This window comes from Cryobacterium sp. MP_3.1, assembly GCF_035984795.1.
Lineage (GTDB): Bacteria > Actinomycetota > Actinomycetes > Actinomycetales > Microbacteriaceae > Cryobacterium > Cryobacterium zongtaii.
On sequence record NZ_JAXCHV010000001.1, the window covers coordinates 114,207 to 229,549 of the forward strand.

Consider the following 115,343-nt stretch of genomic DNA (forward strand, 5'->3'; position numbering starts at 1 on the left):
GTTGCGTCCTCGGTGTGGGTAACGGTGCGGGTGGATGGGGAAGGTCGTCGGGTCAGGTAGAGCTCCGTCAGGGTGGCCAGCGAGCTGCCGGTCAGGCTCTGCACCAGCGTGTAGTGCTCACTCTCCTCGAGGGGAACCATGTGCGGAACCGCGACGACGACGGCGCCGGAGGCGACGGCCGCGGCGACGCCGGGGAGGGAGTCCTCGATCGCGACGGAGTGCCTGGGGTCGACGCCGAGGATGCCCGCAGCGGTGAGGTAGGCCTCGGGGTGCGGCTTGCTCTGCTGCACCATGTCGCCGGAGACGATGGTGGCGAAGGCGTCGAAGCCGACGAGGTCGGCGATCTGGCGGGCCATCCTGTGTTCGGACATCGTCACCAGGGCCATCGGCATCCCGGCGCCGTGCAGCTCGGTGAGCAACTCGTGGGCCCCGGGGCGCCAGGGGATGCCGGCCGAACCGAGCTGCTCCTGGACTCGGGTGGTGAGCACCTCGACGATGGCCTCAGCGGCGAGGTTCACCCCGCGGTTCTGCAGGATGGCGGCGGAGCCGAGCAGGCCGGAGCCCACCAGGAGCATGGCGTCTGCGTGCGTCCAGACGCCGCCGAGGGACTCCACGAGCTCGTGTTCGGCTCGCATCCAGTACGGTTCGGTGTCGACCAGGGTGCCGTCCATGTCCCAGAGGACGGCGGCGGGTGGGGACGAGAATGCGGGGATCAGTGTCACGGGGTTCAAGTTTAGGGGGCACGGCCTATCCTTGAAGGAGGCCACCCAGTCGTGGTGGCCGGAATACACGAGGTTTCATTCAAGTGACAGACGGCAATGGGTTCCTCAGCGGACGTCTCCTGGTGGTCGCCTTCGAAGGATGGAACGATGCGGGTGAAGCCGCAACGGGCGCCGTCAGCACGCTGAAAGAGCTTCTCGATGTCGAAGAGGTCAAGCGGATCGACCCCGAACTCTACTTCGATTACCAGTTCAACCGCCCCAGCATCTCCACCGATGAGGACGGCCACCGGGTCATCGAGTGGCCGAGCGCGGTCATGTACGGTCCGATCGTTCCCGGGGCCAGCGGGGTCCCGTTGGCCGAAGACGCTCAGCTCAAGGTCAGCGGCACCAACGCCGGGAACATCTACCTGCTGGTCGGAACGGAGCCCTCCCGCAGTTGGAAGAGTTTCACGGCCGAGATCCTGGATTCCGTGCTCGCCGCCGATGTGAGCGGGATCGTCTTCCTCGGCGCGATGCTGGCGGACGTGCCGCACACCCGGCCGATCTCGATCTTCGTCTCGAGTGACAATCCCGAGGTGCGTGCCGAGTTGCAGATCGAGCGCAGCAGCTACGAGGGGCCCGTGGGTATCCTCAGCGTGCTGGCCGCGGCGGCGGAGACCGTGGGTATCCCGAGCCTGTCGATCTGGGCATCAGTGCCGCACTACGTGCACAACGCTCCGTCGCCCAAGGCCATGCTCGCCCTGATCGACAAGCTCGAGGAGATCATCGACGTGGTGATCCCCCGCGGCGACCTGGTCACCGACGCCTCCGAGTGGGAAACGGGCATCGACGCCCTCGCCGCCGAGGACGAGGAGATGGCAGCGTACATCGGTCAGCTCGAGCAGGCCAGGGACACCGTCGACTCACCGGAGGCGAGCGGAGAGGCGATCGCCCAGGAGTTCGAGAAGTACCTGCGGAAACGCGGCGACGGCGGCCGGGACGGCTGGGCCGACGGCCGTCAGGGCCCGGAGCCCCGCCAGCCCTGAGGCGGACCAGCCAGGGTGGGCTAGAGCTTGACGCCCAGGAGCGCGTCGATCGCCGCGGCCACGAGGGCGCGGTCGTCCACGCCGGCCGCCACAGCCGCGTCCACAGCGTCAAGGGCACCCCGGGTGTCGAGATCGTCGACCAGCGCGGCGCGCATCCGCTCGACAACCGCCGCAGCGCTCTCGAACGCCGAGACTGCAGCGCCGGCCGCGGAGCCAACGGTGTCGACGGGGCCGAAGGCCGACGTCCACGCCACCAGGCGAGCCTCGGCATCAACCAGCTGCTGCGCGGTCCACTCCCAGTCGGTGCGGTAGTGCTGAGCGAGCAGGGCCAGGCGGATGGCGCGTGGGTCGGTGCCGCCGGCCCGAAGCCGGGAGACGAGAACCAGGTTGCCCAGCGACTTGCTCATCTTCTCGCCCTGGTAGGCGACCATGCCGGTGTGGCTGTACACCTGGGCCAGCGGATGCCCGGACAGCGCGGCGGCGTGGCCGGCGCTCATGTCGTGGTGCGGGAAGATCAGGTCGCTCCCGCCGCCCTGCACGGTGAAGTCGGTGCCGAGCTCGGCGAGGGCGATGACCGAACACTCGATGTGCCAGCCGGGCCGGCCGGCCCCAACGGGTGACTCCCAGGAGGGCTCTCCCGCGCGGGCGGCGCGCCAGAGCAGCGGGTCGAGCCTGTCGCGCTTTCCGGCTCGGTCGGGGTCTCCGCCGCGCTCGGCGAACAGCGTGAGCATGGTGCTCTGATCGAGGTTGCTCTCCTCGCCCAGGGCCCACGGCGCCTGGCGCTCGGCCGCCCGGATGTCGAAGTACAGGTCGGCGCCGGGTCCATCGGGCGTGGGCAGCGCATCCGGCGTCGGCACCTTGTAGGCCAGCGCGGACTGGCGCAGCGCCAGCACCGCGGCGCTGATGTCGTCGATGACGTCGGTCACGGCCACAAAATCGTCGGGCGGGATGATGCCCAGGGACTCCATATCGGCCCGGAACAGGTCGGTCTGCTCCACGGCGAGGTCACGCCAGTCGACGCCTGTCGCGGTGGCACGTTCGAGCAGGGGGTCGTCGACGTCGGTCACGTTCTGGGCGTAGTGCACCCGGTAACCGCCGTCACGCCACACCCGCTGCAGCGTGTCGAAGGCGAGGTAGGTGGCCGCGTGGCCGAGGTGGGTGGCGTCGTACGGCGTGATGCCGCAGACGTACAACCTGGCCACGTCGGTCGGTTTGGCTTCGACGATCGAGTCCGTCGCGGTGTCGTGCAGGCGCGGGGCCAGCGAGAGTCCCGGAATCGACGGGATGACGGGGTGTGACCAGGCGCGCATGCTTCCAGCCTAACTACGCCGTGATGGTGTTCGTGCCCAGCAGGATCATCACGACGATGCCCAGCGCAATGCGGTAGACCACGAACGGCATGAAACTGCGCTTGGAGATGTAGTTCATGAAGAAGCCGATCACGAACAGCGCCACGACGAACGCCACGACGGTGGCGACGAGGGTTTCCAGCGGGCCGAACAGTTCGGGTGTGCAGTTCGCGGCGGCCACGACGCAGGGTTCCTTGATGGACTTGTAGACCTGGTAGAAGCCACTGCCGAGAACGGCGGGGATCGCGAGCAGGAACGCGTATCGGGCGGCTGCGGCCCGCTCGTAGCCGAGGAACAGGCCGGCCGTGATGGTGCCGCCGGACCGCGAGACGCCGGGGATCAGTGCCAGCGCCTGGGCGAAACCGAAGATGACGCCGTGCCCCACGGTGAGGTCGTCCAGTTTGCGGCGCTTGGCACCGACATAGTCGGCGACACCCAGCAGCACGCCGAAGGCGATGAGCATGATCGCGGTGACCCACAGGTTGCGCAGGCTGGTTTCGATCTGGTCCTGGAAGAGCAGGCCCAGGACGACGATGGGCAGGGTGCCGAGGATGATCAGCCAGCCCATCCGGGCATCCGCGTCGCTGCGGGGTACCTTGCCGACCAGGGATTTCGCCCATTGGCCGATGATGCGCACGATGTCGCGCCAGAAGAAGATCACTACGGCCGCCTCGGTGCCGATCTGGGTGATCGCCGTGAACCGGGCGCCGGGGTCCTCACCGGTGCCGAGGAACTGACCCACGATGCTGATGTGGGCGCTGGAGGAGACCGGCAGGAATTCGGTCAAGCCCTGGACCAGGCCCAGGATGACCGCGTTGAGGAAGTCCACGTGATACTCGTTTCGCTTGTGCGGTGTGCTGGCCGGTAGCGCTTCAGTGGGCTAGTACGTCGTCAGCAGATCGGTCAAAACCGTCCTGCCAAACACTAATGCGTCCAGTGGCACACGCTCATCAACGCCGTGGAACAGCGCCGGAAAATCCAAATCGGCTGGGAGTTTCAGCGGGGCGAAGCCGTATCCTTTGATGCCCAGTTTGCTCAACGCCTTGTTGTCGGTGCCGGCAGGCATGAGGTACGGGAGTACCGGGGCGCCCGGGTCGTGGGTGCCGAGGGCCTGGACGATCCGGTCGATCAGCGGGCCGGCGAACTCGGTCTCCAGTCCCACGTCCTGGTGCATCACCACGATTTCGATGTCCGGGCCGACCAGCTCGGCCAGTTCGGCCAGCACGGCGTCTTCCTCGCCGGGCAGGGAGCGCACGTCGATGAGGGCCTCGGCGCGATCGGGGATGACATTGTGCTTGTAGCCGGCCTGCAACACCGTCGGGTTCATGGTGGTGCGCAGGCTCGCCTGGATGAATCCGGATGCTGTGCCCGTCGCCAGGGCCAGCTCGTCCGGACCCATGGACTGCGGTTCCACACCGAGGATCCGGGCGATCTCCGAAAGCAACTGCCGGGTGGTGTTCGTCAGGCGGATGGGCCACTGCCGGCGCCCCACCTTGGCGACGGCCTCGGCGAGTCGGGTGATGGCGTTGTCCGTGACCAGCCGGGAACCGTGGCCGGCCGGGCCGTGCGCCACGAGCTTGAGCCAGATGAGAGCCTTCTCACCGGTTTGGAGCAGGTAGGCCCGCTGGCCGCCGATGCTGATCGAGTAGCCGCCGACCTCGCTGATGGCCTCGGTCGCTCCCGCGAACAGGTCCGGGCGGGTGTCGACGAGGTGGTGCGAGCCGAACACTCCCCCGGCCTCCTCGTCGGCGAAGAACGCGATGACGAGGTCCCGCTCCGGCTGGCCGCCCTGGTCGAGCACATCCGTGAGGGATGCCAGGATCATCGCGTCCATGTTCTTCATGTCGACGGCGCCGCGCCCCCACAGCATGCCGTCCTTGATCTCGCCGCCGAACGGATCCACCGACCAGTTGGCCGGGTCGGCGGGCACCACATCGAGGTGGCCGTGCACGACCAGGGCGCCCTTGCTGCGGTCGCGGCCGGGTACCCGGGCGACCACGCTGGTGCGACCCGGCTCCGAATCGAACAGCTCCGGCGCCAGGCCCAGGGCGCGCAGCTTGTCGGCGACGTACTCCGCGGCATCCGTCTCACCGTTGGAGCGCCCCTCGCCATAGTTCGTCGTGTCGAACCTGATGAGGTCGCGGGCGATCTCGGTGGTGAGGTCGAGAGCATTGGCCGAAGCGGGGCTGGTGGCGGGGGCTGTCATGCAGTTCACGCTACCGGGCATGGAACCCACTGGTGTCCGGAAGTGGTTTGGATCCGTGCTAAGTTATTCCCCGGCAGCAAAACATAACTGCGGCCAAAACATCCAGTCCGGGTGGCGGAAATGGCAGACGCGCTAGCTTGAGGTGCTAGTGCCCGTATAGGGCGTGGGGGTTCAAGTCCCCCCTCGGACACGGAGATTGTTGGTAAGACAACGATCAACGAGAACTGGTTGAGACAGTTCACGGGCCGGATCTCAGGATCCGGCCCTGTCTCGTTAACGCGCACCAGTGGTTCTCCAAGAAGGGTGTGCGCTGGCACCTCACGCCTACACAGGCTGATGCGGTCCGCTACGAATTCCGCACCCGCCAATCCAGCATTGACTGGATCAGTAAGACGTCGCTCCGGATACGTACCCGAAGCTCGCCAACGTGTAGATGACTCCGTCGAGCTCGACCCGGGAATAGCCCTCCGGCTTGGAATCACCATTGTAAATATCTCCGAAAAGCAGAAGAGCTTCGGTGGCCAGAAGTTTGTACGTGCGCCGCTCGACTGGAGACGTGATCACGTTCGACGCGATGCCCCTCACGCTGGCGGCCGGAGAGAGCCCGAAAGCGAAGAACCGAGTCAGAACGTGCGCGGCACCGTCCGCGTCTTCGATGTAGTCGCGTTCGGTTTCAAACGGAATGACCGTCTCCCCGACGACCAGCTTGAACGCGCCGCCAGAGGATTTCCCCCGGGACCCCAGGAACTGTATCCACACGCCCCGCTCGTCATCAATGATCTTGTGATCACTCGCGCCAGCGGCTCTCTCGATACGGAACATGTTCTCGATTTCAGTGAATGGTGCCGGTGTTGAACTGCGAGGCGCACCCCTCGACGTGCTGAACTCTATCCATCCCCAACCCCAAAACGACGCGACTCCCCCAGCGTGTGGTGGCTCCACGGTCCTGATGCTAGAGTCATCCCAGGCGCTCGTGAGAGCGCTCTCACAGAGACCAGGCCCGGCTGCGCCGGCGGATTCAGAGCGATGAATCCCCCGTGGCACCCGGTCCCTTGAACCGAAAAGGTGCACGCATGAAGTTCGGCCACTTCGACGATGAAGCCAGGGAATATGTCATCGAGACCCCGTTGACTCCCTACCCGTGGATCAACTATCTCGGCAGCGAGGATTTCTTCTCGCTGGTCTCCCACACGGCGGGCGGGTACACCTTCTACAAGGACGCCAAGATGCGTCGCCTGACCCGCTACCGCTACAACGACGTGCCCACCGACTCCGGTGGACGCTACTTCTTCATCAAGGACGGCGACGACGTCTGGACGTCCAGCTGGCTGCCGATGAAGAAGGACCTCGACTTCTTCGAAACCCGCCACGGCATGGGCTACACCCGCATCACCGGTGAACGCGGCGGCCTGCGGGTCTCCACGCTGTACTTCGTTCCGCTCGGCGAGACGGCGGAGGTGCAGAAGGTCACGATCACCAACACGTCGGATGCGGTCAAGACCTTCTCCCTGTTCTCCTACCTGGAGTTCTGCCTGTGGAACGCCCAGGACGACCAGACCAACTACCAGCGCAACCTCTCCATCGGCGAGGTCGAGGTCGACGGCAGCGCGATCTACCACAAGACCGAATACCGGGAGCGTCGCGACCACTACGCCGTGTACGGCGTGAACGCCGAGATCGCCGGCTTCGACACCGACCGCGAGACCTTCGTCGGCCTCTACGAAACCCTCGCGGAGGCCAAGGTCCCGCACGCCGGCGCCGCGGCGAACTCGATGGCCTCCGGCTGGTACCCGATCGGCTCCCACCAGGTCGACTCGACCCTGCAGCCCGGGGAAAGCCGTGACCTGGTCTTCGTTCTCGGCTACGTCGAGAACAACGCCGAGACCGGCGAAGAGAAGTGGGCCGACGACGCCAAGCAGGTCATCAACAAGACCCGGGCCCAGGCCCTCCTCGCGCGTCTGTCCACCACCGAGGCCGCGGATGCCGCCTTCGACGCCCTCGGGGTCTACTGGACGGACCTGCTTTCCGCGTACACGGTGACCTCGCCCGACGACAAGCTCAACCGGATGGTCAACATCTGGAACCAGTACCAGTGCATGGTGACCTTCAACATGAGCCGCTCGGCGTCGTACTTCGAGACCGGCATCGGTCGCGGCATGGGCTTCCGGGACTCGACCCAGGACCTGCTCGGTTTTGTGCACCTGATCCCGGACCGCGCTCGCGAACGCATCCTGGACATCGCCGCGACCCAGCTGCCGGACGGGTCGGCGTACCACCAGTACCAGCCCCTCACCAAGCGGGGCAACAACGAACTCGGGTCCGGCTTCAACGACGACCCGGCCTGGCTGATCATCGGGGTGGACGGCTACCTCAAGGAGACCGGCGACTACACGATCCTCGACGAGGTGGTGCCGTTCGACAACAACGACGCTCTCGCCGAGACCCTGTACACCCACCTGACCCGGTCGTTTGAGTTCACCCTGAACAACCTCGGTCCGCACGGGTTGCCGCTGATCGGGCGTGCCGACTGGAACGACTGCCTGAATCTGAACTGCTTCTCGACAACGCCGGGCGAGTCGTTCCAGACCACCGAGAACCAGGCCGGCGGGGTCGCCGAGTCCACCTTCATCGCCGCGCAGTTCGTGCTCGCCGCGGGCCAATACGCCACCATCGCCGAACGCGGTGGAGACACCGTGCAGGCGAACAAGGCCCGCCAGGCCGCCGCCGACATGAGCCAGGCGCTGTTGACGCACGGCTGGGACGGCGACTGGTTCCTGCGTGCCTACGACTTCTACGGCAACAAGGTCGGCACGGCCGAGGACACCGAGGGTCAGATCTGGATCGAGCCGCAGGGCTTCGCGGTCCTCGCCGGCGTCGGCGTCGAGCACAACAGCGACGGTACCCCGGTCAAGACCAGTCCCGCGTTCCGTGCCCTCGATTCCGTGGACCGGCTGCTCGGCTCCGAGCACGGCCTGGTGCTGCAGTACCCGGCGTACAAGAGCTACCGCATCGAATTGGGCGAGGTCTCGACGTATCCCCCGGGCTACAAGGAGAACGGTGGCATCTTCTGCCACAACAACCCGTGGGTGATCATCGGCGAGACCGTGATCGGCCGCGGCGCGAAGGCGTTCGACCACTATCGGAAGATCACCCCCGCGTACCGGGAAGACATCTCCGAGGTGCACCGCACCGAGCCCTACGTGTACGCCCAGATGATCGCCGGCAAGGAGGCCGCCAGGCACGGCGAGGCCAAGAACTCCTGGCTGACCGGCACGGCGGCGTGGAACTTCGTGACCGTTTCCCAGTACCTCCTGGGCGTTCGCACCGACTACGACGGTCTCGTGGTCGACCCGCAGATCGGACCGGACGTCGCGGAGTTCACCGTGACCCGGCAGGCCCGCGGTGCGACGTACGTCATCACCGTCGCCAACTCGGGCCGTGAAGGCTCCCGCGCCAGCCTCGAGGTCGACGGTGTTGCCATCGAGGGGCGCACGGTTCCGTACGCGCCCGCCGGCGCAACAGTGCAGGTGAGCGCGACCCTGTAGGGGAACCAGGTGCGGCCGGCCGGATACTAGTGGGTATGGACGTCTCCCGGACAGCCCGCTCACGGGCCTGGCAGCTGTGCGTCGCCGTTGCGTGCGTCGGTGTGCTGATCACCGGATGCGGCCATGGCGACGCCACGGCTCCGTCCGCCGCCGGCCCGACCATGGGGTCGGCGCCGGCCGGGCCCAGCGCCGACGAGGTCTTCACCGCGTGCGGCTCACCCGGGATCGTGGACTACGACCCGATCGAGTCACTGGCGGTGCTGGCCGGGGACAGCACCGTGGTGATCATGGGCGAGATCGCTCGGATCCAGGCGGGCCGCGACAGCACCTACACCGCATCGAAGGAGACGTCGACGACGCGAAGCGCGGTGATCGTCGTGCCGAACGTCACGGTTGTCCACGGGAAACTGGACCCGGCCGTCAACGGCACCGTGTACATCGAATTCGCGTCGGGCGGCCCGGACGAGTGCTCGCGGATTGTGCCGGCCGGAACGGCCATCGTTGCTTATCTGGAGCCGGCCTGGGACGGCGCCCGCAGCTACGTCGACGAGGACCCGACCTCCGAGTACACGGAAATCCTGGAGCCCGACGCCGGGAGGCCCGCCGGCCAGCCGCTGTACCAGGCATCCGCGCTCGAGGGTCTGGTCTGGCAACTGCCGGGCAGCGCCGAGGTGATCTGGCCGCTCTACCTGGGCACCGGCCCCGGGTCGATCCGTGAGGCCCTCCCGGACGGTACTCTCGCCGGCCCCTAGCGATCCTGAGGGGTGCATGCGATGCGCGGGTCAGGCGGTCAGGCTACGGCGACCTCGACCTCGCCGGCTTCGGCGCCCTCGCTACCGAAGATCAGCCGACGGTTGGCGATCTTGTCGGTGAAGAACCTGTCGTGGCTGACCACGACCACGGCGCCGGGGAAGTGCAACAGGGCCCGCTCCATCACCTGGGTGCTGGACATGTCCAGGTGGTTGGTGGGCTCGTCCAGGAGCAGCACCGACGCGCCGGAGAGCAGGCACTGGGCCATGGCCACCCGGGCCTTCTGGCCGCCGGAGAGGTTGCCGATCTTCTGCTTGAGGTCCGCCTCGGAGAACTGGAACATGGTCAGGAACCGGTTCACCGACTTGCGGGTCGCGGTGAAGGCCAGGCTGCCCTCGAGAGCGTTGACGGCGTGGCTCACGGTGTCGGTGTCGTCGAGCTCCGCGAGGACCTGGTTGTACGAGACCATGCCGGCGCCCTTGGCCCAGTCGACCTCGCCGTGATCCGCGGATTCTTCCCCCGTGAGCACCCGGAGCAGGGTGGTCTTGCCGCTGCCATTGGCACCGAGCACCACGATGCGGTTGCCGCGGCGGATCTCGAAGCTCAGGTCGTTGAAGAGCACCTTCTCGCCGTAGGCCTTGCTGAGCATCTCCACCCGGCAGAGCACGTCCTTCACGTGCAGACCGCCGTAGATTTCGGTGATGATCTTGTCGACCGGCCGCGGCGTGCGGGACTTCTTGATGGTGGCCAGCTGGCTGCCGAGCTTGCGGCTGGCATTCTTCTGGGCCTCGCGCCGGTCGGCGATGCCTTCGGATTCGAAAGCGAGCAGTTCGGACTCGTGCACAAACTGCTGCTCGAGGGTCTTCAGCCGGAACTGCTTCTGAACCACGTACTCGCCGAAGTTGCCCGGGTACTCGTGCAGGTGGAAGTTCTCCAACTCGATGATGCGGGTGACGACGGCGTCGAGGAAGGTGCGGTCGTGCGACACGATCACGGCGGCGCCCGTGAAGTCGCGGAACCAGCCCTCCAGCCACTCCACGCCGGCCACGTCGAGGTAGTTCGTGGGCTCGTCGAGCAGGAGCACGTCCGGTGCTTCGAGCAGGATCTTCGCCAGGGCCGCGCGGTTGCGCCAGCCGCCGGAGAGTTCGTCGATCGCACAGTTACGGTGCGCCTCGTCGAAGCCGAGGACGGTCAGGGCAGCATCGATTCGGCGCGGGTAGTCCCAGCCGTCCAGCCGGTCCATGTCCTCGAACAGTTCGGACTGGCGGTGGATCAGCCTGTCGAGCTCGGCGCTGGCCGAGGAGTCGGCGGCGATGGCAAGGTCGATGGAGGCGAGTTCGGCCTCGACGGCCTTGATCTCGACGAACAGGGCATCGAGGACCTCGGTGATGGTGGACTCGCCGTTCAGCTCGGAGAACTGGGAGAAGTAGCCGATCTTCACGCCGTCGTCGACCGTGACGGTACCGGTGTCCGGCGTCACCTGGCCGAGGATCAGCTTGATGAGGGTGGTCTTGCCCGACCCGTTCCGGCCGATCATGCCGACCCTGTCGCCCGGTTCGAGCCTGAAGAAGGTCTCGCGGAGCACCTGAGTGTTTTCGAAACGCACGGTGACGTCGTTCAGCCGGATCAGGCTCATGAGTCCTGCTCCCCCTGCTCGGATGCGTCGACGATACCGATGAAGCGGCTGCCGATGCCGTCGACCTCGCGGCGGCTGAGGCCGGCCGCGGCGGCCGGGAGCTCGTCGTAACCGTGGTGATCGCAGCTGAGGTAGGTGAACGTCGGCCACCATTTCTTCGGCCGTGCCGCCTCGGTGAACCCGCACACGCTGCAGGTGAGCTCGATCCAGACGGGCTTCTTGCCGGTGCGGTTCGCCCGGGACTGCACGAGCCAGGCGGGCGGGTTCTTCTCGATCTCGGCGAGCTGGGCGTCGGTCATGCGGCTGGGAAGGTCGTGGCGCTGTGCCATCTCGAGGGGAATGTCGAGGCGGAGCGCTGCTTCTCGTCTGGTAATCATCAGGTTCAACGATAGGTGCTGGGACGGGCGCCAACGCTCCGGGGCGGGAACTGGTTCAATGAAGCATGCCTGAAACTGTTTCCCCGCTCGGCCTGCTGCTCGATGTCGATGGTCCGATCGCCAGCCCGGACACCCGCACCATCGCCACACCGAGCATCATCACCGACCTCATCACCCTGGCCGGTGCGAACGTGCCCATCGGTTTCATCACCGGTCGGTCGGCGCAGTTCATCAGTGAGCAGGTGGTGGCCCCGCTGGTCGCCGCGGGCCTGCCGCGCGAGATGCGCATGTACGGGGTCTGCGAGAAGGGCGCCGTGTGGTTCCCCATCACCGACTCCGGCATGGGCGAGGTCGTCATCGACGCCAGCGTTGCCCTGCCTGACCCCGTCGTGAGCCGCATCCGCGAGCTGGTCGCCACCGACTATGCCGACACCATGTTCTTCGATGAGACCAAGCTCGCCATGGTCTCCGTCGAACAGCGCACGGATGTCGACCGGGCCGCCTACCACGCCGCTCAAGCGTTGTTCGAGGACGCCGCGTACACGATCATGATCGACCACGGACTGGGCGTGCGCTTCGGCGACAGGGTCTCCCCCGACGCCGAGGGAGCGGTCCCGTTCCGCATCGACACCACCATTATTTCCACCGACATCGAGTCGGTCGACCTGGACAAGGACCACGCCGCCAAGCGAGCCCTGGCCTTCTTCGCCGAGGGCGGGCCGCTCCCGCAGCTGTGGCGTTCGGTGGGCGATTCCCGCAGCGACTACCTCATGGCCGACCACCTGCACGCGGCCGGCTACGAGGTGGCACACGTGGACGTGCGACCGGCCGACGGCATCCTGGAGCGGCCGTACCCGGTGATCGTGGAGGGCGATCTCATCCACGATGAGGCCGGCGCCGCATTCCTGGGCTACTGGGTGCAGAAGCTCGGGCTCGGCGAGGCCGTGCCCGCCTAGTCTTCGACGAAGCGGATGCCGTTCTGCAGGGTGCTGCGCAGCTCGAAGACCTTCTCGAAGCTGCCCCGTTCCATCCCGGCGATGCCGTCACGCAGCACCCCGACCAGGCGGGACCGCGGGATCACGACCACCATCGGCCGCCTGCCCCGACTCGGCAGCGACACGGGTTCTGCCACGAGCTGATCAGGCACCACCACGACCAGCGCGGTGAAGCGCACCCGCAGGGACTTGGCGAGGATGCGTGCCGCGGACGCGAACTCGTCCAGCGGCTCCTCGCCTGGCGCCAGGCCATCGCCGACGAGTTCGCCGCGCTTGAGTTGAACGGGCGTCCCCCAGTCCTCCGAGAGGATGGCGAATAGTCCGGCCGGGCCGAGAACGACGTGGTCGATCTTCTCGACGTCCTCGCGGGTGGCGATGTCGTGCCAGGCGGTGTAGCCGATGCCCAGGCCCGAGATCAGCTGGGCTGTGCTTTCCTCGGCGAGGGCCTTGGCCAGCCGGTGTCGGATCTCCCGTGGCGCCGATCGCACCAGATCGGGGGCGTACGGGTCATCGATGACGGTGCCGCGACCGGCCCATTCCCGCAGCATCGCGAGATAACGCTGGCGGGAGTGGCCGCCGGGGTGCCCGTGCATCCTGGCCTTCATCCCGGTCGAGGTGGGCCTGCTTGACGGGCGTGACGCGGTGCTCGCGCCGGAGTATGCGGTCTCCGGATAGCGGGCCCCGTCGTAGGCGGCCCGGGACTCCGGGCTTCCGATGCGTTCCCAGGCGATCTGCACGGCGTGGAAGGACGCCGCACTGCCGCCGACATCAGGGTGGGATTGCCGCAGCTTGAGGCGGTACGCGCGTCGCAGCTCTTCGTCGGTCACCGACGGGCTCACGCCGAGCACCTCGTAGGGGCTGGCTGCGGCCGGACTCTCTGACATTCGGGCGGTCTCTTTCGGCCTGGAACGGGTTGGGTCGTACGTCTCCCAGCCTAGCCAGCGTTGCTGGTATCCCGCCGACACCGTGTGGCGCCCGCGCAGCGATCGATTTGTGCAACGATCAGCGAGTGAAGACCTCAACTCCGGTTCCCCGGGTGCACCGATCGAGCACCCGGTTCATCGTCATGGTGACCGTCGGCATCCTCGCGGGTCTGGCGTCTGGCCTGCTGGGCAACTGGTTGCTGGCGCCGGCGATCGGCTGGGCCGTCGCGGCTGTGCTCTACATCGGCTGGGTGTGGGTCAGCGTCGCTCCGCTGGACGCCGCCACCACGGCAGCCCACGCCACCAGGGAAGACCCGTCGCGGGGCATCACCGACCTGTTGTTGATCCTGGCGAGTCTGGCCAGCCTCGGCAGCATCCTCATTGTGCTGGTGCAGGCACGCGCCGCTGAGGGGGCGGGCCAGGGCCTGCTCGCCGCGCTGGCGCTGGTCGTCGTCGCGCTGTCCTGGGTGCTCGTGCACACCCTGTTCGCCCTGCGGTACGCCTCGCTCTACTACGCGGATGATGACGGCGGCGTCGATTTCAACCAGCTGGAGCCGCCCAGGTACGCGGACTTCGCGTACCTGTCCTTCACAGTGGGGATGACCTTCCAGGTATCGGACACGTCACTGACGTCGTCGACCATTCGTGCGGTGGCCTTGCGGCACGCGCTGATGTCGTTCCTGTTCGGCTCGATCATCCTGGCAACACTGATCAACCTCGTGGCCGGCCTCTGAGCCGTGGCCGCGGCGCCGTGCCGGGCCGCTAACCGGCGAAGGGCGCTTCCGCCAGTCCCGCGACCCCGGGGGTCACCGTGAAGACCGAGCCGGCCAGCGGGTCCTCTTCGGGGGCGAGACCTTCGCGGGACGTGGTGATGTACAGCCGGCGAAGGTCGTCGCCGCCGAAGGTGCACGCCGTGACCCGCTGCGCGGCCACCTCGATGACCTCGTCCAGGGTGCCCTCCGGCGAGTAACGGCGCACCGCCCCACCGGCGTACAGCGCGACCCAGACGCCGCCCTCGCTGTCCACGGTGAGGCCGTCGGGGTAGCCGTCGGCGGAGGGGATGTCGGCGAAGGTGCGCAGCCCGGTCAGTCCGGTCTCCGGGGTCCAATCGAAGACCCCGATCCGGCCGGTCGGGGTGTCGTTGTAGTAGGCCAACGAGCCGTCCGGGCTCCAGGCGAGACCGTTGGAGATCGTCACACCGGCCAGGGCCAGCTCCACGGAGCCGTCCGGTGCGAGCCGGTAGAGCGATCCGGCGCCGGTGCGCTGGTCATACGCCATCGAACCGCAGTAGAACGAGCCGTCCGGAGCGGCGCCCCCGTCGTTCATCCGCACGCTCGCATCCGCCCAGACCTCCGGCAGTCGGGTCAGGGTGCCGTCGGCGTCCTCGAGGGCGAAACCGCGTTCGAGGGCGATGACCGCACCGCCGCCCACGCGCGGTCGCAGGGCCGCGGCGATGCTGTCAACGTGCCGCCGGGTGACCGTGCCGTCGGCGGCCAGGGACAGAACGTCACCGGCGAACAGGTCGACGAGGCGCAGTCCGCCCCAGGACTGTGCGAAGACCGGACCCTCACCGTGAAAGGTGATCGGGTCGGTGAGCTGTTCGGCGCGCATGGGTTCCTCGTGGCTGGGCTGGGCTGGTCGGGCCGGGTGCCGGCCCGGCATCATCGGGCGGGCTAGTTGCGCAGTGCCCGCATCGGGATGGCGACGGCCGCACTGACGGCCAGGATGCCGGCGAAGAAGATCGCGCCCTGCCAGGCGGTCACGGTGAAGGCCAAGCCGAACAGCCACAGGCCCAGGACGAAAACGGCCATCGCGACGACGAAGGTAAGAATGGGCATGGAATGTTCCTCTCAACGGTGCCGCGAAAGCTTATCCGGGCTCATTTCGAGAGTACTAGTTCGCCGGGCACGGCGTGGAGCTGCGGGCCGGTCAGGCGCTGTACCCGACCTCACGCTCCGGGCCGAGCGGGTCGATGAGGTCCGGCGCATCACCGGAGACCGGCGCCACCTGATAAAACGCCAACCCGGCCGCCGCATCCGAGGAGGCCTCTACCGCCGCGTCGACGAGGGCCTGATCGCCATCGGCGTGCGGGTCCAACCAGCGGTCCCAGCACTCTTCAGGCAGCACAACGGGCATCCTGTCGTGGATCTCTGCGAGGGCGCCCTGGGCGGCTGTCGTGAGGATGGTGGCGGTCAGCACCCATCGGGCCGGGTCGTCGGGACCGAGCGCGGGATTGCGCCACCACGAGTACAATCCGGCCAGCGCCAGTGGCAGGCCGTCTTCGGAGTGTACGAAGTACGGCGTTTTCGTGGTTCCCACGGTGTGCCATTCGTAGTAGCCGGTGACCGGCACGATGGCCCGGGTTTTGGCCAGGGCGGTGCGGAATGTCGGCTTCTCGGCGACGGTCTCGGCCCGTGCGTTGAAGGTGGCGAACGCGGCGGTCAGCTCCGGAGAGAATGTCGGCACCAGCGACCAACGCGCCGGTTCCAGCCGGCGAACGACCGGATCGGATTTCATCGATTCGAGCACAATGGCGATCTGCTCGGTCGGTTTCACGTTCCAGGACGGCTCCGGCAGCTCTCCGGCCTCGTGCTCGATGTCGAACATGGCGGCGAGGTCAGGCGCCGAATCGGTAATGATGAATCGCCCACACATAGGCTCAGGTTACCGTGCCCCGCAGGAGGACCCGTTTATCCACACGGGTTGACGAAATCGAATCTATGTTCGAAAATTAGAGGGTGTCCATTCCGCTGACCTCCGTAGCGCACGCAGCCGGTGCTCCCGCTGCCTCCGCGGCCGAGCGGGTCAGCGAGCTCCAGGCGCGCATCCACGGAATGCAGCGCGACCGCTGGGATGCCGGTGGGCGGCCCGTCTCCGGGGTCCTCGCCGGGCTGCTTCCGGACGGGATCCTGCGCACGGGTGTGGTCTACACGGTCGACAACTCGACGTCGCTGATCATGGCCGTGCTGGCCGCGGCGACAGTGGACGGCGGCTGGGGCGCCGTGGTGGGTCTGCCCGATTTCGGCGCGGAGGCGGCGATCGGGTTCGGAATCGACCTCGAGCGAATCGTGCTGGTTCCCTCCCCCGCCGATCAGTGGTTGGCCGTGACGGCGGCGCTGGTGGATGTGCTGCCCGTTGTTGTCGTGCATCCCCAGCGCGCGGTCGGCGACGCGGAGGCTGCCAGGCTCGCCGCGCGGCTGCGGCAGAGCGGCTGCACCCTGATCGTCGCCGGGACCTGGCCCCAGGGTGAGGCCGCACTTCGGGTCACCGACACCCGCTGGGACGGCCTGGGCGCCGGACACGGCTACCTGGCAGGTCGAGATGTGACGGTACACGTCTCCGGGCGGAACGGCTCCGGGCGACGGCGCTCCACGCTCGTGCACCTTCCGGAGGTCGCCACCCCGGGCGAAGCCGAACCTGGCCCGCGCCTGGACAGCGGCCGAGGCGGCCGGGCCCGGGCCGGCATCCGGCAGCGGGCTCAGTCATGAACCGCGAACGCACCATCGTCGTGTGGTGCCCGGACTGGCCGGTGCTCGCCGCTCGGTCGGCCACCGGCCTGCCCGAGGACGCCCCGCTGGCTCTCATCGAGCACGGGATGGTGTTCGCGTGTTCGCCCGAGGCGCGCCGTCTGGGCGTCCGGCGCGGACTGACCGTTCGGGAGGCCCAGTTCCGGTGCACAGACCTCGTCGTGCTGCCCTATGACCATGCGCTGGACCGGCGGGCCTTCGACCCGATTCTGGATGGCCTGGAGGACATCACGCCCGGTGTGGCCGTGCTCCGGCCCGGCACCTGCGCCATCCGCGCCCGCGGACCGGTGCGGTACTACGGCAGCGAGGCCGCCGCGGCGCGGGCCATGCTCGGCTACCTGCACGCCGCCGGACTTCCCGAGGCCAGGGTCGGAATCGCCGACGGCCCCTTTGCGGCCGAGCAGGCGGCGCGGGCGGTCGGTCCTGGTGGTGTCGGGCCTGAACCTCGGGTTCACATCGTCCCGCCCGGCGCCTCCGCCGCGTTCCTGGCACCGCTACCCGTGTCGGCAGTGGCTGAGGCCGGGCTCGGCACCCTGCTGGCCCGGCTCGGGGTGCACACCCTCGGCCAGCTCGCCGCCCTGCCCGCCCTGGACGTGCATCGTCGTTTCGGTGCTGCTGCGGCGCAGGCGCACGCCAGGGCGTCCGGGCACGAGCACGAGGAGGTCGTGCCCCGTACCCCCACCCCGGTGTTCGACCGCGGCCAGGAGTTCGAGCCGGCGCTGGATCGCATCGACCAACTCGCCTTCGCGCTGCGCAGCACCGCCGACGCCTTCGTGCAGGGTCTGCGGGAGCAGACCCTGGTCTGCACGGCCGTCTCGATCCTGGTCAGCACCGAGGACGGTCTGTTGACCGAACGGACCTGGCGGCATCCCCGGTGGTTCTCTGCCTCCGAGCTGATCGACAGGGTGCGGTGGCAGTTGCAGGGCGAGGGGCGGGCCGACTCCGGCCTGGCCGCCGGCGTCGTCCGGGTGGTCTTCTCCCCCGATCGGGTCGACGCAGTGGCGAACCACGAGGACGGCCTGTGGGGAACGGGGCCCGACGAGCGGATCCACCATGCCCTCACCCGGGTGCAGGGCCTGGTCGGCCACGCGGGCGTCGTCAGGGCGGCCATCGGCGGTGGGCGGATGCTCGCCGACCGTCAACTTTCCGTGCCCTGGGGCGATGACGGTGCCGCTTCGTCGGGCCGTGGTCTGAGCAGCAGTCCAGGCGGCAGTCCGGCCGGTGCCGCCAGGCCCTGGTCGGGAAGTCTCGACGGGCTGCTCCCCGCCACGGTGTACCGGGAACGCCATCCGGTCGCCCTCGTCGCCGACGACGGCCGGTCCCTGCGCGTCGATGACCGCGGCGCGTTCGATGGTGAGCCGGCGCGGTTCTCGGCACCTCGGTTCCTCGAGGGCGCCAGCGGGGCCCAGCCGAGTCGGGTGCTGGCCTGGGCCGGCCCGTGGCCGGTGCGAGAACGCTGGTGGGACTCGGCGGCCGCGCGCACTGTGCACCGGGCGCAGATCGTCGACGAGCGCGACGGCGCGTGGCTGCTGGCACTGGACGAGGACGGCTGGCGCGCCGAGGCCCGATATGACTAGGCCCGGCATGACTAGGCCCGGCATGACTCGGCCGGGCCAGACCACGCCCGGGCCGACCCACAGAACAGAGAGGACGGGCCACCCCGATGGGATTCAATAACCCGCCCATTCCCTGGTCGGAACTGGAGCGCCGGCTCTCTGACCGGCGCCCCGGCGGCCCGCCCCCCGAGGCCGACGGCGGCGACAGCCCGGCCTGGTCCAGGCACCGCCAGCCCTACGCGGCCCAGACCCCGCAGCGTCCGCCGGCCGAGACTGTCGTCGGCTACGCGGAGCTGCACGCCCACTCCAACTTCAGCTTCCTCGACGGCGGAAGTTCTCCGGAAGACCTCCTCGAGGAAGCCGGTGCGTTGGGCCTGCACGGCCTGGCCCTCACCGACCACGACGGGTTGTACGGGGCCGTCCGGCTGGCCGAAACCGCGGAGAGCTACCCGGACGTCCGCACCGTCTTCGGCGCAGAACTGTCCCTCGGGTTGACCCGTCGGCAAAACGGGGTGCCAGACCCGGAGGGAAGCCACCTCGTGGTCCTGGCCAGGGGCCAGGACGGCTATCACCGGCTGGCGGCCGCGCTCACCCACGGTCAGCTTTCCGGCGGCGAGAAGGGGCGACCCGTCTACGACCTCGAGGAGCTCGCCGAGGCATCCGGCGGGCACTGGAGCATCCTGACCGGGTCTCGGTCCGGCGCGGTTCGCCAAGCCCTGCAGCAGGATGGTGACCAGGCGGCGGCCCGGGAGCTCGACCGCCTGATCGCGCTGTTCGGCCGTGACAGTGTGAACGTCGAACTGGTCGACCACGGCCGACCGCAGGACTCTGTGGCCAACGACAGGCTCGCCGCACTGGCCGAACGGGCCTGCCTGCCCGTGCTCGCCACCAACAACGTGCACTACGCCCGGCCGGCCGACTTCAGGCTCTTCTCCGCGCTGGCCGCCGTGCGCGCCCAACGCAGCCTGGACGACATGGACGGCTGGCTGCCCGCGGCGCCCACCCAGCACCTGCGGAGCGGCGCCGAGATGGCCGCCCGATTCAGCCGGTATCCGGGGGCTGTCGCCCGTACGGTGCCCCTCGCAGACGAGCTCGCCTTCTCGTTGCGCCGGGCCAGGCCCCGGCTCCCCCGTCAGCACGTTCCGGACGGGCACACGCCCATGAGCTGGCTGCGTCAGCTGGTCTGGGACGGTGCGGAACGCGCGTACCCCGGCTACAACGCGAATGTGCGTGAGCGCCTGGAGAAAGAGCTCGCCGTGATCGAGGCCAAGGACTTCCCGGGCTATTTCCTGATCGTGCACGACATCGTGCAGTTCGCCCGGCGGTCGGGCATCCTCTGCCAGGGCCGGGGGTCCGCAGCGAATTCGGCGGTCTGCTTCGTCATCGGCATCACCGCTGTTGACTCGATCTTCTATCGCCTGCCCTTCGAGAGATTCCTCTCCAGCCTGCGGGAAGAGGAACCCGACATCGATGTGGACTTCGACTCGGACCGGCGGGAGGAGGTGATCCAGTACGTCTACGAACGGTACGGTCGCCTCAACGCCGCCCAGGTGGCCAACGTGATCACCTATCGGCCGAAGTTCGCGGTTCGCGACATGGCCAAGGCCCTCGGCTACAGCACCGGACAGCAGGATGCCTGGTCCAAACAGGTGGAACGCTGGGGTTCGGCGGTGTCGAGCCCCGATCACGACATCCCCGACCAGGTCGCCGACCTCGCGTCTCAGGTACTCGGGTTCCCTCGCCACCTCGGCATCCACTCCGGCGGCATGGTGCTCACCGACCGACCCGTCGGCGAGGTCTGCCCCATCGAACACGCCCGCAAGGAGAACCGGACGGTTCTGCAGTGGGACAAAGACGACTGCGCCTGGATGGGCCTGGTCAAGTTCGACCTGCTCGGCCTCGGCATGCTCGCCGCCTTGCAGTACACCTTCGACCTGGTCAGGGACGCTCTCGGCGAGGACTGGAGCCTGGGCAGCATCCCCCGGGAGGAGGCCGGGGTGTACGACATGCTCTGCCGCGCCGATTCCATCGGCGTTTTCCAGGTGGAGAGCCGCGCCCAGATGGGGACCCTGCCGCGCTTGCAACCGCGCCGCTTCTACGACCTTGTGGTCGAGATCGCGCTCATTCGTCCCGGCCCGATCCAGGGCGGTGCCGTGCACCCGTACATCCGACGCAAGCTCGGCCAGGAACCGGTCAGCTACCTGCACCCCAAGCTCGAGCCGGTGCTCGAACGCACCCTGGGCATCCCCCTGTTCCAGGAGCAACTCATGCAGATGGCCATGGCCGTGGGCGGCTGCAGCGGCGAGGACGCCGATCTGCTCCGCCGGGCGATGGGCTCCAAGCGCGGGGTCGAGAAGATCTCCTCCCTGCGCGCCACCCTGTACGAGGGCATGGCCGGCAACGGCATCACCGGCGACCTGGCCGACGAGATCTACGAGAAGATCGAGGCCTTCGCCAACTTCGGCTTCGCCGAGAGCCACTCGATCAGCTTCGCCCTGCTCGTTTACGCCAGCGCCTGGCTGAAGCTGCACTACCCCGGCGCCTTCCTCGCCGCGTTGTTGCGCGCCCAGCCCATGGGCTTCTACTCGCCGCAATCCCTGGTCGCGGACGCCCGCAGGCACGGTGTGCAGGTGTTGCGCCCCGATGTGCAGCTCTCCGGCACCGCCGCGTTGCTCGAGGCGCTGGCCGACGGGCCGGGCGAGCCTGCTGGCCGCCCGGGCTGTCTGGATCACGAGCAACCCGCGGTGCCGGACTACGACAGGACCCTGCCCGTAGACGATCGGGGCCACCGCAGGGACGGCACCCTCGCCGTGCGGCTCGGTCTCGCCGATGTGCGCTCCATCGGCCAGGCGGTGGCCGAGCGGATCGTCGCCGACCGGGACAGGTTCGGGCCGTTCCGGTCCATGAACGATCTGGCCCGGCGGGCTCGGCTGAACACCGAACAGCTCGAATCCCTGGCCACCGCCGGAGCCTTCGACGGGCTGGGCCTCGAACGCCGACAGGCCCTGTGGTCGGCCGGGGAAGCGGCCCAGGAGACCGACGCCCACCTGCGCGGCTCCTTCGAGACCGTGCAACCACCCCTCCTGGCCCTGATGACGCCTGTCGAGCAGGTGGCCTACGACCTCTGGGCCACCGGGGTTTCCACCGACGACCATCCGATCCGACACGCCAGGCCGGTCCTCGCCGCCCGGGGCGCGCTGGCCGCGAACCAGCTCGCCACCAGTGAGAACGGTCGCCGGATCGAGGTCGGTGGTGTGGTCACCCACCGCCAGCGACCGGCCACGGCGAACGGTGTCACCTTCATCAACCTGGAGGACGAGACCGGCAACGTCAACGTCGTGGTGAGCGTCGGGGTCTGGACCCACTTCCGCCGGATCGCCCGGGAATCGCCCGCCCTGATGATCCGCGGCATCCTCGAACGTTCGCCGGAAGGCGTCGTCAACCTCATCGCCGACCGATTCGAACCCCTCACCGTGGCGGCCCACACGTCGTCGAGGGACTTCCGCTAGCGTCGATCCAGTGAATGAAGACCGATACTCCAATGATGTGCTCGCCGCCGGATGGCGGGAGGCCGGCCGCCGTGTCGTCCCCCAGCAGGAAGCCGTGCGGGACCTCGTTGTCGAGGAGGTCGCCACCGGGTTCTGCGGTGCGGTGATCAGGGTCGAGAAGAAGGTCGTCACCCTGGAGGACCGGCACGGGAAGCTCCGGCTGTTCCCGCTCGGCGGTGGATTCCTGGTCGACGGCGAGCCCGTCGTCCTGGTGCCGCCCCGGGCAGCAGCCCCGGCCGGCCGGGGACGCACGGCGTCCGGGTCTCTGGCGGTGGCGGATGCGCCGGCCCGGGTGGCCAGGGCCAGCCGCATCTTCGTGGAAGGCCGCCACGACGCCGAGCTCGTCGAAAAGGTCTGGGGCGCCGATCTCCGCATCGAGGGCGTCGTCGTGGAGTACATCGAGGGTGTGGACAACCTCGCCGAACTGCTGGCGGAGTTCAAGCCGGGTCCGACACGCCGGGTCGGTGTTCTCGTCGACCACCTGGTCCCCGGATCCAAGGAGAGCCGCATCGCCGAGGCCGTCGCCCGCGGGCCGCACGGCCGGCACGTCCTGGTGGTCGGGCATCCCTACGTGGATGTCTGGCAGTCGGTGAAACCGGCCCGACTGAATCTGCCGGTCTGGCCCCAGATTCCGCGCAACATCGAGTGGAAGCACGGCATCTGCGCGGCCCTCGGCTGGCCGCACGACGACCAGGCCGACATCGCCAGGGCCTGGCAGCGGATCCTGGGCCAGGTGCGCACTTACGCCGATCTTGAGCCGGCATTGCTGGGCCGGGTCGAACAGCTGATTGATTTCGTCACCGTCGATTAGCGCCGTCACCGGCACACTTTGAGCATTTCTGTCAGAATTCGTAACACTTTGATCGTTTTTTCGCACAGATCTTCACGCAGACCGAGCGATGTGGGCTAGTGTTGTCGAAGTAGTTGTAGTGCTTGCACGTCTAAAAAACGTATCGACCTCGGTCGGTGCGGGCTTATTCCTTTCGGAAGCGGACGACGAATACCGCGACGAACGGCCTCGAAAGTCGGGGCCTTTCTAACACTCCTGGAGGAGTTTCATAATGGCAACAGGTACCGTGAAATGGTTCAACGCTGAAAAGGGCTTCGGATTCATCGCTCCCGACGACGGAAGCGCCGATGTCTTCGCGCACTACTCCGCGATCGCTTCGAACGGCTACAAGTCGCTCGACGAGAACCAGAAGGTCGAGTTCGAGGTAACCCAGGGCCCCAAGGGTCCCCAGGCCGAGAACATCCGCGCCCTCTAAATAGAGCTGCGGCAGCTCTCTAAAGCTGCTAACAACGCCCCCGCTTCGGCGGGGGCGTTGTTTTTTTAATGCCGCACCCCCGGCACACCTGTTCCCCATCCGGACAACTGCGCCCGGCGTACCGGGTGCAGTTGTCCGCACGGGGAACAGTTGGTGCGGTTGGGCGGCGAAGCGGGCCGTCGTGCTACTTGACCAGGTCCTGCCAGCCGTCACCGTCGACGTACTCGAAGATCAGGTTGGTCTCGGTGTGCGCCACTGCTGGATGCTCCGCCAGGTGCTCGAGGACGAAGTCGCGCAGGTCGGAGGCATCCGCCGCGGCCACGTGCAACAGGTAGTCGTCGGCGCCGGCGGTGTGGAACAACCCGATCACGCCGGGCCAGTGTGGCGCTGCGCTGCGGAAATCATCGATCTGCTCCCGAGCGTGCTTCGCCAGCCGCACCGAGATCAGGGCCTGCAGCGACGCCCCCAGGGCGGCCAGGTCGATGTTGGCCCGGTAGCCGCGGATGTGGCCGAGCTGCTGGAGCCGGCGCAGCCGGAGGGACACCGTGGACTCGGCAACGCCGATCTCGGCGGCCAACGCGGCGCCGGACGCGCGTGCGTTGACCGAGAGCGCGCGGAGCAGCGCCCGGTCGACGCGGTCCAGGTCGGCTTTCTTGGAATCCATACACGCTCTCTTTCGTTTGAGCGCAAGTTTATCGAGCGTTCTTCGACAGCGACACTCGCCCCTGCATCAACTGCGTCACAGTGGGGTTTCCGGCGGATGACGCCGGTGAAGCTGCGACCCGGCCGTGAGCATCCGCACAGCGGTGGTCGAGCGCGTTGTCAGCTGCGGCCGAGGCGGCGGCGGAGCAGGTCGATGCGCTTCTGGATCTGGGTGACGCTGGCCTGAGCGACCGCGGGCCCCCCGCACAGGCGGCGCAGCTCGGCGTGCACCATGGCGTGCGGCTCCCCCGCCAGCTTCGACCACATGCCCACGAGGCTGCCCAGCAGCGCCCGCTGCTCCTTGAGCGTGCGATACAGGGGAATCGGCTCCTCCGGTGCACCCTCGACCGCGGCGGCGGCTGTGCGCCGCTCAGAGCCGCGCTTGGCCTGGCGTTGCTGCCGCTGGCGCAGCAGTTCGGAGACCTGCTCGGGCTCGAGCAGCCCGGGGATGCCGATGAAGTCGAACTCCTCGTCCGTTCCGGGTTCGGCCAGTTCACCGAACTCGTCACCGTTGAACATCACCATGTCGAAGGTGGCCTGGGAGTCCAGCGCCTGCCAGGTGAATTCCTCTTGGCCGAGGTCGTCCGAGGCCTTGTCGGACTTATTGGCGGCCGCCACCATGGCGTCCTCGGGGTTGTACATACCGTCGTCGCCGTCGTCACGGTTGCTGCGATCCAGCGCGTGGTCGCGTTCGAGTTCCATCGCATTGGCGAGGCTCAGCAGTCCGGGAACGTTGGGCAGGAAGATCGAGGCGGTCTCGCCGCGACGTCGGGCGCGCACGAACCGGCCGATGGCCTGCGCGAAGAACAGCGGCGTTGAGGCGCTGGTCGCATAGACGCCGACGGCCAGGCGGGGAACGTCGACGCCCTCAGACACCATCCGCACCGCAACCATCCAGCGCCGGGTGTTGTGCGAGAACTCGTCGATCCGGTCGCTGGACTCCTTCTCGTCGGAAAGCACCACCGTGGGCGCCTCTCCGGAGATCTCCTCGAGGATCGCCGCGTAGGCGCGTGCCGTGGTCTGGTCCGTCGCGATCACCAGGCCGCCGGCATCCGGGATGCCGTGCCGCACCTCGGTGAGGCGAGCGTCGGCGGCCCGCAGGACCGCGGGAATCCACTGACCGCTGGGTTCCAGCGCGGTCCGCCAGGCCTGTGAGGTGATGTCCTTGGTATTGCCCTCGCCGAGCTTGGCTTCCATCTCGTCGCCGGTGCGGGTGCGCCACTTCATGTGCCCGGCGTAGACCATGAACATCACCGGGCGCACGACGCCGTCTTCCAACGCCCGGCCGTAGCCGTAGTTGTAGTCGCTCTGGGACAGCCGGATGCCCTGCTTGTCGGGCAGGTAGGTCACGAACGGGATGGGCGAGGTGTCCGAGCGGAACGGGGTGCCGGTGAGCGAGAGCCGCCGGGTGGCCGGATCGAAGGCCTCGCGGATGGCGTCGCCCCAACTCAGCGCGTCACCGCCGTGGTGCACCTCGTCGAGGATCACCAGGGTGCGGCTGGCCTGGGTGAGTTCGCGGTGCAGCGCCGCGCGGGTGGCCACCTGTGCGTAGGTGACGGCGATGCCGTGGAAATGGCTCCCGTAGCGGCCGTGGGCGTTCTTGAAACCGGGGTCCAGGCGGATGCCGGCGCGGGCGGCCGCGTCCGCCCACTGGCGTTTGAGGTGCTCGGTCGGCGCGACCACGGTGATGCGGTCGATAACGCGGCGGGCCCGCAGCTCGGCGGCCAGGCGCAGCGCGAAGGTGGTCTTGCCGGCGCCCGGGGTGGCCGCGGCGAGGAAGTCGCGGGGCTGGTGCTGGAAGTACGCCTCGAGGGCCTCGGCCTGCCAGGCGCGGAGCTTGCTTGCGGTGCCCCAGGCGGCCCGTTCGGGAAAAGCCGGGGAGAGGTGCTCCGCGGCGCTGGTGCCGGCAGGCCCTCGGGCCGGCCCGAACACGGGCGGGGTATCGACGGTGTCCGCGAGAACGCTGTCACGGTCAGGCAGGGCGAACAGTCCGGGTTCAGTGGTCTCCCGGTGCGAGGGTTCCCGGAAAGCGGATCCGAAGTCAGGTGGAGTAGTCACTTCATAAGAGATTACCAACTCGCGCCGACATCTGCCCGACGGTGCAGACTGACAGCATGTCGAAACAGCAGCATCCGTGGTCTCGCTACGTCGCTCTCGGCGACTCCTTCACCGAGGGTGTCGGTGACCCGGAACCGGCCAGCCCGGGCGGAAACCGCGGCTGGGCGGATCGTGTCGCCGAGATGCTCAGCCTGGGTTCGGACGAATTCGCGTACGGCAATCTTGCGGTCCGCGGCAAGCTGATGAACCAGGTCCTGGCCGAACAGGTGGGTCCCGCGTTGTCCCTGCACCCTGATCTGGTCACGATCTCTGCCGGCGGCAACGACGTGCTCCGGCCGGGCAGCGACCCGGATGCCATCGCGGCGCGGCTCGACGACGCGGTCAGCCTGCTCGGGTCCGAGGGCGCCACCATGGTGGTCTTCACCGGAACCGATGTGCGCTTCTCCCCCGTGCTGCGGGGTCTGCGGGGCAAGGTGGCCATCTACAACGAGAACATCCGTGCCATCGCCACCGCCCGAGACGCCATCGTGGCGGACATGTGGTCCCTGACCGAGATCCAGGACACCCGGATGTGGGCCCCCGACCGTCTGCACCTCAACCCGCTCGGCCATCACACGGTGGCCAGGATGGTGTTGGACGCGCTCAACGTGGTCAATCCGCTCGAGCCGCAGCTGCCGGAGCCGATGCCCGGTGTCACCTGGCGCCAGGCGCGCACCGAAGACCTCGCCTGGGCGAGGGAGTATCTGGTGCCCTGGGTGCTGCGCCGGGTGCGTCACCAGTCCTCGGGAGACAACATCCTGCCCAAACGTCCGGACGCGGACCCGGTGACCAGACTCGACCGGCCGGCCGAACCCGAACCCGAACGCGGAATCGGTTAGATCTCGCCGGGGTTCGTCCAACGCCAGAACGGCCCCGGATCGGTGATGGTCTGATCGAGGACGAGCGGAACCGAGACGGTGTTCGTCCCGACGGTCACGTCGACGCTGCCGACGGAATCGCCCTTCTCACCCAGGGTCACCGGTGCGACATCGACGGTGCTCTCGATCGGGGTGTCCGACCACACCACGGCGGACTCGGACGTCTCGGCCACAGCCTGCGCCGACTGGCCCCAGGGGGTCGTGTAGGTACCGAAGGGGGTGCCGGCCTCGACCAGTGTCACCGTGCGGAATCCGGGGCTCACGCTCTCGATGAGGCTCAGGATGCTCTCGTTGAGTTCGCTGTGAGTGTCCCCGCCGAGCACGACGCCCACGAGGGTGATCGAGGTGTCGCCGACCGGCACGTCCACCGCGAAGAGCAGGCAGGCGCCGGCCTCGTCCGTGGTGCCGGTCTTGATGCCGTCGACGCCGTCGACGCCGAGCAGCTTGTTCGTATTGGTCACGGTGCCCACGGTCGGGATCACGGCGCTGGGCATGGCCACGATGCTCGCCAGAGCGGGATCGGCCATCACGAGCTTGCCGATGGCCACCAGATCGGCCGGACTGCTCACACTCTGGGCGGAGATTCCGCTGGTGTCTGCGACGACGGTGCCGGTCAGGCCGTTCGCGGCCAGATAGTCCGCCGCGGCGACCAGGTACGCGTCAACGGAACCGAACGCCCACACGGCCAGGGACACGCTGTAGTTGTTCGCGGACGGGATCAGCATCGTTTCGAAGGCTTCGCGCTGGCTGAGCACCTGCCCGGCTGAGACGGGCGCCACCGAGCCGTTCTCCGCGATGGCGTCGTAGTAGAAGTCGACGTCATCGTCGGTGAAGGTGATGTCGGGACCCGGCTCGTCGCCGGTCAGTGGCTTGGCCTCGAGGATCACCAGTGCGGTGACCATCTTGGTGATGCTGGCGATGGGCATCGAGGCCTGGTCACCGGTGGAGCCCAGAACCCCGTCGAAGCCGACGGCGCCGATGGCGCCGGCCCCCTGGCCGGGCCAGGTGGGCTCCACGGCTGCCTGGCTGAGCGCGGGCGGCTCGGTGAGGGTCGCCGCCGTACTGGAGACGGGGGCGAGGCCCGTGCTGGTGAGGTAGGCGCCGGATGCGAGGATGACGGCGAGCACGCCGAAGAAGGCGAAGCGCCGACGGCGGTAGACCTGGCGACGGGAGTTAGACATTCGATGATTCTAACCACGGCTGCCGTGCCGGGTTGGCAGGGTCGCCGCGCGCCAGTGAAACGTCTAGGCGCGCAGCGCGTACAGGGCCACGGCGCTGGCCGAGGCCACGTTCAGCGAATCCACGCCGTGCAGCATCGGGATCGTGACCACGGTGTCTGCCGCGGCCAGCGCGGTGTGGCTCAGCCCGTCGCCCTCGGTACCCAGAATCAGCGCCACCCGGTCCGGCGGGTCGTTCGCGAAGACGTCCAGGGAGACGGCATCGTCGGCCAGGGCCAGCGCGGCCAGGTGGAAGCCGTGCTCGTGCAGGACCGTCGCGGCCTCGTCCCATTCGGGCAGGCGGGTCCAGGGCACCTGCAGCACGGTCCCCATGCTCACCCTGACGCTGCGCCGATACAGCGGGTCGGCACAACGTGGGGTGATCAGCACGGCGTCAGCGCCGAGCCCCGCGACCGACCTGAAGATCGCGCCGACATTGGTGTGGTCGACGATGTCCTCGAGTATCACGATGCGCCGGGCACCGCGGATGATGTCGGCCACCGACGCCAGGTCGGGGCGGTGCATGGCCGCCAGGGCGCCGCGGTGCAGGTTGTAGCCGGTGAGCTGCTCCAGGAGTGCCGCCGAGCCCACATAGATCGGAACATCCGGCCAGTCCGCCAACAGACGCTGGGCATCCGGCAGCCACTGCTCCTGTACGAGAACCGAACGCGGCCGATGCCCGGCGGCGAGGGCCCGGCCGATGACCTTGGCCGATTCGGCGATGTACAGGCCGTTCGCCGGTTCGGACACGCGGCGCAGGGCCACGTCGGTCAGGCGCGAGTAGTCGGCGAGGCCGGGCGCATCGAGGTCGGTAATCGGGACGATCTGCACGAAAGCCGCCGCCTTTCTGGGTGGTGTCTGATGCCGGCTGCCGGCGTCGGAAGCTCGAACCGTAACACAGCCGAAAACTGACCAGTTTAGACTCAGAGGACATCGGCGCCACGCCAGCTCCCCCGGGGCCCGGCCGGCGGCGACGGACGAGGATGGAGCATCATGACGGCCGAGACTGTCCTGACGACGTCGGCGGCGGCCGGAGAAGACCTCGACGCCGTGGCCGCGATCCTGCGCGGCCGGCGCACGGCGGTCCTCACCGGCGCCGGGGTGAGCACCGATTCCGGAATCCCCGACTACCGCGGGGCGGGCGCCCCGGTGCGAGTGCCGATGACGTTCCAGACCTTCCTCGCCGACGAACGGGCGCGCAAACGGTACTGGGCCGGCAGCCACCTGGGCTGGCACCGGTTCCGGGCGGCCGAACCCAATCTGGGGCACCGGTCCCTCGTCGCCCTCGAAACGGCCGGCCTGGTCAGCGGCATCATCACCCAGAACGTCGACGGCCTGCACACCCGAGCCGGCTCCCGGCACGTCGTCGACCTGCACGGATCCATGGACCTGGTCGTCTGCCTCTCCTGCGGGCAGGCCTTCGGCCGGGACAGCATCGCCGCCCGCCTGGAGACCCACAACCCGGTGCTGGCGGACCCCGACCAGGTCGAGATCGCACCGGACGGTGACGCCATCGTGGTCGACATCGACAATTTCATCGTGCCGGACTGCTCGGTGTGCGGCGGACTGCTCAAACCCAATGTGGTGTTCTTCGGTGAGCTGGTCCCGACCGGGAAGTTCACCGCGGCGGCCGCGTTGGTGCGGGCGGCGGACGCCCTGATCGTGGCGGGCTCCTCGCTCGCGGTGAATTCGGGGATCCGGCTGCTCGAGCAGGCCAGGCGCCGCAAGCTGCCCATCGTGGTGATCAATCGCGGGCCGACCAAGGGCGACGGGCGTGCCCTGGTTAAACTGGAGGCAGGCACGTCGGAGACGTTCGCCGGGTTGGTGAGCAGACTCACCGACCTCTAGCCGGCCAGCCGCCGAGCAGCACCCGTCCAGCAGAAGGCAGCGTTGTGATCACCAAGTTCGCGATTGTCAGGCACGGCCAGACCGACTGGAATCTCGAAAGACGGATCCAGGGCAGCACCGACATCCCGTTGAATTCCACGGGCCGGGCCCAGGCGGCGGAAACCGGTCTGCGGCTGAGCCGTAGCCACTGGGACGCTGTCGTGACCAGTCCCCTGCTGCGCGCGCACGAAAGCGCCAGGATCATCGCCGGTGAGCTGGACCTCCCGGCGCCGCTCGTTGTTCCCGAGCTGACCGAGCGTCACCACGGCCTGATCGAGGGGCTGACCTTTGCCCAACGCCAGGCGCGGTTCCCGGACGGTTCCTCGGTGCCGGGACTCGAAACCCGCCAGGCCGTGCTCGACCGGGTGCTGCCGGCGTTGGAAGACGTCGCCCGGACCTACGCTGGGCGGGAGGTGGTCGTGGTCTGCCACGGCGGTGTGATCGGCACGCTTCTCCGCTATGCCACGGACGGCACCAGGCCGGCCGCGGGTGAGCTCATCCCGAACGGTTCGATTCACGAGTTCCGCTGGGAGAGCGGCCGGCTCCAGCTGGAGGACGTCGTTTCGGCGCGCTGATAAACCGCGGTCAGCGTCGGTGGGAGGCCGCCTGGGCGCTCTGCAGCACCCGGAGCAGCCGTTCGGCGGACTCGGCCCAGGTGAAACGCCCGGCCTGAATCACGGAGAGCCGTGAACGGCTCAGCCACTCCCCCGGCGCCTCGAGTCCGCGCACCGCGGCCGCCAGCGCATCCGGGTCCAGCGGCGGGACATAGCCGGCCGCATCGCCGCCGATCTCCCGGAAGATGGGGATATCGCTCACCAGCACCGGGATGCCGAGGCTCATCGCCTCGACCAGGGGGATGCCGAAGCCCTCGTCGAGGGACGTCGTCACCAGGGCCGTGGCGCTGGACAGCAGGGAGACGTATTCCTCGTCACTGACTCCGTTGTGGAAGACCAACGTCGCCTGAGGGGAGAGGGCGCTCAGCCGGGCGCGTTCGGCGTCACCGACGCGGCTGAGCAGGTGCAGCTCATACCCGGGAAGGGCCGCGGCTGCTCGCACCAGGGTGTCCACGTTCTTGTAGGGCATGAACGAACCCATGTAGATCAGGCGTGTGGTCTCCGGTCCGGATCGCTCACTCGGCGCCGCCGCCGCGGCGACGGAATCGGCCGCGTTGGGCACCACGGAGACCGGCCGGCGGGTGAGCCGGTGGCGGTTGATCAGCGCGCCGGTGGTTTCCGACACCGTCACGACGCCGTCGGACCGGTTCAGCAGCATCCGTTGGGGCACCCAGGACAGGTGGTACAGCCGCCAGAGCAGGCGGATACCGATGGAGAAGTCTCGCGGCGGGGTGCGATTGCGGTAGTAGATCAGGTCGTGCACGGTCAGCACCAGCTTGTAGCGCCTGCCCCACGAACCCATTGTCTGCATCGGGCTGAACACGATGTCGGGGGCCAGCCGGTTCACGGTCAGGGCCACCAGCGGTTCCAGCGGGCTGGTGGGCGAACGCACGAGCTGCCACGGCAGCGCCGGCAACATTGCCAGCTGCCGGTGGTCGCTGATCAGCATCGTCACCGGATGCAGTCGGCCCAGTTCGGTGACCAGACCGGCCGTGTACCGGCTGATGCCGTCGTGCCGGTCGATCCGGGTGTAGCGGCAGTCGAAGACTATCCGCAGGGGGCGAGAGGCCGAGGCCGTCACGACGCGGCCGCTTCGGGTGCGCCGGCCGGGCGGACCGGATCGAGGAAGGCACGCAGTGCTTGCGCCGCGTCCTCGGGAACTTCGTAGTGGATGAGGTGGCCTACCCCGGGCAGGACGTGCAGCCGGGCATCCGGGAACTGGGCGCGCAGCCGAACCTGGGCGGGCACCGGGGTGATGTCATCCTTCTCGGCGGCGATCAGCAGGGTGCGGGTATCGATGGCGGTGGCGTATTCACTGACGTCGTGGCTGACGGATGCCGTGAACGCCTCCAGCACCACCGTCCGGTCCGCGAAAGCGGAGAAGTACCTGTCGTGCTGGTTGTGGATCCAGCGTCGCCGTTGCCGACTCCGGGTTTTGGCCATGGTGATGCTCATCACCCGCACGATCACCCGGTTGCAAAGGAGCGCGAACCCGAGCCGTTCGGGCAGCTTGGACGCCAGCCAGTAGTAGAAGACGGCAAGCCGGGTCAGGATGCCCCGGGGCCCGGACAGGGCGGGGGCGGCGATCGGGTTGACCAGTACCAGTTCCTGGGCGGGCAGGCCGCCCGGTGCCGCGGCGGCCGCGGCGACGACGATCGACCCGAACGAGTGGCCGAGGACCACGACCCGGCCGGGCAGCGCCAGGAGGCGCAGGAACTCGGCCAGCCAGGCGGCATAGGAGTCGATGGAGTGCGGTGCCGTGTCGAATGCCGCCGATTCGCCGAAGCCGGGTAGGTCCGGCGAGATGATGCGCAGACCCTGGAGCTGGGCGACGACGGCTTCAAGGCCGTGGTGGTCGCCGCGGAACCCGTGCACCATCACGATTGTCGTCGGGCTTGTGGGGTCTCCGTACTCCCAGTAGCGGGTGTCGCTGCCCAGCACGGCGAGGGTGTGGGCGCGCGCGTCCATGAGGGTGAGCAGGTCGGCGTAGGGCGAAGGAACGATCATCGCTCCCAGTTTAGGCTGGCGGCGAGCGAGTGGCCCGACCGAAGTTGCACCGATCGACCTAGAATCGGTCGTATCTGCACCATCCACATCCGCGTCGGGTGGTGGCCGCTCCCGGCCACGGCCGCGTCAGGGACGGAAGGAACGCCGTGAGCTTCACCGCACCCATCCAGCTGCCCGGGTTGACCCTCGATCCGCGGTGGTACCGCCGCGCGGTGTTCTATGAGGTGATGGTCCGGTCCTTCCTCGACAGCAACGCGGATGGCACCGGGGACCTGTCCGGGCTGATTTCGAAGCTGGACTACCTGCAGTGGCTGGGTATCGACGCGCTGTGGATCCCACCGTTCTTCACGTCCCCGCTGCGGGACGGCGGCTACGACGTGGCCGACTACCGCACGATCCTGCCCGAGTTCGGCACCCTCGACGAGTTCAAGGAACTCGTCACGAAGGCGCACGAGCGCAACATGCGCATCGTCATCGACCTGCCGCTCAACCACACCTCCGACCAGCACCCGTGGTTCCAACAGTCCAGGCAGCAGCCCGACGGAGAGTTCGGTGACTTCTATGTGTGGAGCGACGACGACGGCAAGTACCCGGACATCCGGATCATCTTCACGGACACCGAGGACTCGAACTGGGCTTTCGACTCCGTCCGGCGCCAGTTCTACTTCCACAGGTTCTTCTCCCATCAGCCCGACCTGAACTACGACAACCCGGCCGTGCACGACGCAATCCTCGGCGTGGTCCGGTACTGGCTGGACCTGGGCGTTGACGGGTTCAGGTTGGATGCGATCCCCTATCTGTACGAGTCGGACGAGGGCAACGGTGAGGGCGAGCCGCTGACGCACGAGTTCATCAGACGACTGCGGGCCATTGTGGACCGGGACTATCCGGGGCGCATCATGATCGCCGAAGCCAACCAGTGGCCGCGGGAGGTGGCCGCCTTCTTCGGCACCGAGGACGAGCCGGAGTGCCACATGGCCTTCGACTTCCCGGTGATGCCCAGGATCTTCTACTCGCTGCGCTCCCAGCGCGCCGATGAGCTCGTGCGGGTGCTCTCCGAAACGACCGACATCCCCGAGGGCGCCGGCTGGGCGGTGTTCCTGCGTAACCACGATGAACTCACCCTGGAGATGGTCAGCGAGCAATACCGTCAGGCGATGTACGGCTGGTACGCCTACGACCCGCGGATGCGCGCCAATATCGGTATCCGCCGTCGCCTGGCACCGCTGCTGGACAACAGCCGCTCGGAACTCGAGCTGGCCCACGCGCTGCTGTTCTCCCTGCCGGGGAGCCCGTTTTTGTACTACGGCGATGAGATCGGGATGGGCGACAACATCTGGCTGCCCGACCGGGACAGCTCCCGCACGCCGATGCAGTGGACACCGGACCGCAACGGCGGGTTCTCGGCGGCGGATCCCGGCAAGTTGTACCTGCCGGTTGTGCAGTCACTGGTCTACAACTTCGGCCAGACCAACGTCGAATCCCACCTCGCGCAGTCCGGTTCGCTGCTGCACTGGATCCGCAACGTCATCCATGTTCGCACCAACCATCCAGCGTTCGGGTTGGGGTCGCTCACCGTGCTGTCCACCGATCACGAGTCCATCCTGGCCTTCACCAGGGTGTACGCCGGTTCGGGATCGAGCTTCGGCGACCAGCCGGAGACCCTGCTCTGCGTGTTCAGCTTCGCGCACAACCCCGTCGCGTTCCGGATCCAGGAACCCGACCTGGCGGGCACCCGGCTCTACGACATCTTCGGCGGGGCCGTGTTCCCTTCCTTCGACGAGGAGGGCGGGCTCACCCTCACCCTGGGTGCGCAGAGCTTCTACTGGTTGCACTGCGGCTGACCGGAGGGCACAAAAAAGGGCGACCTGCCTTAGCAGGTCGCCCTTCAGGCGTAATGCGGCGTGGTTACTTGCCGAAGCCCTTGTAGCGCGAGTTGAACTTCTCCACGCGTCCGGCGGAGTCCATGATGCGCTGCTTGCCCGTGTAGAACGGGTGCGACTCGGAGGAGATTTCCACGTCGATGACCGGGTACGTGGTGCCGTCTTCCCACTCGATGGTCTTCGAGCTGGAGACCGTCGAACGGGTAAGGAACGTCGCACCCGACGCGAGGTCGCGGAAGACCACGGGAGCGTATGTGGGGTGAATGTCAGACTTCATGGAGACTTCCTTGTTGCGTTTCGATGGGTGGGATCTGGCTCGCCGGTTGCGGCAGAAAAGTGTATCGGTCACGAGGACCAGCTACCGAGTTTAGCAGAATCTTGAGGCCGGGAGTGGCCAGACGCTGGAAAGCTCAGATTGCGCGTGCCGCGTAGCGTCCGTCGGTCTCGGTGAGTTCGATCGGGAGACCGAAAGCCTCGGTGAGAGTGTCGGAGGTCAGCGCCTCGGTCAGGGGGCCTGCGCTGACGACCTTGCCGCCGGCGAGCAGCAGCACGTGGGTGAATCCACGCGGGATTTCCTCCACGTGGTGGGTGACCATGATGATGGCCGGGGAGTTGGGCTCACTCGCGTATCCGCTGAGCAGGCGCAGCAGTTCTTCCCTGGCACCGAGGTCGAGGCTGGCGGCCGGTTCGTCCAGAAGCAGGATCTCCGGGTCGGTCATGATGGACCTGGCGATCTGCACGCGCTTCTGCTCGCCGTCGCTGAGGGTGCCGAACTTACGGTCGGCGAGGTGATCCAGCTTCCATTCGCCGAGGACGCGCTGGGCGCGACGCTCGTCGATCTCCTCGTATTCCTCGTTCCAGCGGCCGGTGACCGAGTATGCGGCGGTCATCACCACGTTCAGAACCGTCTCACCGGCGGGCACCCGGCGGGCCATGGCGGTGGACGCGAAGCCGATCCGCGGACGCAGTTCGAACAGGTCGCTACCGCCGAGCGGCTCTTCGAGGACCTCGGCGGTTCCCTGGGAGGGATGGATGAGCGCGGCCGCGATCTGCAGCGTGGTGGTCTTACCGGCACCGTTGGGGCCCAGGATCACCCAGCGCTGATCGCCGTCGACGCTCCAATCCACTGAGTCCAGGATGGTTGTGCCACCCCGGACGACGGAAACTCCGGTGAAGTGAAGAACGTTGACCATACAGCCATGTTATCGGGCGACGCCCGGGCCCTCGGTCACGCTAGAGCAGCGCGGCGTAAATCTCCCGAGTGCTCGCGGCGATCTGACCCCAACTGAACATTTCCTCAGCACGCACCCGGCCGGCGCGGCCCATCTGCGCCGCCAGGGCGGGGTCGGCCAACACCTCGGTGAGGGTCCTGGCCAGATCGGACACGAAGATGTCAGGGTCGGTCGGGGTGCCGGTGCCGTCGGTGAGCTGGTTGATCGGTACCAGACGTCCCGTCACGCCATCCGCCACGACCTCGGGGATGCCGCCGGTCGCGGTGCCGACGACGGGCAGACCGCAGGCCATGGCTTCAAGGTTGACGATGCCCAGCGGCTCGTACACCGACGGGCAGACGAAAACGGTTCCGGCGGTGAGCACGGCCGACAGTTCGTGCTGCGGAAGGAGCCTGTCGATCCACACCACACCGGAACGTTCGCGCTGCAGAGCCTCGACCAGCTCGGTCACCTCGGCGAGGATGCCGGGGGTGTCGGGGGCGCCGGCACACAGCACGAGCTGCACCTCCGGCGGCAACAGGGCGGCCGCACGCAACAGGTACGGCAGACCCTTCTGGCGGGTGATCCGGCCGACGAACACGACGGAAGGCCGGTCGGGATCGATCCCCAGGGCGCGAACGACGTCATCGTCGGTGGTCGGCTTCCACCGGTCGAGGTCGATGCCGTTGTACACGACGTGCACCCGCGACTCATCCAGCGCCGGGTAGCTGCGGAGGATGTCGGCGCGCATTCCGCCGCTGACAGCGATGACGGCGTCCGCCGCCTCGAAGGCGGTCTTCTCGATCCAGCTCGACACGCGGTAACCGCCGCCGAGCTGCTCGGCCTTCCACGGGCGCAGTGGCTCGAGGCTGTGCGCCGTGACGACGTGGGGCACGCCGTGCAGCAGCTTGGCGATGTGGCCGGCACCGTTGGCGTACCAGGTGTGTGAGTGCACCACATCGGCACCCTGCACGTCCTGGGCCATCTGCAGGTCCACGCCGAGCGTGGTCAGCGTGGCGTTGGCGTCGGCGAGTTCGGCCGGGACGCCGTAGGCGAAGGTGTCGGCTTCGGCCCGCTGGGCACCGAAGCACCGCACGGTGACATCGATGTCGGTACGGAGGGCCTTGACCAGCTCGGCGACGTGGACGCCGGCTCCTCCGTAGATCTCGGGCGGGTATTCCTTGGTAAGCAGATCGACGCGCATGCAGTAAAACTAGCGCAGGCTGAACGACGGACACACCCCCACACGCTGGTCGTTCCCCCCGTATGGCCCTACTGTGAAGGTATGAAGGCCAAGAAGATCTTTGGAATCGTTCTCGCAGGCGGCGAGGGGAAACGGCTGATGCCGTTGACCGAAGACCGCGCTAAGCCAGCTGTGCCGTTTGGAGGGCATTACCGTCTGATCGACTTCGCGCTGTCGAACCTGATCAACTCCGGTGTCACCCAGATCGTCGTGCTCACCCAGTACAAGTCACACAGCCTCGACCGCCACGTCTCGCAGACCTGGCACGTGTCCGGGGGCCTGTTCAACTCCTACATCGCCTCGGTCCCGGCCCAGCAGCGGCTCGGTAAGCGCTGGTTCAGCGGCTCGGCCGACGCCATCCTGCAGAGCCTGAACCTCATCCACGATGAGAAGCCCGACATCGTCGTCGTGGTCGGTGCCGACCACGTCTACCGGATGGACTTCTCTCAGATGATCGAGGCGCACATCGCGTCCGGTGCGCAGGCGACCGTCGCCGCCATCCGCCAGCCGATCGGTCTGGCCGACCAGTTCGGCGTCATCGAAGTGGATGCCGCCACCCCGGACCGGATCAAGGACTTCCTGGAGAAGCCCAAGGACGCCGTCGGGCTCGCCGACGCGCCGCACGAGGTTTTCGCCTCGATGGGCAACTACGTCTTCAACGCCGATGCCCTGATCGAGGCCGTGCGCCGCGACGGCGAACGCACCGATTCCAGCCACGACATGGGTGGTGACATCGTTCCCGACTTCGTCTCACGTGGTGAGGCCGGTGTATACGACCTGCAGCGCAACGACGTGCCGGGGTCGACCGACCGCGACCGCTACTACTGGCGCGACGTGGGAACCATCGACTCGTTCTTCGAGGCCCACCAGGACCTGATCTCCGCCCTGCCGGTGTTCAACCTGTACAACCAGAGCTGGCCGATCTTCAGCCAGCAGCTGAACTCTCCGCCGGCCAAGTTCGTGCGCGACAGCAAGGGCTCCCTCGGCACCGCCATCGACTCCATAGTGTCGCTGGGCTGCGTCATCTCCGGCGCGCACCTGGAACGCAGCGTCGTCGGCCCGTGGGCCGTCATCGACTCCGGCGCCCACGTGGTGGACTCGATCGTGTTCGACAGGGTGCAGATCCGTCCGGGCGCCGTCGTGCACCGCGCCATCCTCGACAAGGACGTCATCGTTGCGGAGGGCGCCGCCATCGGCGTCGACCGGGACCGTGACCTCGCGCGGGGCTTCAGCGTCACCGAATCCGGGATCACCGTGGTCGGCAAGGGCGTGCACGTCCACCCGTGATCCCTGCAGCCCGATTCCTCGTCGTCCTTGATGCCGATTCGACCCTCATCGAGAACGAAGTCATCGAGCTTCTCGCCGACGCGGCCGGTTCCCTCGCCCTGGTGGCCGAGGTGACCGACCGCGCCATGCGCGGCGAGCTTGATTTCGCGGCGAGCCTGCGGCAGCGGGTGGCCACCCTGGCCGGTCTGTCAACGGATGTCTTCGCCGAGGTGGGCGCACTTATCCGCCCCACCACCGGGGTGCGCGCGCTCATCGACGGGTTACACGCCGGCGGTAGCCGGGTCGGGGTCGTCTCGGGCGGCTTCCACGAACTGCTGGACCCGCTGGCCGAAACCCTGGGCCTTGACCACTGGCGGGCCAACCGTCTCGAGGTGCGGGACGGCCGGTTGACCGGCGGTCTGATCGGTCCGATCATCGATGCAACGGCCAAGGCGCACGCGCTCACCGAATGGGCGGCCCTGGACGGCATCGACCTGTGCGGGACCGTCGCCGTCGGGGACGGTGCCAACGACCTCACCATGATGCGGGTGGCCGGCCTCGGAGTCGCCTTCAACGCCAAACCCGTGGTCCGCCGCTCGGCCGACCTGGTCATCGATACCGCCGACCTCAGCCAGGTACTGCCGCTGCTGGGTCTGCGCGGCTGACCCGACCCGGGGTTGCCCGGGTCGGTCCAGTCGTCGGCGGTCGGCGGCTACGGCCTAGTGGCCCATGCCCAGTCCACCGTCGACGGGGATGACGGCGCCGGAGATGTACGCCGCGTCGTCACCGGCGATCCAACTGACTACCCGGGCGACCTCGCTCGGGGACGCGAACCGGCCGGCCGGGATGTTGCGCTTGTACTCGGCCTGCTGCGCCTCGGGCAGCGCCGCCGTCATATCGGTCTCGATGAAACCGGGGGCGACAACGTTCGCGGTGATACCGCGGGCACCGAGTTCGCGGGTGACGGACCGGGCCAGGCCGACCAGGCCGCTCTTGGACGACGAGTAGTTGACCTGCCCGGCGGAACCGTAGAGGCCCACGACGCTGGAAATCAGCACGATCCGGCCGAACCTCGCCTTGAGCATGCCCTTCGAGGCCCGCTTCACCACCCGGAACGCACCACTGAGGTTGGTGTCGATGACCGAGGTGAAGTCCTCCTCCGACATACGCATCAGCAGGGTGTCCTTGGTGATTCCGGCGTTGGCCACGACGACCTCCACCGGGCCGTATGCGGCCTCGATCTCGGTGAAGGCGGCATCGATGGAGGCGTAGTCGGTGACGTCTGCACGCACGGTGAGGCTTCCGGCCGGGCCTTCGCCTGAGCGGGCGGTGATGGCGACCCTGTGGCCCTTGGCGAGGAATTCCTCGGCGATGGCGTAGCCGATGCCGCGGTTGCCTCCCGTTACCAGAACTGTTCGTGCGGTCGCCATGGCGCGGTCCTTTCAGTGGGAACGCCCGCCGATCGGCGGGCACAGATTCATTCAGCTTAGAGCGTCCCGTGAGCGGACCCGGGGAACGGACAGTGGACGTAGTCTTGAATCAGCGCGTAGACAGGCGTAATGGGACCCCGGACGGTTGAGATCGTCACCGTCAGTTGAGCGATGGGCATGATGAAGCAGCAGCAGCAGTCGATTACGACGCTCCCTCTGTCGCCGGAGGAGGAGCGGCGACGCCGCATGATCCGGTACACCGTGACCATGGGCATTCGCATGGTGTGTATCGTGATGATGCTTTTCGTGCAGGGCTGGTGGTTGGTGGTCTGCGCGCTCGGGGCCATCCTGCTGCCGTACTTCGCGGTCATCGCCGCGAACGTGCATGGCGACCAACGGTCCCAGGCCGTGCTGCGTCCCGGCGCGGTGGCCGTGCTCCCCCGCCCCGGCGCGACCGGGCCGGATGACAGCAGCACAGACGGCAGCGCTCCACACGGCCGCGCTCCACACGACAGCGCTCCACACGACAGCAAGGACCCCCGGTGATTGGATTCGGCGCAGCACCGGAAACGACCAGCTGCTCCCGCGCCGGCTGCCGGGACACCGCGCTCTGGCGCCTGGACTGGCGCAATCCCCGCATCCACGCGGAGGACCGGGTCAAGACCTGGCTGGCCTGCGACGAGCACCTCGAGTTCCTGCGTGACTTTCTCCTGACCCGCGATTTCCCCCTCCGGGTGAGTGCTCTCACGCTCGATGAAGCGGAACCGGCGTGAACGGCTGGCGGTTCCTGCTCTCCAGGCAATGGGCCGGCTACCTCGCGCTCACGATCGTGTTCGCCGTCGTGTGTTCGGGGCTGGGCACCTGGCAGCTCGCCCGCCGTGCGGAGGCGCAGGCCGAGATCAGCCGGGTGGATGCGAACTTCGACGCCGAGGGGGTGCCGATCACCGAGGCCCTGCCCACGCTGGACTCCTTCGAGGAATCCCAGAAGTGGTTGCCGGTCACACTGACCGGGACCTATCTCACCGACGAGGAACTCCTCGTGCGCAACCGGCCGCTGAACATCAACCCGGGATTCGAGGTACTCACTCCCCTGCTGCTGACCAACGGTGATGTCTTCATCGTCAACCGCGGCTGGATTCCCACCGGCGAGAACCAGAACGCACCGGACGCCGTACCCCAGGCCCCCTCCGGTGAGGTCACCGTGATCGCCCGCCTCAAGCAGGGCGAGCCGTCACTGGCCGGGCGCAGCGCCAGCGGCAACCAGATCGCCACAATCAACCTGACCGAGATCGCCGAGCGCCTCGGCACCGAGACCTACACCGGTGCGTATGGCCTGATGAAATCGGAGGACCCTGCTCCAGCCGACCGGCCGACGGCCGTCACGCGCCCGGTCCGCGATGAGGGCCCGCACCTCTCCTACGCCTTCCAGTGGTTCGTCTTCGCCCTGATGGCCTTCATAGGTCTCGGCTGGGCCGCCCGGCAGGAGTATCGCACCGTCAACGCCGACGTCCCGGAGGAGCAGGACCGGGCCGCTGAGCGTGCCCGTCGCCAGGCGGCCAGGCCGCGCAGCGACGCCGAGATCGAGGACGAGCTGATCGATCAGCGGCATTGACCCGGTCAGCTCGCCGGGAAACGAAAAAACCCGCCGCCCCGTGAGGGACGGCGGGTTTTCTTGGGTTGCATCAGGCCAGCGTGATCAGGTCCAGGTAGTCCTTGTTCCAGTGGTCCTCCGTGCCGTCGGGCATGATGAGCACCCGCTCGGGGTTCAGCGCCTCAACAGCACCCTCATCGTGGCTGACCAACACCACGGCGCCGGTGAAGTGCGCCAGGGCATCCAGGATCTCTTCACGGCTGGCCGGGTCCAGGTTGTTGGTGGGTTCGTCGAGCAGCAGCACGTTGGCGCCGGAGACCACGATCATGGCCAGGGCCAGACGGGTCTTCTCTCCACCGGAGAGGACCCCGGCAGGCTTGTGCGAGTCGTCGCCGGTGAACAGGAACGAACCGAGCACTCGCCGGGCTTCCATCTCGGTGATGTTCGGGGAGGAGGAGATCATGTTCTGAAGCACGCTGCGCTTCACGTCGATGGTCTCGTGTTCCTGGGCGAAGTAACCGATCCGCAGGCCGTGACCCGGCACGATTTCGCCGGTGTCAGGCTTGTCCACGCCGGCGAGCATCCGTAGCAGGGTCGTCTTACCGGCACCGTTGAGGCCCAGGATGACGACTTTGGAGCCGCGGTCGATGGCGAGGTCGACGGCCGCGAAGATCTCCAGCGAGCCGTAGCTCTTCGAGAGGTCGGTGGCCATCAGCGGGGTACGACCGCACGGGGCAGGCTCGGGGAAGCGCAGCTTGGCTACCCTGTCGACGGCGCGCACGGCGTCGAGGCCGGAGAGCAGCTTCTCGGCGCGGGCGACCATCTGGTGCGCGGCGGCGGCCTTGCTGGCCTTGGCGCCGAACTTGGCGGCCTGCAGCTGCAGGGTCGACGCCTTCTTTTCTGCGTTGGCGCGTTCCTTCTTACGACGGTCGGCGTCGGCGACGCGCTGGCGCTGGTAGTTCTTCCAGTTCATGTTGTAGATGTCGATGACCATGCGGTTGGCATCGAGGTAGAACACCCGGTTGACGGTGTCGCCGACGAGTTCGATGTCGTGGCTGATGATGATGCAACCGCCACGGTAGTTCTTCACGAACTCGCGCAGCCACACCACTGAATCGGCGTCCAGGTGGTTGGTGGGCTCGTCGAGGATCATGGTCTCAGCGGCGGAGAAGAGGATGCGGGCCAGTTCGATACGACGGCGCTGGCCACCGGAGAGGGTGCGCAGTGGCTGGTCGAGGATCCGGTCGGGCAGGTTCAGGTTGCTGGCGATCGACGCCGCTTCGGCCTCGGCCGCGTAGCCGCCGAGCGCGTTGAACTCGTCGGTGAGGGTGCCGTAGCGCTTCATCGCCCGTTCGCTGGTTTTGCTGTCGGTCGAGCCCATCTCGATGCCGGCCTGGGTGAGACCGAGCGAGATGGTGCCGAGCCCACGGGCATCGAGGATGCGGGTGCGGGCGAGCATGTCGGGGTCGCCGGAGCGGGGGTCCTGCGGCAGGTACCCGATCTCACCTGACCGCTCGATCTTGCCCTTGGTCGGCATGGTCTCCCCCGCCAGGGTCTTCGTCAGCGTGGTCTTGCCTGCGCCGTTCCGGCCGACCAGGCCGATCTTGTCGCCGGCGGACACCCGGAAGCTCACGTCCTCCATGAGGACGCGCGCCCCAACTCGGATTTCGAGATCTTGCACACTGAGCACAGCAATAGTCCATTCAGAGGGGAGTCGTGGGAGACGGCCGAACGTGGCCAATTCACCAGTATATTTGCTCGCGCGCCGTTTCTGAGCCGAAGTGTCGGAACCGGTACTGCCGAGGCGGGTTCACCGGGCCGGCAACCGCCCGCTCGGCAGCACTCCGGGCAGCGCGGATCGCAGCCAGGCCGTGTAGGTTTCCCGCGACCAGCCCAACCCGACGACGAGGGTGTGAAACACCTGAGGGTGCCCGAGGGCCCAGATCGACGTCGCCGCCTCGTGGTCGCTCAGGCCGGACCGCAGGCCCAACTGCGCGCGGAGGGCGCCGACGGCTTCGGCGTAGGCGTGCAGACTCCGGGCGGCCATGGTGACTTCGAGTTCGTGGATTTCGGGGTCGGTTCCGGCAGCCTCGTTCACCACCCGGTAGAGCGGCGCGGCCCGTTCGTTGTCGGCGGCGATCCAGCCGGCCAAGGCCCCGACGGCCGCGGCCGGTGTTGCGGCCCCGCTGATGCCGGCGGCGAGCTCGGCCACGGAACGTCCGGCGGCTCTCGATGCGGTGTTGGCCGCGGCGAGAACCGCGGCAAGCACATCCACCTTTGAGCCGACGGTGTTGTAGATGGTTTGGACGGCCACGCCGCCGCGCTCGGCGATGGCGGCGATGGACGTGCCCGCATAGCCGTGCTCCCTCATCAGGTCGGCGGCGGCCGTGACGATGTCCCCCCGGGTGCCCGCCGTCTGAAGGTCTCGGCGGATCTGGCTGCGTGTTCGTGGGGTGTCCATCAGAATAGAATACCCTTCCATCGTTTGGCATGTTGTTCCAGCGCACGATTTGGCGCGGCACCCGCCCCTGGATCGCACGGCGACGCCGGTTAACGCACGAACCGCGCCGGGTGACGGATGCGGCGGCATCCGTCCCGGCGCGGGACAGGTAGTGCGGGTGCTGAGGTCGGTCAGATCGCGAAGCCGAGGGCTCGCATCATGTCGCGGCCGTCGTCGGTGATCTTCTCCGGACCCCACGGCGGCATCCACACCCAGTTGATACGGAACTGCTCCACGACGCCGTCCAGCGCCTCTGCGGTCTGTTCCTCGAGCACATCGGTGAGCGGGCAGCCGGCCGAGGTGAGAGTCATGTGGATGATGAGGGCATCATTCTCGTCGTCCCAACCGAGGTCGTAGATGAGCCCGAGGTCCACGACATTGATGCCGAGTTCCGGGTCCATGACATCCTTGAGGGCCTCTTCGATCTCGTCGAAGCGCGCCGGGGTGAGTGTCGAAACCATGGCTCTAGCCTACGGGCGTCTCGGCGAGGAAACGATCGTAGCCTTCGTCTTCCAAACGGTCGGCAAGCTCCGGGCCACCCTGCTCGGCGATCCGTCCGTCCACGAACACGTGGACAAAATCGGGCTTGATGTACCGCAGGATGCGCGTGTAGTGCGTGATCAGGAGCAGACCGAGGCCGGTGTTCTCCTTGGCCCGGTTCACGCCCTCCGACACGATCTTCAGGGCGTCGACGTCGAGGCCGGAGTCGGTCTCGTCGAGGACGGCGAACTTGGGCTTGAGCAGTTCCAGCTGCAGGATCTCGTTGCGCTTCTTCTCGCCACCGGAGAAGCCTTCGTTGACGTTGCGCTCGGCGAAGCTCTTGTCCATGCGCAGCTTGGCCATCGACTCGCGGACATCCTTGATCCAGGTGCGGATCGCCGGCGCTTCGCCGTCGATGGCGGTCTTGGCCGTGCGGAGGAAGTTGGTCACCGTGACGCCCGGGATCTCGACGGGGTACTGCATGGCCAGGAAGAGGCCCGCGCGGGCGCGTTCGTCGACCGTCATGGTGAGCACTTCTGCGCCGTCGAGCAGGATTGAACCGCTGTCGACGTGGTACTTCGGGTGACCGGCGATCGTGTACGCCAGGGTGGACTTGCCGGAACCGTTCGGTCCCATGATCGCGTGGATCTCGCCCTCGTTGATGGTGAGGTTGACGCCGCGCAGGATCTGCTTGGTGCCCTGGTCGGTCTCGACGCTGACGTGCAGGTCTTTGATCTCAAGAACAGACATTTTTCAGTATCTCTTTCGTTGTCCGCGTGGTGCGGGCTTCAGTGTGTGGGGCCGGCTGCGGCTGTGCCTATTCGGCGGGGCGCATCAAACGGCGATGGTGACCAGAGGATCGATGAAGACGTCGCCGTCGATCAGGTCGACCTTGTAGACGGGAACGGGCTCGTAGGCCGGCAGGGTCAGGGGACGCCCGGTCTGCAGCGAGAACTTCGAGCCGTGCGCCCAGCATTCCAGGGTGTCGCCCTCGACGAAGCCCTCCGACAGCGAGATGTCGCCGTGGGTGCAGGTGTCGCCGATGGCGAAGACGGCCCCGTGGGAGTCACGGACGACGGCGATGTTCACGCCGCCGATCTCAACCTTGATGGCCTCGTTGGGTTCGAGTTCGTCGAGTGCGCAAATCTTGGTGGACGCCATGTTCAGTTGCCTTCTGTTCCGCGGAGCTCGTCTTCGATGGCGCCCTGCAGGCGCTCCTCGAGCGGCTTCGATCCGATGTGCTGCACGATTTCGCTGAGGAAGCCGCGGACGACGAGGCGTCGTGCCTCGATTTCGCCGATGCCCCGGGACTGCAGGTAGAAGAGCTGCTCGTCGTCGAAGCGACCCGTGGCGCTGGCGTGACCGGCACCGAGGATGTCGCCGGTCTCGATCTCCAGGTTGGGGATGGAGTCCGCCCTGGTGCCTTCGGTGAGGACCAGGTTGCGGTTCTGCTCGTAGCTGTCGGTGCCCGGCGCGGTGCGGCCGATCAGTACGTCGCCGATCCACACGGTGCGGGCGCCGGTGCCCTGCAGGGCACCCTTGTAGGTGACCCGGCTGCGGCTGTTCGGTGCGTCGTGGTTGACGTATACCTGCTGCTCGAGGTGCTGGCCCGCGTCGGCGAAGTACAGGCCGAACAGTTCGGTGTCACTGCCCTGACCGGCGAGGTGGACCGACGGGTTGACCCGCACGATGCCGCCGCCGAGGGAGACGACAACGTGCTTCAGGCGGGCGTCGCGGCCGATGGTGGCGAAGTGGTTGGCCAGCTGTACGGCGTCGGCGCTCCACTCCTGCACGGTGACGACCGTGAGGTTCGCGGATTCGCCCACGATGATCTCGACGTTCTCGGAGATGCGGGCGTCGCCGGTGTTCTGCAGGATCACGACGGCCTGGCTGAACGGCCGGGCCTCGATGATGGTGTGCGCGGCACGGGGCGCGGAGCCGAGGTTCGCCCGGGTGAGCGTGACCTCCTTGGCTTCCTCGCCGCTGACGGTGATGGCCAGGGCCGCCTCGAAACTGCTCCAGGCGTTGGCGGCGGCGCGTTCTTCCGGCGCGCCGGCGGTGCCGATGCGGGAATCGGCGCGGTCGACCCAGGAGACGTCGACGTCGGCGTGCGACGCCGTGTCGATGTCATAGGCCGAGCCGTCCAGAACCCCGCCGGTGAGGTCGGTGAACTTGGCAACCGGTGAGAGTTTCCAGACCGCTTCCCTGCCGGTGACGGCGGGGAAGTCGGCGACGTCGAAGCTCTTGAACCTGGCGGATCTGGTCTGCACGGGGACGAAGCCGAAGCGTCCGTCCGAGTGCTCCTTGATGCCGTGCTGCTCCGCGGTGGGCAGAGCCTCTGACGAGGTTGGTGAGGACGTGGGTGCTGTTGAAGTCGAGGCGGCGGACATTTAGCCGACGGATCCTTCCATGCCCATTTCAATGAGCTTGTTGAGTTCGAGGGCGTACTCCATCGGGAGCTCCCTGGCGATCGGTTCGATGAAGCCGCGCACGATCATGGCCATCGCTTCGTCTTCGGGCATGCCGCGGCTCATCAGGTAGAAAAGCTGTTCTTCGCTGACCCGCGAGACGGTGGCCTCGTGGCCGAGCTGAACGTCGTCGACCCGGATGTCGATGGCCGGGTAGGTGTCCGAACGCGACTGGGTGTCGACCAGCAGGGCATCGCAACGCACGGTGTTGGCGGAGTGGTGTGCCGTGGCATCAACGCGCACCTCGCCTCGGTATCCGGCGCGACCGCCGCCGCGGGCGATCGACTTGGAGACGATCGAGGACTGGGTGTACGGAGCCATGTGGATCATCTTGGCGCCGGCGTCCTGGTGCTGGCCGGGGCCGGCGAAGGCGACGGACAGGGTTTCGCCCTTGGCGTGCTCCCCCATCAGGTAGATCGACGGGTACTTCATGGTGACCTTGGAGCCGATGTTGCCGTCGATCCACTCCATGGTGGCGCCCTCGGCGGCCGTGGCGCGCTTGGTGACCAGGTTGTAGACGTTGTTCGACCAGTTCTGGATCGTCGTGTAGCGAACGCGGGCGTTCTTCTTCACGATGATCTCCACCACGGCGGAGTGCAGCGAGTCCGACTTGTAGATCGGGGCGGTGCAGCCTTCGATGTAGTGCACGTAGCTGCCCTCGTCGGCAATGATCAGCGTGCGCTCGAACTGGCCCATGTTCTCGGTGTTGATCCGGAAGTAAGCCTGCAGCGGGATCTCCACGTGCACGCCGGGCGGCACGTAGACGAAGGACCCGCCGGACCAGACCGAGGTGTTCAGCGCGGCGAACTTGTTGTCACCGGACGGAATGACACTGCCGAAGTACTCCTCGAAGAACTCCGGGTGCTCCTTGAGCGCGGTGTCGGTGTCCATGAAGATGACGCCCTGGGCTTCGAGTTCCTCGTTGATCTGGTGGTAGACCACCTCGGACTCGTACTGGGCGGCGACGCCGGAGACCAGGCGCATACGCTCGGCCTCGGGGATGCCGAGCTTCTCGTAGGTGTTCTTGATGTCGTCGGGCAGGTCTTCCCACGTCTGGGCCTGCTTCTCGGTCGACCGCACGAAGTACTTGATGTTGTCGAAGTCGATCTCGGAGAGGTCTGCTCCCCAGGTCGGCATGGGCTTGCGCTCGAAGAGGGCCAGGGCCTTCAGCCGGCGTTCCAGCATCCAGGCCGGTTCCTGCTTGAGGTTCGAGATGTCGGTGACAACCTCGGGCGAGATACCGCGGCGGGCGGAGGCGCCGGCAGCGTCGGAATCGGACCAGCCGAATTCGTAGACCCCCAGCCCGTCAAGCTCGGGTCGGTTCAGCAATACGTCAGACATCTTTACCTCTTCTCCTACCCACATCAACCCGGATATCAGTCCGGTCATTCCCATACCGAGTGCATCGGCCGACCGTTTGGTCGGACGTGCACGGCGGTGCGCGCGTGAGTTGTGTGGATGGCTATGTTGCGTACCTAAGATGAATAGGGCCGATCGTGCGGCGTTGGACGAGTGAACGTCGCGCACACGGAGCCCGTGAAACACCTAATTCTACAGGCTAGTGATCGTATTAGTAGTGCGACCCGGCGTATTCACATACGCGCGCACCAGCAGGGAGCAGAACCCGTGAACCGGATTATCGAGTGGTTGCCCACCCAAGTGGACCGTCGCCTGAGGGTGCTCGGCTGGGTGTACCTCGCCGCGCAGATCTTCCTGGTCGGCACCGGCGGGCTCGTCCGCCTCACCAGCTCCGGCCTCGGCTGCCCCACCTGGCCCAAGTGCACGGCCGACTCGATCGTGAACACGCCCGAGATGGGCATCCACGGTGTGATCGAGTTCGGCAACCGACTGCTGGGTGTTCTGCTCGGCCTCGTGGCGATCGCCGCGTTCGTTGCCGTGCTGCGGATGCGACGCAGCCGCCCGGACCTGTTCCGGCTCACCCTGCTGGCCGGTCTGGGCATCCCGGCTCAGGCCGTCATCGGCGGAATCAGTGTGCTCACCCAGCTGAACCCGTACGTGGTCGGGTTGCACTTCGTGATCTCCGTAGGCCTGGTCGGCCTCTGCACGGCATTCGTCTACAGGCTGTACACCACGCCGGGGCCGCGCGAGCGGGTGGTCCCGCTCGGATTCCTGATCGTGACGCACCTCACCAGCTTCGCCGTGGCGGTCACCATCGCCGTCGGCATCCTCACCACCGGCTCCGGGCCGCACGCCGGCGACGCCGACGCGCCCCGCAACGGGCTGGACTCCGAGCTGCTGCAGCACGTGCACAGCTGGCCCGCCTACGTCACCGTGGCCCTGACCGTCGTCCTGGTCGTCTGGGCCGTCACCCGCCGCCTTCCGGTGCGCCGCTGGGTCGTGCTGCTCCTGGCGGTCGAGATCGCCCAGACCGCCGTCGGCCTCATCCAGGCCAACCTCGGCCTGCCAGCCATCCTCGTCGGTATCCACATGGTGCTGGCCTGCGTGCTCGCGGCGGCGATGACCGCCGTGGTGCTGAACCTCAAGCAGCCCGCGGTGTCGGACGCTCCCCCGGTGCCGCAAGCCCCCGCCGAGTCTCTCGCCCGCTGACCCGCGCCGCACACTCGCTCCCCTGCGCTCCAGGATCCGCGAGAGCGGTGACACGGTCACCTCAGCCTGCTCTAAGCAGCCACCTCCCCCGCTTTCGCGGTCGGCGTGCCCCGAGAGAGCGCGTGGCCCGGCTCGGAGCTGGGCCCGCTTAGAAGGGCAGCAGCGGGTCGACGCCCACGGCGACGAAGACCAGGGTGAGGTACGCGATCGAACCGTGGAACACCCGCATCGGCGACACGTGCTCGTGGCGGATGGCGAGGTTGTAGAGGCGGTGGGTCTCGTAGATGAACCAGGCACCTGAACCGACCGCTACCAGGGTGTAGAGCAGTCCCATTCCGGCTATGGGCACCAGCAGCAGCGAACACGCCACGGTGGCCCAGGCGTACAGGATGACCTGCAGGCCGACCTGCGCGCGTCCGCGCACCACTGACAGCATGGGCACTCCGGCAGCCTGGTAGTCGTCGCGGTACTTCATCGACAGCGGCCAGTAGTGCGGCGGGGTCCAGAGGAAGATGATCATGAACAGGATGAACGGCGGCCAGGACAGGTCGCCGGTCACGGCAGCCCAGCCGATCAGCACGGGCATGCAGCCGGCGACACCGCCCCAGACGATGTTCTGCGCGGTGCGGCGCTTGAGGATCATCGTGTAGAAGACCACGTAGAGCAGGATGGCGCCCAGCGACAGCGCCGCGGCGACCCAGTTGGTGAACAGGGCCAGCCAGGCGATCGAGATGCCGCCGAGCACCCAGGCGAACACCAGGGCCTGTCGGTCGGTGAGTTCGCCGGTGACCAGCGGACGGCCCTTGGTGCGGTTCATCAGGCGGTCGATGTCGCGGTCGAGGTAGCAGTTGAACGCACCGGCCGAGCCCGCGCTGAGCGCACCGCCGATGAGGGTGGCGAGCACCAGCCACAGGTCCGGGATGCCCCCGGTTGCCAGGATCATCGTCGGGGCCGTCACGACGAGTAACAATTCGACGACGCGAGGCTTGGTCAACGAAATGTACGCTCGGATGGTGTTCCGGATCCGTTCGTTACGATCCGTCACCCCCTCTTCACGGGGGTTCTCGGCCATCTCGGGTGCTTCTCGTGCGCTTCGCATATTGCCGCAATTCTAGATCATCCTGCCGTCTCTCACGCCAGGGTCTTCAGTGCGACATCGCCGCAATGCTCGCGAAACAACGTCACCAAGCCGGGGTCCGTATACTTGAATGGCTCGCCAATCTAAGGTGCATGCATCCGTGAGCCACCTGAAACGGGCACTCTCTTGCGCACCTCGATGCCGATAACGACGTCGGCGGGCAATTACTCTCCAGCGGCGCGGGAAAATGAGCGTGCCGCCTTGACGGATTCAGAAGGGTCAGTTCACGTGGCAGCATTGCAGTGGGATTCCATCGACAACAGGGCAGTTGACACCGCCCGCATCCTCGCGGCCGACGCCGTGGAAAAGGTCGGGAACGGCCACCCGGGTACCGCCATGAGCCTTGCCCCGGCCGCGTACCTGCTGTTCCAGAAGGTCATGCGTCGCGATCCCGCTGACAACGAGTGGATCGGCCGCGACCGGTTCGTCCTCTCGGTCGGCCACAGCTCACTCACCCAGTACGTGCAGTTGTACCTCGGCGGCTATGGCCTCGAGCTCGACGACCTCAAGGCCCTGCGCACCTGGGGATCCAAGACCCCCGGCCACCCCGAGTACGGCCACACCGACGGTGTCGAGATCACCACGGGTCCGCTCGGCCAGGGACTGGCTTCCGCCGTGGGCTTCGCCTACGCGTCGCGTTTTGAACGCGGCCTGTTCGACCCCGAGGCCGCGGCCGGCACCAGCCCGTTCGACCAGTTCGTCTACGTCATCGCCGGCGACGGCGACCTGCAGGAGGGCATCACCGCCGAAGCGTCCTCGCTCGCCGGTCACCAGCAGCTCGGCAACCTCATCGCGATCTACGACTCCAACCAGATCTCGATCGAGGACGACACCAACATCGCCTTCACCGAGGATGTCGCGGCCCGCTACGACGCCTACCACTGGCACGTGCAGACGGTGGACTGGAAGAAGACCGGCGAATACGTCGAAGACGTCGCCGCTCTCAACGACGCCATCGAGGCGGCCAAGGCCGTCACCGACAAGCCGTCGCTGATCATCCTCAAGACCATCATCGGTTGGCCGAGCCCGAAGAAGCAGAACACCGGCAAGATCCACGGCTCCGCCCTCGGCGCCGAGGAACTCGCTGGCGTGAAGGAAATCCTCGGCTTCGACCCCGAGAAGACCTTCGAGGTGTCCGACGAGGTCATCGCGCACACCCGCAAGGCCCTCGACCGTGGTGCAGAGCAGCACGCCGAGTGGACCGTGCGCTTCGACGCGTGGGCCGCAGCGAACCCGGAGCGCAAGATCCTGCTCGACCGCATCCTCTCCGGCGACCTGCCCGACGGTGTCGAGGCGGCCCTGCCCGTTTTCGAGGCCGGGACCGAGGTCTCCACCCGCGCGTCGTCCGGCAAGGTGCTCAACGCACTCGGCCCTGTCATCCCCGAGCTGTGGGGCGGCTCCGCCGACCTCGCCGAGTCGAACAACACCACCATCAGCAACTCCGCCTCGTTCATTCCGAGCGAGCACTCCACGGGTGAGTGGACCGGTAACCCGTACGGCCGCGTCCTGCACTTCGGCATCCGTGAGCACGCGATGGCCGCGATCCTCAACGGCATCGTGCTGCACGGAAACACCCGCCCGTTCGGTGGCACGTTCCTGATCTTCAGCGACTACATGCGCCCTGCCGTGCGTCTGGCCGCGCTCATGAAGGCGCCGTCGATCTTCGTCTGGACCCACGACTCCGTCGCCCTCGGCGAGGACGGCCCCACCCACCAGCCGATCGAACAGCTCGCGTCGCTTCGCGCCATCCCCGGACTCGACGTGGTGCGCCCCGGCGACGCCAACGAGGTGTCCTGGGCCTGGAAGACGATCCTTACGCGTCGCAACGGCCCGGCCGGCATCGTCCTGACCCGCCAGAACATCCCGGTGTTCGAGCGCGGAGACGGTGACGCAACGGGCGAAACGTTCGCCTCGGCCAAGAACGTCGCCAAGGGCGCTTACGTGCTCGCCGAAGCACCGAACGGCACCCCCGATGTCATCCTGATCGCCACCGGTTCCGAGGTGCAGCTCGCTGTCGCCGCCCGCGAGGCGCTGAAGGCCGACGGCATCAACGCGCGGGTCGTCTCGGTGCCGAGCCTGGAATGGTTCGAGGAGCAGTCCGCCGAATACCGCGAATCCGTTCTGCCCAAGGCGATCACCGCCCGGGTATCGGTTGAGGCCGGAATCGCGTTGACCTGGCACAAGTACGTCGGTGACCGCGGCCGCAGCGTCTCGATCGAGCACTTCGGTGCGTCGGCCGACTACAAGACCCTGTTCCGCGAATTCGGCATCACCACCGAAGCCGTCGTCGCCGCCGCCAAAGAATCCCTCGCCGCGCTCTGAGCGCGACACCCATTAGCGCAGCATTCAAGGAGATTTGATTTTCATGACTGAAACCACCCCCACCGCCGCACTCTCGGCCGCCGGCGTCAGCATCTGGCTGGACGACCTGTCCCGCCAGCGCATCCAGTCCGGCGGACTGAAGACGCTCATCGCCGAAAAGAACGTCGTCGGCGTCACCACCAACCCGACGATCTTCGCCGGCGCGCTGAGCAAGGGCGAGGCGTACGCCTCCCAGGTGGCCACGCTGGCCGCCGCCGGCACCACCGTCACCGACGCCGTGTTCGAGATCACCACGGATGACGTCGCCGCAGCCTGCGACATCTTCCGCCCGATCTACGACGCCACCAAGGGCTTCGACGGCCGCGTCTCGATCGAGGTCGAGCCCGGCTTCGCCCACGACGCCGAGAAGACCCTCGCCCAGGCTCAGCAGCTCTGGAACAAGGTCAACCGTCCGAACGCGATGATCAAGATCCCCGCGACCATCGAAGGCCTCGAGGCCATCACCGAGACCATTGCCCTGGGCATCAGCGTCAACGTCACCCTGATCTTCAGCCTCGAGCGGTACCGCGCTGTCATCAACGCGTACCTCAGCGGCCTGGAGAAGGCCAAGGCTGCCGGCATCGACCTGTCGACGATCCACTCCGTGGCGTCCTTCTTCGTGTCGCGTGTCGACACCGAGATCGACAAGCGCCTCGCGGCCGTCGGCACCGAGGAGGCCCTCGCCCTGCAGAGCAAGGCCGGCGTCGCCAACGCCCAGCTGGCCTACCAGGTCTTCGAGCAGTCCTTCACCACCGAGCGTGCCTCCGGGCTCCTCGCGGCCGGCGCCAACAAGCAGCGTCCGCTCTGGGCATCCACCGGCGTCAAGTCGGCCGACCTGCCCGACACCCTCTACGTGACCGAACTGGTCGCCCCCGAGGTCGTCAACACCATGCCGGAGAAGACCCTCGAGGCCACCTTCGACCACGGTGTCATCGTCGAAGGCGCCGTCACCGGCGCCTACGAGGCAGCCAACGCCGTCCTGGACGCCATCGCCGCGCAGGGTGTCTCCTACGACGACGTGACCCGCGTCCTCGAAGAGGAAGGCGTCTCGAAGTTCATCATCTCCTGGAACGAACTGCTGGACACCGTCACGGCAGCACTCGAGGCCGCCAAGTGAGCTTCCACATCTCGGTAAGCGGCGCGGCCGCTGAGGCCGTGCGCACCGTGGTGCCGACCCTCGTGGCCGACCTCGTCGCCTCCGGCATCACGTCACTGGACCCCGCCCTGTGGGGTCCGGAGGCCGAAGAAGAAGCCGGCAAGCGGCTCGGTTGGACCGAGTCCGTCGTGACCTCGCGTCCCCTCGTCGCCGAGATCCTCGCCCTGCGCGAGGAACTGCACGCCAAGGGCGTCAGCCACATCGCGCTGGCCGGCATGGGCGGTTCGTCGCTCGCACCAGAGGTCATCACGCTCACGGCCGGCGTGGACCTGACGGTGCTCGACGCCACCGACCCCGGCCAGGTGCTCGCGGCCCTCAACGACCGACTGGAGTCCACCGCCCTCGTGGTGTCATCGAAGTCGGGCGGGACCGTCGAGACCGACAGCCAGCGCCGTGTCTTCGAACGCGCATTCCGGGACCTCGGTATCGACCCCGTTGACCGCATCATCGTGGTCACCGATCCCGGCTCGCCTCTCGAGGCGTCCGCGACCGAGGCCGGCTACCGCGTTTTCAACGCCGACCCGACGGTCGGCGGTCGTTTCTCGGCGCTGACCGCGTTCGGCCTGGTGCCGTCCGGTCTGGCCGGCGTCGACATCGGACAGCTGCTCGACGAGGCCGAAGCGGTCTCGTTGGCGCTGGCGGTCGACTCCGTTGACAACCCCGGCCTGATCCTCGGTGCGGCCATCGCCTCGACCAGTCCCCGCCGGGACAAGCTGGCCATCGTCGCCGACGGCACCCACATCGTGGGTTTCGCCGACTGGGCCGAACAGCTCATCGCCGAGTCGACCGGCAAGATCGGGACCGGCATCCTGCCCGTCGTGCTCGATCTTGACGCACCGGAGCTGACCGCGGCGCTGCCCGACGTGCAGATCGTGCGCGTTGTGGCCGATGCCGGTGACGAGGTCTTCGTCGACCACGACGGTGCAGACGAGATCCGCGTCAGCGGAACCCTCGGCGCCCAGTTCCTGGTCTGGGAATACGCGACGGTCATCGCCGGCCGGTTGCTGGGGATCAACCCGTTCGACCAGCCGGACGTCGAATCCGCCAAGATCGCGACCCGGGGCCTCCTGGACTCGCGTCCGGAGCCGGAACCCGCCGCGTTCATCTCCGACGGCATCGAGGTTCGCGGCACGCCCCACGTGATCGGTGCCGCGAGCGACCTGGCCAGCGCCATCGACGCGCTGCTGGAGGAACTCGGCCCCGACGGGTACGTTGCCGTGCAGGCCTACGTGGACCGTCTGGCGCTCCCCCAGCTCGCCGAGCTGCGTGGTCTGCTCGCGACCTTGTCCAAGCGCCCGGTCACGTTCGGCTGGGGACCCCGGTTCCTGCACTCCACCGGTCAGTTCCACAAGGGTGGCACCCCCACCGGTGTGTTCCTGCAGATCCTCAGCACCCCCGCTGAGGACCTCGACATCCCGGACCGTCCGTTCACGTTCGGCGAGCTCATCCAGGCTCAGGCCGGTGGCGACGCCAGCGTCCTCGCCGACAAGGGTCGCCCCGTGCTCACCCTGACGTTGACCGACCCGGCCGCGAACATCAGCACGCTGTTCAACGCGCTCCGCTAAGTCACGTCTTCGCGCCGTACCGCTTTAAATCCTCGAAGGAGCTGCATGTCCCCGGTGGAAATCACCCCGGAGTTCAATCCGTTGCGTTCGCCCTCCGACTATCGCCTGAACCGGATCGCGGGGCCCTCCAGCCTCGTCATCTTCGGCGTTACCGGAGACCTGTCGCGGAAGAAACTCATGCCCGCCGTCTATGACCTGGCAAACCGGGGGCTTTTGCCGCCGGGGTTCGCCCTCGTCGGGTTCGCCCGCCGGGATTGGGACAACCAGGACTTCATGCAGGTGGTGCACGACTCCGTCAAGGAGTACGCACGTACCGAGTTCCACGAGGATGTCTGGGCCCAGTTGGCCGAGGGCATCCGCTTCGTGCCTGGCACCTTCGACGACGACGCCGCGTTCGAGCTCCTCAAGGAAACCATTGAGGAGCTCGACCGTGAGCGGGGAACCATGGGCAACCATGCGTTCTACCTGTCGATCCCCCCGAAGGCGTTCCCCCAGGTGACGGAGCAGCTGCGCAGGTCCGGCCTGGCCGAGCAGAAGAACGGTCAATGGCGACGTGTCGTCATCGAGAAGCCGTTCGGTAGCGACCTCAAAACGGCTCGCGAGCTCAACGACGTCGTCGAGTCGGTCTTCCCGGCCGATTCGGTGTTCCGCATCGACCACTACCTGGGCAAGGAGACGGTGCAGAACATCCTCGCGCTGCGCTTCGCGAACCAGTTGTACGAACCGATCTGGAACGCCAATTACGTCGACCACGTGCAGATCACCATGGCCGAGGACATCGGCGTCGGCGGACGTGCCGGCTACTACGACGGAATCGGCGCCGCCCGCGACGTCATCCAGAACCACCTGCTGCAGCTGTTGGCGCTCACCGCGATGGAGGAGCCCATCTCCTTCGACGCCGCCGACCTGCGCACCGAGAAGGAAAAAGTCCTCGCCTCCGTGCGCCTGCCGGAAGATCTGGCAACGGGGACCGCCCGTGGCCAGTACGCCGGCGGCTGGCAGGGTGGCGAGAAGATCCTCGGGTTCCTCGAGGAAGACGGCATGAACCCCGAGTCGCTGACCGAAACGTACGCCGCTCTGCGCCTCGAGATCGACACCCGGCGTTGGTCGGGTGTGCCGTTCTATCTCCGCGCCGGCAAGCGCCTCGGCCGCCGGGTCACCGAGATCGCCGTTGTCTTCAAGCGGGCACCGCAGTACCTCTTCGAGAAGAGCCAGACGGCCGCACTGGGCGAGAACGCCCTGGTCATCAGGGTCCAGCCCGATGAGGGTGTCACGATCCGGTTCGGGTCGAAGGTTCCCGGTGTCGGCATGCAGGTGCGCGACGTGACCATGGACTTCGGCTATGGTCACGCGTTCACCGAGGCCAGCCCCGAGGCCTACGAACGTCTGATCCTGGACGTGCTGCTGGGCGACCCGCCGCTCTTCCCCCGCCACGAGGAAGTCGAGTTGTCCTGGAAGATTCTCGACCCGATCGAGGAATTCTGGACCACCCAGGGCCAGCCGGAACAATACCGACCCGGAACCTGGGGGCCCGCATCAGCCGACGAACTGCTGTCACGAGACGGCCGGAACTGGAGACGCCCATGATCGTCGATCTGCCGGACACCACCACGGCCAAGATTTCCAAGGCACTGGTGCGCATCAGGGAAGAGGGCGGCGCTGTCGCCCTCGGCCGGGTGCTCACCCTCATCATCGCGGCCGAGCTCGGCCACGAGGAAGATGCCATTGAGGCCGCGAACGATGCGTCACGTGAGCACCCGATGCGGGTCATCGTGCTCTCCACCCAGGCAGAGGGCACCGCAGCCCACGAACCCCGGGTCGACGCCGAGATCCGGGTCGGCGGAGACGCCGGCGCGAGCGAGGTCATCGTGCTGCGCGCCTACGGTGACGCCGCCAGCGACCCGGAGAGCCTCGTCACCGGGCTGCTGCTGCCTGACGCCCCGGTCGTGGCCTGGTGGCCCGGCGAGGCCCCTGCGGTGCCCGCCGAGTCGCCGTTGGGACGCATCGCCTACCGGCGAATCACCGACGCGTCCGCTCAGCCGGACCCGCAGGCCGCTCTCACGCGCATCTGTTCCACCTACCGGCCGGGTGACACCGACTTCGCCTGGACGCGGTTGACCCTGTGGCGTGCGCAGCTCGCCGCGGTGTTGGACCAGCCGCCGTACGAGTCCATCACCGCCGTGTCCGTCAGCGGCGCGCTGGACTCCCCCTCGACCACCCTCCTCGCGGCCTGGTTGCAGCTGCAGCTGCAGGTGCCGGTCGACTACGAACTCACGTCGGGCCAGCACGCGAACGGCATCCACGGCGTGCACCTCACCCGGGCGTCCGGGGTGATCTCGCTCGAGCGCGAGGTCCCCGGCATCGCCACCCTCACGCAGTCCGGCCAGCCCGTGCAGGACCTGACCCTCAAGCGCCGCAGCCTGCGCGACTGCCTGAGCGACGAGCTGCGCCGCCTCGACCCGGACGAACTGTACGGCGAGGTCATCACCCGCGGCCTGCCCCAACTGGCGGGTCCCACTACATCGACCGGAGACCACTCATGACACACGACAGGCGCGTGCTTGTACACGCCGACAAGTCGGCCCTGATCGACTCGGTCGCCGCCCGATTCATCACCAAGATGGCCGACATCCTGCACGAGCAGGGACATGCCCACGTGGTCCTGACCGGCGGGACCGTTGGAACCGGTGTACTCGAGGCCATCAACGCCTCCCCCGACCGCGACAGCGTGGACTGGGCCAAGATCGACTTCTGGTGGGGCGACGAGCGCTGGGTTCCCCGCGCGCACGCCGACCGCAACGAGGTACAGGCGCGTGCGGCACTGCTGGACCATATCGACATCCCCGCAGCGAACGTGCACTCGTTCCCGGCATCGGATGAGGGCCTGGACCTGGATGCCGCCGCCGATCGTTACGCGGCCGAGCTCAAGACCAAGGCGGCGCCGGATTCCCTGGTGCCACAGTTCGACGTCACTTTCCTCGGTGTCGGGCCTGACGGCCACATCGCCTCGCTTTTCCCGCACATGCAGGGTATCCGGGAGAACGACCTCACGGTCATCGCGGTGCTGAACTCCCCCAAGCCGCCTTCGGAGCGGCTCAGCCTCACCCGATGGGTGATCAACTCGTCCGAGCGCATCTGGCTCGTTGTGTCCGGCACCGACAAGGCGTCGGCGCTCGGCCTGGCGCTGGCCGGCGCGAGTCGTGACGAGGTGCCCGTCGCCGGCATCCGCGGTCGCCACTACACCGATTTCTTCGTGGACGGCGAGGCCGCCGCGGAGGTTCCGGAGAACCTGATCGCTCAGCCGCACTGAGCCCCGTCAGACACTGAAAAAGCGCATCGGTTCCTCGGAACCGATGCGCTTTTTCTTGTATCAGCTAGTTGGTGGCGCTGAGCTTCCCGCGACGCACCCGAAGCTGCTGGAGAGCCTCCTCCAGGAGGGATTCCGCTTCCTCTTCGGTGCGACGTTCCTTCACGTAGGCCAGGTGCGTCTTGTACGGTTCCAGCTTGACCACCGACGGCGGGTTCTCCTTGTCGCGACCGGCGGGGAGTCCCGACGACGGGCAATCGATGGTGTCGGGGATCTCTTCGTCGGGCAGGTTCGCGGCGAAGTAGCGAACGGTCTCGTTGCCGAGTGCGTCCCAGTAGGAGACGCGGATGCGATCAGCGTGAAAACCACGGTCCTGCTCGCCCATGGGGCCGGCTCCGACTCGCGAGCCGCGAATTGCGCTTCCACCAGATGCCATTGTGTTCCTCCGCTTAAAAACTGTTCGGCGTGTTCGGGTTGTACTGCTGCGATCCGGTCCCGCCGTGGGTGACCGGATGCGGTGGGCGTCGCGGGTGGGGCCCCGCGACGCTACGACGTCGTTAGGCGCCGGTATCGAATTTGGTGATCAAGCCCAGCACGACGATGCAGGAAATCCACAGTACGGCCAGGATGATGGTGATGCGGTTGAGGTTACGTTCCGCAACGCCGGAGGCGCCGAGATTCGAGGTGACCCCACCGCCGAACATGTCGGATAGACCCCCACCGCGCCCCTTGTGGAGCAAAATGAGCATGGTGAGCAGGAGGCTCGTGATGCCGAGCAAAACCTGCAATACAACCTGGAGAATCTCCACGCGAAACCTTTCACAAAACGATGGGCGCTAGAGCTCCACCAAGACCACTGGCAATTATAGCCTGACGGCAAACAAAACCCGCCGCACCCCCCGGAGGGGGTGCGGCGGGCTCACTTTACAGTCCGACGTGCTTCTGGAAGCGAACGATGCTGGAGAACTCGGTGATGTCCAGGCTCGCGCCTCCCACCAGTGCTCCGTCAACGTTCGGTTCCTTCATGAAACCGGCGATGTTGACGCCCTTGACCGAACCACCGTAGAGGATCCGGGTCTTGTCGGCGACGTCCTGGCCGAGCACCTCGGCCAGAGTCAGCCGCAGCGCGGCTGCAACCTGTTCTGCCTGGTCGGGCGTTGCCGCCTGGCCCGAGCCGATGGCCCAGACCGGTTCGTACGCCACGACGATGTCCGCGGCGTTGTCGACTCCGGCAAGCGCAGCCTTGAGCTGTGCGACCGGAACGGCGCTGGGACCGTGCAGTTCCAGGTCTGCGGCGGTTTCGCCGACGCAGATGATGGGAACCAGGTTGTGCTTCAACGCGGCGGTCACCTTGGCAGCGACGACCTCGTCGGTCTCGTTGTGCAGGGTGCGTCGCTCCGAGTGGCCGATCAGCACGTACTGGCATTCGAGCGCGGCCAGGAAGGCGGCCGAGATCTCACCGGTGTACGCGCCGGACTCCTGAGTGGAGACGTCCTGTCCGCCGTAGGCCAGGGGCAGCTTGTCCGCTGCGACCAGCGTCTGCACGCTGCGCAGGTCGGTGAACGGCGGGAACACGGCGACCTCGGTGGAGGTGAAGTCGTGTCCGGCGTCCTTGAGGCTCCACGCCAGCTTCTGCACGAAGGCGATGGCCTGGAGGTGGTCCAGGTTCATCTTCCAGTTTCCTGCAATCAGGGGAACACGCGTGTTTACTGCCATCCGAGGACCTCCAGTCCTGGCAGTCGCTTACCCTCGAGGAACTCGAGGCTGGCGCCACCGCCGGTAGAAATATGACCGAACTGGTCATCGTTGAAACCGAGGATGCGCACGGCAGCGGCGGAGTCTCCTCCGCCGACGACGCTGAGCCCATTGACCTCGGTGAGTGCGGCGGCAACCGTGCGGGTGCCGTCCGCGAAGGGTGCCAGTTCGAAAACGCCCATCGGGCCGTTCCAGAACACGGTCTTCGACACCCGGATGATCGCAGCGAATGCGGCCGCGGTGTCGGGTCCGATGTCCAGGCCCAGTCCGGCAGCGCCGAACGGGGTGTCCTCGATCTGATCGGCCGGCGTGGTGACGTACTCGGCGTCTGCCCCGAACTTGGAGGCGACGACGACGTCGGTCGGCAGGACGATCTTCACGCCGAGACGGTCGGCCTCGGCGAGGTAGCCGCGAACGGTCTCGATCTGGTCGACCTCGAGTAGGCTGGCGCCGACCTTGTGGCCCTGGGCCGCGAGGAAGGTGAACAGCATGCCGCCGCCGATCAGGAGCGAGTTCACCCGCGGCAGCAGGTGGCCGATGACCCCGAGCTTGTCCGACACCTTCGAGCCGCCCAGGATCACCGTGTACGGCGCCTCGGGCTTCTCGGTGAGGCGGTCGAGTACGTCGAGCTCTGCTGCGATGAGCAGGCCGGCCGCGCTCGGCAGGATCTGGGCCAGGTCGAAGACGCTGGCCTGCTTGCGGTGGACGACGCCGAAGCCGTCGGAGACCAGGGCATCGCCGAGCGCCGAGAGCTCGGTGGCGAAGGCCACCCGCTCGGTTTCGACCTTGCTGGTTTCGCCCGCGTTGAAGCGCAGGTTCTCCAGCACGACGATGTCACAGTCTGTCAGAGCCGCGACCGCGGCCTGGGCAGATTCTCCGACGGTGTCGGTGGCGAACGCCACCGGGGAACCGATCAGTTCGGCCAGACGCGCCGCAACGGGCGCCAGGCTGTACTTGGGGTTGACCTGGCCGTCAGGGCGCCCGAGGTGAGAAACGATCACCAGACGGGCACCCTGCTCGACCAGAGCCTTGAGGGTGGGCAGGGACGCCCGCACGCGGCCATCGTCGGTGATCTGACCGTCCTTCAACGGAACGTTCAGATCACACCGAACGATGACGCGCTTGCCGTGGAGCGATCCCAGCGATTCGATAGTGCGAAGCGTCACTGCGTGTCCCTTAGTTAGATGCGCTCGGCGACGAACTCGGTGAGGTCAACCATGCGGTTGGAGTAGCCCCACTCGTTGTCGTACCAGGAGGACAGCTTGACCTGGTCACCCAGGACGCGCAGCAGGCCGGCGTCGAAGATCGAGGAGTGCGGGTCGGTCACGATGTCGCTGGAGACGATCTCGTCCTCGGTGTACATCAGGATGCCCTTGAGGGGGCCCTCTGCTGCTGCCTTGTACGCGGCCTTGATGGCTTCGACGGTGACCGGCTTCTCGGCGATGACGGTCAGGTCGGTGATGGAACCGGTGGGCACGGGTACGCGCAGGGCGAAGCCGTCAAGCTTGCCGGCGAGCTCCGGGAGGACGATGCCCAGGGCCTTGGCGGCGCCGGTCGAGGTCGGGATGATGTTGACGGCGGCGGCGCGGGCGCGACGCAGGTCGCTGTGCGGGCCATCCTGCAGGTTCTGGTCTGCGGTGTACGCGTGGATGGTGGTCATCAGGCCGCTCTTGATGCCGAAGTTGTCGTTGAAGACCTTGGCCAGCGGTGCGAGGCAGTTCGTGGTGCAAGACGCGTTGGAGATGATGTCGAACTTCGCGGAGTCGTACGTCTCCTCGTTGACGCCCATGACGATCGTCGCAACGTCGCCGGTGGCGGGAGCGGAGACGATGACCTTCTTGGCACCGGCGGTGATGTGCTTGCGCGCATCGTCGGCCTTGGTGAAGCGACCGGTCGACTCGATCACGATGTCGACGCCCAGGGCGCCCCAGGGGAGGTTGGCCGGGTCGCGCTCGGCGAGAACCTTGATCGGCTTGCCGTTGACGAGGATGGAGTCGCCCTCGACGGAGACGGTGGCGTCCAGACGGCCCGTGATGGAGTCGTATTTGAGGAGGTGCGCCAGGGTCTTGGTGTCGGTGAGGTCGTTGACGGCGACAATTTCGATGTCGCTGCCCTGGGCCAGTGCGGCGCGCAGGTAGTTGCGGCCAATGCGGCCAAATCCGTTAATGCCAATCTTTACAGACAAAATAGCTCCTGTTATTGATGACGCGTGTGGCGCCGGGTGGTGGGAAGGAAAAGAACTGAAGGTGTGAGTGGGGAGACTCTAGGAGAGCAGCAGGAGTCCGCTGGTCTTTTCGCGGGCGGCGACGAATCGCGCCTGGACGTTCTCCCAGTCGACGATGTTCCAGAACGCCTTGACGTAGTCGGCGCGCACGTTCTGGTAGTCGAGGTAGTAGGCGTGCTCCCAGACATCGAGCATGAGGATCGGTACCGTGCCGGCCGCGAAGTTGGCCTGCTGGTCGAAGAACTGCTGGATGATCAGGCGCTGACCGATGGAGTCCCAGGCCAGCACTGACCAGCCGGAACCCTGCACGCCCATCGCGGTGGCCGCGAAGTGCGCCTGGAACTTGTCGAACGAACCGAAGAAGTCGTCGATTGCGCTGGCGAGTTCACCGGCCGGCTTGTCGCCACCGTTCGGGGACATGTTGGTCCAGAAGATCGAGTGGTTGACGTGGCCGCCGAGGTTGAACGCGAGGTCCTTCTCGAGCTTGTTGACGTACACGAGACTGCCTGAGTCGCGAGCCTCCGCCAGCTGGGCGAGGGCGGTGTTGGCGCCGGTCACGTAGGCCTGGTGGTGCTTGCTGTGGTGGAGTTCCATGATGGTGCCGCTGATACTCGGCGCGAGCGCAGAGTAGCCGTAAGCCAGTTCAGGCAGGGTGTATTCGGCCATAGCTCGTATCTCCTCATTGTGTGGCAGCGCCGCGATTTCTCACGCCATCTGCACTGTAAGTGACCTTTTTAGTCTACTCAGGTGAATAGGGGACGTTAGTCCCCTCTTACCGGTGTGCAGGCCGTCCGCGGAGGGGTGATCAGACGTCGTCGAGATCGGCCGGCAGGTTGGCGTCGGTGCCGGGGATGCCCAGGTCGACGGCCTTCTTGTCTGCCATCGCCAGGAGGCGCCGGATCCGGCCTGCCACCGCGTCCTTGGTCATGGGCGGGTCGGCATGGTGGCCGAGTTCGTCGAGGCTGGAGTCCCGGAAGGACAGGCGCAGCTCCCCCGCGTATCGCAGGTGCTCCGGGATGTCGTCGCCGAGGATCTCCATCGCCCTGTCGACCCGGGCGCACGCCGCGACAGCGGCCTGGGCGGAGCGGCGCAGGTTGGCGTCGTCGAAGTTCACGAGGCGGTTGGCCGTGGCACGCACCTCGCGGCGTTGGCGCAGCGCTTCCCAGTTGAGTACGGTTTCCGCGGCGCCCATCTGCACGAGCATCGCGCCGATGGCGTCACCGTCACGGATGACGACGCGGTGGACGCCGCGTACCTCGCGGGCCTTCGCGACGATGCCGAGGCGCCCGGCGGCACCCACGATGGCCATGGCGGCCTCGTTGCCCGGGCAGACGACTTCGAGGGCGGCGGAGCGACCGGGGTCGGTCAGCGAGCCGGCCGCGAGGAACGCACCACGCCAGACCGCGGCGATCTCTTCCTTCGAACCCGTCGTCAGACGGTTGGGCAGTCCACGGATGGGGCGGCGGCGGGCGTCGAGCAGTCCCGTCTGTCTGGCCAGTGTTTCGCCGCCGTCGAGTACCCGCACGAGGTAGTGGTTGGTGCGGCGGAGCCCGGACGCCGTGATCACAGACACGTCGCTGCGCACGCCGTACAGTTCGGCGAGGTCTTTCCGCACCCGGCGGGCCAGAAGCGGGGTATCGAGTTCCGACTCGATGGCGATTCGACCGGAGATCATGTGCAGACCGCCGGAGAAACGCAGGATCGTCGCCAGTTCGGCCGCGCGAACCGTGGTCTTCGAAACCTCGACGCGGGATAGTTCATCTTTGACGTCGATGGTGAGTGCCAATCGTCATTTCCATTCTGTTGTTCGGGCCGGCCGTCACGTTGGACGGCAGACCGTGTCGTTATTCTCGTCCGAGGTCGCGGTGCTTGAGGCTTACCGCGACGCCGGGAAATTCTTGGAGCAGACCGGCGAGTTCCCTCGCCATGGCCACCGAGCGGTGCTTACCGCCGGTGCAGCCGATGGCGATGGTGGCGTGACGCTTGTTCTCGCGCTGGTAGCCGGCGAGCACCGGTCGGACGGCGGCCGCGTAGCTGGTGATGAACTCACGCGCACCGTCCTGGCCGAGCACATATTCGCTGACCTCGGGATCGAGGCCGGTGTGCGCGCGAAGTTCGGGGATCCAAAACGGATTCGGCAGGAACCGGGCGTCGGCGACCATGTCGACATCGGTGGGCAACCCGTATTTGAATCCGAAACTCATCACGGTCAGGTGCAGCCCGGCCGCGTTCTCCGCAGCGAAACGCTCGGTGATCGTGGTGGCGAGCTGGTGGATGTTGAGATCCGACGTGTCGATGACGATGTCGCAGGATTCCCGCACGACGGCCAGCCGGGTGCGCTCGGCGGAGATGCCGTCCAGGATCGTCCCCTCACCCTGCAGCGGGTGGGGGCGCCGAACCGCTTCGAATCGGCGGACGAGCACATCGTCACGCGCTTCGAGGAAGATCACCCGGACCTGCGTGCCGCTGCGGAGCGCCTGGACGAGCTCCTGGAAGTCGCCGAAGAAGTCCCGGCCTCGGATGTCGACGACGGCCGCGATCTTGGGCAGGCTGGTGCCCGCCCGTCCGACGAGCTCGACCAGGGGGCGCAGCATCTGCGGCGGCAGGTTGTCGACCACGTACCAGCCGAGGTCCTCCAGGGCGTTGGCGACGGTCGATCGACCGGCGCCGGACATGCCGGTAACGATCAGCATTTCCTGCTTTTCGGTGTCCGTGCTCATGCTGGATTACGCCTTCGGTCGAAGTTAGTGAATGTCCAGCCTACCGACCGGGGGGCGTCTCTAGGCGCGCAGGTGCCGGTGAATGCCCTCGGCGAGGGCAGGCCCGATCCCCCGGATCTCGGCGATCGAGTCGACCGACGCCTCTCTGAGGCGCGCGACCGACCCGAAGTGCACCAACAGCACTTTGATGCGGGCGGGGCCCAAGCCGGGAATTTCGCCGAGGATGGTGTTGATGTCCCGCTTGCGTCTGGCGCGTTGATGAGTGATGGCGAAGCGGTGCGCTTCGTCGCGGATGCGTTGGATGAGGAACAAGGCGTCGCTGTTGCGCGGCAGGATCACCGGGTACTCGGAATCCGGCAGCCAGATTTCCTCCAGCCGTTTCGCGATGCCGCACAGGGTGATGCCCTGGACTCCGGACTCCCGCAGGGCTCGTGCCGCTGCCGCGACCTGCGGTTGCCCGCCGTCGACGATGAGCAGGTTCGGTTGGTAGCGGAATTTCGCCCGTTTCGCTGTTGGGTCCGCCTCGTCCGCGGCGGGCTCGTCCGCGCCGGAGGCCTCCGCGACGGCCATGCCGTCAAGCGGGTTGGCCGGCACCGGGATGACGCCGCCCTTCGGCAGAGCCTCCGGGGTGGCGTCGTCGGGAACCAGGTAGGCCAGCCGCCGGGTGAGGACCCGATACAGGGAATCGGTGTCGTCGGTGGACTCCGGGACGCCGAACCGGCGGTACTCGTCCTTCCGCGGCAGCCCGTCCTCGAAGACCACCATCGACGCCACGATGTTGGTCCCGCCGAGATGCGACACGTCGTAGCACTCCATCCGGAGCGGGGCGGATTCCATGCCCAGTGCCTCCTGGAGGTCCTCGAGGGCCTTCGATCTGGCGACGAAGTCGGAGCTGCGCCGGGTCTTGTAGAGCATCAGCGCCTGCTTGGCGTTCTGGGTGGCCGTGACCAGCAGGGCGGCCTTCTCGCCGCGCTGGGCGGCGACGAGCCGCACCTTGCGGTGCGCGATCTCGCCGAGCCAGCCTTCGAGGGCGTCGGCGTCGTCCGGCAGCTCCGGCAGCACAATTTCCCGGGGCGGCACGGCGTCGCCGGTGTAGGCGGTCTGCATGATCGAGTCGATCAGTTCACTGGTGCTCAGGTCGAGTTCCTTGTCGACGACCCAGCCGCGCACACCGCGGATGCGCCCGCCGCGCACGATGAACAGCTGAACGGCCGCGGCGAGCTCGTCCTGTTCGATCGCGAACAGGTCGATGTCGACGTTGTCGCGCAGCACGACCGCGCTCTTCTCCAGCACGGCGTTGAGCGCCTTCACCTGGTCGCGCCGCCTGGCCGCGGTTTCGTAGTCCTGCGCCAGAGCGGCGTCCTTCATCTGGGCCGTGAGGCTGTTGATGAGCTTGCGATCCTGGCTGCCCATGAAGCTGACGAATTCGTTGACGATCTTGCGGTGTTCCTCGATGCCCACCTTGCCCGAGCAGGGCCCGAAGCAGCGACCGATCTGGCCGGCGAAGCAGGGCTTGCCCGACTGCATGGCACGCTTGTAGTTGGCGTTGTTGCAGGTGCGGATCGGGAATGCCTTGAGCATCAGGTCGATGGTCTCGTGCACGGCCCACACCTTGGGGTACGGCCCGAAGTAGCGGGCGCCCTTGATGCCGGACGTGCGGGTCACGAGCGCCCGCGGTGCCTCGTCCGCCAGGGTCACCGCAAGGTACGGGTACGACTTGTCGTCCTTGAACTGCACGTTGAACGGCGGGTCGAATTCGTTGATCCACGTCCACTCGAGCTGCAGCGCCTCGATCTCGGTGCCCACGGTCGTCCATTCGACGCTGGTCGCCGTCGTCACCATCCGCCGGGTGCGTTCGTGCAGGCTGCTCAGCGGCGCGAAGTAGTTGCTCAGCCGGGCACGCAGGTTCTTGGCCTTGCCCACGTAGAGCACCCGGCGGGAGGCGTCGCGAAACCTGTAGACACCGGGTTGGGTGGGGATCTCCCCGGGCTTGGGGCGATAGCTCAGAGCGTCAGACATGTTCTCCTGCGCCTACCGTGTGGCGAGGACCTCCTTCAGGAATGTTCCGGTGTGGCTCTTCTTCACTGCCGCGACGTGCTCGGGCGTTCCGGTGGCGAGCACCTTGCCGCCGCCGGAGCCGCCCTCCGGGCCCAGGTCGATGACCCAGTCGGCCGACTTGATCACGTCGAGGTTGTGCTCGATGACGATGACGGTGTTGCCCTTGTCGACGAGGCTGTTCAGCACCAGCAGGAGCTTGCGCACGTCCTCGAAGTGCAGGCCGGTGGTCGGCTCGTCGAGAACGTACACGCTGCGCCCGTTGGAACGGCGCTGCAGCTCGGTGGCCAGCTTGACCCGCTGCGCCTCACCTCCGGAGAGGGTCGTGGCGCTCTGCCCCAGGCGCACATACCCGAGCCCCACCTCGACCAGGGTCTTGAGGAACCGGTGGATCGCCGAGATCGGTTCGAAGAACTCGGCGGCCTCGCTGATCGGCATGTCGAGGACCTCGGCGATGTTCTTGCCCTTGTAGTGCACGGTGAGGGTGTCGCGGTTGTACCGGGCTCCCCCGCAGACCTCACAGGCCACGTACACGTCGGGCAGGAAGTTCATCTCGATCTTGATGGTACCGTCGCCGGAGCACGCCTCACAGCGGCCGCCCTTGACGTTGAAGCTGAACCTGCCGGGCAGGTAGCCGCGGGCCTTGGCCTCCATGGTCTCGGCGAACAGGTTGCGGATCTTGTCGAACACGCCGGTGTAGGTGGCCGGGTTCGAGCGCGGGGTGCGTCCGATGGGGGCCTGGTCCACGTGGATCACCTTGTCGAGCTGGTCGAGGCCGGTGACCTTCGTGTGCCGGCCAGGCAGTTTCCGGGCGCCGTTGAGCCGGTTGGCGAGGACCCTGTACAGCACGTCGTTGACGAGGGATGATTTGCCGGACCCGCTGACGCCGGTGACGGCGGTGAAGACGCCCAGCGGGAACTTGACCGTGACCTTCCGGAGGTTGTTCGCCTCGGCACCCACCACGGTGATCTCACGGTCGGGGTCCAGCGGCCGACGTGTCGTCGGGGTGGCGATCGACTTCCGGCCGGAGAGGTAGTCCGCGGTGAGGGACTTCGTGTTGGTGAGCAGGTCAGCGTATGACCCCGAGTGCACGACGTGGCCGCCGTTGACCCCGGCGCCCGGTCCGATGTCGACCACCCAGTCAGCGGTCTTGATGGTGTCCTCGTCGTGTTCCACGACGATGAGGGTGTTGCCCAGGTCGCGGAGCGCGACCAGCGTCTCGATGAGGCGCCGGTTGTCGCGCTGGTGCAGCCCGATGCTGGGCTCGTCGAGGACGTAGAGCACCCCGGTCAGTCCCGAACCGATCTGGGTGGCCAGCCGGATGCGTTGGGCCTCGCCGCCGGACAGGGTCGCGGCCGCGCGGGCCAGGCTGAGGTAGTTCAGGCCCACCCGAAGCAGGAAGTCCAGGCGCACCTTGATCTCACGTAGCACCTGGGCGGCAATGGTCTTCTCGCGCTCGGTGAGTTCGAGCTTGTCCATGAAGTCCCGGGCATCGGCGAGGCTGAGCCGGCAGATATCGGCGATGCTCATATCGTGCACGAGAACGGCGAGTACCTCGGGCTTGAGCCGGGTGCCGTCGCAAACCGGGCAGTCCACCTCGCGCAGGTATTCCCCCCAGCGCTGGCGCTGGGTGTCGGTTTCGGCCTGCAGGAACTGGCGCTCGATGTAGGGCACAACACCTTCGAAACCGGAGGTGTAGCTCATCTCCCGGCCGTAACGGTTCTTCCACTTGACCTTGACCTCGAAGTTGTCGCCGCGCATGACAGCGGTGCGCACCTCGGCCGGGAGCTTCTTCCACGGAGTGTCCAGCGAGAACTTGAGGTCGCGGGCAAGCCCGTCCAGGAGCTTCTCGTAGTACTGGAAGAGTCCCTTGCCCTGGGTGGTCCAGGGCAGGACGACACCCTCAGCGATGCTCAGATCCGGGTCGCCGAGAAGGAGGTCCTCGTCGACGGACATACGGGTTCCCAGGCCGGAGCATTCGGGGCAGGCACCGAACGGTGCGTTGAACGAGAAGGTGCGCGGTTCGATCTCGGTGAGTTGCACGGGGTGGTTGTTCGGGCAGGAGAGCTTCTCTGAATAGCTCTGCCAGGCCTCGTCGCCGGTGAGGTCGACGAAGTTGACCTGAACGAGGCCGTCGGTGAGCTTGAGCGCCGTCTCCAGGGAGTCGGTGAGCCGGCTGAGCAGGTCGGGCCCGGCGACGAGGCGGTCGACGACCACGGAGATGTCGTGCTTGAGCTGCTTCTTCAACGTGGGTGGTTCGTTCAACTGGATCTGGACGCCGTCGACCATTGCGCGGGAGTACCCGCCGGCGGCGAGCTCCTTGAACAGGTCGACGAACTCGCCCTTCTTCTGCGACACGATCGGGCTCAGGATCTGGTACCGCACGCCGGTTTCCATTTCCATGAGCTGGTCGGCGATCTGCTGCACGGTCTGCGACTGGATGATCTCCCCGCAGACGGCACAGTGCGGCACCCCGATACGTGCCCAGAGCAGGCGCATGTAGTCGTAGATCTCGGTAATGGTGCCCACGGTGGACCGCGGGTTGCGGTTCGTGGATTTCTGGTCGATGGACACAGCGGGGCTGAGCCCCTCGATGAAGTCGACATCGGGCCTGTCGACCTGCCCGAGGAACTGGCGCGCGTAGGCGGAGAGCGATTCCACGTACCGACGCTGGCCCTCCGCGAAGATGGTGTCGAACGCGAGGGACGACTTGCCGGAGCCGGACAGCCCGGTGAACACGACGAGCGAGTCGCGCGGAATGTCGAGATTGACGTTGTGCAGATTGTGAACGCGTGCGCCTCGGACGCTGAGTTGGGAGCCCTGCTCTACCTTGGAAATTGACACCGTTCGAGTCTAAGCAGTGCCACCGACACTGCAGCACCATCACCACCGGGGCAACGGCCGCAACTGTTGCTGTAGCGGACTTCTGCGTCCGGCGCACCGGCCGCAGAAGTCCGCACTGGCAACAGGAGACCCCGACTAGGCCAGGTGGCCGGCCTTCTCCATCTGGCGCAGCTCCCGCTTGAGCTCGGACACTTCGTCGCGCAGCCTGCCGGCCAATTCGAACTTGAGTTCGCCGGCGGCCTCGAGCATCTGCGCGTTGAGGTCGGCGATGATCGATTCGAGGTCGTTGGCGCCGTTGGCCGCGAGTCCCTTGCGCACCGACGGTGTGGGGCTGCGGCGGCGGGCGTCCCGGCCGGCCAGCAGCTCGGCGGTGTCGGCCTCCTCGCGGGAGAGCGCGTCGGTGATGTCGGCGATGCGCTTGCGGAGGGGGGTGGGATCGATACCGTGCAGGGTGTTGTACTCCACCTGCTTCTCCCGCCGCCGGTCGGTCTCGTCAATGGCCCTGGCCATCGAGTCGGTCATCCTGTCGGCGTACATGTGCACCTCGCCGGAGACGTTGCGCGCGGCGCGACCGATGGTCTGGATCAGCGAGGTGGACGAGCGCAGGAACCCTTCCTTGTCGGCGTCGAGGATGGCCACCAGGGACACCTCGGGCAGGTCGAGGCCCTCCCGGAGCAGGTTGATGCCCACCAGGACGTCGTACAGGCCCTGGCGCAGCTCGGTGAGCAGCTCCACCCGGCGCAGGGTGTCGACGTCTGAGTGCAGGTAGCGCACCCGAACGCCGGCCTCCGTGAGGAAGTCGGTGAGTTCCTCGGCCATCTTCTTGGTCAGGGTGGTCACCAGGACCCGCTCGTTGAGTTCGACGCGCAGACGGATCTGCTCGAGCAGGTCATCGATCTGACCGGCGGACGGCTTGACGATGATCTGCGGGTCGATCAGACCGGTCGGGCGGATGATCTGCTCGACGATGCCGTCGGCGATGCCCATCTCGTACTTGCCGGGGGTGGCGGATAGGTACACGGTCTGGCCGACCCGGCCCTTGAACTCGTTCCACTTGAGCGGGCGGTTGTCCAGCGCGCTGGGCAACCGGAACCCGTGCTCGACCAGGGTGCGCTTGCGTGACGAGTCGCCCTCGAACATGGCGCCGATCTGCGGCACCGTCACATGGGACTCGTCGATGACCACGAGGAAGTCGTCGGGGAAGTAGTCGAGCAGGCAGTGCCCGGGCTCGCCCGCACTTCTCCCGTCGATGTGCCGGGAGTAGTTCTCGATGCCGGAACAGAATCCGATCTGTTCCATCATCTCCAGGTCGAAGGTGGTCCGCATCCGCAGGCGTTGTGCTTCCAGCAGCTTGCCCTCGCGTTCCAACTGGCCCAGCCGTTCCTCCAGTTCTTCCTTGATCGTCACCATCGCCCGCTGCATGACGTCGGTGCTGGCCACGTAGTGGGAGCCGGGGAACACCGACACGGCATCCAGCTTTCGCACGACATCGCCGGTGAGCGGATGCAGGCTGTAGAGCGCCTCGATTTCGTCCCCGAACATCTCGATGCGGATGGCGAGTTCTTCGTACATCGGGATGATCTCGATGGTGTCGCCGCGCACCCTGAAGTGGCCGCGGGAGAAGTCGACGTCGTTGCGCTGGTACTGCATGGCCACGAACTTGCGGATCAGCCAGTCCCGGTCGACCTTCTGGCCGACCTGCAGCGCCACCATGGCTTCGAGGTAACCCTCGGGGGTGCCCAGGCCGTAGATGCAGGACACCGTGGAGACGACGATGACGTCGCGTCGGCTGAGCAGCGAGTTGGTGGTGGAGTGCCGGAGCCGTTCGACTTCCTCGTTGATCGAGGAGTCCTTCTCGATGAAGGTGTCGGTCTGCGGCACGTACGCCTCTGGCTGGTAATAGTCGTAGTACGACACGAAGTACTCGACGGCGTTGTTGGGCATCAACTCGCGGAACTCGTTCACAAGCTGCGCGGCCAGGGTCTTGTTGTGGGCGAGGACCAGGGTGGGGCGTTGTACCTGCTCGATCAGCCAGGCTGTCGTCGCGGACTTGCCGGTTCCGGTGGCGCCGAGCAGCACGATGTCGGTTTCACCGGCATTGATCCGGCCGGTGAGTTCGGCGATGGCGCCGGGCTGGTCGCCGCTGGGCGTGTACTCGCTCACGACCTCGAAGGGATGAACGGCGCGGGTGGGTTCCATGCTTCCAGTCTAGGGAGCGCCACCGACAGTGGAGTCGGAGTGGGCGGACCGGTGGTTTGCGCGAAGCTCCGAATCCCACAGCCGGTCGACCTGGGCCAGGGTCTCGTCGAGGGAGCCCATCGAGTCGATCACGACGTCGGCGACGGCGAGGCGGTCGGCGTCGCCGGCCTGGGCGCTGATCCGGCGCCGGGCGTCGGCTTCCGGCATGCCGCGCAGCTCGACCATGCGGCGCACCCGAGTCTCGGCTTCGGCGTGGACGACTACGATCAGGTCGAAGGGGTGGCCCACGGACGCCTCGACCAGCAGGGGAACGTCGTAGACGACGACGGCCTCAGGGTCGGACCGCTCGGCGGCGGCGATGGCCGCGCTGGAGAGCGCACGCACGGCGGGGTGGACCACGTTGTTGAGGACGCTGAGGGCGGTGGGGTTGCCGAATACTATCGAGCCCAGGCGGGCGCGGTCGAGGCTGCCGTCCTCGGCGATCACTTCGGGGCCGAAGATGTCGGCGATATGGGCAAGCGCATCGGTGCCCGGCGCCACGGCGGCCCTGGCGAGCTGATCGGCGTCGATCACCGCGGCTCCGTGTTCGGCGAATCGCTTCGCCACGGTGCTCTTGCCCGATGCGATCCCGCCGGTCAACCCAATCAAGTACACCGCTCCATGCTAACGGAGGGGCGCTGCTTAACCGGAACAGGCCGGACCCCGAAGGGCCCGGCCTGTGCTGGTCCCGGCAGAAGCCGGGTGGGTGGTGCTAGGTGTTGCCAGCTTCTAGTTGTTGCTGGACAGCTTCTCGCGGAGTGCGGCAAGCGCCTCGTCGTCGGCGAGGGTGCCGGCTCCGGCAGCCTCACTGGTGAACGAGTTACCGGCTGCGGACGCGACATCGCCGGGGGCGATGATCTCGTCGTTCGCGGATGCGACCTGCTTCTTGTGTGCTTCCCAGCGAGCCTGGGCTGCAGCGTAGTCCTGCTCCCACTTCTCGCGCTGGGAGTCGAAGCCTTCACGCCACTCGTTGGTCTCCGGGTCGAAGCCCTCGGGGTACTTGTAGTTGCCCTGGTCGTCGTACTCGGTGAGCATTCCGTAGAGTGCCGGGTCGAACTCGGTGCCCTCGGGGTCGACACCATCGTTGGCCTGCTTGAGGCTCAGCGAGATGCGGCGACGCTCCAGGTCGATGTCGATGACCTTGACGAACACCTCGTCGCCGACAGAGACAACCTGCTCGGCGAGTTCGACGTGCTTGCCGGACAGCTCGGAGATGTGCACCAGGCCCTCGATGCCCTCTGCAACGCGAACGAACGCGCCGAAGGGGACGAGCTTGGTGACCTTACCCGGTGCAACCTGGCCGATGGCGTGGGTGCGGGCGAAGACCTGCCACGGGTCTTCCTGCGTGGCCTTGAGCGACAGGGAAACGCGCTCGCGGTCCAGGTCGACCTCGAGGATCTCGACGGTGACTTCCTGACCGACCTCGACGACCTCGCTGGCGTGCTCAATGTGCTTCCAGCTGAGCTCGGAGACGTGAACCAGACCGTCAACGCCACCCAGGTCGACGAACGCACCGAAGTTGACGATCGACGAGACGACGCCCTTGCGGACCTGTCCCTTCTGGAGGTTGTTGAGGAACGTGGTGCGGCTCTCGGACTGCGTCTGCTCGAGCAGGGCGCGGCGCGACAGGACGACGTTGTTGCGGTTCTTGTCGAGTTCGAGGATCTTGGCCTCGATCTCCTGACCCAGGTACGGGGTCAGGTCGCGAACACGGCGAAGCTCGATGAGCGATGCCGGCAGGAAGCCGCGCAGGCCGATGTCGACGATGAGCCCGCCCTTGACGACCTCAATGACCGAACCGGTGACGACTCCGTCGGATTCCTTGATCTTCTCGACGTCGCCCCATGCACGCTCGTACTGAGCGCGCTTCTTCGACAGGATGAGACGGCCTTCTTTGTCTTCCTTCTGAAGAACGAGTGCCTCGACCAGGTCGCCGACCTTGACGACCTCAGAGGGGTCGACGTCGTGCTTGATGGAGAGCTCGCGGGAGGGGATGACACCCTCGGTCTTGTAGCCGACGTCGAGGAGGACCTCGTCGCGGTCGATCTTCACAACGGTGCCCTCGATGAGGTCGCCGTCGTTGAAGAATTTCAGAGTCTTTTCGACCGCGGCAAGGAAGTCTTCAGCAGATCCGATGTCGTTGATGGCGACCTGCTTGGGTGCCCGTTCGGTCGTTGCGATTGTCATGTAGTAGTTGCTCCAGGATGGACATATTCGGGCCAGAAGGGAAGGTCGTGCGATACGTGTTCAAGATCCGCGACTGGCAGCGGCTAATTCGTCACAAGCGTGACAGTAAAGCTTAGCTGTTTCGGGAGCGCCCCGGCAACCCGTTCTCGGCGCCGGCGGCGAGGCATCTCACGCGACTTCGATCGAGTACCGAAAGGACCCCGAGTATTCGTACACCCGCCCGACGAACGGCAGGCTCACGATGACCTGCACGTGCTGCCGCTGGTCGCCGTCGTCGAAACGTTCCGTCAGGTGAACCCGGGGTGCGCACAGCCGTGGGACCGGAACCCGGCTGCCGGCGAGGTGCAGGTAGACACCGGCGGAATCCAGGTGCAGGGCACCGTCGACGACGCGGGCGGCTAGGCGGGTTTCCAGGCGTCCGCTCCGGCCGAGGCGGTCGGCGAGGCCGCCGGCATCCGCGCCGATGACATCGATCATGTCGCGGGACCCGGCCGGAAATTCAAAGCGGCGCACAGCATGCACCAGATCGGGTCCCGGCCGGTTCACGACCAGGAAGGGCACGTCGTGTTCCCAGACCGGGAAGAGCACGGCGTCGCGGGCCAGCAGTGCCAGAACCGGCCACAGCCAGCGCCGCGGGGTGCCGACCCTGTCGAAGGTCCCCCGGCCGAGGCCGTGCCGACCGGCCGGGATGGCCGTGAAGTAGGCGCGCAGCTGTGGATGCAGTCCCGTCAGGTCACCGCCGAGGACGGCCTCGTACGGCGACAGCATCGGCACCGGGTTAGTTCTGCAGGGTCGACCGGAGGGTGTCGAGGCCGACCCCGCCGAGGTCGAGGGCGCGGCGGTGGAACTCCTTGATGTCGAAGCCGGTTCCCTCGCGGGCCATGGCGTCATCGCGTAACTGCTCCCAGATGCGTTGGCCCACCTTGTACGACGGTGCCTGGCCGGGCCAGCCGAGGTACCGGTTCACCTCGAACTTCACGAAGCCGTCGTTCATGTTCACGTTTCTGGCCAGGAAGTCGAAGGCGTAGTCGGCGGTCCAGGTCTGCGACCCGTCCGGCACCTTCTTGCCCAGGTGCACTCCGATGTCGAGCACGACCCTGGCGGCGCGCATCCGCTGCCCGTCGAGCATGCCGAGCCTGTCGGCGGGATCATCCAGGTAGCCCAACTGTTCCATCAGCCGCTCGGCGTAGAGCGCCCAGCCCTCCGCGTGGCCGGACGTGCCGGCCAGCTGGCGGCGCCAGGTGTTCAAGGACGCCCGGTTGTATACCGCCTGGCCGATCTGCAGGTGATGGCCGGGGATTCCCTCGTGATAGACCGTGGTGAGTTCGCGCCAGGTGTCGAATTCGGTGACGCCGGCGGGCACCGACCACCACATCCGGCCGGGGCGGGAGAAATCATCGGTGGGCCCGGTGTAGTAGATGCCGCCCTCTTGGGTGGGGGCGATCAGGCACTCCAGACGGCGGATCTCTTCGGGAATGTCGAACTGGGTGGCGCCGAGTTCGGCGACGGCCCGGTCGCTGGTCTCCTGCATCCAGCGCTGCAGGGCGTCGGTGCCGTGCAGCTTCCGGGCCGGGTCGGTGTCCAGGAACGCGATCGCCTCGAGAACGGTGGCGCCGGGCTTGATCTGCCTGGCCACGCTCTCCTGTTCCTCGGTCATGCGGGCGAGTTCCTGGATGCCCCACTCGTACGTTTCGTCGAGGTCGATGGTGGCGCCGAGAAAGTGCCGCGACCTCAGCGCGTAGAGGTCCCGGCCGACGGCATCCTGCTCGGTGGCACGGGGCTCGAGTTCGTCGGCGAGGAACGTCGCCAGCCGCTCGTAGGCGGTGGCCGCCGCGTGGGCTCCGGCACCGAGGTCGGTGGCCAGGGAGGCCGGCAGCGAACCGTGCTCGAGGCTGGCGTCGGCGACGAAGTGGTTGAAGAACCCGTCGTTGGCGGCGTTGCGTCTGGCCTGGTCGAGCACCTCGCGCACCTGCCGCCGGGCCGGCGTGATGCCCTGCTCGATGCCCACACTCAGGCTTTCGATGTAGCCCGAGATGGCCGCCGGCACGGCGCCCAGGCGCGCGGAGATGTTGCGCCAATCCTCGACCGTGGCGGTGGGCATGAGGTCGAAGACCTCGCGGATGCCCTGCGCGGGTGACGCGATGACGTTGAGGTCGCGCAGCTGCAGGCCGGCGGCGGAGCTCTCCAGGTCCAACGCGAGGCTGCTGCGCAGATCGGTGCGGGTGACCCTGTCCACGTCGTCGACCGGGACGCTGTCGTCCAGCAGCCGGATGGTGTCGGCCGCGGCCTGCACGTAGGCGGCGTGTCCGTCCGGCGAATAGTCCGCAAAGCCCGAACCGTCGGCCGACCGGCCGATATAGGTGCCCACCGTGGGGTCGAGCGACACCAGAGTGTCCACCCACCCCTCGGCGATCTGGTCGACGGGGGTGGGTGTCCGGCCTTCGTTCAGAGTCATCCTCCGAGCCTAGGACATGGCCCAGGTCAGTGCGCTGCGGCGTCCCAGTTGGCCCCGCGGCCCACCTGCACGTCCAGCGGCACCAGCAGATCGGCCGCGGACTCCATCCGCTGGGTGACGACGTGCTGCAGAGCGTCCCACTCCCCCGGGGCGACCTCGAAGATCAGTTCGTCGTGAACCTGCAGCATCATTCGGCTCTGCAGATCCTGCTCGCGCAGGTCAAGGGCGATGTTGTTCATCGCGATCTTCATCAGGTCGGCGGCAGAGCCCTGGATGGGTGCGTTCAGAGCGGCCCGTTCGGCGTTGTCCCGCAGCACCCGGTTCGGGCTGTTCAGCTCGGGGAACGGCCGGCGGCGGCCGAAGATCGTCGTGGTGTAGCCGTCGACCTTGGCCTGCTCGACCACCCGGCGCAGGTAGTCGCGTACGGCGCCGAACCTGGCGAAATAGTCGGCGATGAGCTGCTTGGCCTCGCGCGATTCGATGCGCAGCTGCTTGGACAGGCCGAAGGCGCTGAGCCCGTAGGCGAGGCCGTACGACATGGCCTTGACCTTGTTGCGCATCTCCCCGGTCACGTCCTCAGGTGCGACACCGAAGACCCTGGCGCCGACGAACCTGTGCAGGTCTTCGCCGGCGTTGAACGCCTCGATGAGGCCGGCGTCCTCGGAGAGGTGCGCCATGATGCGCATCTCGATCTGCGAGTAGTCGGCGGTGAGAAGGCTTTCGGAGCCGGACCCGGCGTGGAACGCGGCCCGGATGCGGCGGCCTTCCTCGGTGCGGACGGGGATGTTCTGCAGGTTCGGGTCGGTGGAGGAGATCCGGCCGGTGGCGGTGCCGATCTGCACGTAGGTGGTGTGGATGCGGCCGGTGTCGTCGATGGCCCGGTCCAGGGTTTCCACGATCTGGCGCAGCTTCGTGGCGTCCCGGTGCTTGAGGAGCAGGTCGAGGAACGGGTGCGGGTTGCTGGCCTGCAGATCGGCGAGGGCGCCGGCATCCGTGGTGAAACCGGTCTTGTTGGCCCGGGTGCGCGGCATGCCCAGCTGATCGAAGAGCACCTCCTGCAGCTGCTTGGGCGAGCCCAGATTGACCTCGCGGCCGATCTGGGCGTAGGCGCCGGCCGCGAGTTCCGCCGCGGTGTCGCCCAGCTGTACCGACAGGGCCGCGAGTTCGGTGTGGTTGACCGCGACGCCGGCCAGTTCCATGCCGGCCAGTGTCATCAGGGTGGGCATCTCGATGTCGGTCAGAACCGTCCGCGAACCCGAGTCGAGCAACGCGGTCACGGCGGCGGCGAGGCGCACCGTGTACCAGGAGTCCACGGCGACGCCGCCGGCGACGCTCTCATCCGGCACCAGCTGGTTGGGGTCGACGACGGGCACGGTCTCGTCGAGGTAGCGCTTGACGAGGTCGGCGAGAGTCTTGTCGGGGCCGCCCGGGCGCAGCAGCCATCCGACCACCAAGGTGTCGATGGCCAATCCGTTCAGCACCAGGCCGGCGCGGGTGAGGGCCTTCACCTGCGGCTTGGCGTCGTGCATGACCTTGGGGCTCGGGCCCGCGAGCCATTCCTCGAGCGGCCGGTAATCGGCCCGACCGGGCTGCCAGGCCACCGTCGCGGTCTCGGTGGCCGTGGCCAGGCCGAAGCCGATCGGCAGGCCGTTGAGGAGCTCGACAGTGACGGATAGGGCGGTTCCGGTCGTGGTCACCCGGTCCAGCCAGGTGGCGAGTTCCTCGTCGAGCAGTTCGCGCTGCACCGGTGCCTTCGCCGCCGCGGGTACCTCGGCGACCGGGGCCGCGCCGGCGGCGTCACCGGTGGCGGTCCCGTTGCCATTGCCATTGCCGTTGGCCTCGAGCTTGATCACCCTGTCCAACAGGGTGCGGAACTCCAGGCGGCCGAAGACCTCGCGCACGGCGTCCTCGTCGATCGGTCCGCGCACCAGGTCGCGCAGCTCGACGGGCAGGTCGAGATCGGTGACCAACCGGTTGAGGCGGCGGTTGCGGATCGCATTGTCCTTCTGCTCACGCAGGTTGGCGCCGACAACGCCGGTGATCTCGTCGGCGTGCTCGAGGATCGCGTCGAGGCTGCCGAACCTCTCCAGCCACTTCACGGCCGTCTTCTCGCCGACCTTGCTGATGCCGATCAGGTTGTCGCTGGTCTCGCCGACCAACGCGGCAATGTCCGGGTACTGTTCGGGGGCGATGCCGTACTTCTCGCGTACCTTGGCCGGGTCATACCTGGTCAGCGCCGAAACGCCCTGGCTGGCCGGGTAGAGCAGGGTGACGGTGTCGTTGACCAACTGGATCGTGTCCCGGTCGCCGGACACGACAAAGACGTCGTAGCCCTCGGCGGTGCCACGAACCGACAGCGTCGCGAGGATATCGTCTGCCTCGTAGTCGTCCTTGGTCAGGGTGGTGATGTTCAGGGCCTTGAGGGCTTCCTGGAGCAGGGGCACCTGGCCCTTGAACTCCGACGGAGTGATCGCCCTGGTGCCCTTGTATTCGGGGTAGTCGCGGGTGCGGAAGGAATACCGGGAGATATCGAATGCCACGGCGATGTGGCTCGGATTCTCGGTGCGGAGCAGGCTCAGCAGCATCGACAGGAACCCGTGGATGGCGTTGGTGTGCTGCCCGTCCTGGGTTTGGAAGCTGTCGATGGGCAGGGCGTGGAACGCCCGGTACGCCAGCGAGTGGCCATCGATGATCATCAGGGTAGGCTTTTTTGATTCCGACACAGTCCCAGCCTACAAGCCGCCTCCGGTGGGGCTGAGCCGAGCCACGAGGTGACCATGACCGAGCAGAACCCGCCCGAGAGCACCACCGACTTCCTCGCCTGGACGAAGGCACGCGGCGCCGGCGACCTGGCCGACAAGATGGGCATCGAGTTCACCGAGTTCTCACTCGAGAGGGCCGTGGCGCGGATGCCCGTGGAGGGCAACACCCAGCCCGCCATGCTGCTGCACGGCGGCGCCTACGTGGTGATGGGCGAGTCGCTCGGGTCGATGTCGGCCAACCTGCACGCCGGCCCCGGCAAACTCGCCGTGGGCATCGAGATCAATGCCAGCCACACCGGTTCGGCCACCTCCGGGTATGTCACCGCCGTGTGCACCCCGATCCACCTGGGCCGCACGCTCACCACCCACGAGATCGTGGTGACCGACGATGCGGGCCGACGCTGTTCGACGATTCGCATCACCAACCTGATCCTGGACCAGCCGGCAGCACGCTGATCCGCTCTGCGAGCACGAAAAAGCGGGCCCCTCACCGGAGGGACCCGCTTTTTTCGTGACGGTGGTGCCGGCTGCTTTGTGGCTGGCCGACTATTTCTTGGCGGAGAGCTGTTCGATGATCGCCTGTGCGACATCGTGCATGGTCAGACGGCGGTCCATGGACGCCTTCTGGATCCATCGGAACGCCTCCGGCTCGGTCAGGCCCATCTTCTCGTTGAGCAGACCCTTGGCCCGGTCGACGAGCTTGCGGGTCTCGAAACGTTCGACCAGGTCGGCGACCTCGGCCTCGAGGGTGATGATCTGGCTGTACCGCGAGAGGGCGATCTCGATCGCGGGCAGCAGGTCGTTCGGGGTGAACGGCTTCACGACGTACGCCAGGGCGCCGGCCTCGCTCGCGCGCTCGACCAGTTCCTTCTGGCTGAACGCGGTGAGCAGTACGACCGGGGCGATGTGGGCCTTGGTGATGCGTTCCGCGGCGGAGATCCCGTCGAGGTGCGGCATCTTGACGTCCATGATCACCAGGTCGGGGCGGAGCTCGGTGGCCAGGGCCACAGCGGTCTCACCGTCGCCGGCTTCGCCCACCACTTCGAATCCGTTGTCTCGGAGGATCTCGACGATGTCGAGCCTGATGAGGGATTCATCCTCCGCTACAACGACGCGGCGGGGGGGTACTGGAGTTGTCTCTTGGTCGGTCACAGCCAAAAGCCTACGGTATTCTGGTGCAGGTGTTGTGAGCCGGTGTGGCGGAATGGCAGACGCGGAGCACTCAAAATGCTTTGTTCGCAAGGACGTGTGGGTTCGAGTCCCACCACCGGTACCACTTCACCGCATGCCCGTTGCCCGGTTCCACCGGCGGCGGGCATGCGGTGTTTCTGCCCCTGATAGACGTCCTCCTCCCCCGCAACCGGGCCTCCAGCGCCCGCACACGCCCGTCTCAGCGATCGGTCGCCGCATCCGGCCGTCGGTCCGCCCGCAGAGCGCACAGGCGTCCATCGGTCGTGCACGGCCGCTCAGAGGCTGTTCGCCACGGATACGACAACAGCCCCGCGGATTTCTCCGTGGGGCTGTTGTCGTACTGCTGGTTACTGCTGGGCGTACGCCGGAGCGACACCGTTGTGGGCGTCACCGATGCGGTGAACCCGGATGTCGTTCGTCGAACCCGCGATTCCGGGAGGGGATCCGGAGATCACCACGACCTTGTCGCCGATCTCAGCCAGTCCCTGGCCGAGCAGGATGTCGTCGACCTGACCGAACATCGAGTCGGTGTGGGTCACCCGGTCGACCAGGTACGTCTGCACGCCCCAAGTCAACGCGAGGCGACGACGGATGCTCGCCTCGGGGGTGAAGGCCAGCATCGGGATCGAAGAGCGCAGGCGCGACATACGACGCGCGGAGTCTCCCGACTCTGTGAAGATGCAGAGGTACTTGGCCTCGACGAATTCAGCGACCTCGATGGCGGCCAGAGTGATGGCGCCGCCCTGGGTGCGCGGCTTGTTGGTGAGCGGTGCGATCCGCTCCAGGCCGTGCTCCTCGGTGGAGGCCACGATGCGCGCCATCGTCTGGACGGTGACCACCGGGTATTCGCCGACGCTGGTCTCGCCGCTGAGCATGACCGCGTCAGCACCGTCGAGCACCGCGTTGGCGACGTCAGACGTCTCCGCGCGCGTGGGAACGGGGCTGTGGATCATCGATTCGAGCATCTGCGTTGCGACGATGACCGGCTTCGCCATGCGGCGGGCCAGTTCGACGGCGTGCTTCTGCACGATCGGCACGGCCTCGAGCGGAAGCTCGACACCCAGGTCGCCACGGGCCACCATGATCGCGTCGAACGCGTCAACGATGCCCTCGAGGGCCTCGACGGCCTGCGGCTTCTCGATCTTGGCGATGACGGGAACCTTGCGGCCCTCTTCGGCCATGATCTCGTGCACCCGGTCGATGTCGGCCGCGTTGCGCACGAAGGACAGTGCGATGAGGTCGGTGCCGAGGCGCAGGCCCCAACGCAGGTCGGCCTCGTCCTTGACGGACAGGGCGGGCACGTTGACGGCAACACCGGGCAGGTTGATGCCCTTGTTGTTCGACACCGGGCCGGCGACGATGACCTTCGTGGTCACGACGGTGCCGTCGGTCTCGACGACCTCGACCTTGACCTTGCCGTCGTCGATCAGGAGGAAGTCCCCCTGCTTGACGTCGTTCGGCAGGCCCTTGTAGGTCGTGCCGGACAGTTCCTTGGTGCCGAGGATGTCCTCGGTGGTGATCTTGAAGATGTCGCCGACGGCGAGGTCGTACGGTCCGCCCTCGAACTTGCCCAGACGGATCTTCGGGCCCTGCAGGTCGACCATCACGGCGACAGCACGGCCGGAGTCGTTGGCTGCCTTCCGGATGTTGGCGTAAACGCCTTCGTGCACGGTGTAGTCACCGTGGCTCAGGTTCATACGGCAGACGTCAACGCCGGCGTCGATAATGGCGCGGATCTGTTCGTAGCTGGATGCTGCCGGCCCGAGGGTGGCGACGATTTTCGCGCGTCTCATACTGGTGGATCTCCGGTTTCCGCGCCGGTCTGGCGCATTGGTGCGTTCGGTTGATTGGAGAGAAATGGGCAGCGGAATCAGTTCGTACGCTCAGATGGCAAACGAATGATCCGTCGGCTTCACCGGGGCGGGCAGTTGAGTCTCGCCTTCGAGATACCGATCGACGGCTGCCGCAGCAGCACGTCCTTCGGCGATCGCCCATACGATGAGCGACTGACCTCGGCCTGCATCTCCGGCAACGAATACACCCTCGTGGCTGGTCTGGTAATCACTATCACGGACGACATTACTCCGGTCGTCGAGCGGCAGATGCAGATCATGGGTCAGTTCGGCGCTGTCCGGACCGGTGAAGCCCAGAGCCAGCAACACCAGATCAGCGGGAATCTCCCGTTCGGTTCCGGCTTTGGGCACCCGTCGGCCATCGAGATATTCGGTTTCGGCGACCCGGATGGCGCGCACCTCACCGGCGTCGTTGGCCAGGAACTCGATGGTGGACGCGAGGTATTCCCGCGTTCCGCCCTCTTCGTGGGCGCTGGATACCTCGAACAGGGTCGGCGACATCGGCCAGGGCTGGTGCTCGGGGCGGCTGTCACCGGGCTGCTTGCCGATGGCCAGGTTGGTCACCGAGGCGGCCAGCTGACGGTTCGCGGTGCCGATGCAGTCCGCACCGGTGTCGCCGCCGCCGAGCACGACGACATGCTTGCCTTCGGCGAGGATCTGGTTGTCGACGGTGTCGCCGGCGCCGACCTTGTTTTGCTGCACGAGGTATTCCATCGCGAAATGCACCCCGGGCAAGTCGCGCCCCGGAATCGGCAGGTCGCGGGGCACCATGGCGCCGGTCGCGATGACGACAGCGTCGTACCTGGCCCGCAGATCGGTCCAGGTGATGTCCACCCCGATGTTCACGCCGGCGCGGAAGCGGGTGCCCTCTGCGGTCATCTGGGACAGACGCAGGTCGAGGTGCTTCTTCTCCATTTTGAAGTCCGGGATGCCGTAGCGCAGCAGGCCGCCGATGCGGTCGTCGCGTTCGAACACGGCCACGGTGTGCCCTGCCCTGGTCAGTTGCTGGGCGGCGGCGAGTCCGGCGGGTCCGGAGCCGACGACGGCGATGGTCTTGCCGGTGAGTCGGCCGGGCGGCTGGGGGGTGACCCAGCCCTCGGCGAAGGCCTGGTCGATGATCGAGACCTCGACCTGCTTGATGGTCACCGCCGGCTGGTTGATGCCGAGGACGCAGGCCGACTCGCACGGGGCCGGGCAGAGCCGGCCGGTGAACTCGGGGAAGTTGTTGGTCGCGTGTAGCCGCTCGATGGCCTGCCGGCCCTCATCACGCCAGGTGAGGTCGTTCCACTCCGGGATCAGGTTGCCCAGCGGGCAGCCCTGGTGGCAGAACGGAACGCCGCAGTCCATGCAACGGCCGGCCTGGCGCTTGAGCACGGCGGAGTCGCCGGCCTCGTAGACCTCTTTCCAGTCCATCAGACGGATGGAGACCGGACGACGGGCGGGAAGTTCCCGGTCCGTGGTCTTCAGGAATCCCTTCGGGTCAGCCATTGGTTACCTCCAAGATGCGGTTCCAGACCACGTCGCCGTCGGGGTCGAGCCCCTCGGCCACGGCGCTCTGCCTCGTCGCCAGGACGGCTGCGTAGTCACGCGGCAGCACCTTGACGAAGTTCTTCATTGTCGTTTCGCGGTCGGCGAGGAGCCGCGCGGCCAGAACAGAATCGGTCTGTTCCAGGTGCTGTTCCAGCAGGTCACCGACGATTTCGATGTCGGCGCTGCCGAGCGGCAGCAGGGTGAGTTCGCCGGAGTCCAGCGAGTCACGGTTGACGAGCTCCGAGCGCAGCCGGTAGATGTACGCGGTTCCGCCGGACATGCCCGCGCCGAGGTTGCGGCCGGTCTCGCCGAGGATCACGGCGAGTCCACCGGTCATGTACTCGAGGGCGTGGTCGCCCACCCCCTCGACGACGGCGGTCGCACCGGAGTTGCGCACCAGGAATCGTTCACCGACGATGCCGCGGATGAACATGCTGCCCAGGGTGGCGCCGTAGCCGATCACGTTTCCGGCGATCACGTTCTCCTCGGCGGCGAAGACGCTGCCGCGGTCGGGGCGCACGATGATCTGCCCGCCGGAGAGGCCCTTGCCGACGTAGTCGTTGGAGTCGCCCTCGAGGCGCAGGGTGATGCCGCTGGGCAGGAACGCTCCGAGGGACTGCCCGGCCGACCCGGTCAGGGTGACGTCGATGGAGCCGGCCGGCAGGCCGTTCTCGCCGTGCTGCAGGGTCACCTGGTGGCCCAGCATGGTGCCGACGGCGCGTTCGGTGTTGCGGATCGGCAGCGCGATCGTGACCTGGCCGCCGTGCTCGAGCACGTTGGCGCTCTGCCTGATCAGCTCGACGTCGAAGTGCTCGTCGAGTTCGTGTTCCTGCTCCCGGCTGGATCGCCGCGGTTCGCCGGCGGAGAAGTCGGGGCCGACCAGGATCGGCGCCAGGTTGAGCCCGGATGCCTTCCAGTGGTTGAGGGCGCCGTTCACGTTCAACAGTTCCTTGCGGCCGGTGGCCTCGTCGAGGCTCCGGAAGCCGAGCTCGGCAAGGTACTCGCGTACCTCCTGAGCGATGAACTCGAAGAAGTTCACCACGTAGTCGGCCTTGCCGCTGAACCGTTTGCGGAGCTCGGGGTTCTGGGTTGCGACGCCGACCGGGCAGGTGTCCAGGTGGCAGACCCGCATCATGATGCAGCCCTCGACGATGAGCGGGGCGGTGGCGAAACCGAACTCCTCGGCTCCGAGCAGGGCGCCGATGACGACGTCGCGGCCGGTCTTGAGCTGGCCGTCGACCTGGAGCACGACCCTGTCGCGCATCCCGTTCAGCATCAGGGTCTGCTGGGTCTCGGCGAGGCCGAGTTCCCAGGGGGTGCCGGCGTGCTTGAGCGAGTTGAGCGGGCTCGCGCCGGTGCCGCCGTCGTGCCCCGATACCAGGATCACGTCGGAGAGCGCCTTGGCGACGCCGGCCGCGACGGCACCGATACCGGACTGGCTGACCAGCTTGGTGTGGATGCGCGCTGTCGGGTTGGCCCGCTTGAGGTCGAAGATCAGCTGCTTGAGGTCTTCGATCGAGTAGATGTCGTGGTGCGGGGGCGGCGAGATCAGGCCCACGCCCGCGGTGGCGTGCCGGGTGCGGGCGACCCACGGGTAAACCTTGGTGGGCGGCAGCTGGCCGCCCTCCCCCGGCTTGGCACCCTGGGCGAGCTTGATCTGGATGTCGTCGGCGTGGGTGAGGTACATGCTCGTGACGCCGAACCGGCCGGACGCGACCTGCTTGACCGCGCTCCGCCGGGTCGGGTCGAGCAGACGGTCGAGGTCCTCGCCGCCCTCACCGGTGTTGGACTTGCCGCCGAGCCGGTTCATCGCGATGGCGAGGGTCTCGTGAGCCTCCTGCGAGATGGAGCCGTAGCTCATCGCGCCGGTGGAGAACTTCTTCACGATCGATGCGACCGACTCGACCTCGTCGATCGGGATGGGCTTTCGCTGCCCGATGTTGAAGGCGAACATGCCGCGCAGCGTCATGAGGCTCTCCGACTGGTCGTCGACGAGCTTGGTGTACTCCTTGAAGATGTCGTAGCGGCGGGTGCGGGTGGAGTGCTGCAGCCTGAAGATGGTCTCCGGGTTGAACAGGTGCGGGGAACCGTCGCGACGCCACTGGTATTCGCCGCCGGTGGCGAGACGCTCGTGCACGGTGACGGCGGCATCCGGCGGGTAGGCGCCGGTGTGGCGTTCGAGGTTCTCGGCCGCGATCACGTCGATCCCGACGCCGCCGAGCTTGCTCGTGGTGCCGGTGAAGTACTGGTCGATGAAGACCTGGCTCAGGCCGACGGCCTCGAAGGTCTGCGCGCCGGCGTAGGACGACACCGTGGAGATGCCCATCTTGGACATGATCTTGAGTACGCCCTTGCCGAGCGCCTTGATCACGTTCTTCACGGCCTTCTCGGGCGTGACGGTGGTGATGAAGCCGCTGCGCACGAGGTCCTCGCAGGTCTCCATGGCCAGGTACGGGTTGACGGCGCTGGCGCCGTACCCGATCAGGAGCGCCACGTGGTGCACCTCGCGCACGTCACCGGCTTCCACGACGATGCCGACCTTGAGCCGGTTCTCGGTGCGGATGAGGTGGTGGTGCACGGCCGCGATCATCAGCAGCGACGGGATGGGCGCGAGGTCCTTGGTGCTGTCCCGGTCGGACAGCACGATGAAGAGAGCGCCGTCCTCGATGGCCGCGTCGACCTCGTGGCACATTTCCTCGATCCGGTTGGAGAGTGCGCTGGGACCCTCGTCGAATCTGTAGAGGCCACGGATGGTGGTGGTGGTGCGGCTGCCGGGGGACGTGTCGATGTGCTGGATCTTGGCCAGCTCGTCGTTGTCGATGACCGGGAAGTCGAGCACCACCTGGCGAGCGTGCTCCGGGCCCGCCGCGAGCAGGTTGAGCTCGGGGCCGAGGCCCAGCTTGAGGCTGGTGACGACCTCTTCCCGGATCGAGTCCAGCGGCGGGTTCGTCACCTGCGCGAACTGCTGGGTGAAGTAGTCGAAGAGCAGCCGGGGGCGCTCGCTGAGCACCGCGATGGGCGTGTCGCTGCCCATCGCACCGAGCGGCTCCGCGCCGTTGCGGGCCATCGGGGCCAGCAGGATGCGTACCTCTTCTTCGGTGTAGCCGAAGGTGCGCTGGCGACGGACCACGGATGCCGGCGGGTGCACGATGTGCTCCCGTTCCGGCAGGTCCTTGAGGTTGATCCGGCCGGCGTCGAGCCAGGAGCCCCAGGGCTCGCTGGCGGCGAGGTCGCCCTTGATCTCCTCATCTTCGATGATGCGGCCGGCCTCGGTGTCGACGAGGAACATCTTGCCGGGCTGCAGGCGCCCCTTGCGGACCACCCGGGCGGGGTCGACGTCGATGACGCCGATCTCGCTGGCGAGCACGACGAGTCCGTCGTCGGTGATCACGTAGCGGCCGGGCCGCAGACCGTTGCGGTCCAGGGTGGCGCCGACGAGGGTGCCGTCGGTGAAGACGATGGCGGCGGGGCCGTCCCACGGTTCCATCAACATGGAGTGGTACTCGTAGAACGCTCGGCGGTCACGGTCCAGGTCGGGCTGGTTCTCCCAGGCCTCCGGCACCATCATCATGACGGCGTGCGGCAGCGACCGGCCGGACAGGCTCAGCAGTTCGACGACCTCATCGAAGGACGCCGAGTCGCTGGCGCCGGGGGTGACGATCGGGAACAACGGGTTCAGGTCGCCGAGCAACTCCGATTCGAGCTGCGACTGGCGGGCGCGCATCCAGTTGCGGTTGCCCTGCACCGTGTTGATCTCGCCGTTGTGCGCGATCATCCGGAACGGCTGCGCGAGCGGCCAGGACGGGAAGGTGTTGGTGGAGTACCGCGAGTGCACCAGCGCCAGCTTCGAGGTGAAGCGCTCGTCGGAAAGGTCGGGGTAGAACGGCTCCAGCTGAAGGGTCGTGACCATGCCCTTGTACACGATGGTGCGGCAGGACAACGACGCGAAGTAGGTCTCCACCTCGCGTTCGGAGCGTTTCCGCAACCGGACGGCCTGGCGGTCCAGGTTGATGCCGGCCAGGGGCAGGCCGTCCTCGGTGGTGCGGCTGCTGGAAACGTAAAGCTGCTGGATGGCGGGCATCGCGGCCCGCGCCAGGTTGCCGACCTCGTCGGGGCGAACCGGGACCTCGCGCCAGCCGAGAACGAGGAGGTTCTCCTCCTTGGCGATGGCCTCGATGGCGCTCTTGACCGCGCTGCGGGCGGTCGGCTCGGTAGGCAGGAAGACGTTGCCGACGGCGTACCGTCCGGCGTCGGGCAGGTCGAACGTGGACACCGCACGGAAGAACTCATCCGGGATCTGGGTGACGATACCGGCGCCGTCGCCCGTTCCGGCGTCGGAACCGACCGCACCGCGATGTTCGAGGTTGCGCAGTGCGTCGAGCGCTCGCGTGATGATGTCGTGTCCGGCCGTTCCCCGCAGGGTGGCGACCATGGCGAGACCGCAGGCATCACGTTCGTCGTGCGGGTTGTAGAGCCCCTGGGCTGAGGGAACACTACTGAACCTGGAGAAGAGGGGTTGCTGCGTCATTAGACCGTCCTCACAAAATGACTGGCAGGTGGGGACGACGTTGGCCCGCGGGAAGAAGATAAGCCACTCCGCCCGAAATGGAGGGCGAAAACCGTGGACCGGGTGGGATGACCGCGGTTAGGGGCGGGAGTCGGTTGTGCTTGTGGCGTCGACGTCGCGTGATTCAACGGGTTCATCAGCCTCATTGCCGTGATCCTCGAAAACGGAATCGGTTTCACCAGATTCTACCTCAGGGTCGACCGGCTTCCACTCGCGCCCGGGCAGGTACGGGCTCAGTTCGATTCCGGTGTGCCGTCTGCTCTGCACGATGATGATGATCAGGCCGACCAGGATGGCGAACAGGGCGGCCCACACGTTGGTGCGGAGGCCGAAGAAGATCTCGCTCGGGTCGACGCGGATCGATTCGAACACGCTGCGTCCCGCGCCGTACCAGATCAGGTAGACACCGAACGCGGTGCCCCAGCGCAGCCGGAACTTGCGTTCGAGGATGAGGATCACGGCGACACCGACCAGGTTCCAGACGATCTCGTACAGGAAGGTGGGGTGGAAGAGGGTGCCGACGGGCAGGCCGACGGGGTACGCGGGGTTGTCGGTGGAGATCTCCAGGCCCCACGGGAGCGTGGTGGGCAGGCCGAACAGCTCGTGATTGAACCAGTTGCCGAGTCGCCCCATGGCCTGGGCGAGGAGCATTCCCGGGGCCAGGGCGTCGGCGAACGACCAGAACCGGATGCCGGCGCGTCGGGTGCCGATGTACGCGCCGACGGCACCGCCGAGCAGGGCGCCGAAGATGGCGATGCCGCCCTTCCACACCGCGAAGACGTCCCAGAGGTTCGCTCCGTCGTAGAAGTAATCGTTGGGGTGGGTGAGCACGTGGAAGATCCGGGCTCCGACGATGCCCAGCGGAACGGCCCAGAGGATGATGTCCAGCACCACGCCCGGCTCGCCGCCGCGCTTCGTCAGCCGCCGCGAGGTCATCGCGGTGGCCAGGAAGATACCGATCAGGATGCAGATCGCATACGCGTGGATGCGGAACGGCCCCAGGTCGAAGAAGCTCCACTCAGGGCTCGGAATGCTCAAGGGCAACGACACCACAACAACCTTTCATCGTGACACTCTGGTCACTGGGAGCCGGTCGATCGACCGCCTCGGACAATTTACCCTAAACGGGATGGCATAAACGCAGGGACCTGACGGCGAGAACGGCCGACGGGGTCAGGAAACAGGGTTGGACGGCAACGCTAGACGGCGGCGCGGATGTCGCGGGCTCCGGCGGCCAGTTCCGCGGCGAGGGTTGCGACGGCGTCGACTCCCCCGACGGACAGTGCCTTCACCAGCGCGGAGCCGACGATGGCGCCGTCGGCGTACTCCAGCACCTCGCGCACCTGGGCGGGGGTGGAGATTCCCAGGCCGACACAGGCGTTGACGGAGCCGGCTTCCCGCAGGCGGGTGACGAGTACCCGGGCAGCCGAGTCCACATCGGACCGGGCTCCGGTGATGCCCATGGTGGAGACCGCGTAGACGAATCCGCGGCTTCGGGTGACGGCCTGCAGCAGTCGCTCGTCCGAGGACGACGGGGCGGCCAGGAAGACCCTGTCGAGGCCGGCGCGCTCACTGGCATCCAGCCAGGTCTGAGCATCGTCGGGAATCAGGTCCGGCGTGATCAGCCCGGCTCCCCCGGCGGCGGCCAGGTCGTCGGCGAACCTGTCGACGCCGTACTGCAGTACGGGGTTCCAGTAGGTCATCATGAGCACCGGGGTGTCGACCTGGCCTGTGATCGCGGCGACGGCCTCGAAGCCGTGCCGCAGACGGAAACCGTTGGCCAGGGCCTGCTGGGTGGCCGCCTGGATGACCGGGCCGTCCATGACGGGGTCGGAGTACGGCAGACCGAGTTCGAGGATATCTACCCCGCTCGTGGCGATCGCGACGGCGGCGTCGATGCTCTCGGTCAGGGTGGGGAAGCCGACCGGCAGGTAGCCGATCAGGGCGCCGCCCCCGGCGGCCCGGCGCGCGGCGATCGTGGTCTCGACGGTGCTTGTGTAACCGGTGCTTGCGTTCGTCACAGTTGCTGCGCTCCAGCGTCGAGAAGGTCGAAGTAGCGGCCGGCGGTTTCCATGTCCTTGTCGCCGCGACCCGAAAGGTTGACCAGGATGATCGAATCCGGGCCGAGCTGTTTGCCCAGCTCCAGGGTCCCTGCCAGGGCATGGGCCGATTCGATGGCGGGAATGATGCCCTCGGTGCGGCTGAGCAGGCGCAGTGAGTCCATGGCTTCGGCGTCGGTGACGGGCAGGTAGCTGGCCCGGCCGATGCTGGCCAACCAGGCGTGCTCGGGACCGACGCCCGGGTAGTCGAGTCCAGCGGAGATCGAGTGGGACTCGACGGTCTGACCGTCTTCGTCCTGCAGCATCATGCTGCGCGCGCCGTGCAACACGCCGGGGCGGCCTTTGGTGAGGGTCGCGGCGTGCCGCAGGCCCTCGATGCCTTCGCCGCCGGCCTCGTAGCCGTACAGTGCCACCTCGGGGTCGTCGAGGAACGCGTGGAAGATGCCCATGGCGTTGGAACCGCCCCCGACGCAGGCGGTGACGGCGTCGGGCAGCCGCCCGGTGAGGTCGAGCACCTGCTGCCTGGCCTCTTCACCGATGATCTTCTGGAAGTCCCGCACCATGGCGGGGAACGGGTGCGGGCCGGCAACGGTGCCGAAGACGTAGTTGGTGGTCTCCACGTTGGTGACCCAGTCACGCATCGCGTCGTTGATGGCGTCCTTGAGGGTGCGGGAGCCTGTCTTCACCGAGACGACCTCGGCGCCGAGCAGACGCATCCGGGCGACGTTGAGCGCCTGACGCTCCGTGTCGACCTCACCCATGTAGACCACGCAGTCCAACCCGAAGAGGGCGGCGGCGGTCGCCGTGGCGACGCCGTGCTGACCGGCGCCGGTCTCGGCGATCACCCGCTTCTTGCCGATGCGCTTGGTGAGCAGCACCTGGCCGAGAACGTTGTTGATCTTGTGGGAGCCGGTGTGGTTGAGGTCCTCGCGCTTGAGGATGATGCGGGCACCGCCGCCGTGTGCGGCGAATCGGGGCACCTCGGTGATCAGCGACGGCCGGCCGGTGTAGCTGCGGTGCAGCTCGGACAACTCGGCGGCGAAGGCCGGGTCGGCCTTGGCGAGGGTGTACTCGGCCGAGAGCTCATCGAGGGCGGCCACCAGGGACTCCGGAACGAACCTGCCGCCGAAATCGCCGAAGTAAGGGCCGGACTGGGCGCGGAGGGAAGGATTTGCGCTGGACATCTATACCGCCAGGAATTCGTTGAGGGTGAGAATGGGATCGCTGGTGACGAGGGCTTCACCGACCAGCACGACGTCGGCGCCCGCGGCGCGGTAGTGCGCCACGTCGGCGGCGGTCTTGACCGCGGACTCCGCCACGCGGACGACGCCGGCGGGGATGCGGTCGGCCAGGCTCGCGAAGAGGTTCTGGTCGAGTTCGAAGGTGCTGAGGTTTCTGGCGTTCACGCCGACGAGGTTGGCGCCGACGTCCAACGCCCGCTCGACCTCGTCCGCGCTGTGCGTCTCGACCAGCGGGGTCATGCCCAGTTCGAGCACCAGGCTGTGCAGGGCGCCCAGGGTGGTCTGGTCCAGGGCTGCGACGATGAGCAGTACGAGGTCAGCTCCCGCCGCGCGCGCTTCGAGAACCTGGTAGGCGGTGCCGATGAAGTCCTTGCGCAGCACGGGAATCGACACGGACGCCTTGACCTGTTCCAGGTCGGCCAACGAGCCGAGGAACCGGCGACTCTCGGTGAGCACGCTGATGGCGCTGGCGCCACCGAACTCATAGGACACGGCCAGTGCGGCCGGGTCGGTGATCTCGGCCAAGGGGCCGCGGGACGGGCTGGCGCGCTTGACCTCGGCGATGATCTTCACCCGGTCGGACGGTGCGAGAGCGTGTAACGCGTCGAGGGCCGGGGCCTGGGCGAGCGCCTCGGCCTCTACGGTCGCCAGAGGGCGGTCCAGCCTGCGGGTCTCTGCGTCGGCGAGCGAACCGGTGAGAAGTTCTGCGAGGAGGTCGGAGGGCACTGTGTCAGTGGCTTCCGTCGACCGACGCCGCGCCGTAGCCCGCCTTGGCCATGATCCAGCCGGCGACGAGGCCGAGGAGGAGGAGGACGGCCGATGCCCAGACGAGCCAGACGACCTCGAAGAAGAACGCGACGGTGCCGATGGCGAACGCGATCAGCATGATGGTGACTGCGGTCCAGGCCGCCGTCGAATGGCCGTGGCCGGGGTCTGCCGACTCGAAGCTCATGGTTCTCCTAAAGGTCAGTGGGCGTGCGGGACAATTCTAGCTTGCCGGGTTAGCCAGGTCAGACGGTGGGGTCGTCGCCCCTGGTGAGGCCGTCCCAGTCGTCGACGGCGTCACGGGGGCGCCCCTGGCCGGTCGTGGCATCCGTCGCCGGTTCCAGGCGGGTGCTCTCGTAGCGCGTGGTCGGGCCGGGCCAACGCCGGGCGGTGACGCACACGACGAGGCCGACGATGAGCATCAGGATGCCGGCGGCGAGGGCCAGGAACGGCCAGAAGGTCAGCTCGGCGCTGCTCACCGCCGAGCGGGTGGAGTCGACGCCGGCGAGGCCCGTGGCGGTGGTGACAGCGGCGGCGCTCGCGCCGATCGGGTCCGCCAGCGCCAGTGCGGCGGAGAGGATGACGCTGACTCCGAGGAGCGCTTCGAGCAGGCCCAGGATGGTGCGGATGACCACGCCGGCGATGGTGAGCGCCCCGGCCAGGGCGAGCCCGGCCAGGGCAAGGGCGGTCAGGCCCGGCGCCGCGATGCTGCCGGTGACGTCGAGGACCTGCTGGGTGGTACCGTCCGCGGCGAGCCGCACGGTCACCCAGACCTGGGTCCAGGCCAGCAGGGCGAGCCCGCTCGCGGCGATCACGGCCAGGATCAGGGTCGGCTTGATGCGGCGCGGTGTGATCATTCAGTACACCCGGGTCATCGCGTTGGCCACGGCGACGGCGCGGAGCGGGGCCGCCGCCTTGTTCTGGGACTCCTGGAACTCCGACGCCGGATCGGAGTCGGCGACGAGCCCACCGCCGGCCTGCACGTACGCGACACCGTTCATGATCGTCGCGGTGCGGATGGCGATGGCCAGGTCGGCGTCGCCGGCGAAACCGAAGTAGCCCACCACCCCGCCGTACACGCCGCGCTGGGCCGGTTCGAGGGAGTCGATGATCTCCAGCGCCCGTGGCTTGGGAGCCCCGGAGAGGGTGCCGGCCGGGAAGGTGGCCCTGAAGACGTCGATCGCGGTCATCTCCGGCAGCAGGTCCCCCTCGACCGAGGAGACCAGGTGCATGATGTGGCTGAACCGTTCGATGCGCATGAACTCCGTCACCTCCACCGATCCGGCGCGGCAGACCTTGAGCAGGTCGTTGCGCGCCAGATCGACGAGCATGAGGTGCTCGGCGCGCTCCTTGGGGTCGCCGGCGAGCTCGGTTTCGAAGTCGGCGTCGGCCTCCGGTGTCGCGCCGCGGGGCTTGGACCCGGCGATGGGATGGGTGAAGACCCGGGTGTTCGCGACCTTCACCAGCGCCTCGGGTGAGGACCCGACGATCGAATACGGCTGGCCGCTGGTGGACTCGAGGCTGAGCAGGTACATGTACGGGCTGGGGTTGAGGCTGCGCAGCACCCTGTAGACGTCGATCGGGTCCGCGGTGCACTCCTGATCGAAGCGCTGCGAGATGACGACTTGGAACACGTCGCCGTCGACGATGTGCTGTTTGGACGTGCCGACAGCGGCGAGGAAATCCGCTCGCTCGGTGCGGTGCTGCGGGGCCGCCGGGGTGGACAGGTCGACCTCGGACACGAAGACCTCGGCCGGCTGGGTGAGCCGGGTCTGCAGGGCGTCCAGGCGTGCCTGGGCGGCCGGCCACAGGGTGTCCGTCGGGTCGGTGCCGTCGTTGAGCACGTTGGCGATGAGCTGCACGGTTCCGTACTTGTGGTCGATCACGACGAGGTCGGCCACGAAGCTGAACGCCTGGCCGGGCACGTCGTAGTCCGCGGGCGGACGGTTGGGCAGTCGCTCGATCTGGCGGATGGCCTCCCAGCCGATGAAGCCGACCAGGCCGCCGGTCAGCGGCGGGTGCTCGGGCAGCCGCGGGGTCTGCCAGCGCTCGTAGAGGTAGGCGAGCGCGTTGAGCGGCGCCAGGTCGGTGGCGCCACCGAAGGCCCGCTCGGCGGAGACACCGTAGTCGAGCCAGGCGGTGTCGTCGCCGGACTGGGTGAGCACGCCGAAGGACGACACCCCGACGAACGAGAACCGCGACCAGATGCCGCCCTGTTCGGCGGATTCGAGCAGGAAACTGCCCGCGGTGCCGTTGGCGAGTTTGCGGTAGATGCCCACCGGCGTCTCGCCGTCGGCGAAGAGCTCCCGGATCACCGGGATCACCCGGTGCTCGCCGAGCAGGCCGGTGAAGGTCTCCAGCGTGGTCGAGCCGGCGCTCATCGCTGAGCCTCGGGGAGAATCCCGGTCACGTCGATGCCACGGCCGTCGAAGCAGGTGTGCGTGCCGGTGTGGCAGGCCGCGCCGATCTGCTCGACCTGAACGACGAGGGTGTCGGCGTCGCAGTCCAGGGCCGCTGACCGCACGAACTGGGCGTGGCCGGAGGTGTCGCCCTTGCGCCAGTACTCCTGCCGGCTGCGGGACCAGAAGGTGACGCGGCCCTCGGTGAGGGTGCGTCGGAGGGCCTCACGGTCCATCCAGCCCAGCATCAGCACCTCGGCGCTGTCCCACTGCTGGATGACGGCGGGCAGCAGCCCGGTGGCGTCGAAGCGGGCGGAGTCCAGAGCGGCGTCGACGTTCATCGGCGCACCACCATTCCGGCGTCGGCAAGCTCACGCTTGACGTCGCCAATCGTCAGGTCTCCGCTGTGGAAGACGGAGGCGGCCAGCACGGCGTCGGCTCCCGCCGCGATCGCCGGCGGGAAGTGCTCGAGAAGGCCGGCTCCCCCGGACGCGATCACCGGGACGCTGCTGAGCTCGCGCATGATCGTGATCAGTTCGAGGTCGAAGCCGGCCTTGGTGCCGTCGGCGTCGATGCTGTTCACCAGCAGTTCGCCGGCTCCCAGTTCGATCGCCTGGCGGGCCCAGGCGAGGGCGTCCAGGTCGGTTTCGGTGCGGCCGCCGTGCGTGGTGACCACAAAACCGGAGGGCATGCGCTGGCTGCGTTTGACGTCGAGGGACAGCACCAGCACCTGGGCGCCGTACCTGTCGGCGATCTCGGAGATCAGCGCCGGCCGCAGGATGGCGGCGCTGTTCACGCCCACCTTGTCGGCGCCGCTGGCCTGCAGCCTGGACACGTCGTCGACGCTGCGGATGCCGCCGCCCACGGTGAGCGGGATGAAGACCTGCTCGGCGGTGGCCCGCACCACGTCGTAGGTCGTCGAGCGGTCGTCGACGGTGGCTGTCACGTCGAGGAAGGTGAGTTCGTCCGCGCCCTGCTCGTAGTACCGCTTGGCGAGTTCGACGGGGTCACCGGCATCGCGCAGGTTCTGGAAGTTGACACCCTTGACGACGCGGCCGTTGGCCACGTCGAGGCACGGGATCACTCGAACGGCGAGGCCCATGGTTACAACCGGGCGTTGTGGATCGAGGTGACGAGGATGGCGCGGGCGCCGAGCTCGTAGAGCCGGTCCATCACGCTGTTGGTGTCCAGCCGCGGGATCATCACCCGTACGGCCACCCAGTTCGGGTCGCGCAGTGACGAGATCGTGGGCGACTCGATTCCGGACGCGGCCTGGCAGGCGGCGTCGAGGTTGTCCACGTGCACGTCGTAGTCCACGAGCACGTACTGGCGGGCCACGAGCACGCCCTGCAGGCGACGCAGCAGGGTGTTGATGCCCGGGTGTTCGTTCTCGGAGGTGATGAGCACCGCCGTCGACTCGAGGATGACCGGGCCGAAGATCTGCAGGCCGGCCTTCCGCAGGGTGGAGCCGGTGGAGACGACGTCGGCGACGGCATCCGCCACGCCGAGCTGGACGGCGGATTCGACCGCGCCGTCGAGGGTGACCAGGTCGACGGTGACGCCGTGACCGGCCAGGAAGGTGCCGACCAGACCGGGGTAACTCGTCGCTACCCTGAGGCCCTCGAGGTCGGTGAGCTCGCTGAAGCGGCCGGCGGGCCCGGCGAAGCGGAAGGTGGAATCACCGAAGTCGAGGCTGGCGATCTCGCCGGCGGTCGAGCGGGAGTCCAGCAGCAGGTCACGGCCGGTGATGCCGACGTCCAGCGCGCCGCTGCCGACGTAGGTGGCGATGTCGCGGGGACGCAGGTAGAAGAACTCCACGTCGTTGTGCGGGTCGGAAACGACCAGGTCGCGCGAGTCGCGGCGGCCGTTGTAGCCGGCCTCCGACAGCATCTGGGCGGCGGTCTCGGCGAGCGAGCCCTTGTTGGGCACAGCGATTCTCAACATGTCAATCTTTCCAAAGGTGGGTCTTGCCGAAGGCGGGTGGGTTTCGCGAGGTGACGACATCACAGATGTCGGTAGACGTCCTCGGGGGAAAGCCCCTTCGCCACCATCAGGACCTGCAGGTGGTAGATCAGCTGCGATATCTCTTCAGCGGTTTCGGTGTCGCTCTGGTACTCGGCGGCCATCCAGACTTCTGCGGCCTCTTCGACGATCTTCTTGCCGATGGCATGCACCCCGGCGTCAAGTTCACGGACGGTACCGGACCCAACCGGGCGGTCAAGAGCCTTCTGGCTCAGCTCAGCGAACAGGTCGTCGAATGTTTTCACCTCTACAGGTTACCGGTCCGGCACGCTAGTGCGCGTGCGCGTGCAACTCGGCGGCCGAGCGGAGCCGGGCGATCTGCCCGGCCGGGTCGCCGTTGAAGACGCTGGATCCGGCCACGAAGGTGTTGGCGCCGGCCGCGGCGGCCTGTGCGATGGTGTCCTCGGTGATGCCACCGTCGACCTGCAGCCAGACGTCGAGGCCCCGCTGCCGCACGGCGTCGGCCAGGAGGCCGAGCTTGGGCATCGTCGACGCCATGAAGCTCTGCCCGCCGAAGCCCGGCTCGACCGTCATGACCAGCACCTGGTCGAACTCCTCGAGCAGGTCGAGGTAGGGCTCCACCGGGGTGCCGGGCTTGAGGGCGATGCCGGCCCTGGCGCCGATGGCGCGCAGGCGCCGGGCCAGGGCGACGGCATCCGTGGCCGCTTCGGCGTGGAAGGTCACCGAGTAGGCGCCGGCCTCGGCGTATGCGGGCGCCCAGCGGTCGGGGTCGTCGATCATCAGGTGGATGTCCAACGGGATCGGGGACACCTGCAGGAGGCGTTCCACGACCGGCAGTCCGAGGGTGAGGTTCGGCACGAAGTGGTTGTCCATGACGTCGACGTGGGCGAGGTCGGCGGTGCTGATGCGGCCGAATTCCCTCTCCAGGTTGGCGAAGTCTGCGGCGAGAATGCTCGGGTTGATCCGGGTAACCATGGTTTCACCCTACCGAATCGCCGCCGGCGGGCCGCTCAGTGCGGCCCGTCAGTCCGGCTGCCGCTGCAGCAGGGTGATGAACATCGCGTCGGTGCCGTGCCGGTGCGGCCAGAGCTGCACGCTGCCGGGGTCGCCGGCCAGGTCCAGCGGCTGCACGGCCAGGCCCTGCACCACTGCGGCCGTGTCCATCGGCGCGATCTTGTCGCCCCAGGCCTTACGGGCGGTCGCCACGATCCCCCGGGTCTCGGCGATGTGCGGCGAGCAGGTGACGTAGGCCAGGATGCCGCCGGGCTTGAGGGCGCCGAGGGCCGCGTGGATCAGGGCGGACTGCAGGTCGGAGAGCTCCGCGACGTCCTTGGGCTGCTTCCGCCAGCGCGCCTCGGGGCGCCGGCGCAGGGCGCCGAGCCCGGTGCAGGGGGCGTCGAGCAGGATCCGGTCGAAGACCTGGGGCTGGTCTTCGCCGACCCAGGTGCCGTCCATCTCCCACACTGGCACGTCGGCGGGAACAGCGGCCAGCGCCGCCCGCACCAGCTGTGCCCTGGCCGGGACGACCTCGTTGGCGACGAGGCTGGCGCCGCCGTTCAGGGCCTCCGCGGCGAGCAGGGCGGCCTTGCCGCCGGGTCCGGCGCACAGGTCGAGCCAGCGCTCGCCCTCCACGACCGGGCGGGCGCGGCTGAGGGCGAGGGCGGCGAGTTGGGAGCCCTCGTCCTGCACCCGCAGGCGGCCGTTGCTGTCTTTCATCAGGTGGTGCGGGTCTCCCCCGGCGAGTACGAAACCCGTGGGCGAGAAAGCATTGGGGTCGCCCAGCTCGGCGGTGTCGCCGGCGAGGCCGGGCAGCGCCACCATGTTGACCCGCGGTGCGGCGTTGTCGGCGGCGAGGAGCTCTTCGAGTTCAGCTTCGCGACCCTCCTGGCGCAGGGACAGCCGGAACGCCCGCACCACCCAGACCGGGTGTGAGTACAGGGCCGCGAGGGTGTCGTCCGGCGACGTGGTGTCGGCGAGGATGCGTTCGCGCCACTCGTCGGCGCTGACTCGGGCGATCGCGCGCAGCACACCGTTGGTGAAGCCCGTCGCGGAGCGGGAGCCCACCTGGCGGGCGAGTTCGACGGATTCGTTGACGGCGGCGTGGGTGGCGACGCGGGTGGCCAGCAGTTGGTGCGCGCCGAGCCTGAGCACGTCGAGGATGGCCGGGTCGATGGCCGTGACGGGCCGGCCGGCGGCCTCGGCGATGACCCTGTCGTAGAAGCCCTGCATGCGCAGGGTGCCGTAGGTGAGCTCGGTGGCCAACGCGGCATCCGCCGTGTTGAGGGCCGCCCGCTGGATGCGGGTGGGCAGCAGCAGGTTCGCGTATGCGTCGGATTCCCGGACGGCCGCGATCACCTCGTAGGCGACCCGGCGGGCGGGCTGCACGACGTGACTTGGACGTGCAGCGCTCGTGCGGGCAGCGTTCGTGCGGGCGGTGTTCGGGCGGGAGTCGCCCCGGCGGTCGCTCATGAGGCGATCACCTCGGATGCTGCCACTCCGCGCCACCAGTCAAGTGCTTTCATTGGGGTTTTTCCTGCCGGTTGTACGGTGATGAGTTCGAGCGGCTCCGTGCCGGTGCCGATCAGAACGCGTTTGTCGTGGAGGGTGATGTGGCCGGGGCTGAGGCCGGGTTGGCCGTGTGCCGGCGCCACGTCGTGGAGTTTGAGTCTGGCGCCGTCGATCTCGGTGAATGCGCCGGGTTCGGGGGTGACGCCGCGGATGATGGCGTGGACCCTCTCACCGGGCAGCGTCCAGTCCACCCGCGCGTCGGCGAGGCTGAGCTTGGGGGCGAGGGTGACCTCGCCGCTCTGTTCGACGGCCCGGATGCTGCCGGCGGCGAGGTCGTCGACGACGCGTCCGAGCAGTTCGGCACCGCTGTGGCTGAGGCTCTCCAGCAGAGTGCCCGCGGTGGCGTGCCGGCCGATGGGCGCCCTGAGCTCGGCGAAGACGGCTCCGGCGTCGAGGTCGGCGACGAGCTGGAACACGGCGGCGCCGGTCTCGGCGTCTCCGGCCATGATCGCGCGTTGCACGGGCGCCGCACCGCGCCAGCGGGGCAACAGGGAGAAGTGCAGGTTGATCCAGCCCAGACGGGGCGCGGAGAGCAGGGGCTCGCGCACCAGGCCGCCGTAGGCCACGATGACGCCGAGGTCGGCGTTCAGGGCGGTGATGGCCGCGGTCGCGTCGGCGTCGAGCCGGTTGGCCTTGATGACGGGCAGGCCGAGGCTTTCAGCGGCAGCGGCCACCGGTGACGGGGTGAGCACGCGTTTGCGACCGAGGGCGGCATCCGGGCGGGTCACCACGGCGGCGATCTCATGGGCAGAGGAGGCCAGGAGGGTCAGGCTGGGCACGGCGACCTGTGGGGTCCCGGCGAAGACGAGTTTCATTTACAGCAGCTCCGGGTCGTCGAATCGTACTTTGAGTGTAGGTGCAGGGCGGAACGCGGCGCCCTTGGGCTTGCGTCGGCTGGCCGCGTTGCGCACGATGGCGGCCTTGAGGGTGCGGGCGACCTCGTCGCCGAGCGGGTAGCCGAACCGGACGATGGCGCGCACCAGCGCGGGCCCGCCGGTCTTCTGGGCAGGGCCGGCGGGGTCGTGGCTGACCGGGCCGAGCACGTCGAGACCTGGCAGCTCGGCCAGCGACTCGATGGCGGTCTCCACCTCCGCGGTGGTTCCGGTGACGGAGGCCACCCGCACCGCCGGGGGGAAGCGTAGCTGGCGGCGGTCGGCGAGTTCGGCGGCGGCGTAGGGACCTGGCTGCCAGGTGTTCAGGGCGTGGGCGAGGGCCCCGCCCACTCCGGCGAGCATCACGGAGGCGCCGGGAGCGGCCAGCGCGGCGGCGTTGGCCCACCAGCGCAGGCAATCCTCCCCCACCCGCAGCGACTCGCGGGCGAGCATCCGTTCGCCGTCGAGCAGCAGGATGGCGCTGTAGCCGTTGCGGGGTATCGGCTCGGCGCCGCGGGTGGCGATCACCAGGGCGGGCTCCGGCCCGATGGTCTGCACGGTGTGCTCGCCGTCGGCGACGATCACCCGGGAGCCGGGGAAGGCCCGGCCGAGCTCCTCGGCGGTGCGACCAGTGCCGACGGTGACCACGCGCAGGGTGGTGGCCTCGCAGTGCGAGCAGTGCCAGCCGGCGGCGAGGTGGCCGCACCAGCGGCAGGCGGGGGTGGCGTTGGCAGTGGCGAGGGCCAGCGGTCCCTGGCACTGAGTGCATCGGGCGGCTTTTCCGCAGGAGCGGCAGGCCAGCATCGGTGCGTAGCCGGGACTGGCGACCTGCACCAGCACGGGTCCGTTCCGCACGGCTTCCTTCGCGGCGAGCCACGCCGCTGACGGGATGCGGGCGGCCCTGGCCTGTGCGTCGGGTTCGGACTGGAAGGTGGTGGGGATCACCCGGGGGTGGCTGTCGCGGGTGGGGTGCACGGCGCGCAACCAGCCGATCTCGACCAGTCGTTCGGTCTCCACGCTGCGCGAGTGGCCGATGAAGACCAGCGCGCAGTCGGCGGCCTCCCGGCGGATCAGGGCGGCGTCGCGGGCGTGCACGTAGGGACTGAGCTGTTCGCCGTAGAGCGGGTCGCCGTCGTCCCACAGCACGATCAGCCCGAGGTCGTGCGCCGGGGCATACACCGCGGACCGGTTGCCGAGGATGATCCGCGGCCGGCCCTCGAGGAGGGTGAGGAAACCGCGGTAGCGGTCCGGATTGCTCTGCCTGGCGTCGACGCGGACGACGTCGTCCGCGGGCGCCAGCGTCGTCAGGGCGGCCTGAAGCTGGTCCTGATCGCGGTAGTCCGGCACCACCAGGATGCTGCTCTTGCCCTGGCGCAGCGCCGATACGGCGAGTTCGGCCATGGTGATAGCCCAGGTACCCACGGTGCTGCCGCCGTCGTCCGGGCCGGACAGGCGCACCAGGCTGGGCACCGCGGCGACGCAGACGCGCAGCCGGTCGGCCACGATGGTACCGAGCGTTTCCGGCGGGTATTCGGCGAAACCGGGTTCGGCCAACGGGCCGGCCGGATTCGTGGCCGACGCATCGGGTGTGACGTCCCGGGCGGCGAGCCAGGCCTTCTCCACCCGCACGGCGCGGGGCGGCACGGCCAGGCGCACGATGTCGCTCGCGTTGCCGGCCGCCCGGTCGGCCAGGCGCCGCGCGAGCTGCCAGACGGACTCGGTGAGCACGGGTACGGCAGACACTATCGAGTCGACCGGGCTGAGCTTGCCGCTGTAGCCGGTGTCGGCGCCGCCGATGCCGTCCAGGGTCGCCCCCTCGGTCGGAGCGACCGTCGCCGCGGCCTTCTTCGGATCGATCAGCTCGATCAGGTAGCCGTCGGCCACGCGGTTCGCCGAGCGCAACGGAACCCGCACCCGCACCCCGGGCTGGGCGAGGTGCGCCAGCTCGTCGGGAATGGCGTAATCAAAGAGATGGTCCAGTTGCGGCAGGGGCGAGTCGATCAGCACCCTCGCGATGAGGCCGGTGCGGGTCATCTGCGGCCTCCAGGCTTCAGAGTCCGGCTGCGCTTCTCAGGTCATCAACCCTGTCGAGTCGTTCCCAGGTGAAGTCGGGCAGTTCGCGGCCGAAGTGGCCGTAGGTCGCGGTCTGGGCGTAGATCGGCCGCAGCAGGTCCAGGTCGTGGATGATCGCGGCCGGTCGCAGGTCGAAGACCTCGCGGATGGCGGCGGTGATGTCCTTGTCCGGCAGGGCGCCGGTGCCGAAGGTTTCCACGTAGAGGCCCACCGGGGAGGCGGTGCCGATGGCGTATGCCACCTGGATCTCGAGTCGCTCGGCCAGTCCGGCGGCAACGGCGTTCTTGGCGACCCAGCGCATGGCGTATGCGGCGGAGCGGTCGACCTTGGACGGGTCCTTGCCGCTGAACGCACCGCCACCGTGCCGGCTGGAGCCGCCGTAGGTGTCGATGATGATCTTGCGTCCGGTGAGTCCGGCGTCGCCCTGGGGTCCGCCGATCTCGAACCGGCCGGTGGGGTTCACCAGGGTGCGCAGATTGCTCGCGTCGAGGTCGACGCGCTCGAGCACGGGCTTGATGACGAGTTCGGCGATCTCGGCGCGCAGCTGGTCGGTGCGCACCGACGGGGAGTGCTGGGTGGAGAGCACGACGGTTTCGACGGTGCGGGGAATGATGCCGTCGTAGCCGATGGTGACCTGGGTCTTGCCGTCGGGCCGGAGGTAACTCAGTTCACCGGACTTGCGGACCTCGGCGAGGCGTTCGGCCATGCGGTGCGCGATCCAGATCGGGATCGGCATCAGTTCGGGGGTCTCGCGGGTGGCGTACCCGAACATGATGCCCTGGTCGCCGGCGCCCTGGCGGTCGTAGTCGTCCAGGCTGTCCTGCTCCCGGCTCTCGTAGGCGTCGTCGACACCCTGGGCGATGTCGGGAGACTGCCCGCCGATGGAGATCTCGACACCGCAGGAGCGGCCGTCGAACCAGACGTCGGAGGAATCGTAGCCGATGTCGGTGATGCACTTGCGCACGATCGACGGGATCTCGACGTAGCCCGCCGTGGTGACCTCACCGGCCACGTGCACGAGGCCGGTGGTGACGAGAGTCTCCACCGCGACCCGGCTGTGCGGGTCTTCCGTGAGGAGGGCGTCGAGGATGCTGTCGGAGATCTGGTCGCAGATCTTGTCCGGGTGGCCTTCGGTGACCGACTCCGAGGTGAAGAGGCGAAGATCGCTCATCGGGGCTCGTCTCAATTCTTGGATAAATGTGCTGCGGTTGAATGGTGTGCGGGTGCGAGCATGCCTGATCGCTCAGTACCCGGGTGACGCCGGCCTGGCTGACACCGGCCCGGGCGACACCTTCTCAAGAGACGGGTGCGTCCGCTCGGAGGGCGTCGATGCTGCTGCCCAGGATGCTGTCGAGAATACGGTGGGCCACCGACAATTTCGTTCCGTCGGCCTCCATCACTATATCTCCGGCGCCGTCCAGGACCTCGATTTGATTACGTTCGGTGGCGAACCCCTGGGTCCAGCCGACCCTGTTGAGCACCAGGAGGTCGCAGCCCTTGCGGAGGATCTTGGTGCGGCCGAGTTCGCGGCGCGCCGTGTCGTCGGCTTCGGTTTCGGCGGCGAACCCCACGATGACCTGGCCGGGGCGCCGCTCCTGCACGAGGCCGACGAGCACGTCGGGGTTGCGCACCAGGTCCAGGGTGACCCGGTCTCCCGCCACATCCTTCTTGATCTTGCCGTCCTGCACCTCCGCCGGCCGGTAGTCCGCGACGGCGGCGGCCATGATGACGATGTCTGCGGCGGCGGCGGCGTCCCGCATCGCCTGCTGCAGTTCCAGGGTGGTGCTGACGCTGTGCACGGAGACGCCGGACGGTGCAGCGATCTCCAGGTGCGCGGCGACCAGGGTCACGACGGCTCCCCTGGCCAGGGCGGCTTCGGCCAGCGCGACGCCCTGGCGCCCGCTGGACCGGTTACCGAGGAAGCGCACGGGGTCAAGGGGCTCCCGGGTGCCGCCGGCGCTGATCAGCACGTGCCGGCCGGCCAGGTCCGGAAGCTGAACACTCGCGGGGGTGTCCGCGCGATGGGCGGCCAGGGCGGCGAGGGCGGCGTCCACGATGGTGTCGGGTTCCTCCATCCGGCCCTGGCCGGAATCGGAGCCGGTCAACCGGCCGGTGCCCGGCCCGACGATGGTGACCCCCCGACGGCGGAGGGTGGCGATGTTGGCCACCGTGGCGGGGTTGTTCCACATCTCGGTGTGCATCGCGGGGGCGATCACGAGCGGGGCGGTGCTGGCCAGGATGGTGTTGCCCAGCAGGTCGTCGGCCAGACCGAGGGCGATCTTGGCGATGCTGTTGGCGGTGGCCGGGGCGATCACGATGAGGTCGGCGGACTGGCCGATGGCCACGTGACGCACCTCGGCAACGCCCTCGTAGAGGTCGGTGTGCACGGGGTTGCGGGAGATCGCCTCGAGCGTCGGCTTGCCGACGAACCGCAGTGCAGCCTCCGTGGCGACGACGTGGACGTCGTCCCCGAGCAGCACAAAAGCGCGCACGACGTTGACGGCCTTATAGGCAGCGATTCCGCCGGTTACCCCGACGACGATCGTGCGACCAGTCGACATCCTGCGCGCTTACGTGAGAGCTGCGTCGAGTTATTCGACGATGGGCTTCGAGGTGAGCTTGTCCTCGTTGATTTCGCGCAGCGCCACGGAGAGCGGCTTGTCGTCGACGGTGGAGTCGACGAGCGGTCCGACGTTGTCGAACAGGCTGCCTTCGTGAAGGTCTGCGTAGTAGTCGTTGATCTGGCGGGCGCGCTTGGACGCGAAGATCACCAGGGCGTACTTGGAATCGACCTTGGTGAGCAGGTCGTCGATGGGCGGGTCAATGATGCCAGTGGGCTTGTTGGGCACGCTGTCACACTCCTTCATGCTGTTCAAGCAAAATGTACGGGCTGCGCGGTCATTACATTGGTTTCCGTGGCCGGAAACCGGACATTGACCACGATGATGCGCCTGGTCGACGCGAGGAATTCAAGTACAGCGGGCGCTACGACGGCGCCGATGCCTTGCGAATCTGCATCAAGTCTACGACTTCTTCGGCCGCTTCGGCCACGTCGCTGTTTACGACGCGGTAATCGAACTCGCCCTGGGCGGCCAATTCGAGCTTCGCGGTCTCCAGCCGGCGGGCCTGTTCGGCCGAATCCTCGGTGCCGCGCCCGATCAGGCGGCGCACCAACTCGTCCCAGGTGGGGGGCAGCAGAAAGACCAGTCGGGCCTCCGGCATCGCCCGGCGCACCGAGCGGGCACCCTGGATGTCGATCTCGAGCAGAACGCTGTTGCCGTCGGCGATGGCCGCCTCGACAGGGCCGCGCGGGGTGCCGTAGCGGTAGGCATTGTGCACGGTGGCATATTCCAGGAGTTCGCCGGCTTCGATCATCCGGTCGAACTCGGCGTCGTCGACGAAGAAGTAGCTGACGCCCTCGACCTCGCCGGCACGTGGGGCCCTGGTGGTCGCGGACACCGACAGGTGCACCTCGGGGTGGTGTTCGCGAATGTGCGCGGCGACGGTTCCTTTGCCGACCGCGGTCGGTCCGGCGAGGACCACGAGCCTGGAGTCCGGCGCACCCCGGCGGGCGGTGGGCCGGGCAGCGAGGAAGTCGCGCAGCCGGTCGCGCTGGTGCTTGCCGAGGCCGCCCAGGCGCTTGGACGGCGAGATCTCCAGCCGGGTCATGATGCGCTGCATCTTGGTCACCCCGATGGCGGGGATGCTCACGAGAAGCTCGGTCACCCTCAGCCGGCCCTCCACGCCGTTCGGTTCCTTGACGGCGGCGGCGAGCACGTCGAGGGAGGTACGTTCACCGGCCGCGACCTGTGCCTTCACGGCTGCGCGGGCTCGTCGGGCTGCGACGGCGGCGCGGGAGGCCGCGACGCGGTCGACGTCGGGTGGGGTAGGGCGATTATCAGCCACGGGTCGCTCCAGCTTCGGTTGATCGGCGGGTTATCTCATCGGCCACACGGGCGGGACCGGCGGATAAAACGCTGCGCGATTCACTCACGATAACGCCTTGAGCGTATCCGCCAAACAAACCGGCCAGATCGGTGGGATTCGCACCCTGGTGGCCGAAGCCAGGGGCGAGCACCGGGGTGACGACCGGGGCGGCCGGGGCGTGGATGTCGATGCCGAAGTCGGCCAGTGAAACCGTGCCCCCGAGGACCACGCCGATCGACCCGAACGAGCCAGCCGGCACGCGGTCGGCGTTGATGGCGGCAACCTGGTCGAGTACCGACGCGGCCACGGAACGGCCGGCGTGGGCTCCGTCCGCGAGCACGGCCTGCTGCAGGCGGGCGGCCTCCGGATTGGAGGTCGCGGCGAGCAGGAACAGTCCCTTGTGATTGTCCGCGGCGAGGTCAACGGTGCTGTTCAGCGAGCCGACCCCCATGTACGGGTTCACGGTGATGGCGTCGACCTCCAGCGGCGAGCCCTGGCTCAGCCAGGCCTGGCCGTAGGCTTCGACACTGGTGCCCAGGTCGCCGCGTTTGACGTCGGCGATGACCAGAAGGCCCGCCGCCCGCGCGTCGGCGAGCACTCGTTCCAGTGCCAGGTAGCCGGCGGAGCCGAACCGCTCGTAGAACGCCACCTGGGGCTTGACGATGCCCACCCGTCCCGCGGCGGCGGCCACGACAGCCCGGCCGAAGCTTTCGGCCCCTGCGGCGGTGTCCGGCAAGCCCCAGTCGGTCAGCAACCAGGAGTGCGGGTCGATGCCGACGCAGAGCCGGCCGAATCGGGCGAAGGCACCGTGCAGACGTGCGCCGAAGGCTTGGGCGCCGGCTACGGGTTCGGCTGGGATCTCTGCGCCGGCTGGAGTCACAGTGCCGCCGCCCGTTTCGCCGCGTACTCCTGCAGACTGGTGACGTCGAAGCCGGTGCGGATCGAGTCGATAGACGCGACGGCGGCGCTCAACTCCGCGATGGTGGTGAACAAGGGCAGGTCGCCGGCGACGGCCGCGGCGCGGATCTCGTAGCCGTCGGCGCGTGCGGTGCGACCGTTCGGTGTGTTGATCACGATCTGCACCTCCTCGCGCCGGATCAGGTCGACGACGGTGTCCACGGACTCATCGGCCTTTTCGCTGAACTTTGCCACCACTGTGGCCCCGATTCCGTTCCGCTGCAAAACTTCGGCGGTTCCTTCGGTGGCCATGATCGTGTAGCCCAGCTGCGAGAGGCGCAGCATCGGCAGGATCACAGCGCGCTTGTCCCGGTCGGAGACCGACACGAAGACCGTTCCGGTGAGCGGGATTCCGCCGTAGGCGGCGAGCTGGCTCTTGGCGAACGCCCGCGGGAAGTCGCGGTCGATGCCCATGACCTCTCCGGTGGAACGCATCTCCGGGCCGAGCACCGAGTCGACGATGAGGCCTTCCTTGGTGCGGAACCTGTTGAACGGCAGCACAGCTTCCTTCACGGCGACCGGCGAGTCCATCGGCACTCGGGAACCGTCGATCAGAGGCAGTTGGCCGTTGGCCTTGAGCTCGGCGATGGTGGTGCCGACCATGATCAGCGAGGCGGCCTTGGCCAGCGTGATACCGAGCGCCTTGGCGACGAACGGGACGGTGCGGGACGCGCGCGGGTTGGCTTCGAGCACGTAAAGCACCCCGGCGCCGATGGCGAACTGCACGTTCAGCAGTCCGCGCACGCCGATGCCCTGGGCGATGGCCAGGGTCGCGTCGCGGACCCTGTCGATCTCGGCGCGGCCGAGGGTCACCGGCGGCAGGGTGCAGCTCGAGTCACCGGAGTGCACGCCGGCCTCTTCGATGTGTTCCATCACCCCGCCGATGTAGAGCTCGTGGCCGTCGTAGATGGCGTCGACGTCGATCTCGATGGCGTCGTCGAGGAAGCGGTCCACCAGCAACGGGTGCGACGGGCCGATGATGCCCTGGCCCTGCATTCGAGTGAAGTAGTCGGCCAGCGAGGCACTGTCGTAGATGATCTCCATGCCGCGGCCGCCGAGCACGTAGCTGGGTCGCACGAGCACCGGGTAGCCGATCTCCTCGGCCACGACGACGGCGCCGCTGTAGTCGGTGGCCACCCCGTTGCGGGGCGCGAGCAGGCCGGCGTCGGCGAGGATGCCGCTGAACAGGCCACGTTCCTCGGCCAGGTCGATCGCCGTCGGGGAGGTGCCCAGGATCGGGATTCCAGCGGCTTCCAGTCCCTTGGCCAGGCCCAGCGCGGTCTGGCCGCCGAGCTGCACGACCACACCGACGAGTTCGCCGCTCTGGCTTTCGGCGTGGATGATCTCCAGCACGTCTTCCAGGGTGAGCGGCTCGAAGTAGAGCCTGTCGCTGGTGTCGTAGTCGGTGGAGACCGTCTCCGGGTTGCAGTTGATCATGATGGTCTCGTAACCGGCCTCGGAGAGGGCGAACGAGGCGTGCACGCAGGAGTAATCGAACTCGACGCCCTGGCCGATCCGGTTCGGGCCGGAACCGAGGATGACGACCTTCCTGCGTTCGGACGGGACGACCTCGGTCTCCTGGTCGTAGCTCGAGTAGTGGTACGGGGTGAGGGCGGGGAATTCGCCGGCGCAGGTGTCAACGGTCTTGAACACCGGGCGTACGCCGAGGATGTGCCGGACCTTGCGCACATCGGCCTCGCCGAAGCCGCGGAGCTCGCCGATCTGGGCGTCGGAGAAGCCGTGGTCCTTGGCGGTGCGCAGGATCTCGGTGTCGAGGGTGTCCGAGGCGGCGACGGCATCGGCGATCTCGTTGATGAGCACGATCTGGTCGAGGAACCACGGGTCGATCTTGGTGGCTGCGAAGAGCTGCTCGATGGTGGCGCCCTTGCGCAGCGCCTGCTGCACGGTGACGATGCGGCCGTCGGTGGGAACCTCGGCGATTTCGAGGAGCTCCTCGACCGTGCGGGTCTCCGCACCCCAGTGGAAGGAGGAGCCGCGCTTTTCGAGTGAGCGGAGCGCCTTCTGCAGGGCTGAGGCGTAGTTGCGGCCGATGGCCATGGCCTCACCGACCGACTTCATGGTGGTGGTCAGGCGCTGGTCGGCCTTGGGGAACTTCTCGAACGCGAACCTGGGCACCTTGACGACGACGTAGTCCAGGGTGGGTTCGAAGCTGGCCGGGGTCACCTTGGTGATGTCGTTGGGGATCTCGTCGAGGCGGTAGCCCAGGGCCAGCTTCGCGGCGATCTTGGCGATCGGGAATCCGGTGGCCTTGCTGGCCAGTGCCGAGGAGCGGGACACCCGCGGGTTCATCTCGATCACGATGATGCGGCCGTTGGCCGGGTCGATGGCGAACTGGATGTTGCAGCCACCGGTGTCGACGCCGACGGCGCGGATGATGTCGATGCCGATGTCGCGCAGTTTCTGGTACTCGCGGTCGGTGAGGGTGAGCGCCGGCGCGACGGTGATGGAGTCGCCGGTGTGCACGCCGACGGGGTCGACGTTCTCGATCGAGCAGACGACCACCGTGTTGTCGGCGGTGTCGCGCATCATCTCGAGCTCGTATTCCTTCCAGCCGAGGATGGACTCCTCCAGGAGCACCTCGGTGGTCGGGCTCTGGTGCAGGCCGTCGCCGACGATGCGGCGGAGCTCGGCTTCGGTGTACGCGAAGCCGGAGCCCAGGCCGCCCATGGTGAAGGACGGGCGCACCACGAGCGGGTAGCCGAGGTCCTCTGCGAAGCCGACGGCCTCGTCCACGGTGTGCGCGATGTAGGACTTGGCCACATCAGCGCCGGCGTCGAGCACCAGCTGCTTGAAGATCTGGCGGTCTTCACCCTTGTTGATCGCTTCGAAACTGGCGCCGATGAGCTCGACGTTGTACTTGGTGAGGATGCCGCGCTCGTGCAGGGCGATGGCCGCGTTGAGGGCCGTCTGGCCGCCCAGGGTCGGCAGGATCGCATCCGGACGCTCCTTGGCGATGATGGTCTCGAGGATCTCCGGGGTGATCGGCTCGATGTACGTCGCGTCGGCGAAGTCGGGGTCGGTCATGATGGTGGCCGGGTTGGAATTGACCAGGATGACCCGGACGCCCTCCTCGCGGAGGACCCGGCAGGCCTGGGTGCCCGAGTAGTCGAACTCGCAGGCCTGACCGATGACGATCGGGCCGCTTCCGATGACGAGGACGCTGTTGATATCGTCGCGCTTGGGCATTACTTGGCGTCTCCTGCTCCGGCGGCCGCGTGCGCGACCACCACATCCCTGAACCTGTCGAAAAGATAGTTGGCGTCGTGCGGGCCGGCCGCGGACTCCGGGTGGTACTGCACCGAGAAGGCCGGGATGTCCAGGCACCTGATGCCCTCGACGACCTGGTCGTTGAGGCTGTAGTGGCTGACCTCCACGCGGCCGAATCCGGTCGTGGATTCGCTGATGCCCTCGATGGGCATGTCCACGGCGAAGCCGTGGTTCTGCGAGGTGATCTCGACCCGGCCGGTGGCCTTGTCGAGCACCGGCTGGTTGATGCCGCGGTGGCCGAACGGCAGCTTGTAGGTGCCGAAGCCGAGAGCACGGCCCAGCAGCTGGTTGCCGAAGCAGATGCCGAAGTACGGCACTCCCGCACGCATCACTTCCTGCAGCAGGGTCACGTGGGCGTCGCTGGCGGCGGGGTCACCGGGGCCGTTCGAGAAGAACAGGGCGGTCGGGTTCAGCGAGAGCACGTGCTCCGCGGTGATCGACTGCGGGAGCACCAGAACCTCGAAGCCGCGCTCGGCGAGGTAGTTGAGAGTAGAGGTCTTGACGCCGAGGTCGAGCACGGCGACAGAGCCGATGCGTTCGCCCTGCGCCGGAATCGAGTACGGCTCGACGGTGGAGACAGCGTCGGACAGGTTTCGGCCGCGCATGCTGGCCCCGCCGCGGACGAGTTCGAGCTGTTCGCCCTCGGAGAGTTCATAGCCCTCACCGGAGAAGATGCCGCTGCGCATGGAACCGAGCGAGCGGATGTGCCGGGTGACGGCGCGGGTGTCGATGCCGCTGATGCCCACGACGCCATTCGACTCGAGGTCGGCGTCGAGGGTGCGCTGGGAGCGGAAGTTCGACGGTACTCTGGCGGGCTCGCGCACCACGAAACCGGAGACCCAGATGCGGGAAGATTCCATGTCGTCGTCGTTGGCGCCGGTGTTACCGATGTGCGGCGCGGTCATCAGCACGATCTGGCCGGCGTAGGAGGGGTCGGTGAGAGTCTCCTGGTAGCCGGTCATGCCGGTGGCGAACACGATCTCGCCGAGGGTCTGGCCGAGGCTGCCGTAGGCGCGTCCCACGTATCGGCTGCCGTCTTCGAGGACGAGTACGGCCGGGGCCGGTGTGGTTGTTGGGTAGCTCACGGGCTACACCTCACTTTCTTCGGTGCCGAATTCGGTCTTGCCAGGTTCTGTCGTGCCATGTTCTGTCGTGCCATGTTCTGCAGTGATAGATCTGATCGCTTCGGTGATCGCACGCCGGTCGACGGGGTCGCTGAAACGGAAGTAGCTGTCGACACCGGTGGGGGTGTCGGTGGGGGTGTCTGTGGTGTTGACGCCAACGGAGTTCAGCCGCCAGCCGAGCAGCAGCAGGCCGCCGGGCTCGACCACCCGGTCGATGGCGACGGTGGCGTCGGCGACGAGCTGCACGGCATCCGCCGGGATGAACAGGGCGGGCGAGCCGGCGAGTTCGAGCAGCACGCCCTGCTCGGTGACGGTCACGCCGCCGCGGGCACGGAAGCCGAGTCCGGGGAGGTTCAGGCGTTCCAACGGGGTGTCGCGGGGGGTCGTGGCGACGTACAGAGCTGCGGCGGAGGCCAGTTCACGGCCGCGATCGGCGGGCTGCGGGTAGCCGGCGGGCAGCGCGGCATCCCGCTTGGTGCGCAGCCGCCAGGAGCGCAGCATCAGGGCGAGGACGGCGAGGAGGACCAGCGCCGTGATGATCGTCGCAATCGTGCGGCTACTCATGGGCGCCCCGTACCAACGGACCCCGGGCGGCTTCGATCTGGGCCGTGCTCTGCAGCACGCCGTCGAGCACGGTGGCATAGCCGCGGTGGAAAGTGGCCAGCACCTGGCCGGGCAGCGTCATCTGTAGGTAGGGAGAGTTGACGCCCTTGCCGATCAGATTCTCGCGGCCGAACACCCGGCGGGCGCTCGGGTCGTAGAGGGTGAGTTCGGCGGGGGCGCCGACAGTGAGCTGGTGGCCTTGGGCCTGGATGCGTCCGATCCGCGCCGGGGTCGTCGACATCACCCTGACGAGGTCGCGCCAGTTGAGGAACCCGGTCTCCACCACGGCGGCGTGGGCCACCGACAGGGCGGATTCGAGGCCGACCATGCCGTTGGCGGCGGCGTCCCATTCACAGTCCTTGGACTCGACGGGGTGCGGGGCGTGGTCGGTGGCGATGATGTCGATGGTGCCGTCGGCCAGACCCTGGCGCAGGGCTTCGACGTCTTCGCGGCGGCGGAGCGGCGGGTTCACCTTGTAGCGGGCGTCGTAGCCGGCCACGAGTTCCTCGGTGAGCAGCAGGTGGTGCGGGGTGACCTCCGCGGTCACATTGATGCCGCGGGCCTTGGCCCAACGCACCACGTCGACGGCACCGGCGGTGGAGAGGTGGCAGACGTGCAGGCGCGAACCCACGTGTTCGGCCAGCAGTACGTCGCGGGCGATGATCGATTCCTCGGCGACGGCGGGCCAGCCGGTGAGGCCGAGCTCGCTGGAGAGGGCACCCTCGTTCATTTGTGCGCCAACGGTGAGGCGCGGTTCCTGGGAGTGCTGGGCGACGACACCGTCGAAGGCCTTGACGTACTCGAGGGCCCGTCGCATCAGGAGCGGGTCGGAGACGCAGAAGCCGTCGTCGGAGAAGACCCGCACATTGGCGCGGCTGGCGGCCATGGCGCCGAGTTCGGCGAGGCGTTCACCGGCCAGGCCGACGGTGACGGCACCGATCGGCTGCACGGTCACGTAACCGGCGCTCTCCCCCAGCGCGAGGACCTGCTCGACGACGCCGGCGGTGTCCTGTACGGGCGAGGTGTTCGCCATGGCGAATACCGTGGTGAACCCGCCGATGGCTGCCGCCTGGCTGCCGGTGAGCACGGTTTCGCTCTGCTCGTAGCCGGGTTCGCGGAGGTGCGTGTGCAGGTCGACCAGGCCGGGCAGCGCGATGAGCCCGTCGGCGTCGACGACGGTGGCGCCGGCATCCGACAGCTGGGTGCCGGTAGCAGTGATGACACCGTCGGCCAGCAGCAGGTCGGTGGTGGTTCCGTCGCTGAGCTGTGCTCCACGCACAAGGTAGCGTTCGCTGGACATTCAGTGATCCTCTCGGTCGCCCGATAACAACAGGTACAGCGCGGCCATGCGCACTGATACCCCGTTTGCGACCTGTTCGCGCACGGTGGACCGGTCGGAGTCGGCCGCGGCGGAGGAGATCTCCAGGCCGCGATTCATCGGTCCGGGGTGCATGACAATGCTATGCGACGACAGCCGGGCGAATCGCTCGTCGTCCAGGCCCCAGCGGCGGGAGTACTCGCGGCTGTTCGGGAAGAACGCGGCGTTCATCCGCTCGGCCTGGATGCGCAGCATCATCACCACATCGGGGCCGGCGTCGATGGCCGCGTCGAGGTCGTAGCCGATGGCGGCCGGCCAGGCGGACGTGTCGGCGGGCACCAGGGTGGGCGGGGCGATGAAGGTGACGTGTGCGCCGAGGGTGTTCAGCAGCCACAGGTTGGAGCGGGCGACCCTGGAGTGCAGGATGTCGCCGACGATGGTGACGGTGACGCCGTCGAGACCGCGGCCGCGGGAGGCCCCGCCGTGCAGGCGGCGGCGGATGGTGAATGCGTCGAGCAGGGCCTGGGTGGGATGTTCGTGGGTACCGTCGCCGGCGTTGATGATGCCGGCGTCGATCCAGCCGCTGCCGGCCAGCACCTGCGGGGCTCCTGACGCGGGGTGCCGGATGACGACGCCGTCAGCGCCCATCGCGGCGAGGGTCTGGGCTGTGTCCTTGAGGCTTTCGCCCTTGGAGACGCTGGAGCCCTTGGCGCTGAAGTTGATCACGTCGGCGCTGAGTCGCTTGGCGGCGGCCTCGAAGGAGATGCGGGTGCGGGTGGAGTCCTCGAAGA

101 protein-coding genes and 2 tRNA genes (2 of these 103 cut by a window edge) are annotated in these 115,343 nt (G+C 67.5%); 29 read left to right on the forward strand and 74 right to left on the reverse strand.

The window, feature by feature from the left end; all coding sequences use genetic code 11:
• Window positions 1-722, reverse strand: the 5' portion of a protein-coding gene (locus RCH12_RS00540) for an HAD family hydrolase (protein ID WP_327015747.1). The gene continues 10 nt to the left of window position 1, outside the view; only the first 722 of its 732 coding nucleotides appear in the window; its start codon is at window positions 720-722; the stop codon falls past the left edge of the window.
• Between the two features lie 83 nt (window positions 723-805).
• Here RCH12_RS00540 and RCH12_RS00545 point away from each other — a divergent pair, with 83 nt between their 5' ends.
• Complete coding sequence (locus tag RCH12_RS00545) at window positions 806-1,747, forward strand: PAC2 family protein (RefSeq protein ID WP_103431830.1); 942 nt, start codon at window positions 806-808, stop codon at window positions 1,745-1,747.
• Window positions 1,748-1,767: 20 nt separating this feature from the next.
• Here RCH12_RS00545 and mshC read toward each other — a convergent pair whose 3' ends face one another.
• The 3 genes from mshC to RCH12_RS00560 are packed head-to-tail and all read right to left on the reverse strand — an operon-like array spanning window position 1,768 to window position 5,302.
• Entirely contained in the window at window positions 1,768-3,057 is a 1,290-nt protein-coding gene (gene mshC, locus RCH12_RS00550; protein ID WP_327015748.1) for a cysteine--1-D-myo-inosityl 2-amino-2-deoxy-alpha-D-glucopyranoside ligase, read from the reverse strand.
• 13 nt (window positions 3,058-3,070) lie between these two features.
• On the reverse strand, window positions 3,071-3,925 hold the full coding sequence (locus RCH12_RS00555) for an undecaprenyl-diphosphate phosphatase (RefSeq protein ID WP_103431832.1): 855 nt from the start codon (window positions 3,923-3,925) through the stop codon (window positions 3,071-3,073).
• Window positions 3,926-3,976: 51 nt separating this feature from the next.
• Window positions 3,977-5,302, reverse strand: coding sequence for a M20/M25/M40 family metallo-hydrolase (locus RCH12_RS00560; protein ID WP_327015749.1), 1,326 nt, complete (start codon window positions 5,300-5,302; stop codon window positions 3,977-3,979).
• Window positions 5,303-5,407: 105 nt separating this feature from the next.
• Here RCH12_RS00560 and RCH12_RS00565 point away from each other — a divergent pair.
• Window positions 5,408-5,492: transfer RNA gene (locus RCH12_RS00565), tRNA-Leu, on the forward strand.
• A 194-nt stretch (window positions 5,493-5,686) separates the two neighbouring features.
• On the opposite strand, the gene RCH12_RS00570 is transcribed toward RCH12_RS00565, so the two are convergent.
• The gene (locus tag RCH12_RS00570; protein ID WP_327015750.1) at window positions 5,687-6,124 is read right to left on the reverse strand and encodes a hypothetical protein; all 438 of its coding nucleotides are present in this window, start codon (window positions 6,122-6,124) and stop codon (window positions 5,687-5,689) included.
• Window positions 6,125-6,375: 251 nt separating this feature from the next.
• Between RCH12_RS00570 and RCH12_RS00575 the strand changes: the two genes are divergently transcribed.
• Window positions 6,376-8,847 carry a GH36-type glycosyl hydrolase domain-containing protein gene (locus RCH12_RS00575; RefSeq protein WP_327015751.1) on the forward strand — a complete coding sequence of 824 codons (2,472 nt, stop codon included), beginning with the start codon at window positions 6,376-6,378 and terminating at the stop codon, window positions 8,845-8,847.
• Between the two features lie 35 nt (window positions 8,848-8,882).
• Complete coding sequence (locus RCH12_RS00580; RefSeq protein WP_327015752.1) at window positions 8,883-9,599, forward strand: hypothetical protein; 717 nt, start codon at window positions 8,883-8,885, stop codon at window positions 9,597-9,599.
• Between the two features lie 38 nt (window positions 9,600-9,637).
• On the opposite strand, the gene RCH12_RS00585 is transcribed toward RCH12_RS00580, so the two are convergent.
• Both RCH12_RS00585 and RCH12_RS00590 read right to left on the reverse strand, forming a co-directional pair.
• Window positions 9,638-11,233, reverse strand: coding sequence for an ABC-F family ATP-binding cassette domain-containing protein (locus tag RCH12_RS00585; RefSeq protein ID WP_327015753.1), 1,596 nt, complete (start codon window positions 11,231-11,233; stop codon window positions 9,638-9,640).
• Window positions 11,230-11,610 (reverse strand): hypothetical protein, encoded by a 381-nt coding sequence (locus RCH12_RS00590; RefSeq protein ID WP_103431837.1) that lies wholly within the window; start codon window positions 11,608-11,610, stop codon window positions 11,230-11,232. Before RCH12_RS00590 ends, RCH12_RS00585 begins: the two co-directional genes overlap by 4 nt.
• A 65-nt stretch (window positions 11,611-11,675) precedes the next feature.
• Here RCH12_RS00590 and RCH12_RS00595 point away from each other — a divergent pair, with 65 nt between their 5' ends.
• Complete coding sequence (locus tag RCH12_RS00595; protein ID WP_327015754.1) at window positions 11,676-12,566, forward strand: hypothetical protein; 891 nt, start codon at window positions 11,676-11,678, stop codon at window positions 12,564-12,566.
• On the opposite strand, the gene RCH12_RS00600 is transcribed toward RCH12_RS00595, so the two are convergent.
• Window positions 12,563-13,489, reverse strand: coding sequence for a J domain-containing protein (locus RCH12_RS00600; RefSeq protein ID WP_103459797.1), 927 nt, complete (start codon window positions 13,487-13,489; stop codon window positions 12,563-12,565). The two genes, RCH12_RS00595 and RCH12_RS00600, sit on opposite strands and share 4 nt — an antisense overlap.
• Before the next feature lie 125 nt (window positions 13,490-13,614).
• On the opposite strand from RCH12_RS00600, the gene RCH12_RS00605 reads away from it, so the two are divergent.
• A complete protein-coding gene (locus RCH12_RS00605) occupies window positions 13,615-14,262 on the forward strand; it encodes a DUF1345 domain-containing protein (RefSeq protein WP_240632461.1) in 648 nt (215 codons plus the stop codon).
• Between the two features lie 28 nt (window positions 14,263-14,290).
• Here RCH12_RS00605 and RCH12_RS00610 read toward each other — a convergent pair whose 3' ends face one another.
• From RCH12_RS00610 to RCH12_RS00620, 3 genes are all read right to left on the reverse strand, one after another.
• Window positions 14,291-15,139: an SMP-30/gluconolactonase/LRE family protein gene (locus tag RCH12_RS00610; RefSeq protein ID WP_327015755.1), complete on the reverse strand. Its 849-nt coding sequence runs from the start codon at window positions 15,137-15,139 to the stop codon at window positions 14,291-14,293.
• A gap of 62 nt (window positions 15,140-15,201) precedes the next feature.
• Entirely contained in the window at window positions 15,202-15,366 is a 165-nt protein-coding gene (locus tag RCH12_RS00615; RefSeq protein WP_165789110.1) for a hypothetical protein, read from the reverse strand.
• 91 nt (window positions 15,367-15,457) lie between these two features.
• Window positions 15,458-16,183: an SOS response-associated peptidase gene (locus RCH12_RS00620; RefSeq protein ID WP_103431841.1), complete on the reverse strand. Its 726-nt coding sequence runs from the start codon at window positions 16,181-16,183 to the stop codon at window positions 15,458-15,460.
• 83 nt (window positions 16,184-16,266) lie between these two features.
• Between RCH12_RS00620 and RCH12_RS00625 the strand changes: the two genes are divergently transcribed.
• The 5 genes from RCH12_RS00625 to cspE all read left to right on the forward strand — a co-directional run bounded on the left by RCH12_RS00625 (window position 16,267) and on the right by cspE (window position 23,424).
• A complete protein-coding gene (locus RCH12_RS00625) occupies window positions 16,267-17,016 on the forward strand; it encodes a hypothetical protein (RefSeq protein ID WP_207795523.1) in 750 nt (249 codons plus the stop codon).
• The gene (locus RCH12_RS00630) at window positions 17,013-18,632 is read left to right on the forward strand and encodes a DNA polymerase Y family protein (RefSeq protein ID WP_327015756.1); all 1,620 of its coding nucleotides are present in this window, start codon (window positions 17,013-17,015) and stop codon (window positions 18,630-18,632) included. The genes RCH12_RS00625 and RCH12_RS00630 overlap by 4 nt, the downstream gene beginning before the upstream one ends.
• Before the next feature lie 86 nt (window positions 18,633-18,718).
• On the forward strand, window positions 18,719-22,120 hold the full coding sequence (locus RCH12_RS00635) for an error-prone DNA polymerase (RefSeq protein ID WP_327015757.1): 3,402 nt from the start codon (window positions 18,719-18,721) through the stop codon (window positions 22,118-22,120).
• A 10-nt stretch (window positions 22,121-22,130) separates the two neighbouring features.
• Window positions 22,131-22,970: a DUF3097 domain-containing protein gene (locus RCH12_RS00640; protein ID WP_327015758.1), complete on the forward strand. Its 840-nt coding sequence runs from the start codon at window positions 22,131-22,133 to the stop codon at window positions 22,968-22,970.
• Between the two features lie 250 nt (window positions 22,971-23,220).
• Window positions 23,221-23,424, forward strand: coding sequence for a transcription antiterminator/RNA stability regulator CspE (cspE, locus tag RCH12_RS00645; RefSeq protein WP_035840308.1), 204 nt, complete (start codon window positions 23,221-23,223; stop codon window positions 23,422-23,424).
• Window positions 23,425-23,608: 184 nt separating this feature from the next.
• Here the strand turns inward: cspE and RCH12_RS00650 are convergent, their stop codons facing one another.
• Window positions 23,609-24,088, reverse strand: a complete 480-nt coding sequence (locus RCH12_RS00650; RefSeq protein ID WP_066595420.1) for an Lrp/AsnC family transcriptional regulator — start codon at window positions 24,086-24,088, stop codon at window positions 23,609-23,611.
• Window positions 24,089-24,246: 158 nt separating this feature from the next.
• Complete coding sequence (locus tag RCH12_RS00655) at window positions 24,247-26,058, reverse strand: DEAD/DEAH box helicase (protein WP_103431844.1); 1,812 nt, start codon at window positions 26,056-26,058, stop codon at window positions 24,247-24,249.
• Between the two features lie 182 nt (window positions 26,059-26,240).
• Between RCH12_RS00655 and RCH12_RS00660 the strand changes: the two genes are divergently transcribed.
• Window positions 26,241-27,062 carry an SGNH/GDSL hydrolase family protein gene (locus RCH12_RS00660; protein ID WP_327015759.1) on the forward strand — a complete coding sequence of 274 codons (822 nt, stop codon included), beginning with the start codon at window positions 26,241-26,243 and terminating at the stop codon, window positions 27,060-27,062.
• Here RCH12_RS00660 and RCH12_RS00665 read toward each other — a convergent pair.
• Window positions 27,059-28,282: a D-alanyl-D-alanine carboxypeptidase family protein gene (locus tag RCH12_RS00665; protein ID WP_327015760.1), complete on the reverse strand. Its 1,224-nt coding sequence runs from the start codon at window positions 28,280-28,282 to the stop codon at window positions 27,059-27,061. The genes RCH12_RS00660 and RCH12_RS00665 overlap by 4 nt on opposite strands.
• Before the next feature lie 63 nt (window positions 28,283-28,345).
• A complete protein-coding gene (locus RCH12_RS00670; protein WP_103459803.1) occupies window positions 28,346-29,149 on the reverse strand; it encodes a TrmH family RNA methyltransferase in 804 nt (267 codons plus the stop codon).
• Between the two features lie 162 nt (window positions 29,150-29,311).
• Between RCH12_RS00670 and RCH12_RS00675 the strand changes: the two genes are divergently transcribed.
• Both RCH12_RS00675 and RCH12_RS00680 read left to right on the forward strand, forming a co-directional pair.
• Window positions 29,312-30,166 (forward strand): Sir2 family NAD-dependent protein deacetylase, encoded by an 855-nt coding sequence (locus RCH12_RS00675; protein WP_088456220.1) that lies wholly within the window; start codon window positions 29,312-29,314, stop codon window positions 30,164-30,166.
• 44 nt (window positions 30,167-30,210) lie between these two features.
• Window positions 30,211-30,780: a histidine phosphatase family protein gene (locus tag RCH12_RS00680; protein WP_327015761.1), complete on the forward strand. Its 570-nt coding sequence runs from the start codon at window positions 30,211-30,213 to the stop codon at window positions 30,778-30,780.
• A 10-nt stretch (window positions 30,781-30,790) separates the two neighbouring features.
• On the opposite strand, the gene RCH12_RS00685 is transcribed toward RCH12_RS00680, so the two are convergent.
• The gene (locus RCH12_RS00685; RefSeq protein ID WP_327015841.1) at window positions 30,791-31,876 is read right to left on the reverse strand and encodes a glycosyltransferase family 4 protein; all 1,086 of its coding nucleotides are present in this window, start codon (window positions 31,874-31,876) and stop codon (window positions 30,791-30,793) included.
• A 20-nt stretch (window positions 31,877-31,896) separates the two neighbouring features.
• Window positions 31,897-32,826, reverse strand: coding sequence for an alpha/beta fold hydrolase (locus RCH12_RS00690; RefSeq protein WP_327015762.1), 930 nt, complete (start codon window positions 32,824-32,826; stop codon window positions 31,897-31,899).
• Window positions 32,827-32,972: 146 nt separating this feature from the next.
• Here RCH12_RS00690 and treS point away from each other — a divergent pair, with 146 nt between their 5' ends.
• The gene (treS, locus tag RCH12_RS00695) at window positions 32,973-34,670 is read left to right on the forward strand and encodes a maltose alpha-D-glucosyltransferase (protein WP_103459805.1); all 1,698 of its coding nucleotides are present in this window, start codon (window positions 32,973-32,975) and stop codon (window positions 34,668-34,670) included.
• Window positions 34,671-34,734: 64 nt separating this feature from the next.
• On the opposite strand, the gene RCH12_RS00700 is transcribed toward treS, so the two are convergent.
• From RCH12_RS00700 to glgA, 3 genes are all read right to left on the reverse strand, one after another.
• The gene (locus RCH12_RS00700; RefSeq protein ID WP_066595443.1) at window positions 34,735-34,986 is read right to left on the reverse strand and encodes a type B 50S ribosomal protein L31; all 252 of its coding nucleotides are present in this window, start codon (window positions 34,984-34,986) and stop codon (window positions 34,735-34,737) included.
• Between the two features lie 133 nt (window positions 34,987-35,119).
• On the reverse strand, window positions 35,120-35,902 hold the full coding sequence (locus RCH12_RS00705) for an ABC transporter ATP-binding protein (RefSeq protein WP_103431850.1): 783 nt from the start codon (window positions 35,900-35,902) through the stop codon (window positions 35,120-35,122).
• Between the two features lie 40 nt (window positions 35,903-35,942).
• Window positions 35,943-37,124: a glycogen synthase gene (gene glgA / locus RCH12_RS00710; protein WP_103431851.1), complete on the reverse strand. Its 1,182-nt coding sequence runs from the start codon at window positions 37,122-37,124 to the stop codon at window positions 35,943-35,945.
• Window positions 37,125-37,205: 81 nt separating this feature from the next.
• Here glgA and RCH12_RS00715 point away from each other — a divergent pair, with 81 nt between their 5' ends.
• Both RCH12_RS00715 and serB read left to right on the forward strand, forming a co-directional pair.
• Window positions 37,206-38,450, forward strand: coding sequence for a glucose-1-phosphate adenylyltransferase (locus RCH12_RS00715; RefSeq protein ID WP_088456226.1), 1,245 nt, complete (start codon window positions 37,206-37,208; stop codon window positions 38,448-38,450).
• Window positions 38,447-39,094, forward strand: coding sequence for a phosphoserine phosphatase SerB (gene serB / locus RCH12_RS00720; protein ID WP_103431852.1), 648 nt, complete (start codon window positions 38,447-38,449; stop codon window positions 39,092-39,094). Before RCH12_RS00715 ends, serB begins: the two co-directional genes overlap by 4 nt.
• Before the next feature lie 54 nt (window positions 39,095-39,148).
• Here the strand turns inward: serB and fabG are convergent, their stop codons facing one another.
• Window positions 39,149-39,859, reverse strand: a complete 711-nt coding sequence (gene fabG / locus RCH12_RS00725; RefSeq protein WP_088456228.1) for a 3-oxoacyl-ACP reductase FabG — start codon at window positions 39,857-39,859, stop codon at window positions 39,149-39,151.
• Window positions 39,860-40,036: 177 nt separating this feature from the next.
• Here fabG and RCH12_RS00730 point away from each other — a divergent pair, with 177 nt between their 5' ends.
• Genes RCH12_RS00730 through RCH12_RS00740 form a run of 3 tightly spaced genes read left to right on the forward strand, consistent with a single transcriptional unit; the run spans window position 40,037 to window position 41,471 of the window.
• Entirely contained in the window at window positions 40,037-40,405 is a 369-nt protein-coding gene (locus tag RCH12_RS00730; RefSeq protein WP_327015763.1) for a DUF3099 domain-containing protein, read from the forward strand.
• Window positions 40,402-40,632 (forward strand): hypothetical protein, encoded by a 231-nt coding sequence (locus RCH12_RS00735; protein WP_088456229.1) that lies wholly within the window; start codon window positions 40,402-40,404, stop codon window positions 40,630-40,632. The genes RCH12_RS00730 and RCH12_RS00735 overlap by 4 nt, the downstream gene beginning before the upstream one ends.
• Window positions 40,629-41,471, forward strand: coding sequence for an SURF1 family cytochrome oxidase biogenesis protein (locus tag RCH12_RS00740; protein WP_327015764.1), 843 nt, complete (start codon window positions 40,629-40,631; stop codon window positions 41,469-41,471). Before RCH12_RS00735 ends, RCH12_RS00740 begins: the two co-directional genes overlap by 4 nt.
• 70 nt (window positions 41,472-41,541) lie before the next feature.
• On the opposite strand, the gene RCH12_RS00745 is transcribed toward RCH12_RS00740, so the two are convergent.
• The 7 genes from RCH12_RS00745 to sufB form a co-directional block, all read right to left on the reverse strand.
• Window positions 41,542-43,140, reverse strand: coding sequence for an ABC-F family ATP-binding cassette domain-containing protein (locus tag RCH12_RS00745; RefSeq protein ID WP_088456231.1), 1,599 nt, complete (start codon window positions 43,138-43,140; stop codon window positions 41,542-41,544).
• A 120-nt stretch (window positions 43,141-43,260) separates the two neighbouring features.
• Window positions 43,261-43,911 (reverse strand): TetR/AcrR family transcriptional regulator, encoded by a 651-nt coding sequence (locus RCH12_RS00750; protein WP_165789111.1) that lies wholly within the window; start codon window positions 43,909-43,911, stop codon window positions 43,261-43,263.
• Window positions 43,912-44,081: 170 nt separating this feature from the next.
• Window positions 44,082-44,411 carry a metal-sulfur cluster assembly factor gene (locus RCH12_RS00755; protein ID WP_088456233.1) on the reverse strand — a complete coding sequence of 110 codons (330 nt, stop codon included), beginning with the start codon at window positions 44,409-44,411 and terminating at the stop codon, window positions 44,082-44,084.
• Window positions 44,412-44,415: 4 nt separating this feature from the next.
• The gene (gene sufC / locus RCH12_RS00760; RefSeq protein ID WP_088456234.1) at window positions 44,416-45,180 is read right to left on the reverse strand and encodes a Fe-S cluster assembly ATPase SufC; all 765 of its coding nucleotides are present in this window, start codon (window positions 45,178-45,180) and stop codon (window positions 44,416-44,418) included.
• A gap of 84 nt (window positions 45,181-45,264) precedes the next feature.
• Window positions 45,265-45,591 (reverse strand): non-heme iron oxygenase ferredoxin subunit, encoded by a 327-nt coding sequence (locus RCH12_RS00765; RefSeq protein ID WP_088456235.1) that lies wholly within the window; start codon window positions 45,589-45,591, stop codon window positions 45,265-45,267.
• A gap of 2 nt (window positions 45,592-45,593) precedes the next feature.
• A complete protein-coding gene (gene sufD / locus RCH12_RS00770) occupies window positions 45,594-46,820 on the reverse strand; it encodes a Fe-S cluster assembly protein SufD (protein WP_327015765.1) in 1,227 nt (408 codons plus the stop codon).
• A complete protein-coding gene (gene sufB / locus RCH12_RS00775) occupies window positions 46,821-48,239 on the reverse strand; it encodes a Fe-S cluster assembly protein SufB (protein WP_088456237.1) in 1,419 nt (472 codons plus the stop codon).
• Between the two features lie 285 nt (window positions 48,240-48,524).
• Between sufB and RCH12_RS00780 the strand changes: the two genes are divergently transcribed.
• Window positions 48,525-49,466 (forward strand): COX15/CtaA family protein, encoded by a 942-nt coding sequence (locus tag RCH12_RS00780; RefSeq protein WP_327015766.1) that lies wholly within the window; start codon window positions 48,525-48,527, stop codon window positions 49,464-49,466.
• A 148-nt stretch (window positions 49,467-49,614) separates the two neighbouring features.
• Here RCH12_RS00780 and RCH12_RS00785 read toward each other — a convergent pair whose 3' ends face one another.
• The gene (locus RCH12_RS00785; RefSeq protein ID WP_103431858.1) at window positions 49,615-50,538 is read right to left on the reverse strand and encodes a heme o synthase; all 924 of its coding nucleotides are present in this window, start codon (window positions 50,536-50,538) and stop codon (window positions 49,615-49,617) included.
• 294 nt (window positions 50,539-50,832) lie between these two features.
• Between RCH12_RS00785 and tkt the strand changes: the two genes are divergently transcribed.
• Genes tkt through pgl form a run of 6 tightly spaced genes read left to right on the forward strand, consistent with a single transcriptional unit; the run spans window position 50,833 to window position 58,996 of the window.
• On the forward strand, window positions 50,833-52,926 hold the full coding sequence (gene tkt / locus RCH12_RS00790; protein ID WP_103431859.1) for a transketolase: 2,094 nt from the start codon (window positions 50,833-50,835) through the stop codon (window positions 52,924-52,926).
• A gap of 43 nt (window positions 52,927-52,969) precedes the next feature.
• Window positions 52,970-54,082 carry a transaldolase gene (gene tal / locus RCH12_RS00795; RefSeq protein WP_103431860.1) on the forward strand — a complete coding sequence of 371 codons (1,113 nt, stop codon included), beginning with the start codon at window positions 52,970-52,972 and terminating at the stop codon, window positions 54,080-54,082.
• Entirely contained in the window at window positions 54,079-55,686 is a 1,608-nt protein-coding gene (locus RCH12_RS00800) for a glucose-6-phosphate isomerase (RefSeq protein WP_327015767.1), read from the forward strand. The genes tal and RCH12_RS00800 overlap by 4 nt, the downstream gene beginning before the upstream one ends.
• A 45-nt stretch (window positions 55,687-55,731) precedes the next feature.
• Entirely contained in the window at window positions 55,732-57,273 is a 1,542-nt protein-coding gene (gene zwf / locus RCH12_RS00805) for a glucose-6-phosphate dehydrogenase (RefSeq protein WP_088456243.1), read from the forward strand.
• Window positions 57,270-58,229: a glucose-6-phosphate dehydrogenase assembly protein OpcA gene (locus RCH12_RS00810; RefSeq protein ID WP_088456244.1), complete on the forward strand. Its 960-nt coding sequence runs from the start codon at window positions 57,270-57,272 to the stop codon at window positions 58,227-58,229. Before zwf ends, RCH12_RS00810 begins: the two co-directional genes overlap by 4 nt.
• Window positions 58,226-58,996: a 6-phosphogluconolactonase gene (pgl, locus tag RCH12_RS00815; RefSeq protein ID WP_103431862.1), complete on the forward strand. Its 771-nt coding sequence runs from the start codon at window positions 58,226-58,228 to the stop codon at window positions 58,994-58,996. The genes RCH12_RS00810 and pgl overlap by 4 nt, the downstream gene beginning before the upstream one ends.
• A 64-nt stretch (window positions 58,997-59,060) precedes the next feature.
• On the opposite strand, the gene RCH12_RS00820 is transcribed toward pgl, so the two are convergent.
• The 16 genes from RCH12_RS00820 to polA form a co-directional block, all read right to left on the reverse strand.
• A complete protein-coding gene (locus tag RCH12_RS00820; protein WP_066595496.1) occupies window positions 59,061-59,429 on the reverse strand; it encodes an RNA polymerase-binding protein RbpA in 369 nt (122 codons plus the stop codon).
• Between the two features lie 121 nt (window positions 59,430-59,550).
• Window positions 59,551-59,802: a preprotein translocase subunit SecG gene (secG, locus tag RCH12_RS00825; protein ID WP_066595498.1), complete on the reverse strand. Its 252-nt coding sequence runs from the start codon at window positions 59,800-59,802 to the stop codon at window positions 59,551-59,553.
• Window positions 59,803-59,917: 115 nt separating this feature from the next.
• Complete coding sequence (gene tpiA / locus RCH12_RS00830; RefSeq protein ID WP_088456246.1) at window positions 59,918-60,709, reverse strand: triose-phosphate isomerase; 792 nt, start codon at window positions 60,707-60,709, stop codon at window positions 59,918-59,920.
• Window positions 60,700-61,914, reverse strand: a complete 1,215-nt coding sequence (locus RCH12_RS00835) for a phosphoglycerate kinase (protein ID WP_327015768.1) — start codon at window positions 61,912-61,914, stop codon at window positions 60,700-60,702. Before RCH12_RS00835 ends, tpiA begins: the two co-directional genes overlap by 10 nt.
• A gap of 14 nt (window positions 61,915-61,928) precedes the next feature.
• A complete protein-coding gene (gap, locus tag RCH12_RS00840) occupies window positions 61,929-62,933 on the reverse strand; it encodes a type I glyceraldehyde-3-phosphate dehydrogenase (protein WP_088456248.1) in 1,005 nt (334 codons plus the stop codon).
• Window positions 62,934-63,011: 78 nt separating this feature from the next.
• On the reverse strand, window positions 63,012-63,638 hold the full coding sequence (locus tag RCH12_RS00845) for a superoxide dismutase (RefSeq protein WP_327015769.1): 627 nt from the start codon (window positions 63,636-63,638) through the stop codon (window positions 63,012-63,014).
• 139 nt (window positions 63,639-63,777) lie between these two features.
• The gene (gene whiA, locus RCH12_RS00850) at window positions 63,778-64,758 is read right to left on the reverse strand and encodes a DNA-binding protein WhiA (RefSeq protein ID WP_088456250.1); all 981 of its coding nucleotides are present in this window, start codon (window positions 64,756-64,758) and stop codon (window positions 63,778-63,780) included.
• Between the two features lie 58 nt (window positions 64,759-64,816).
• The gene (gene rapZ / locus RCH12_RS00855) at window positions 64,817-65,692 is read right to left on the reverse strand and encodes an RNase adapter RapZ (RefSeq protein ID WP_103431865.1); all 876 of its coding nucleotides are present in this window, start codon (window positions 65,690-65,692) and stop codon (window positions 64,817-64,819) included.
• A 60-nt stretch (window positions 65,693-65,752) separates the two neighbouring features.
• Complete coding sequence (uvrC, locus tag RCH12_RS00860) at window positions 65,753-67,711, reverse strand: excinuclease ABC subunit UvrC (protein ID WP_327015770.1); 1,959 nt, start codon at window positions 67,709-67,711, stop codon at window positions 65,753-65,755.
• Window positions 67,712-67,723: 12 nt separating this feature from the next.
• A complete protein-coding gene (gene uvrA, locus RCH12_RS00865; RefSeq protein WP_103431867.1) occupies window positions 67,724-70,591 on the reverse strand; it encodes an excinuclease ABC subunit UvrA in 2,868 nt (955 codons plus the stop codon).
• Window positions 70,592-70,726: 135 nt separating this feature from the next.
• Window positions 70,727-72,790, reverse strand: coding sequence for an excinuclease ABC subunit UvrB (gene uvrB, locus RCH12_RS00870; protein ID WP_327015771.1), 2,064 nt, complete (start codon window positions 72,788-72,790; stop codon window positions 70,727-70,729).
• 9 nt (window positions 72,791-72,799) lie between these two features.
• Window positions 72,800-73,444: a dephospho-CoA kinase gene (gene coaE / locus RCH12_RS00875; RefSeq protein WP_327015772.1), complete on the reverse strand. Its 645-nt coding sequence runs from the start codon at window positions 73,442-73,444 to the stop codon at window positions 72,800-72,802.
• A 114-nt stretch (window positions 73,445-73,558) separates the two neighbouring features.
• Window positions 73,559-75,016, reverse strand: coding sequence for a 30S ribosomal protein S1 (rpsA, locus tag RCH12_RS00880; protein ID WP_088456256.1), 1,458 nt, complete (start codon window positions 75,014-75,016; stop codon window positions 73,559-73,561).
• Window positions 75,017-75,184: 168 nt separating this feature from the next.
• On the reverse strand, window positions 75,185-75,784 hold the full coding sequence (locus RCH12_RS00885) for a DUF4166 domain-containing protein (protein ID WP_327015773.1): 600 nt from the start codon (window positions 75,782-75,784) through the stop codon (window positions 75,185-75,187).
• 10 nt (window positions 75,785-75,794) lie between these two features.
• Window positions 75,795-77,471: a DUF885 domain-containing protein gene (locus RCH12_RS00890; RefSeq protein ID WP_327015774.1), complete on the reverse strand. Its 1,677-nt coding sequence runs from the start codon at window positions 77,469-77,471 to the stop codon at window positions 75,795-75,797.
• Window positions 77,472-77,497: 26 nt separating this feature from the next.
• Window positions 77,498-80,194, reverse strand: a complete 2,697-nt coding sequence (polA, locus tag RCH12_RS00895; RefSeq protein ID WP_327015775.1) for a DNA polymerase I — start codon at window positions 80,192-80,194, stop codon at window positions 77,498-77,500.
• Between the two features lie 54 nt (window positions 80,195-80,248).
• Between polA and RCH12_RS00900 the strand changes: the two genes are divergently transcribed.
• Window positions 80,249-80,689, forward strand: a complete 441-nt coding sequence (locus RCH12_RS00900; RefSeq protein ID WP_088456260.1) for a PaaI family thioesterase — start codon at window positions 80,249-80,251, stop codon at window positions 80,687-80,689.
• A gap of 90 nt (window positions 80,690-80,779) precedes the next feature.
• Here RCH12_RS00900 and RCH12_RS00905 read toward each other — a convergent pair whose 3' ends face one another.
• Window positions 80,780-81,385: an ANTAR domain-containing response regulator gene (locus tag RCH12_RS00905; RefSeq protein WP_066595563.1), complete on the reverse strand. Its 606-nt coding sequence runs from the start codon at window positions 81,383-81,385 to the stop codon at window positions 80,780-80,782.
• A gap of 38 nt (window positions 81,386-81,423) precedes the next feature.
• On the opposite strand from RCH12_RS00905, the gene RCH12_RS00910 reads away from it, so the two are divergent.
• A tRNA-Leu gene (locus RCH12_RS00910) sits at window positions 81,424-81,509 on the forward strand.
• A gap of 262 nt (window positions 81,510-81,771) precedes the next feature.
• On the opposite strand, the gene pyk is transcribed toward RCH12_RS00910, so the two are convergent.
• The 28 genes from pyk to RCH12_RS01050 all read right to left on the reverse strand — a co-directional run.
• Window positions 81,772-83,217 carry a pyruvate kinase gene (pyk, locus tag RCH12_RS00915; protein WP_088456261.1) on the reverse strand — a complete coding sequence of 482 codons (1,446 nt, stop codon included), beginning with the start codon at window positions 83,215-83,217 and terminating at the stop codon, window positions 81,772-81,774.
• A 90-nt stretch (window positions 83,218-83,307) separates the two neighbouring features.
• Entirely contained in the window at window positions 83,308-84,765 is a 1,458-nt protein-coding gene (locus RCH12_RS00920; RefSeq protein WP_088456262.1) for a glutamate synthase subunit beta, read from the reverse strand.
• Complete coding sequence (gene gltB / locus RCH12_RS00925) at window positions 84,758-89,335, reverse strand: glutamate synthase large subunit (RefSeq protein WP_327015776.1); 4,578 nt, start codon at window positions 89,333-89,335, stop codon at window positions 84,758-84,760. The genes RCH12_RS00920 and gltB overlap by 8 nt, the downstream gene beginning before the upstream one ends.
• Before the next feature lie 117 nt (window positions 89,336-89,452).
• Window positions 89,453-90,427, reverse strand: coding sequence for a prolipoprotein diacylglyceryl transferase (gene lgt, locus RCH12_RS00930; protein ID WP_423739414.1), 975 nt, complete (start codon window positions 90,425-90,427; stop codon window positions 89,453-89,455).
• 146 nt (window positions 90,428-90,573) lie between these two features.
• Entirely contained in the window at window positions 90,574-91,395 is an 822-nt protein-coding gene (gene trpA, locus RCH12_RS00935) for a tryptophan synthase subunit alpha (protein WP_103431874.1), read from the reverse strand.
• Window positions 91,392-92,618, reverse strand: coding sequence for a tryptophan synthase subunit beta (trpB, locus tag RCH12_RS00940; protein WP_103431875.1), 1,227 nt, complete (start codon window positions 92,616-92,618; stop codon window positions 91,392-91,394). Before trpB ends, trpA begins: the two co-directional genes overlap by 4 nt.
• Window positions 92,619-93,401 (reverse strand): indole-3-glycerol phosphate synthase TrpC, encoded by a 783-nt coding sequence (trpC, locus tag RCH12_RS00945; protein WP_103431876.1) that lies wholly within the window; start codon window positions 93,399-93,401, stop codon window positions 92,619-92,621.
• A 4-nt stretch (window positions 93,402-93,405) separates the two neighbouring features.
• The gene (locus tag RCH12_RS00950) at window positions 93,406-93,627 is read right to left on the reverse strand and encodes a DUF6704 family protein (protein ID WP_088456267.1); all 222 of its coding nucleotides are present in this window, start codon (window positions 93,625-93,627) and stop codon (window positions 93,406-93,408) included.
• 58 nt (window positions 93,628-93,685) lie between these two features.
• Window positions 93,686-94,297 (reverse strand): Trp biosynthesis-associated membrane protein, encoded by a 612-nt coding sequence (locus tag RCH12_RS00955; RefSeq protein WP_327015777.1) that lies wholly within the window; start codon window positions 94,295-94,297, stop codon window positions 93,686-93,688.
• Complete coding sequence (locus tag RCH12_RS00960; RefSeq protein WP_103431878.1) at window positions 94,298-95,821, reverse strand: anthranilate synthase component I; 1,524 nt, start codon at window positions 95,819-95,821, stop codon at window positions 94,298-94,300.
• Window positions 95,818-96,180 (reverse strand): phosphoribosyl-AMP cyclohydrolase, encoded by a 363-nt coding sequence (gene hisI, locus RCH12_RS00965; protein ID WP_088456270.1) that lies wholly within the window; start codon window positions 96,178-96,180, stop codon window positions 95,818-95,820. Before hisI ends, RCH12_RS00960 begins: the two co-directional genes overlap by 4 nt.
• Window positions 96,177-96,941, reverse strand: coding sequence for an imidazole glycerol phosphate synthase subunit HisF (gene hisF / locus RCH12_RS00970; protein ID WP_103431879.1), 765 nt, complete (start codon window positions 96,939-96,941; stop codon window positions 96,177-96,179). The genes hisI and hisF overlap by 4 nt, the downstream gene beginning before the upstream one ends.
• A 2-nt stretch (window positions 96,942-96,943) precedes the next feature.
• The gene (hisG, locus tag RCH12_RS00975) at window positions 96,944-97,783 is read right to left on the reverse strand and encodes an ATP phosphoribosyltransferase (protein WP_327015778.1); all 840 of its coding nucleotides are present in this window, start codon (window positions 97,781-97,783) and stop codon (window positions 96,944-96,946) included.
• A gap of 59 nt (window positions 97,784-97,842) precedes the next feature.
• Window positions 97,843-98,106: a phosphoribosyl-ATP diphosphatase gene (locus tag RCH12_RS00980; protein ID WP_103431881.1), complete on the reverse strand. Its 264-nt coding sequence runs from the start codon at window positions 98,104-98,106 to the stop codon at window positions 97,843-97,845.
• Window positions 98,107-98,131: 25 nt separating this feature from the next.
• Complete coding sequence (rpe, locus tag RCH12_RS00985; RefSeq protein ID WP_103431882.1) at window positions 98,132-98,797, reverse strand: ribulose-phosphate 3-epimerase; 666 nt, start codon at window positions 98,795-98,797, stop codon at window positions 98,132-98,134.
• 48 nt (window positions 98,798-98,845) lie between these two features.
• Complete coding sequence (locus RCH12_RS00990) at window positions 98,846-100,291, reverse strand: RsmB/NOP family class I SAM-dependent RNA methyltransferase (RefSeq protein WP_327015779.1); 1,446 nt, start codon at window positions 100,289-100,291, stop codon at window positions 98,846-98,848.
• Window positions 100,288-101,205, reverse strand: coding sequence for a methionyl-tRNA formyltransferase (gene fmt, locus RCH12_RS00995; protein ID WP_327015780.1), 918 nt, complete (start codon window positions 101,203-101,205; stop codon window positions 100,288-100,290). The genes RCH12_RS00990 and fmt overlap by 4 nt, the downstream gene beginning before the upstream one ends.
• Window positions 101,206-103,296: a primosomal protein N' gene (locus RCH12_RS01000; protein WP_327015781.1), complete on the reverse strand. Its 2,091-nt coding sequence runs from the start codon at window positions 103,294-103,296 to the stop codon at window positions 101,206-101,208. It abuts the gene before it with no gap.
• 16 nt (window positions 103,297-103,312) lie between these two features.
• Window positions 103,313-104,506 carry a methionine adenosyltransferase gene (metK, locus tag RCH12_RS01005; RefSeq protein ID WP_103431886.1) on the reverse strand — a complete coding sequence of 398 codons (1,194 nt, stop codon included), beginning with the start codon at window positions 104,504-104,506 and terminating at the stop codon, window positions 103,313-103,315.
• A gap of 124 nt (window positions 104,507-104,630) precedes the next feature.
• Window positions 104,631-105,896 (reverse strand): bifunctional phosphopantothenoylcysteine decarboxylase/phosphopantothenate--cysteine ligase CoaBC, encoded by a 1,266-nt coding sequence (gene coaBC / locus RCH12_RS01010; RefSeq protein WP_103431887.1) that lies wholly within the window; start codon window positions 105,894-105,896, stop codon window positions 104,631-104,633.
• Window positions 105,897-105,926: 30 nt separating this feature from the next.
• Complete coding sequence (gene rpoZ, locus RCH12_RS01015) at window positions 105,927-106,184, reverse strand: DNA-directed RNA polymerase subunit omega (RefSeq protein ID WP_066595628.1); 258 nt, start codon at window positions 106,182-106,184, stop codon at window positions 105,927-105,929.
• Window positions 106,185-106,320: 136 nt separating this feature from the next.
• A complete protein-coding gene (gene gmk, locus RCH12_RS01020) occupies window positions 106,321-107,241 on the reverse strand; it encodes a guanylate kinase (protein ID WP_103431888.1) in 921 nt (306 codons plus the stop codon).
• The gene (gene pyrF / locus RCH12_RS01025; RefSeq protein ID WP_327015782.1) at window positions 107,234-108,142 is read right to left on the reverse strand and encodes an orotidine-5'-phosphate decarboxylase; all 909 of its coding nucleotides are present in this window, start codon (window positions 108,140-108,142) and stop codon (window positions 107,234-107,236) included. Before pyrF ends, gmk begins: the two co-directional genes overlap by 8 nt.
• The gene (carB, locus tag RCH12_RS01030; RefSeq protein ID WP_327015783.1) at window positions 108,139-111,426 is read right to left on the reverse strand and encodes a carbamoyl-phosphate synthase large subunit; all 3,288 of its coding nucleotides are present in this window, start codon (window positions 111,424-111,426) and stop codon (window positions 108,139-108,141) included. The genes pyrF and carB overlap by 4 nt, the downstream gene beginning before the upstream one ends.
• Entirely contained in the window at window positions 111,426-112,592 is a 1,167-nt protein-coding gene (carA, locus tag RCH12_RS01035; RefSeq protein ID WP_103431890.1) for a glutamine-hydrolyzing carbamoyl-phosphate synthase small subunit, read from the reverse strand. Before carA ends, carB begins: the two co-directional genes overlap by 1 nt.
• Before the next feature lie 3 nt (window positions 112,593-112,595).
• Window positions 112,596-113,195, reverse strand: a complete 600-nt coding sequence (locus tag RCH12_RS01040) for a PH-like domain-containing protein (protein ID WP_327015784.1) — start codon at window positions 113,193-113,195, stop codon at window positions 112,596-112,598.
• A complete protein-coding gene (locus tag RCH12_RS01045) occupies window positions 113,188-114,534 on the reverse strand; it encodes a dihydroorotase (protein ID WP_327015785.1) in 1,347 nt (448 codons plus the stop codon). The genes RCH12_RS01040 and RCH12_RS01045 overlap by 8 nt, the downstream gene beginning before the upstream one ends.
• A protein-coding gene (locus RCH12_RS01050) for an aspartate carbamoyltransferase catalytic subunit (RefSeq protein ID WP_103431893.1) crosses the window boundary here: on the reverse strand, window positions 114,535-115,343 show its 3' portion. It continues 142 nt past the right edge of the window; the window shows 809 of its 951 coding nt (coding positions 143-951); its start codon lies off the right edge, out of view; the stop codon is at window positions 114,535-114,537.

What these genes read in the sequence shown, in the direction of transcription:
- mshC (WP_327015748.1), bottom strand. Translation starts at nt 3,057, where the DNA reads ATGCGCGCCTGGTCACACCCCGTCATCCCGTCGATTCCGGGACTCTCG.
- RCH12_RS00560 (WP_327015749.1), bottom strand. Translation starts at nt 5,302, where the DNA reads ATGACAGCCCCCGCCACCAGCCCCGCTTCGGCCAATGCTCTCGACCTC.
- RCH12_RS00570 (WP_327015750.1), bottom strand. Translation starts at nt 6,124, where the DNA reads ATGTTCCGTATCGAGAGAGCCGCTGGCGCGAGTGATCACAAGATCATT.
- RCH12_RS00575 (WP_327015751.1), top strand. Translation starts at nt 6,376, where the DNA reads ATGAAGTTCGGCCACTTCGACGATGAAGCCAGGGAATATGTCATCGAG.
- RCH12_RS00580 (WP_327015752.1), top strand. Translation starts at nt 8,883, where the DNA reads ATGGACGTCTCCCGGACAGCCCGCTCACGGGCCTGGCAGCTGTGCGTC.
- RCH12_RS00585 (WP_327015753.1), bottom strand. Translation starts at nt 11,233, where the DNA reads ATGAGCCTGATCCGGCTGAACGACGTCACCGTGCGTTTCGAAAACACT.
- RCH12_RS00590 (WP_103431837.1), bottom strand. Translation starts at nt 11,610, where the DNA reads ATGATTACCAGACGAGAAGCAGCGCTCCGCCTCGACATTCCCCTCGAG.
- RCH12_RS00595 (WP_327015754.1), top strand. Translation starts at nt 11,676, where the DNA reads ATGCCTGAAACTGTTTCCCCGCTCGGCCTGCTGCTCGATGTCGATGGT.
- RCH12_RS00600 (WP_103459797.1), bottom strand. Translation starts at nt 13,489, where the DNA reads ATGTCAGAGAGTCCGGCCGCAGCCAGCCCCTACGAGGTGCTCGGCGTG.
- RCH12_RS00610 (WP_327015755.1), bottom strand. Translation starts at nt 15,139, where the DNA reads ATGCGCGCCGAACAGCTCACCGACCCGATCACCTTTCACGGTGAGGGT.
- RCH12_RS00615 (WP_165789110.1), bottom strand. Translation starts at nt 15,366, where the DNA reads ATGCCCATTCTTACCTTCGTCGTCGCGATGGCCGTTTTCGTCCTGGGC.
- RCH12_RS00620 (WP_103431841.1), bottom strand. Translation starts at nt 16,183, where the DNA reads ATGTGTGGGCGATTCATCATTACCGATTCGGCGCCTGACCTCGCCGCC.
- RCH12_RS00630 (WP_327015756.1), top strand. Translation starts at nt 17,013, where the DNA reads ATGAACCGCGAACGCACCATCGTCGTGTGGTGCCCGGACTGGCCGGTG.
- RCH12_RS00635 (WP_327015757.1), top strand. Translation starts at nt 18,719, where the DNA reads ATGGGATTCAATAACCCGCCCATTCCCTGGTCGGAACTGGAGCGCCGG.
- cspE (WP_035840308.1), top strand. Translation starts at nt 23,221, where the DNA reads ATGGCAACAGGTACCGTGAAATGGTTCAACGCTGAAAAGGGCTTCGGA.
- RCH12_RS00650 (WP_066595420.1), bottom strand. Translation starts at nt 24,088, where the DNA reads ATGGATTCCAAGAAAGCCGACCTGGACCGCGTCGACCGGGCGCTGCTC.
- RCH12_RS00660 (WP_327015759.1), top strand. Translation starts at nt 26,241, where the DNA reads ATGTCGAAACAGCAGCATCCGTGGTCTCGCTACGTCGCTCTCGGCGAC.
- RCH12_RS00665 (WP_327015760.1), bottom strand. Translation starts at nt 28,282, where the DNA reads ATGTCTAACTCCCGTCGCCAGGTCTACCGCCGTCGGCGCTTCGCCTTC.
- RCH12_RS00675 (WP_088456220.1), top strand. Translation starts at nt 29,312, where the DNA reads ATGACGGCCGAGACTGTCCTGACGACGTCGGCGGCGGCCGGAGAAGAC.
- RCH12_RS00690 (WP_327015762.1), bottom strand. Translation starts at nt 32,826, where the DNA reads ATGATCGTTCCTTCGCCCTACGCCGACCTGCTCACCCTCATGGACGCG.
- RCH12_RS00700 (WP_066595443.1), bottom strand. Translation starts at nt 34,986, where the DNA reads ATGAAGTCTGACATTCACCCCACATACGCTCCCGTGGTCTTCCGCGAC.
- RCH12_RS00705 (WP_103431850.1), bottom strand. Translation starts at nt 35,902, where the DNA reads ATGGTCAACGTTCTTCACTTCACCGGAGTTTCCGTCGTCCGGGGTGGC.
- glgA (WP_103431851.1), bottom strand. Translation starts at nt 37,124, where the DNA reads ATGCGCGTCGATCTGCTTACCAAGGAATACCCGCCCGAGATCTACGGA.
- RCH12_RS00715 (WP_088456226.1), top strand. Translation starts at nt 37,206, where the DNA reads ATGAAGGCCAAGAAGATCTTTGGAATCGTTCTCGCAGGCGGCGAGGGG.
- fabG (WP_088456228.1), bottom strand. Translation starts at nt 39,859, where the DNA reads ATGGCGACCGCACGAACAGTTCTGGTAACGGGAGGCAACCGCGGCATC.
- RCH12_RS00730 (WP_327015763.1), top strand. Translation starts at nt 40,037, where the DNA reads ATGATGAAGCAGCAGCAGCAGTCGATTACGACGCTCCCTCTGTCGCCG.
- RCH12_RS00750 (WP_165789111.1), bottom strand. Translation starts at nt 43,911, where the DNA reads ATGGACACCCCACGAACACGCAGCCAGATCCGCCGAGACCTTCAGACG.
- RCH12_RS00755 (WP_088456233.1), bottom strand. Translation starts at nt 44,411, where the DNA reads ATGGTTTCGACACTCACCCCGGCGCGCTTCGACGAGATCGAAGAGGCC.
- sufC (WP_088456234.1), bottom strand. Translation starts at nt 45,180, where the DNA reads ATGTCTGTTCTTGAGATCAAAGACCTGCACGTCAGCGTCGAGACCGAC.
- RCH12_RS00765 (WP_088456235.1), bottom strand. Translation starts at nt 45,591, where the DNA reads ATGGCGTCCACCAAGATTTGCGCACTCGACGAACTCGAACCCAACGAG.
- sufD (WP_327015765.1), bottom strand. Translation starts at nt 46,820, where the DNA reads ATGTCCGCCGCCTCGACTTCAACAGCACCCACGTCCTCACCAACCTCG.
- sufB (WP_088456237.1), bottom strand. Translation starts at nt 48,239, where the DNA reads ATGTCTGACGTATTGCTGAACCGACCCGAGCTTGACGGGCTGGGGGTC.
- RCH12_RS00785 (WP_103431858.1), bottom strand. Translation starts at nt 50,538, where the DNA reads ATGGCCGAGAACCCCCGTGAAGAGGGGGTGACGGATCGTAACGAACGG.
- tal (WP_103431860.1), top strand. Translation starts at nt 52,970, where the DNA reads ATGACTGAAACCACCCCCACCGCCGCACTCTCGGCCGCCGGCGTCAGC.
- zwf (WP_088456243.1), top strand. Translation starts at nt 55,732, where the DNA reads ATGTCCCCGGTGGAAATCACCCCGGAGTTCAATCCGTTGCGTTCGCCC.
- RCH12_RS00810 (WP_088456244.1), top strand. Translation starts at nt 57,270, where the DNA reads ATGATCGTCGATCTGCCGGACACCACCACGGCCAAGATTTCCAAGGCA.
- pgl (WP_103431862.1), top strand. Translation starts at nt 58,226, where the DNA reads ATGACACACGACAGGCGCGTGCTTGTACACGCCGACAAGTCGGCCCTG.
- RCH12_RS00820 (WP_066595496.1), bottom strand. Translation starts at nt 59,429, where the DNA reads ATGGCATCTGGTGGAAGCGCAATTCGCGGCTCGCGAGTCGGAGCCGGC.
- tpiA (WP_088456246.1), bottom strand. Translation starts at nt 60,709, where the DNA reads ATGGCAGTAAACACGCGTGTTCCCCTGATTGCAGGAAACTGGAAGATG.
- RCH12_RS00845 (WP_327015769.1), bottom strand. Translation starts at nt 63,638, where the DNA reads ATGGCCGAATACACCCTGCCTGAACTGGCTTACGGCTACTCTGCGCTC.
- rapZ (WP_103431865.1), bottom strand. Translation starts at nt 65,692, where the DNA reads ATGAGCACGGACACCGAAAAGCAGGAAATGCTGATCGTTACCGGCATG.
- uvrC (WP_327015770.1), bottom strand. Translation starts at nt 67,711, where the DNA reads ATGTCTGACGCTCTGAGCTATCGCCCCAAGCCCGGGGAGATCCCCACC.
- uvrB (WP_327015771.1), bottom strand. Translation starts at nt 72,790, where the DNA reads ATGGAACCCACCCGCGCCGTTCATCCCTTCGAGGTCGTGAGCGAGTAC.
- rpsA (WP_088456256.1), bottom strand. Translation starts at nt 75,016, where the DNA reads ATGACAATCGCAACGACCGAACGGGCACCCAAGCAGGTCGCCATCAAC.
- RCH12_RS00885 (WP_327015773.1), bottom strand. Translation starts at nt 75,784, where the DNA reads ATGCTGTCGCCGTACGAGGCCGTCCTCGGCGGTGACCTGACGGGACTG.
- RCH12_RS00890 (WP_327015774.1), bottom strand. Translation starts at nt 77,471, where the DNA reads ATGACTCTGAACGAAGGCCGGACACCCACCCCCGTCGACCAGATCGCC.
- RCH12_RS00900 (WP_088456260.1), top strand. Translation starts at nt 80,249, where the DNA reads ATGACCGAGCAGAACCCGCCCGAGAGCACCACCGACTTCCTCGCCTGG.
- pyk (WP_088456261.1), bottom strand. Translation starts at nt 83,217, where the DNA reads ATGAGACGCGCGAAAATCGTCGCCACCCTCGGGCCGGCAGCATCCAGC.
- RCH12_RS00920 (WP_088456262.1), bottom strand. Translation starts at nt 84,765, where the DNA reads ATGGCTGACCCGAAGGGATTCCTGAAGACCACGGACCGGGAACTTCCC.
- gltB (WP_327015776.1), bottom strand. Translation starts at nt 89,335, where the DNA reads ATGACGCAGCAACCCCTCTTCTCCAGGTTCAGTAGTGTTCCCTCAGCC.
- trpB (WP_103431875.1), bottom strand. Translation starts at nt 92,618, where the DNA reads ATGTCCAGCGCAAATCCTTCCCTCCGCGCCCAGTCCGGCCCTTACTTC.
- RCH12_RS00950 (WP_088456267.1), bottom strand. Translation starts at nt 93,627, where the DNA reads ATGAGCTTCGAGTCGGCAGACCCCGGCCACGGCCATTCGACGGCGGCC.
- RCH12_RS00955 (WP_327015777.1), bottom strand. Translation starts at nt 94,297, where the DNA reads ATGATCACACCGCGCCGCATCAAGCCGACCCTGATCCTGGCCGTGATC.
- RCH12_RS00960 (WP_103431878.1), bottom strand. Translation starts at nt 95,821, where the DNA reads ATGAGCGCCGGCTCGACCACGCTGGAGACCTTCACCGGCCTGCTCGGC.
- hisI (WP_088456270.1), bottom strand. Translation starts at nt 96,180, where the DNA reads ATGAACGTCGACGCCGCTCTGGACTCCGCCCGCTTCGACGCCACCGGG.
- hisF (WP_103431879.1), bottom strand. Translation starts at nt 96,941, where the DNA reads ATGGGCCTCGCCGTTCGAGTGATCCCGTGCCTCGACGTGGCCAACGGC.
- hisG (WP_327015778.1), bottom strand. Translation starts at nt 97,783, where the DNA reads ATGTTGAGAATCGCTGTGCCCAACAAGGGCTCGCTCGCCGAGACCGCC.
- rpe (WP_103431882.1), bottom strand. Translation starts at nt 98,797, where the DNA reads ATGGTTACCCGGATCAACCCGAGCATTCTCGCCGCAGACTTCGCCAAC.
- RCH12_RS00990 (WP_327015779.1), bottom strand. Translation starts at nt 100,291, where the DNA reads ATGAGCGACCGCCGGGGCGACTCCCGCCCGAACACCGCCCGCACGAAC.
- fmt (WP_327015780.1), bottom strand. Translation starts at nt 101,205, where the DNA reads ATGAAACTCGTCTTCGCCGGGACCCCACAGGTCGCCGTGCCCAGCCTG.
- RCH12_RS01000 (WP_327015781.1), bottom strand. Translation starts at nt 103,296, where the DNA reads ATGACCCGCACCGGCCTCATCGCGAGGGTGCTGATCGACTCGCCCCTG.
- metK (WP_103431886.1), bottom strand. Translation starts at nt 104,506, where the DNA reads ATGAGCGATCTTCGCCTCTTCACCTCGGAGTCGGTCACCGAAGGCCAC.
- coaBC (WP_103431887.1), bottom strand. Translation starts at nt 105,896, where the DNA reads ATGTCGACTGGTCGCACGATCGTCGTCGGGGTAACCGGCGGAATCGCT.
- carB (WP_327015783.1), bottom strand. Translation starts at nt 111,426, where the DNA reads ATGCCCAAGCGCGACGATATCAACAGCGTCCTCGTCATCGGAAGCGGC.
- RCH12_RS01040 (WP_327015784.1), bottom strand. Translation starts at nt 113,195, where the DNA reads ATGAGTAGCCGCACGATTGCGACGATCATCACGGCGCTGGTCCTCCTC.
- RCH12_RS01045 (WP_327015785.1), bottom strand. Translation starts at nt 114,534, where the DNA reads ATGTCCAGCGAACGCTACCTTGTGCGTGGAGCACAGCTCAGCGACGGA.